The organism is Serratia sp. Ag1, assembly GCF_000743355.1.
GTDB lineage: Bacteria > Pseudomonadota > Gammaproteobacteria > Enterobacterales > Enterobacteriaceae > Chania.
Map to the genome: position 1 here is coordinate 1 of NZ_JQEI01000035.1, position 112501 is coordinate 112501.

Genomic DNA, 112501 nt, shown 5'->3' on the forward strand with positions numbered 1-112501 from the left:
GGATCATATCCATATGCTTGTGGAAATCCCGCCCAAAATGAGTGTGTCGGGCTTTATGGGATATCTGAAGGGAAAGAGCAGCCTGATGCTTTATGAGCAGTTTGGCGATTTGAAGTTCAAATACCGTAACAGGGAGTTCTGGTGCCGAGGGTATTACGTTGATACGGTTGGGAAAAATACAGCCAGGATACAAGAATACATAAAGCACCAACTGGAAGAGGATAAAATGGGTGAGCAGTTGTCGATCCCGTATCCTGGCAGCCCGTTTACGGGCCGTAAGTAATCCATAGATGCAAATGTCAGATCGCAATGCGCCTGTTAGGGCGCGGCAGGCAAGAGAGCCTTATAGGCGCATATGAAAAACCTCCGGCTATGCCGGAGGATATTTATTTTCGCGTAAACAAGTCTGGTACCGGGTAGTTGCTGCTGTACCCGGTAATTGAGGGCTCAGGCGTGGGTCGCCGCTTTCATCTTGCGAACAAATTCACCCAGTTTAGCCAGCATTTCTGCCGGTTGTGCCTGGTTTTGCTCAATGATTTTGACGATTGCCGAACCGGATATCGCTCCGGCAGCGCCAGATTGTAGCGCGTCTTGCACCTGCGAGGGTTCGGAAATACCAAAACCCTGCAGCGGTGGTGCCGCGTGATATTCCCGCAATTTGTCCACCAGATGGTGCAACGGCAGTTGTGCGCGGCTTTCCGTGCCAGTGACCCCAGCACGCGACAGCAGATACGTGTAGCCACGGCCATGAGAAGAGATCTCACGCAGCAGGTCGTCGTCGGCATTCGGCGGGCAGATAAAGATCGGTGCGATGCCGTGGCGCGTTGCTGCTGCGCGGAACGGTGCCGATTCTTCAAACGGAACATCGGCGATCAGGACGGAATCTACGCCAACTTCGGCACAGCGCTGATAAAATGCGTCGATACCTTTGTGAAATACCAGGTTGGCATACATCAACAGGCCGATAGGAATCGTAGGGTGTTTCTGGCGGATCGCGCCCAACATCTCGAAACAATGGGTTGGCGTAACTCCAGAGGCGAAAGCGCGCAGGGCAGCCCCCTGGATCGTCGGGCCGTCAGCCAGCGGATCGGAGAACGGAATCCCCAGTTCTAACGCATCGGCACCGTTTTCCACCAGTGTATCGATGATCTGCAGTGACAACGTTGGGTTCGGATCGCCCAGGGTGACAAACGGTACGAACGCACCCTCGCTGTTGCCTTCCAGGCGTTTAAACAGTTGCTGGTAACGTTCCATCAGATTTCTCCCCGAGCTTTCAGAATATCGTGAACGGTGAATATGTCTTTATCACCGCGTCCAGACAGGTTGACCACCAGAATCTGTTCTTTCTCTGGCGTTTCGCGGATCATCTTTAGCGCATGGGCTAAAGCGTGAGAGGATTCCAACGCCGGAATAATACCTTCATGGCGCGATAAGGCTTTGAAGGCTTCCAGTGCTTCATCATCGGTAATTGACACATATTCCGCGCGGCCAATACTGTTCAGATAAGCATGCTGTGGCCCGACGGAAGGGAAGTCCAGCCCGGCAGAAATAGAATAAGACTCCTCGATCTGCCCTTCGGCGGTTTGCATCATTGGCGATTTCATGCCGAAGTAGATGCCGACATGGCCGTGTTTCAGTGGTGCGCCGTGCTGACCGGTTTCGATACCTAAGCCTGCCGGTTCAACGCCGATCAGGCCCACGCTGGCGTCGTCGATAAAGTCGGCAAACATGCCAATGGCGTTGGAGCCACCGCCAATGCAAGCCAGCACCGCATCTGGCAAGCGGCCTTCGCGCTCCAGCATTTGGGCTTTGGTTTCTTCACCGATCATCCGCTGGAATTCACGCACGATAGTGGGGTAAGGATGCGGGCCTGCGGCAGTACCAAGCATGTAGTGGGCTTTTTCGTAAGTGCCAGACCAGTCGCGCAACGCTTCGTTACAGGCATCTTTCAGCGTGGAAGAACCACTGTGTACCGGGATCACCTCAGCCCCCATCAGGCGCATACGGAATACGTTCGGCGACTGGCGCTCAATGTCTTTTGCGCCCATGTAGATACGGCATTTCAGCCCGAGCAGCGCACAGGCCAGCGCTGAAGCTACGCCATGCTGGCCTGCGCCAGTTTCCGCAATAATCTCGGTTTTGCCCATGCGTTTGGCCAGCAGCGCTTGGCCCAGCACCTGGTTGGTTTTGTGTGCACCGCCGTGCAGCAAATCTTCACGCTTCAGATAGAGCTTGGTTTTGGTGCCTGCGGTCAGGTTTCTGCACAGCGTCAGGGCGGTTGGGCGTCCCGCATAGTTTTTCAGCAGATCGATAAATGCGGCCTGAAACTCAGGATCGCGCTGGGCGCTGACAAAGGCCTCTTCAAGTTGTTTCAGGGCCGGCATCAGAATTTGTGGCACATACTGACCACCAAATTCACCGAAGTAGGGGTTAAGTAGCGTCATGATGTTTCCCGTTGTTATCTATTAAATTATGTGCGCGATTAATAAGCGCGCAGAGCCTGGAACACCGCCGCCAAACGCGTGGCATCTTTAATGCCGGGCTGGCTTTCTACACCGGAATTAAAGTCAAGGCCCGCACACCCCAGTTGGGCTGCGGCTGCACAGTTGTCTGCGCTTAACCCACCGGCCAGCATCACATTACTCAAGGTTTCCCCTTGCAGTAACGCCCAGTCGAAACGTACTCCAGTACCACCGGCACCGTTATCCAGCAGATAACGGTCAACATGCAGCAGATCGCGCGCGGGCAGGCGATCTTTCACGCTCAACGCTTTCCATATTTGGCAGGAAGCGGGCAGCTTGGCGCGCAACGCACTGATGTAAGACTGATCTTCTGCCCCATGCAACTGCACAGCATACAGACCAAGGGCTTCGGCAGTGTGTACCAGGGTATCGATCGGTGCGTCGCAGAATACGCCGACGTATTTCAGCGGCGCACTGGCCACCACTTCGCGGCCACGGGCGATGTCGATGCAGCGCGGTGAACGGCCAACGAAGATCAGGCCACCGTAGTTGGCCCCGGCCTGATAGGCAGCAGCGGCATCTTGCGGGCGGGTCAGGCCGCAGACTTTATTGTCACCGAGGATCACCCGGCGCACGGCACTGCGCAGATCGCTTTCCGACATCAGTGCGCTGCCGATCAGGAAACCATTGGCAAAGTGGCTGAGTTCACGGATCTGGCCGTAGTGATTGATCCCGGATTCGCTGATGACCGTAACGCCCTGCGGCACTTGCGGGGCCAAGATGCGGGTGCGATTCAGATCGATAGAGAGATCGCGCAAATCGCGGTTATTGATGCCAATCACTTGGGCGCCAAGTTGCACCGCGCGCTGTAGCTCCTCTTCACTGATCACTTCGGTCAGCACGCCCATATTCAGGCTATGTGCCACGGTAGCTAACTGACGATACTGTTCATCATTTAACACCGATAACATCAACAGGATGGCATCAGCCTGGTAATAGCGCGCCAGATAAATCTGGTACGGATCGATCATAAAGTCTTTGCACAAAACCGGCTGCGTGACGGTTTTGCTCACCAGCGGCAGAAAATCGTAACTGCCCTGGAAGTATTTCTCGTCGGTAAGCACGGAAATCGCCGAGGCGAAATCTTTGTAGACCGAAGCGATTTCCACCGGGTCAAAATTATCGCGAATCAACCCTTTAGAAGGAGAAGCCTTTTTACATTCAAGAATAAATGCCGTCTGGTTTCCCTGCAGAGCCTGGTAAAAACTACGGCTGCTTGGGACAATATCATTCTGAAAACTTGTCAGTGGCTGTTGTTGGCTTCGTGCCGCGACCCATTGCGCTTTATCACGAACAATCCTGTTGAGCACGGTTTCCTGCATTACTTATCCTCTTGCTGCTAAAGCGGTAACGCGGCCATAAGCCTGCCCGCTGCGAATCATGTCCAATGCCTGTTGCGCGTTGTGGCGCAGATCTTCTTGTCCGAATAGCTTTAGCAGCAACGCTACGTTGGCGGCAACCGCTGCAGCGTGAGCTGGCTCACCGTTACCTTGTAACAACCTTGCCAGAATGTCACGGTTTTCTTCCGGTGTGCCCCCCAGCAAAGCATCCAGCGCATAACTTTCCAGGCCAAAGGATTTTGGCGTCAACTGATAGCTTTCGATCTCACCATTATTCAGCTCGGCCACGTGAGTAGTGGTGTGGATGGCGACTTCGTCCATCCCACCGCCATGCACTACCGCTGCGCGCCGATAACCCAGGACGCGCAAGGTTTCGGCAATCGGCAACACCAGTTCTGGGCTGTATACCCCAATCAGTGCCAACGGAGGGCGAGCCGGGTTAATCAGCGGGCCAAGCACGTTAAATACCGTGCGGGTTTTCAACTGCTGGCGCACTGGCATGGCATGGCGAAAACCGGTGTGGTATTGCGGTGCAAACAGGAAGCACACGCCAAGCTCATCTAACGCCCGACGGGATTCTTCGGCTGGCAGATCCAGGCGGATGCCGAATGCTGCCAGCAGATCAGAAGATCCAGAACGGCTGGAAACGCTGCGATTGCCGTGCTTAGCGATTTTGGCACCGCAGGCGGCGGCAACAAAGGCGCTGGCCGTCGAAATATTAATGCTGTTGGTGCCGTCGCCACCGGTACCAACGATGTCTGCAAAATCATAGTCTGGCCGTGGGAACGGCAGTGCATCAGCCAATAACGCTTTGGCCGCCCCTGCGATCTCCTCAGGGCTCTCGCCACGGATCTTCATACTGATCAGGGCTGCAGCCAATTGGCTCGGCTCCAGTTCACCGCGCACAATCGCGCTGAACAGTTGTTGGCTTTCCTGCTGGTCCATCGACTCTGATCGATACAGCTTTTCAAGAATAGGTTGCATGGTCATTTTCTCTCGATTATTTCGCCAGAGCCCAGGTCAGAGTCTGTTCAAGCAGACGTGCGCCATGGGTAGTCAGAATTGATTCAGGGTGGAACTGGAAGCCACAGACGCGATGCCGATCGTGACGAACCGCCATCACCATATCTCCGAAGCGGGCGTTGACCACGAGTTCGGCAGGAGTATTACTGCCGACCAATGAGTGGTAGCGCGCGACCGGCAGCGGATTAGGCATACCGGCAAACATGCCTTGGCCATCGTGAGTAATGGCGGAGGCTTTGCCGTGCAGGATCTCACCGGCTTGGCCAACGTGGCCGCCGTAGGCTTCAACAATCGCCTGATGTCCAAGGCAGATCCCGATAATCGGCATCTGGCCGCGTAACCGTTGCAACAGTTCTGGCATACAGCCAGCGTCTGCTGGGGTGCCGGGGCCGGGGGAGAGCATCAACACCGGTTGTTGCATCTGCTGAAGCCGCTCAATGATGATGTCAGCGGCAATCTGGTTGCGGTAAATCACTACCTGATGGCCACTGGCACGCAGTTGGTCAACCAGGTTGTAGGTAAAGGAATCGATATTATCGAGCAGTAAGATATCGGCCATTAGAACACCTCCTTGGCCTGATGCGCGCTGGCGATAGCACGCAGCACGGCGCGTGCTTTATTACGGGTTTCATCGGCTTCAGCCTGGGGAACGGAGTCCAGTACCACACCGGCACCGGCTTGCACGGTAGCTATACCGTCCTCAACATAGGCCGAGCGGATGACAATACAGGTATCGAGATCGCCGTGAGCGGTGAAATATCCCACTGCACCGCCGTAACTGCCACGGCGCGAACCTTCGGATGCGGCAATCAACTGCATGGCGCGGACTTTCGGTGCGCCGCTCAGGGTGCCCATATTCATGCAGGCCTGATAGGCATGCAGGACATCAAGATCGGCGCGCAGGGTGCCCACCACGCGGGAAACCAGATGCATCACAAACGAATAACGGTCTACTTTGGTTAAATCTGCCACATAGCGGCTGCCAGCTTCACAGATGCGGGCCAGATCGTTGCGCGCCAGATCGACTAGCATCAGGTGTTCAGCCAGCTCTTTATGGTCGGTGCGCATTTCCAGTTCGATACGGCTGTCGAGATCCAGATCCAGAGAGCCGTCAGCGCGGCGGCCACGTGGGCGGGTACCGGCGATTGGGTAAATTTCGATCTGGCGGTTGGTAGCATCGTATTTCAGCGCGCTTTCTGGCGAAGCACCGAACAGGGTGAACTCGTCGTCCTGCATGAAAAACATATAAGGGCTTGGGTTGCTGTCTTTTAGCGTCTGGTAAGCCGCCAACGGGGCTGGGCAAGGCAGTGAGAAGCGGCGTGAAGGCACCACCTGGAAAATTTCGCCATGACGGATGGCCTGCTGCAGTTCGCTGACCACGGCACCGTATTCTTCGTCGCTCTGATTGCAGCTTAATTGCATGTCTTCCAGCTTTTGCTGGGGAATGGCTTGGGGGGCCTGCTGCAATTGCGCCTGAATCTGTTCGAGGCGCTGCTGTAAACGCAGTGCTTCATGGTTGTCGCCAGTGAATACGCTGGCCTGCAAGCGGGCAACGCCGCATTGATGATCGAGAACCAACAGGGTTTCTGCCAGATAGAAGCAGAAATCAGGGCAGCGCTGATCGTGGCGCAACTCCGGTAAATCTTCAAAACCGGCAACCAGATCGTAAGCAAACAGGCCACCGAGCAGCATGGCTTCACGTTCATTGGCTGGAGCGTCGACCAGCGTCAGCAGTGTACGCAATGCGTCGAAAACCGACAGCGAACGCAGGCGTGCATCTTCATCCTGCACGGCGTTGATGGCTGGGAAGGTCAATTCGCGGCTGTTAGGGCGCACCAGAATCTGTACTTCGGCGGGTAGCGCTTGATCCAGCAACGGCAGCAGCGCCGCACCATTAATGGTTAATGCCTGAATAGTCACTTTACGGCCTAGCGCGGTGATGCGCAGGGCGCTGTCGATAACCAGCAGGCTTTTCAGATTTTGTTTGCTGTTGATCTCTGCCGATTCCAGCAACAGGGTAGCCGGACGTGCTCCACACAATTGGTGGAAAATGGCCGTTGGATCGCCCCGATACCCGGCTTGCGCCGTGAGTAGCTTAAGTTGTGGTTTGATGTTCATCATCAATGCTTCCAGTTAAATTTTTTCCGTAAAAAAGCCCGCGTTATCAGCGGGCTTAGGGAGTCTGCAGTGTCGGATGACAGGTATGCGCGATTACTCCGCCCGTGTAAGGGAGGTGCGCCACCAACGAAGAAGAGGAGTTTGCTTAATCATTTTGTGCTCTCTTGATTATCATCCGGCACGGTCATTACCGTGAACTTGTGTACTAGTAAACTAGTTCGGGAGTGTAAAGTCAACCTTTTCCTACACAAGAGCTTAACTTTAGGGGAAAACCACCGGCGGAATAGATTTCCGTCCAAGCCTGCATAACGGTTATGATAGAAAGCCAAGTCATTGCAGGATATTTCTTTTGACAGACAGCAACCCACAGTCTTCCGCCTTTACCTTGTACGATCTCCATAGCCATACCACAGCTTCCGACGGTTATCTGACGCCGACGCAATTGGTACAGCGGGCGGTTGAAATGCGGGTTGGCGTGTTGGCGATTACCGATCATGACACTATAAGCGGTTTAGCAGAGGCCACGGCGGCGATCGCGCAACTGGCATTGCCCCTGCAACTGATCAACGGTGTGGAGATTTCGACCCTGTGGGAAAACCATGAGATTCATATCGTTGGTTTAGGGATGGACATTGCACATCCTGCATTAAGCCAGTTGCTGGCCGAACAGACGCAGCGCCGCAACCTGCGGGCGCAGGAGATCGGTGTGCGGTTGGCCAAAGCACGCATTCCCGATGCTTACAGCGGAGCACAGCAACTGGCGGGGAGCGGAGCGGTTACTCGCGGCCATTTCGCGCGTTATCTGGTGCAAACCGGTGTGGCAGATAATCTGGCACAGGTGTTCAAGAAATACCTGGCTAAAGGGAAAACCGGCTACGTTCCACCACAGTGGTGTACAATAAAACAAGCTATTGATGTGATTCATCAATCCGGCGGGCAAGCCGTGATGGCGCACCCAGGCCGCTATGAGTTGACAGCCAAGTGGCTCAAGCGTTTATTGGCACACTTTGCCGAAAATGGCGGGGATGCTATGGAAGTGGCACAGTGCCAGCAGGCACCGCATGAACGCACGTTGCTGGCTAAGTATGCGCAGGATTACCGACTATTGGCGTCACAGGGTTCTGATTTTCATCAGCCCTGTTCGTGGATTGAATTGGGGCGGAAGCTGTGGCTGCCCGGTGGTGTTGAGCCGGTGTGGCGCGACTGGCCGCCGCAGCCGAAAACAGTGGCCCAATAAGCTTTCGTGTTGCCAGCATGTATCATTTTCAGGAGTAACAGATGAGCCAGTTATTTTATATTCACCCGGATAATCCGCAGCCACGCCTGATTAATCAGGCCGTTGAGGTGCTGCGTAAAGGGGGAGTGATCGTTTATCCAACGGATTCTGGCTACGCGCTGGGTTGCAAGTTGGAGGAAAAGTCAGCAATGGAGCGGATTTGTCGCATCCGTCAGTTGGATGGCAACCATAACTTCACGCTGATGTGCCGCGATCTGTCTGAATTATCAACCTATGCGTATGTGGACAACACGGCGTTTCGGCTGATCAAGAATAACACGCCGGGCAATTACACCTTTATTCTGAAAGCCACTAAAGAAGTGCCGCGCCGCCTGATGAACGACAAGCGCAAAACCATCGGCCTGCGCGTGCCTTCGAATCCAATTGCTTTAGCGTTGCTGGAAGTGCTCAACGAGCCGATGATGTCGACCACGTTAATGCTGCCAGGCAATGATTTTGCTGAATCGGATCCGGAAGAGATTAGCGAGCACTTGGGTAAACAGGTGGATCTGGTGATCCACGGGGGCTTCCTCGGCCAGCAACCGACCACGGTGATCGATCTGACCGAGTCCGCGCCTGAAGTGGTGCGTGAAGGGGCGGGCGATCCTGCTCCCTTTCGATAAACTACCCGACGAAGGCGATTCCAACCCAGGACAAAGCCTGTATAATGGGCGGTTGATTTTAACCAAATGATTACTTTTGTGGCTACGTTCCAGTTTGAGCGGGCCGCAAAATCTCCCCGACGCCTGTGAAGGCGACACTAGAGGTTGCTCAATGAGCGAAAAGTTACAGAAAGTGTTAGCGCGTGCCGGCCATGGTTCGCGTCGTGAAATCGAAACCATGATTGAAGCTGGCCGCGTCAGCGTCGATGGCAAAATTGCCAAGTTGGGCGATCGCGTCGAAGTGAATCCAGCGATGAAAATTCGTATGGACGGTCACGTTGTCTCTATCAAAGAAGCGGAAGAAGCCGTGTGCCGCGTGCTGGCGTATTACAAGCCGGAAGGTGAGCTGTGTACACGCAACGATCCCGAAGGCCGCCCAACGGTGTTCGATCGTTTGCCCAAACTGCGTGGTTCACGCTGGGTGGCGGTAGGGCGTTTGGACGTTAATACCTCTGGCCTGTTGCTGTTCACCACCGACGGTGAATTGGCCAACCGCCTGATGCACCCAAGCCGTGAAGTTGAGCGCGAATATGCGGTACGCGTGTTTGGCCAGATTGATGACGAGAAAATCAAGCAACTGAGCCGTGGCGTACAGTTGGAAGATGGCCCCGCAGCTTTCCGCACGATCAGTTTTCAAGGCGGTGAGGGGATTAACCAATGGTATAACGTCACCCTGACCGAAGGGCGCAACCGTGAGGTTCGTCGCTTGTGGGAAGCGGTTGGCGTTCAGGTTAGCCGCTTGATTCGTGTTCGCTACGGCGATATCGATCTGCCTAAAGGGTTACCGCGTGGTGGCTGGACAGAATTGGATTTAAAAGCGACTAACTACCTGCGTGAACTGGTGGAATTGCAACCAGAAACCGTCAGCAAATTGCCCGTTGAACGGGAACGCCGCCGTGTGAAAGCCAATCAGATCCGCCGCGCAGTGAAACGTCACAGCCAGGTTGCCAGCGGCAATCGCCGTGGTGCGCCCGGTAGCAAACCGGCAAAGCCGGCTAAACGCAGTTAATATCCCCCCGGTAGCCCTGCCCAAACGGTGGCGGGGCTAGCGCATTTTGTTACCAGTCGATTCCTTGCTGCGCTTTAATCCCTGCGTCAAACGCGTGCTTCACTGGGCGCATTTCGGTTACGGTATCCGCCAGCTCCAGCAAATCACGGTGGCACGCCCGCCCGGTGATGATCACGGTCTGATGGGCAGGGCGCTGATGCAGGGCTTCCAGCAGCTCTTCCAACGCCAGATAGCCGTAGCTCACCATATAGGTCAACTCATCCAGTAACACCAGATCCAGATTGCTGTCAGCCAGCATACGTTTGCCATGCTGCCAAACGGCCTGACAGGCGGCGGTATCACTCTCTTTATCTTGAGTTTCCCAGGTAAAACCGGTTGCCATGACCTGGAACTCTACTCCGTGCTGCTGCAACAGGTTTTTTTCACCGTTTGGCCACTGGCCCTTGATGAACTGAATTACGCCCGCTTGCATACCGTGCCCAACGGCACGTGTGACCGTACCGAATGCTGCAGTGGTTTTACCTTTACCATTGCCGGTAAATACCATTAACAATCCGCGTACTTCCTGAGCGGTGGCAATACGTGCATCCACTTGCTCTTTCAAACGTTGTTGACGCTGTTGGTGACGATCTTCAGCCATGTAATGGCGCTCCTTATTCAGCTGCGCCGGGCTTGCGGTTAGGTTGAGCATCGAAACTGATACCGGTTTTACGGCGGCTGTCATCCCCCATCAGATACAGATATAACGGCATGATGTCGGCTGGAGTTTTCAGCTTATTTCTGTCTTCATCGGGAAAGGCAGATGCACGCATTTGTGTGCGAGTTCCACCCGGATTGATGCAGTTTACCCGCAAATTATGCGTTTTATACTCATCGGCCAAGACCTGCATCATGCCTTCGGTTGCGAATTTGGAAACCGCATAAGCTCCCCAGTTGGCACGGCCCATACGCCCCACGCTGGAACTGGTAAAAATCAGCGAACCCGAGCTGGACTTCAGCAACAACGGCAGCAACGCCTGAGTCAGCATAAAGGTGGCATTCACATTGACCTGCATCACCTGGTTCCAGGTCGTCAGTGAAAGCTCTGCCATGGGGCTGAGCTCACCCAGCAACCCGGCATTGTGCAGCAAGCCATCAAGGCGTGGCACTTTGGCGATTAACTCGTTGGTGAGTTGCTGGCATTGCTCGGGGGTGACATGCAATAAATCCAGCGTGATAACGTGGGCCGGTGCGCCGCCGCCAGCGGCAATTTCTTCCTGTACCGCGCGCAGTTTGCTCTCGGTGCGCCCCAGTAATATCAGTTGCGCGCCAAATCGTGCGTAAGTCAATGCCGCTTCGCGACCAATGCCGTCGCCAGCGCCGGTCACCAGGATAATGCGTTGATCAAGCAGATCGTGTTTAGGTTGGTAGTGCACAATAGCTCCTCGCGCAGGGAGTGACGATGGTTTTGAGGGTATATACCCAAAATGGATCGCATTTTCAATCAATAGCCCGCAGAATCGTCAGACCTACAAGGAATTTTCATTTGACCGCGACAACTCGCAATTGGTTAAAATGAGCCGAGTAAAATTAACGAACTGTAACTAAAGGCGGAATCTGTGGAGTTTATATCTATTTATGGCCTTTTTCTGGCCAAAGTTGCCACGGTGGTGATTGCTATTGCTGCACTGGCATTGCTGGCTGTCAGCCTGGGGCAGCGCAAGGGGCAGCAGAAAGGAGAATTGCAGCTTACCGATCTGGGTGAGCAGTATCGCGAAATGCAGCGTGAAATGCGTTTGGCTCGCATGGGGGCTGCAGAGCAGAAGTCATGGAGCAAGCAGTTCAAAAAACAGAACAAAGCCGATGAAAAACTGAAAAAGCACCGTGCCAAGTCGGGTGCGGTGGAAGCCAGCAAGGTTTGCCTGTATGTGCTCGATTTTAAAGGCAGCATGGATGCCCATGAGGTCACCTCACTGCGCGAAGAAATTTCCGCTGTGCTGGCCGTGGCGACGCCTCAGGATGAAGTGCTGCTGCGCCTGGAAAGCCCTGGTGGTGTGGTGCACGGTTATGGTTTGGCCGCCTCGCAGTTGGAGCGTTTCCGCAAAAATGGCATCCGCCTGACGGTAGCGGTAGACAAAGTGGCCGCCAGCGGTGGCTATATGATGGCCTGCGTAGCCGATCGCATTGTGGCGGCTCCGTTTGCCATTATCGGCTCAATCGGCGTGGTGGCTCAAATCCCTAACTTCCATCGCTTGTTACAGAAGAATGAGATCGACGTTGAGCTGCATACCGCAGGGCAATTCAAACGTACATTGACGCTGTTTGGTGAAAATACCGAACAAGGTCGCGAAAAATTCCGTGAAGAACTGAACGAAACGCATGAACTGTTCAAGCAGTTTGTCAGCCAGCAGCGGCCTTCATTGGATATCGACAGCGTGGCGACGGGAGAACACTGGTTTGGTTCACAGGCAAAAGACAAAGGGCTGATTGATGCGGTGGGGACCAGCGACGAGCTGTTGATCGCCGAAATGGAAAATCATGACGTAGTCGGCGTGCGCTTCACTCGCCGTAAACGCCTGCTCGATCGTTTTACCGGCAGTGCGGCAGAAAGTGTTGATCGCTTGCTGCTGCGCTGGTGGCAGCGTGGTGAGAGGCCGTTGCTCTGAGTGTCTATTACGGGGGCTTTGGCCCCCGTTTTTGATGCCTAACTGACCAGATGATATTTCTCGGAAAGTACGTGGGCTAAATGCTTAAACATATTAAATACCGCCGTGGTTTTTGCGGTGGGCAAACCCTCTGCGTCCAAAAAGAATTCCCCACGGAAAACCAGAACGTGACTTTTTTGTTCAACATCGGTGGCAACCATTCCGTCCAGATAATCTTCGTGTTGGCGGATGATGTTATTGGCTTCTGCCAGTAAAGCGTTTCGTTCAATAGGCTGCGTCGTCGCTCGCATTTATTACACTCCAGACAAAAAAATCCTGCGGGTATTGTAACGCCGGTTCGCGTTTAGCCGCAAACCGACTAAGGTTTAATTGCCGTACAGAGGGTTCAGTGGCCGGCTGTGGTTGGCGAAATATCGCTTTCCGTGCTAATTAAGTTGCGTGTCGCTTTTTATCAGGTACAGTGTGGGATTTTGTAGCTGCCTGTGGAAGGTTTTGTTTACACTTTGTGGGGGCCCCGCGCGGCTTTGCTTCTGGGTACAGGCGTAGGCAAACAAGAGCGGCAATTTGCGGTCAAGTTGAGCAATCGGGTAATCATTAGAAAAAACAGGTTGACCTCTCGCCAGAGTACCTCAATATAAAAAGAGATACGAATTGCCGCACTACGGCGAAACAAATGGCTTCTTTTTAGAAGAAATAAAATTAGGTAAAGGTAAATATGGGCAAAGCTCTCGTAATAGTTGAGTCCCCGGCAAAAGCCAAAACTATTAATAAATATTTAGGAAGTGACTACGTGGTGAAGTCCAGCGTCGGTCATATCCGTGATTTACCGACCAGTGGATCAGCCAGCAAAAAGAGCGCTGAATCAACCGAAGACAAAGCCAAAAAGAAAGTTAAGAAAGACGAAAAGACGGCGCTGGTGAATCGTATGGGCGTCGATCCTTACCATGGCTGGAAGGCGCATTACGAAATTTTGCCAGGTAAAGAAAAAGTTGTCGCCGAGTTAAAAGCGTTAGCAGAAAATGCCGACCATATTTACCTCGCAACCGACCTTGACCGCGAAGGGGAAGCCATTGCATGGCACCTGCGGGAAGTGATCGGCGGGGATGAAAAACGCTTTAGCCGTGTGGTGTTTAACGAAATTACCAAAAACGCTATCCAACAGGCGTTCACAGCTCCAGGTGAACTGAATATTGACCGGGTTAACGCACAACAGGCGCGTCGTTTTATGGACCGCGTAGTGGGTTATATGGTCTCGCCGCTGCTGTGGAAAAAAATCGCGCGTGGCCTGTCTGCAGGGCGCGTGCAATCGGTGGCAGTGCGTCTGGTCGTGGAGCGTGAACGCGATATCAAGGCGTTTGTGCCGGAAGAATATTGGGAATTGCATGCCGATCTGCTGGCGAAGAACGATGTTGCGCTGCAGATGGAAGTTACCCATGCCCACGATAAACCGTTCAAACCGGTTAACCGTGAGCAGACCCATGCGGCGCTCAAGCTGCTGGAAAAGGCGCGCTATACGGTTCTGGATCGTGAAGATAAACCGACCAGCAGCAAGCCTGGCGCACCTTTCATCACCTCAACGCTGCAACAGGCTGCCAGTACCCGCCTGAGTTTTGGCGTGAAGAAAACCATGATGATGGCGCAGCGCCTGTATGAAGCGGGTCATATCACCTATATGCGTACTGACTCCACCAACCTGAGCCAAGATGCGCTCAACATGGTGCGTGGGTACATTGGCGACAATTTCGGGGATAAGTACTTACCGAAAGCCGCTAATCAATACAGCAGCAAAGAAAACTCGCAGGAAGCGCACGAAGCGATCCGTCCTTCTGATGTCAACGTGTTAGCTGAACAGCTAAAGGATATGGAAGCAGATGCGCAGAAGCTGTATCAACTGATCTGGCGTCAGTTTGTCGCCTGTCAGATGACGCCTGCGCAATATGACTCCACCACCTTGACCGTGAAAGCCGGTGATTTCCAACTGCGTGCCAAGGGCCGAACGTTGCGTTTCGACGGCTGGACCAAAGTGATGCCTGCGCTGCGTAAAGGCGATGAAGATCGTACCTTGCCGTTTGTTGAAGTCGGCACGGATTTACAATTGCAGAAACTGATCCCAAGCCAGCACTTTACCAAACCGCCTGCGCGTTATAGTGAAGCATCGCTGGTAAAAGAACTGGAAAAGCGTGGCATTGGCCGCCCATCCACTTATGCGTCGATTATCTCGACCATTCAGGATCGTGGTTATGTGCGGGTTGAAAGCCGCCGTTTCTACGCAGAAAAAATGGGGGAGATCGTTACCGATCGCCTGGAAGAGAACTTCCGCGAACTGATGAATTATGATTTCACCGCGCGGATGGAAGATGGTCTGGATCAGGTTGCTACCAATCAGGCAGAGTGGAAAGCGGTGCTTGATGAGTTCTTTGCTGAATTCAGCGAACAACTGGAAACGGCGGAAAAGGATCCGGAAGAGGGCGGCATGCGCCCGAACCAGATGGTGATGACCAGCATTGATTGCCCGACCTGTGCGCGCAAAATGGGGATCCGCACCGCCAGCACCGGCGTTTTCCTCGGTTGTTCAGGCTATGCGCTGACACCGAAGGAGCGCTGTAAAACCACCATCAATCTGGTGCCAGAAACAGAAGTACTGAACATTCTGGAAGGGGATGATGCGGAGACCAACGCCTTGCGTGCTCGCCGCCGCTGCCAGAAATGCGGTACTGCGATGGACAGTTATCTGATTGATAACCAGCGCAAGCTGCACGTCTGTGGTAATAACCCTGCCTGTGACGGTTACGAAATCGAAGAAGGTGAATTCCGCCTGAAAGGCTATGACGGCCCGATTGTGGAATGTGAGAAATGCGGTTCTGAAATGCATCTGAAGATGGGGCGTTTCGGTAAGTACATGGGTTGTACCAACGACACCTGTAAGAATACCCGCAAAATTCTGCGTAACGGTGATGTGGCACCACCAAAAGAAGATCCGGTGCCGTTGCCAGAACTGCCTTGCGAGAAATCAGACGCTTACTTTGTGCTGCGTGATGGTGCTGCGGGCGTGTTCCTGGCGGCCAACACCTTCCCGAAATCGCGCGAAACCCGCGCACCATTGGTAGAGGAACTACAGCGCTTTAAGGAACGTCTACCAGAGAAGCTGCGCTATCTTGCTGAGGCACCGGCCACCGATGCCGAAGGCAACAAAACCATGGTGCGTTTTAGCCGTAAAACCAAGCAGCAATATGTCTCTTCAGAGAAAGACGGTAAAGCCACGGGCTGGTCGGCTTTCTATGTAGATGGCAAATGGGTTGAAGGTAAGAAGTAAACCGCCATTTTAACCAGATGAAAACCAGCCCAATGCGGCTGGTTTTTTTTGTATTCAGAAAACCCCCAGCTAGGCTGGGGGTTCCGTAAAGCTTCCAGCTTTGAGTCGGCTCTTTTAATGGCCAGTAACGCTTGTGGTCAGGTAGCAACAAAGCACCTCTGGAGATAGATAAGCCGCTAATAGTTGATGAGAAAGGCTTAGCGCATACCCGATGAATGAGAGAAGTCCCCACACGTTACTTATTCAGTGTCTTGGGGGGTAAGTACAAAGGAAACTGTCATATGCGCTAAGGAAGATATGTGTATAGAAAGATGTGATGGTAACTACAGTCGCCCTTACATTGATGTAGCCCGTTTACGGGCAGTAAGTAACAGAAGTAATGCAAATGTGAGGTAGTCATGCGCCTGTTAGGGCGCGGCAGGTAAGAGAGCCTTACAGGCGCATATGAAAAACCTCCGGCTATGCCGGAGGATATTTATTGGCTCAAGCGGTGTTGAGCCGATTATTAGCCGCTTTTGTCTATCTTGAAGAACGGCTTCTCATGCGAAATAATCGTTTGCGTACCGTGGTGAGGGGCTACACATGATGCTTCAACATGATATAGTGGTTATATAAAATTATTTCTTATCACTAAAGTTTATTAATAACGGCGGTTTCTACAGCACTTGGACGTGGTCGAAATAACTGTATTTTTGGGTTTGTGACTTTCAGCATATCGGAGCGATACCGAGATACCTGGCTGCGGCAATCCGCAGTGTTTAACCTAGGATGGTATAAGATATGAAATTGCAGCAACTGCGTTACATCGTAGAGGTGGTAAATCATAACCTGAACGTTTCTTCTACGGCAGAAGGCCTTTATACCTCTCAACCGGGTATCAGTAAGCAAGTGAGAATGCTGGAAGACGAACTCGGCATCCAGATTTTTGCCCGCAGTGGAAAACATCTCACGCAGGTGACCCCAGCCGGTCAGGAAATTATTCGTATTGCCCGCGAAGTGCTGTCGAAAGTGGATGCGATCAAAGCCGTGGCTGGCGAACATACCTATCCAGATAAAGGTTCACTTTACGTTGCCACTACGCACACTCAGGCACGTTATGCATTGCCTAATGTGATCAAGGGCTTTATCGATCGTTATCCACGCGTGTCGCTGCATATGCATCAAGGATCGCCAACGCAGATTGCCGAAGCGGTCTCTAAGGGTTCCGCAGATTTTGCCATCGCGACCGAAGCGCTGCATCTGTACGACGATTTAATCATGCTGCCTTGTTACCACTGGAATCGCGCAGTGGTTGTGAAGCCCGATCATCCATTGGCTGGAAAGAGCCACATTACCATTGAAGAGCTCGCGGCTTACCCCATCGTGACCTATACCTTTGGTTTTACGGGCCGTTCGGAGCTGGATACCGCTTTTAACCGTGCTGGGTTGACGCCACGCATTGTGTTTACCGCCACCGATGCCGATGTGATTAAAACTTACGTGCGGTTGGGGTTGGGGGTTGGGGTGATTGCCAGCATGGCGGTCGATCCAGAGCAGGATCCGGATCTGGTTACCGTGAACGCGAGCGATATCTTTACCTACAGCACGACCAAGATCGGTTTCCGCCGAAGTACCTTCCTGCGCAGTTATATGTATGATTTTATTCAGCGTTTTGCACCACACTTGACCCGCGACGTGGTGGATACTGCAGTAGCACTGCGTTCGAATGAAGACATTGAAGCCATGTTCAAAGACATCAAACTGCCAGTGAAGTAACTTCTCCTGCAGGCTGGTATTTTGCTAGCCTGCTTTTCTCCCCGCCATCCTTCCTTCTTATCGACATCGCTGCTTGCCAATCACGCTGTTATGAAAATGTTAAAACCAAGTCTGTGTTATCTTTAAACAGACCTTGGTCATTACCCTGTTTTGACCTAACAAAATGGAGGGAGTTATGACACCTAATCTTCGTGAAACAAGTAGGGATAAGCTGGTCGTGCTGGATAGTGAATATGACTACTACAGCCTACCATTGGCGGCCAGAGCGTTAGGCGATATTGAGCGGTTGCCGAAATCAATGAAGGTGCTGCTGGAAAACCTGTTGCGCCATATAGATGGCGACACGGTGCAGCAGGACGATCTACAGGCGATCGTCACTTGGCTGCAAACCGGCCAGGCCAAGCGTGAAATTGCCTATCGCCCGGCACGGGTCTTGATGCAGGATTTTACCGGCGTTCCGGCAGTGGTGGATTTGGCGGCGATGCGTGAAGCGGTACAACGTCTGGGGGGCAACGTTGCTCAGGTTAATCCGTTATCGCCGGTTGATTTGGTGATTGACCATTCAGTCACCGTCGATGAATTTGGTGCTGACGATGCCTTTGCTGAGAACGTGCGGATCGAAATGGAACGCAACCATGAGCGTTACACGTTCTTGCGTTGGGGGCAGAAAGCGTTCAACCGTTTCCGCGTAGTGCCGCCGGGCACTGGCATTTGCCATCAGGTTAACCTGGAATATCTGGGGCAGACCGTTTGGCATAGCGAAGAGAACGGCAAGCGCGTGGCTTACCCGGATACTCTGGTTGGCACAGACTCTCATACCACCATGATTAATGGTCTGGGTATTCTTGGTTGGGGCGTTGGGGGGATCGAAGCGGAAGCCGCGATGCTAGGCCAACCGGTGTCGATGCTGATCCCAGACGTTGTGGGTTTTAAACTTACCGGCAAACTGAGCGAGGGAATCACCGCCACCGATCTGGTGTTAACCGTGACCCAAATGTTGCGTAAACACGGGGTAGTGGGCAAGTTTGTTGAGTTTTATGGCGATGGGCTGGCTGACTTGCCGCTGGCGGATCGTGCCACTATTGCCAATATGTCACCGGAGTTCGGGGCGACCTGCGGTTTCTTCCCGGTGGATGAGGTTACTCTGGGCTATTTGACGTTAAGTGGCCGCAGCGCCGAGCAGATCGCACTGGTAGAGGCTTATACCAAAGCACAAGGCATGTGGCGTAACCCGGGCGATGAACCCGTTTTCACCAGCACTCTAGCTTTGGATATGTCGACGGTCGAAGCCAGCCTGGCCGGGCCGAAGCGCCCACAGGATCGCGTGCCGTTGCCACGGGTGCCACAAGCGTTCAATGCGGCTACTGAATTGGAGCTAGATGGCCGAAAAGGCCAGCAGCCTGGCGGCCATTCGCATGAACTGCAATCCGGTGCGGTGGTGATTGCAGCGATTACCTCTTGCACCAACACATCTAACCCGAGCGTAATGATGGCCGCTGGCCTGCTGGCGAAAAAAGCGCTGGAGAAAGGGCTGAAAACCAAACCTTGGGTGAAAACCTCTTTGGCCCCTGGTTCCAAGGTGGTTACCGAATATTTCAACAGCGCTAAGCTGACGCCGTATCTGGAGGCATTGGGTTTCAATCTGGTGGGTTATGGCTGTACCACCTGCATTGGCAACTCAGGGCCGTTGCCTGAACCTGTTGAACAGGCCATCAAAGCTGGCGATCTGACCGTGGCGGCTGTGCTGTCTGGCAACCGCAACTTTGAAGGGCGGATCCATCCGTTGGTGAAAACCAACTGGCTGGCCTCGCCACCACTGGTAGTGGCGTATGCACTGGCGGGCAATATGAAGATCGACCTGACCAAAGATCCGCTGGGAGAAGGGCACAACGGTAAGCCGGTTTATCTGAAAGATATCTGGCCGACCAGTCAAGAGATTGCTCTGGCGGTGGAAGAAGTCCGTACCGAGATGTTCCACCAGGAATACAGTGAAGTGTTTAATGGTGATGCAAGCTGGCAGGCGATCCAGGTCACTGGCTCAGCGACCTACCAGTGGCAAGCCGATTCGACTTATATCCGCCATCCGCCATTTTTCAGTACCATGAAAGCCCAGCCAGATCCGGTGCAGGACATTAAGAATGCCCGAATTCTGGCCATCCTCGCCGATTCAGTTACCACCGACCACATCTCGCCTGCGGGTAATATCAAGCCTGATAGCCCGGCAGGGCGTTACCTGAGCGAGCACGGTGTGGCAGTGAGCGACTTCAACTCTTACGGTTCACGCCGGGGCAACCACGAGGTGATGATGCGCGGGACTTTCGCCAATATCCGTATTCGCAACGAAATAGTACCGGGCGTTGAGGGGGGATATACCCGCCATTTTCCGTCTCAAAATCAGATGTCGATCTATGATGCAGCCATGCAGTATCAACAAGATCAGGTGCCTTTGGCGGTGATTGCCGGTCAAGAATACGGTTCAGGTTCCAGCCGCGACTGGGCGGCGAAAGGCCCGCGTTTGTTAGGTGTGCGAGTGGTGATTGCTGAATCTTTCGAACGCATTCACCGTTCTAACCTGATTGGCATGGGCATTCTGCCGCTGGAGTTTCCGCAGGGGATGACGCGTAAAATACTGGGGTTGACGGGAGAAGAACAGATCAGCATCAGTGATTTGCAGGCTTTGAAGCCGGGTCAGACGGTGCCGGTGCGTATCACTTATGCTGATGGCCGACATGAAGTGGTAAATACCCGTTGCCGTATTGATACTGGCAATGAGCTTACCTATTACCAAAACGACGGTATTCTTCATTATATGATCCGCAAAATGCTGTAGAAACCTTGAGGGCACCATTTAGGTGCCCTCAAGGTTTAACCACCGGAGTTATTTATCCAGCAAATGCCCCATTTTGGCAGCCTTAGTGGACATATAGCGTTCATTTTTCGGGTTGCGGCCAACGATCAAAGGCACGCGTTCGGTGATGTTGATGCCCGCTTCCGTCAGGATCGTCACCTTTTTGGGGTTATTGGTGAGCAGACGCACGGCATTCACTCCCAACAGTTTGAACATATCGGCACAGAGGGTGAAATCGCGCTCATCGGCAGCGAAACCGAGCTGGTGATTAGCTTCTACCGTATCAGCCCCTTTATCCTGCAGCGCGTAGGCACGGATCTTATTCAGCAAGCCGATGTTACGGCCTTCCTGGCGATGATAAAGCAGAATGCCACGGCCTTCTTCCGCAATGCGTTCCAGAGCCGCTTCCAGTTGGAAACCGCAGTCACAGCGCAGGCTGAATAGCGCATCGCCGGTTAAACACTCGGAATGAACGCGTGAGAGCACCGGTATTTCGCCGGAAATATCACCAAACACCAACGCCAGATGATCTTGCCCGGTTGCCAGTTCTTCGAATCCCACCATCAGGAAATCTCCCCATGGTGTTGGCAGTTTGGCTTCTGCCACTCGTTTAAGTTGCATGTTACTACTCTCCACTGACTTTGCATCTCCGTTCAGGCGGTGATGTTTTTACTAAAACTTGCATGGCCCTGGTTCGGCTGTAGGGCAATGATATTACCCTCATTCTTGATAAAATGCGTTGCGAATGTGTGTTGGCGCACATTTTGATCGTCCGTGAGGGGAATGATGCTTGCCATGGAGAATGGTGTGTATGCGCAGGGGGATCTCATCTATACCCTTCATACTTCAAGTTGCTTGGGTGTTGGCTGCGTTACTCGGCCCATCCTGGGCCTCGCCCCTTCGGGGCCGCTGCAAGCAGCGTTCAAATCTGCTTGCGCAGATTTGTCACTCACCCCAGTCACTTACTTGAGTAAGCTCCTGGGGCCTCGTTCAGTTGCCGCCTACAAGCAACTCGAATTATTTTGGGTATATATAAGTATAATATATACCTGGCCTGAAAAATCTCATAGAAAAAGCACCCCGAAATAACAAAATCTTCAGGGTGCTTTGATTAAAGTTGTTTAATTCCCTGGCGTTGGTGCTGTATTAAATTAATTCAAGCTACATGTATGTTACATTCATAATTCCGAGGGTGTGCTTATCATTTAACCATTTTATGCCAGACACCTTCCCTGAAGGGAACTTAATGTTCGAGGCAGTAATGGGTGCGGTTGTATTTATTACTTTTCCATCTTTGTAACAACCTATATCAACAACACGTTGCGAGTTATTAATGGTGCAACCACCATCAACAATAGCTCCTCTGAAATTGATTACACCACTTGACGCACTGTTAGCAAGAGGGATGCTAGTGAGTAGAAGAAGGCTGATTGAGGCTGAAATGCAAGCAAACTTGTTAGCGTTCATGGGAAACCTCTATAAGCAAAAGGCACATCCATGTAACAAAAGTTCGGGTACTCATTAATAATTTAGTCGGCCTTTTTTATAATGGCAAGATGGAAATAAAAAAAATTAAAGCAGGTTGGAAATACGATTTTGATTAATATTTTTGCAGTTTTTATGGGGCGCAACAACGAAAAATTTGAAAGCCAGTATCGCGTTGAAGCCAGTGAAAACAGGGTGCCCCCAGGGTTTTCAGGCCTTTGGTGGCTTACGCTTTCTTTTCTGAAGCTTGTTTTGTGATTCGTAGGTGGAATTAGAGTTATTGAATGATGTTAATAGTAGGTTCCAAGCAGGAGAACAGTCACTATAGTGATTATATGGATGCATTAATTATTAAATCTATCGTATGGCTTATATCGTTGCCACGTTTCAAGCTGCATTATATTGGCTATGTTTTTGTATCAATCCAATATAGATCCAGAGCAAAGTGTTTAGAAGGTGAAAGTGATATTTTTCCGTTGGTTAAAATTCAAAGGTAGCGACTTTAGGTTTTTAATTGATTTTTGGTGGTGGCTTTTATTTTGACCAATGTCTATTGGCAACAATATGTTTCCCATTTCGGCTTCTGTTCCTGCTTATTATAAATGGCAAGGCGTTAATACAGTTGGCAATAAATCAATACGGCATTCGTTATCATTTTTTAAGGGCATAAGTTCAGTGCCGGAGTTTTACGCCAAATATTTATTGCGATAGGTTTGCTATCTGTTTAATTTCGTGTGTTTTGTTGGGATTACAAGATTGTTACACTGTTCGTTGTACCCGGATGAGGAGAATCGAATGTTAGCAATAGCAAAACGCACGGCGATTGGAGCAATGGTGCTGGTATTGATGCCGCTGGTGGTTTCGCTGTCTGGTTGGCAATGGCAGCCAGGGGGGAATGATAACCTGTTGAAAGGCTTGTTCTGGGTAACGGAAACGGTCACTGCACCTTGGGGAATTTTCACCAGTCTGATTTTCTCTATCTGGTTCTTGTGGTGCCTGCGCTTTCGTCTAAAACCCGCCATTGGCGTATTTATGCTGTTGTTGGCATCAATTGCGGTTGGGCAAGGGGTAAAATCGGTGATCAAAGATCGGGTGCAAGAGCCCCGACCATTTGTTGTGTGGTTAGAATCAGCTCATCACATCGATGAAAAGTACTTTTACTCACTGAGCAGGAAAGAACGCAGTGCTTTAGTAAAAGAACAGCTACAAGATCAGACACTGGTGCCGAAATGGTTAAGCAAGCACTGGCAGTTTGAAACCGGGTTTGCTTTCCCTTCCGGGCATAGTCTGTTTGCCGCCAGTTGGGCGCTGCTTGGCGTAGGGCTGTTATGGCCACGGCGTCATTATAAAACCATCGTGGTGCTGATGGTATGGGCGACGGGTGTTATGGCAAGCCGCTTGATGTTGGGTATGCATTGGCCACGGGATCTGGCGATGTCGGTCATTATCAGTTGGCTGTTGGTGATCATCGCCTGTTGGTTGGCACAGCGTTGGTTTGGCCCGTTGACGATCCCGCGACAGGAGCAACAAGAGATTGACGATCGTGAACGGCTAAAATAACCCATCAGGTATTTCGGGGGATTTTCTGATTAATCGACATCCCCTCTGTTGCCTGCTTAATCTACCAGCAGATCTATGCTTTTATCCTATTGCAGGGTTTCCCTGCCATGATGGGAAATGCTAACTTAGATGGCAGGGACGCCACTTGGTGGCAGAGACTTTCCATCTTTCAAGTTTCCTTTTGGTACGGCTTGAAATCCATGGAGTAGAGTTCATCCGATTCACTCGGCATTGCGGGAAAGAATGTGAAATATTTACTGATTTTTTTGTTGGTTTTAGTGATATTCGTGATTTCAGTGACGCTTGGCGCGCATAACGATCAGGTTGTCACGTTTAACTATCTGGCTGCTCAAGGCGAATATCGCGTCTCGACGCTACTGGCCACCTTATTCGGCGCGGGTTTTGTGCTCGGTTGGATCATCTGCGGGCTGTTTTATCTGCGCGCGCGCATTTTGCTGGGCCGCGCTGAACGCAAAATCAAAAGGCTGGAATTGCAGCTTGAAACGCCTGCCGAACCGGCGTCTCAGTCTGTTGTCGTCAGCAAGGAATAACCTTTTATGTTAGAGCTGCTGTTTCTGCTGCTGCCTGTAGCTGCCGCTTACGGTTGGTATATGGGGCGTAGAAGTGCTCAGCAGGATAAACAGCAGGATGCTAACCGTCTGTCGCGTGAATACGTGGCCGGGGTTAACTTCCTGCTTTCTAACCAGCAGGATAAAGCGGTTGATCTGTTCCTGGATATGTTGAAGGAAGACAGTAATACCGTCGAAGCCCACCTGACGTTGGGGAATCTGTTCCGTTCGCGTGGTGAAGTCGATCGCGCGATCCGCATCCATCAGGCGCTGATGGAAAGCGCCTCGCTCACCTTTGAACAACGTCTTTTAGCGGTACAACAACTGGGGCGCGATTACATGGCTGCCGGGCTGTATGATCGTGCCGAAGACATGTTCAACCAGTTGATCAACGAAGAAGACTTCCGGGTTTTTGCCCTGCAACAACTGCTGGTGATCCACCAGGCAACCAGTGACTGGCTGAAAGCCATTGAAGTGGCGGAAAAACTGGTCAAGCTGGGTAAAGAAGCCCAGCGTATCGAGATCGCTCATTTCTATTGCGAGCTGGCATTGCAGGCGATGGGCAGTGACGATCTGGATAAAGCGATGGGCCTTTTGAAGCGTGCCGCAGCGGCTGATAAGCAGTGTGCCCGCGTGTCTATCATGGTTGGGCGCATCTTTATGGCGCAAGAGGATTATGCCAAAGCGGTGGAGGTGCTGAAACCTGTACTGGATCAGGACAAAGAGCTGATCAGTGAAGCCCTACCGATGCTGCACGAATGTTACCCGCATTTGCCGCAGCAGCAGAATGACTGGTTCGACTTCCTCAAACGTTGTGTAGAGGAGAACTCTGGAGCGACGGCAGAACTGATGCTGGCCGAAGTGATAGAACAGCAGGAAGGGCGTGACGTGGTTCAGATATATATCAACCGTCAGTTATTGCGCCACCCTACGATGCGTGTTTTTTATCGCTTGATGGATTATCACTTGGCTGATGCAGAAGACGGGCGGGCCAAAGAGAGCCTGTTGCTGCTGCGCGATATGGTGGGGGAGCAGATCCGCACCAAGCCGCGTTACCGCTGCCATAAGTGCGGTTTTACTGCGCACTCAATGTATTGGCACTGTCCTTCCTGTCGTGCCTGGGCCTCAGTAAAACCGATACGCGGGCTGGATGGGCAATAAAAAACGGGACGAATACCTTCGCCCCGTTCTCCATACAATTTAATCACTTCTTCTTGCTGCTTTTCACTCCGCCTTTCAATAGCTGGCGCAATTTCTTCAATTCTTTCTGGCTGAGCGGCTGTTCACTCTCTTCTTCAGTGCCTTGATTGTCAATGTCATCCTGGTGCGGAGCGGCCTGCTTCTTGCTGGGTTTGCTTGGCGGTTGGAAACTGTCTTCCAGCCGTTTACAAACCTCAGCGCTCAGGGAAAGTTCATTTTCCAGGGCGATAGCTTTGATCTTTTCTTTGAGTTCAAGAGGGATCTTTATAGTCAGTGTCGATATCTCGCTCATTTCGCTGCCTTTTATGCGGGAACATTCCTTCAAGCTAAGCCAGAGGCGCAAATGTGTCCAGTCCGTAATGAAAATTTAATGTATTTGTAACACTGAGGAGCTAGCAGGGAAGGATAAAACTGACAGGGCCCGAGAATTCGAGCCCTGTGATGTCATTAAGACTTATTTGTAGATAACTGCGGTGCCGTGCATCAGGTTGTTACCGGTGGTCGCAATGATGCGATAGCTGCTAGCGCCCTGTGCGTCTGCTTCGGCAGCCAGTTTGGTTTCCAGGCTGCTCAGCGTGCTGGCATGGCCTACAGAAATCACCCCGATCTCTGTCAGACGCTGAGATTGTTGCTGATTGACTGGCTCTGCGGCGAATGAGGCGAATGAGGTCAGTGCAATGGCAGCAGAAATTGCAAAATATTTGATGTTATTCATAGGTGGCTCCAGTTTATTTTATTAGACCTGAAAGCGACTTGCTTTCGATGTATTCAATAATAGACCAACCAGCAGGCTTTAAAATCGGATAATGCTGAGCTAGTTAATCAAAATATTTGATTAACTATTTACGCATATTTACGATGCTTTACTTCTTCTGCGCTAAGGCGAGAAGCGCGAATTGACATTACATGACTCGTCTTGGATGAACCTGACTTAGCGCCAGCTATACCCGTCATACTTCAAGTTGCTTGGGTGTTGGCTTCCCTCACTCACCCCAGTCACTTACCTGAGTAAGCTCCTGGGGCTTCCTTCGGTTGCCGCCTACAAGCAACTCGAATTATTTTGGGTATATAAGGGTAAACAACGTTGCGGCTGGGATTTCAAATGTCTGACATGTAGAATGCGGCGGTCAGTTTTGGTCGGTTGATTAATAATTCATGTCCACTTTACAGAAGGTAGAAGAAATGAAGTCTAAGAAAAATACCAATAACAATGACTTAAGATCATCTCCAATTATTGTCGCCTTGGATTATGCCGACAGAAATGCCGCACTGGCGTTTGCCGATCGTATTGATCCACAAGATTGCCGCTTAAAAGTCGGCAAAGAAATGTTCACCCTGTTTGGGCCGGAGATCGTGCGTGATCTGCAGCAACGCGGGTTTGATGTGTTCCTTGATTTGAAATTTCACGACATTCCTAATACTACGGCGCATGCGGTGGCAGCGGCGGCGGAATTGGGGGTGTGGATGGTCAATGTGCATGCCAGCGGCGGGGCGCGCATGATGACGGCAGCCAAAGAGGCACTGTTGCCCTATGGTGCGGATGCGCCACTGCTGATTGCGGTCACCGTACTGACCAGTATGGAAGCGAGCGATCTGCAGGCTATTGGTATTGATATCAGCCCGGCAGAGCAGGCCGAACGCCTGGCACGCCTGACCCGTGACAGTGGTCTGGATGGTGTAGTCTGTTCTGCACAAGAAGCACAACGCCTGAAGGCCGCCTGCGGCAGCCAGTTCCAACTGGTGACGCCAGGTATCCGCCCGGAAGGCAGCGCAGCGGGCGATCAGCGTCGTGTAATGACGCCGCAACAGGCACAGGCCGTAGGGGTAGACTATATGGTTATTGGCCGCCCGATCACCCAATCAGCCGATCCGGCTGCCACACTCCGTGCTATCCGTGCATCACTGGCTTGAGGGAATAAGTATGAATGATGATAACAGCCGCCTGGTGTATTCCACCGACAGCGGACGTATCAAACAGGAAGAAGCCAAACCGCAGCGTGCCAAAGGGGATGGTGTGGTGCGCATTCAGCGCCAGACCAGCGGACGCAAAGGCAAGGGCGTCTGCCTGATTAGCGGGATCGATCTGGACGATGCTGCGCTAGATAAATTGGCCGCCGAGCTTAAAAAGAAATGCGGTTGTGGCGGTGCAGTTAAAGATGGCGTGATTGAGATCCAGGGGGATAAACGCGAGCTGCTTAAACAGCTGCTGGAAGCCAAAGGGATGACGGTGAAACTGGCAGGGGGTTAAGTCGATCACCATGCCGCAGAAGAGCGGCATGGTGAGAGTAGAGGTCTGCTGTCTAGCGTTACTCAGACGAGTAACGGTAACTTATTTGCCAACCTGGCGACCAATCAACCCTCCGACAGCAGCTCCCCCAACTGTCCCTAATGCACTACCATCCGTCAGCACCGCCCCGCCTACCGCGCCGACTCCGGCACCAATCGCCGTATTACGGTCACGCTTAGACATATCCGCGCAGGAACTCAAGGAAATCGCCAGAGTAAAGGCCAGAGCGGCAGTGGCAACACGTTGAGTAATATTCATAGTAACTTCTCCTTGGTATGGGCGCCTCGCGCTACTGGTGTTCCAGCAACTTCAGGGCCGAAGGGATTACGAAAGCACCTTACTGGCGTAACACTCTTCTAGTATAAGCATTAATCACCAAACTGGCTGATTACCTTAATTATGATAATTTTGGGGCAAAAAGTGGCAATGTTTAGATAAAGCCGCATAAATTAATGCAGATAATGGTTTTATTGTCCGTGGGTAGTATAAATATCCTGTTGTAGTGGGGTAGGTAAAGAGTCTTAATTTCTGCGGTGGCACTGGGTAATTATTCTGATTAATCAGCATCGCTTAAAGCATCGCCTGCGCGCCGCACATCCCGGTGTATCCAGCAGAACCCTGCGTGGTTTTCAGCGATTTCTGCCATACCGGCCTTTAGCTTGCCTGCCGACAATAGCCACAGGCCAAGCAACAAGGAAAAACCGATGCTTAACGAACTCAAACAACAGGTGCTGGAAGCCAATCTGGCGCTGCCGCGCCATCATCTGGTGACCTTTACCTGGGGCAACGTCAGTGCGGTAGATCGGCAGCAGGGGCTGATGGTGATCAAGCCCTCTGGGGTTGAATATGCTGTAATGCGCCGTGACGACATGGTGGTGGTGGAGCTGGAAAGCGGCAAAGTGGTGGAAGGCAGTAAAAAACCGTCGTCCGATAGCGATACCCACCGAGCGCTTTATCTGAGCTTTGCCGCAGCGGGTGGGATCGTGCATACCCATTCACGCCATGCCACCATCTGGGCGCAGGCCGGGCTGGATATCCCTGCCTGGGGAACAACGCACGCAGATTACTTTTACGGTGACATTCCCTGCACTCGCCTGATGGATGAGGCAGAAATCCATGGTCGCTATGAGTGGGAAACCGGGCGCGTAATCGTTGAGACTTTCACCGAGCGCGGTTTGGAGGCTGCAGCGATCCCGGCGGTGCTGGTTCACTCGCACGGCCCGTTTGCCTGGGGCCAAGATGCCAGCAGCGCGGTGCATAATGCGGTGGTGCTGGAGGAAATAGCCTATATGGGGATTTTTTCACGCCAGTTGGCACCGGCATTGGCCAGCATGCAGCAGACGCTGCTAGATAAACATTATCTGCGTAAACACGGTAAACATGCCTATTACGGCCAGTAATCTCGGGGCCTGCGGGCCCCGTTTGGCGCGGCTTACTCGTTAACCCGTTCTAACAGAATGTTTTGCTGTTCGAGTAAATACTGATATTCGGGATCCAAACGTGAATCGGTAATCACCCGGCTAATCTGGTGCATCGGGTCCAGCGGGTTAGGCTGGATCTGGCCGAATTTTGACGAATCGGTCAGCACAATATTTTCCACCCCTTTGGCCAATACCGCATTCACCACATCGGCGCGCATCATATCGCGACCGGTAAAGCCGGTTTCGGCGTGGTAACCATCAACCCCGATAAAGGCTTTACTGAAATGCACCTGCTGGATACACATCCGCGTCAGCGGGCCGACCACGGTTTCGCTTTTCTTCTGGTACATTCCACCCAGCACGATCACCTCACAATCGGTCTCTTTGAGCAGATGAGAGATGTAATGGCTGACGGTGATCAGCGTGATGTGTTTGCGCTCGGCCAGATAGCGGGCCAGCAGGGCGTTGGTGCTGCCGCTTTCGATAAAAATGGTGTCGCCATCATTGACCAGCGAAGCGGCGTATTGCGCCAGTTTTTGCTTAAGGGAGAAATTGGACATCATGCGGGCATCAACGTCATCGCTCTCTAACGCCACCGCAGAGCCATGCACGCGCTTCAGATAGCTGCGCTTTTCCAACAGATTGAGATCCTGGCGGATTGTTACCTCAGAAACGCCGGACGCCCGAGCCAGTTCGTTGACGCTGATGCGCCGCCGCTCGTTAACTAACTGCAATATGGTTTGTTGTCTTGAATTCATAGAGACCTGATGGGCGGCTACCGGGTGGCAGCCGCCAATGTTTGCTGTTTAAAGAGTATGTTCTGTGCGTGCGATAATATCATCCTGTGCGTCTGGGGATAATGCGGTAAAGAAAGCAGAATATCCAGCCACCCGTACCACTAAATCACGATATTGGTCAGGATGTTGCTTCGCTGCCAGCAACGTTTCTCTGGAAACAATATTGTACTGCACGTGCCAACCGTGATAGGTCTCGAAGAAGGTGCGCAGCATCAGCATCAGTTTCTCGCGGTCACGCGGGTTTTCCAGCGTGGATGGATTCAGCTTCTGGTTGAGCAGCACACCGCCAAGAATCGAAGCCGTTGGCAGTTTGGACAACGAGTTGAACACCGCTGTCGGCCCCAAATGATCGGTACCGGAGGCCGGGCTGGCTCCTTCCGCCAAAGGTGTCTGGGCCTTGCGCCCATCTGGCGTTGCCATAGTGGCTGCTCCAAACGGCACGTTGGCGGAGATGGAAGAGGTTCCGGCATAGTAGGTGCCGCCAATCGGGCCCCGGCCAAAACGGGTATTATGGTACTGCTTCAGTTCGTCGATGTAGGTCTGGTAAGCACGCACCAGCAACTGGTCAACCTCATCCACGTCGTTACCGTACTTCGGTGCGGCATTAATCAACCGTTGGCGTAACTGTTCACCGTCTAACCCGGCAAAATCGTTGGCCAAGGCTTGTGCCAACTGCTGCTGGCCGATGATCCCTTGCTCAAATATCAGCTTACGCACCGCCGCCAGGCTGTTGCCGAGGTTGGCGATGCCCACCTGCAGGCCGGAAACCCAATCATACTTCGCGCCACCTTGCTTGATGCTCTTACCGCGCTCAATGCAGTCATCCACCAACGCCGAGCAGAGGATATCGTGAGCATTCTCTTCCAGAACGGTATCCACCACGCATTCAATTTCAATCGACTTGCGGGTGTAGTAACGGATTTGCGTATCCCAAGCCCCCAACACCTGCTCAAATTGGCTGAAGTTACCTTGCGAAAGCGCCAACTCCTGCGGCAGGAAGACCTGACCCGAGGTAGCATCACGTCCCTGTTCCAACGCCGCCAGCATTACCCGGGCGAAGTTGATAAAGCTCATGCCGGTGCAACGATAGCCCCATTTGCCACCCACGGCGGTTTCGATACAGCCGATAGCGGCATAATCGTAGGCATCCTGCGGTTCAACCCCCAGTTTGATAAATTCCGGGATCACGATTTCATCGTTGTTGAACGCAGGCATGCCAAAGCCACAGCGGATCACCTGCACGCAGGCATCGAGGAAATCATTGCTGATACCGGCGTGGTAACGCACGCTGAGGTTGGGCTGGGTGGAACGCAGGCGGCCACAGGATTCCAGAATGGTGTAAGACAGCGGGTTAACCGCATCCGCTGGCTGACCGTTCACCAGTTTCTGGCCACCAATGGTCACGTTCTGATACAGCGGGCTACCGGCTGAAGCTTTGGAGTGCGAACCGGAACGGATCTTGTTCACTTCCAACAGCTTGAGCCAGCAACTGTGTAGCATTTCAATGGCTTTTTCGCGTGGTAGGCTTTGTTCCAGTTCGACATCACGGCGATACCATGGGTAGAGGTACTGATCGAGGCGGCCAAAGGAGACCGAGTGGCCGTTGGATTCAATCTGTAACATCAACTGAATGAAGTAGCACAGTTGCAGTGCCTGCCAGAAGGTTTGTGGAGGCTGATGGGCGATCAGTTCGCAGTTAGCGGCCATGGTCAGCAACTCTTCACGGCGCCAGATACGGCTCTCTTCCTTTGCCATCTTACGGGCCAGCAGAGCGAAGCGCAGGATATGCTCGCTCAGCGCAGCCAGCGAGATATCAATGGCTTTCAGAAACTGTTCTTTGTGCAGATCGTCCCAGTCAGTCAACTGCAGGCGGTTACGGCGCTCGGTGACATTGTCACGTAAACCGTCCAAACCTTTCTCTAACAGCAACGGGAAGTTGACCGCTAAATGGGCATCACCGGAGGTCATGTTGCCTTCTGCTTTGATGATCCCGGTCGCCAGCAAGGCTTTCTGTTCATCGGTGAACATACCATAGCAGCGATCCTGCACGGTTTGACCGCGCCACCACGGGCACAGTTGATGCAGAATCGCCTTGTTTTCCTCGCTGACGGAAAAGCCCGCGCCAGGGCGATCGGCTAACTCGTCAATTTCGCTTTCAATCCAACTGACGGTGTATTCCGGAAAGATTGGCGCAGCCCGCAGTTCGCTGGCCTGGTTACCGATAATCAACTCATCGTTTTTGATCCAGATAGTACGGTTTGCCAAATGGTTGGCCAGTGCCAATGCCCGCCGTACCGGCAGTGGTTTGTCCTGATGCTGTTGGTAGGTTTCGGTGTAGTGCTGCGCCCGTTCAGTACAAACCGGGGGTTTAACAATATGGATCAGCGCGTTCTTGTGCGCCTGGGTGCGTTCGGTCAGGGTAATCAGATCCAGCGTGGTCATAATGTTATCCTCGTAAAATGGCGGTCAAACCTTTGGCGCTGGCATAATCTTCGGCGTAAGCCAGCAGTTCAGGATCGTCCAGTGGGGTACGGGAGGCGTGATAGGGCACACCGAGCAGGTGGTATTTGTTGATGCCCAATGTGTGGTACGGCAAAAAATGAATTTCTTTCACGCCGACTTCGTCGGCGGCAAAGTCGGTAATGGCGCGGATTGAGGCACGATCGGCGTTAAATTCAGGGATGAGCGGCACCCGCACGGTGATCGCGGTTCCTGCTGCTGCCAAACGACGGAAATTATCCATCACGCGCTTGGCAGAGCCATCGGTCCATTGCTTAAAGCGTGCTTCGTCAACGTGCTTGAGGTCGGCCAGCATCAGATCCAACCAAGGTAACGAGGGGGCAATATATGACCATGGTGTATGCAGGCAGGACTCCACGGCGGTGTGAATACCGGCTTCACGCCCACGTTTGAGCAGGGCGGCGGCGATCTCTGGTTGCATAAAGGGTTCACCGCCAGAAAGCGTCAGGCCACCGCCAGTGCGCTGATAAAAGGGTTTGTCACGCAGCACTTCGGCCATTACGGCGTCGATGTCGAGCGCACTGCCGCAAACGCTCAGTGCCCCGCTGGGGCAACACCCGTTCAAGGCTGCATAATCCGCCGTAGTGAGCAATGTGCGTTGAATGGTTAACGTCTCTGACGTGCGCGTAATGGCGTGCGGGCACTGTTCGCTGCATAGAGTGCATCCTGCCAGACACAGGCGTTCATCGAACAGTAATTCCTGTTGGCGCGCGCGGCTTTCCGGGTTCTGGCACCAGCGACAGCCGAGGGAACAGCCTTTCAGGAACACCACGCTGCGGATGCCGGGGCCGTCATGTGTAGAATAGCGTTGCAGATTGAAAAGCATGGTTCACCCGTGACGTTTAATTTTCTTATGTAAATTAAATATGTTTCGAATGAAGCTTGTATTGATTTTAATCAAATGGCGGGGGCTTTTTTGCCTTATTATGATGAGAGTTTGAATTTGTTTGTAAAATAATCAGGAGACCGATATGGAACTTTATCTTGATACCGCCGATGTCACTGCGGTGAAGCGTCTGGCGCGTGTGTTGCCGCTGCACGGTGTGACCACCAACCCGAGTATTGTGGCTAAAGAACGTAAACCCATTTGGGAAGTGTTGCCTGCGTTGCGCGATGCGCTTGGCGGTACCGGCAAGCTGTTTGCGCAGGTGATGGCTAACGACGCAGAGCGCATGGTGGCAGAAGCGCTGTTGTTGAATCAGCGGGTGCCGGGGCTGGTCGTGAAGATCCCGGTTACGGCAGAAGGTTTGGCGGCGATCAAAAAGCTGAAGTCGATGTCGATCCCGACTTTAGGCACCGCAGTTTATGGTGCAGGCCAGGGATTGCTGTCGGCGCTGGCGGGGGCGGAATATGTGGCACCCTATGTTAACCGTCTTGATGCCCAGGGCGGCGACGGCGTTGCCATGGTTCATGAGTTGCAGCAGTTGCTCAATCTGCATGCACCTCATGCCAAAGTGCTGGCCGCCAGCTTCAAAACGCCGCGCCAGGCACTGGAATGCCTGCTGGCGGGTTGCCAGTCGATCACTTTACCGGTAGACGTGGCCGAACAGTTTATTGGTACTCCGGCAGTGCAGGCGGCGGTTGAGAAGTTTGAACAGGATTGGCAGGGCGCTTTTGGCACCACATTGTTAGGCTGATTGGATGATGGGCGGCAGGGAGCCGCCCCGGTGGTTATTTTCTGGCGCTTCAGATACGCCCGGTTTCTTCACGCAGAACGATGGCACTTTCGCGCACCGTCGGCGAGTTTGAATTCATCGCACGGCGGATCACAAAGAAAGCGGAAACCAGCATAGTAACCGCAACCAGCATAAAGAAGGCGCACAGGCCTGCGTTAATCTGGTTACTGAATACGATAGTTTCCATGTCTTTCAGCGATTTTGCCGGGGCAATGATGGTGCCTTGCTCAATCCCGGCAGAGAATTTTTTCGCCTGCGCCAGGAAGCCAATGCTGGGTTTTTCGTGGAAAATCTTCTGCCAGCCTGCGGTCATGGAGGTAATGAACAGCCAGGCGGTTGGCACGATAGTGACCCAGGCGTAACGCTGTTTCTTCATTTTGAACAGCACCACGGTGCCGAGGATCAGCGCCATTGAGGCCAACATCTGGTTACCGATACCGAACAGCGGCCACAGGGTGTTGATGCCACCTAAGGGATCCACCACGCCCTGATAGACGAAGAAACCCCAGCCGGACACTGCGACGGTGGTTCCCGCCAGGTTACCGAACCAGGAACGGCTATTGGCCAGGCGTGGAACGGCGATACCCACCAGATCCTGCACCATAAAGCGGCAGGCGCGCGTACCGGCATCAACGGCGGTCAGAATAAACAGCGCTTCAAACAGAATGGCGAAGTGATACCAGAAGGCCATCATGGTGCGGCTGTTGAACACTTCGGTAATGATATGCGCCATCCCAACGGCGAAGGTTGGTGCACCCCCCGCGCGTGACAAGACTGAATTCTCACCCACATCTTTGGCGATTTGCGTCAACATTTCTGGCGTTACCATAAAGCCCCAGCCGTTGATCACCTGTGAGGCATTTTCCACCGTGGTGCCGATCAGCGCCGCCGGGGAGTTCATGGCAAAGTAAACGCCAGGGTCGATCACCGAGGCACAAATCAGCGCCATGATGGCAACGAAAGATTCCATCAGCATCGCGCCATAACCGATAAAGCGGATATGGCTTTCGCGCTCCACCAGTTTTGGCGTGGTGCCGCTGGAAACCAGAGCGTGGAAACCGGAAATGGCCCCGCAGGCAATGGTGATAAACAGGAATGGGAACAGCGAGCCAGCAAAGACCGGGCCGCTGCCGTCGATAAAGCGCGAAACCGCTGGCATTTTCATTTCCGGCATGGCGAACACAATGCCCACGGCCAGCCCGACGATCACGCCAATTTTCAGGAAAGTAGACAGATAATCACGCGGTGCCAGCAGTAACCACACCGGCAGTACCGAAGCGATAAAGCCATAAATCACCAGCACCCAGGTCAGGGTGGTGCCATGTAGGGTAAAGAACGGCCCCCAGTAGGGATGCTGCGCCACATTACCGCCGTAAATAATTGCCGCCATCATCAGGACAAAACCGAACAGCGAGACTTCGGCAATTTTACCCGGGCGAATAAAGCGCATGTAAACGCCCATAAACAGCGCGATAGGGATGGTAGCAGCGATGGTGAACAGGCCCCACGGGCTGTCTGCCAGCGCTTTCACTACCACCAGAGCCAGCGCAGACAGGATAATGATCATGACCCCTAGCGCACCGAGCATGGTGACCACGCCGGCAAAAGCCCCCAGTTCCTGCTTGGCCATTTCACCGAGGGATCGCCCATCGCGGCGGGTAGAGATAAACAGGATCAGGAAGTCTTGTACCGCACCGGCCATCATCACGCCGACCAGGATCCAGATAGTGCCTGGCAGGAACCCCATCTGCGCGGCCAGAATCGGCCCCACCAGCGGGCCAGCACCGGCAATGGCGGCAAAGTGGTGGCCGAACAGCACCCACTTGTTGGTGGGAACATAGTCCAACCCATCGTTATGGCGTTCCGCCGGGGTCAAGCGGCGGTCGTCCAGTTCAAACACGTTTTTGGCAATAAACAGGCTGTAGAAGCGATAAGCAATGCTGTAGCAGGCCACGGCGGCGACCACCAGCCAGACAGCGTTGACGGGCTCCCCACGGCTGAGTGCCAGCATGGCGAAAGCGAAGGCACCGAGTAATGCCACCGCAAGCCAGATAATGCCGGACTTGACGTTTTTCATGTTCCACAACTCCTTGTTGTGCAAAGGTAGATAAAAGTAACGTTTCATCAGTAAAAGTGAGTCGCAGGTTAAAATAGGGGTTTTGGACATGAAGAAAAGCCGGTGAGATGAAAAATGTGAACTCAGCGGGGGTTTAGCTGCAAACATGGGGGAAGAAGGTCAGGCGGGGAGTAAAAAGGGCGATATTGGGGTATCGCCCTGAGGGTTATGGGGGCGGTCAGGCGACCGGTTTTGCAATTACGCTGCGGGTTTCCATGCGTACTTCAGCAATGTTGACCTGCAGGGTATCGCCTTGGCGATAAACCATTTCACCTTTGACCTGCACCATGCCGGTTTCCTGGCTGCACACCAGTTCATCGCGCACTGCGTGAATGAACGGAGCCGGGATAAAGGCCACTGCGCCGTTTTCCTGCAGGCGTACGCGCAGGCCACCGCGCGTGACGTCGATGATCTCTGCCGTGAAGCGTTCATCGGTGCCCGCTTTGTCTTTCAGGAAGCCCGCATACAGCCAGTCGCTGACATCGCGCTCGGCCATGCGGTTCAGGCGGCGGCGCTCAGCCAGTTGCACTGTCACGTCATCCAGTGGTTTGGTGGTGGCTTGTTGGCTGATAATCGCTTTCAACAGGCGGTGGTTAACCATGTCACCATACTTACGGATTGGCGATGTCCAGGTGGCGTAAGCTTCCAGCCCCAGCCCAAAGTGCGGGCCAGGCGCAGTGCTGATTTCTGCAAAGGTCTGGAAGCGACGAATGCGGCTGTCGAGGAACTGAGTCGGCTGTGCATCGAGGTGGCGGCGCAGTTCGCAGAATCCATCCAGCGTCAGCAGTTTTTCCGCTTCGGCTGCAATTTCGTTGCTCTGCAATACGTTGACCGCCTGCTCAACCAGCGCCGGATCGAAACCGGTATGTACGTTGTAAATGCCAAAACCCAGGCGATCGCGCAATACAATGGCGGCACAAACGTTGGCGGCAATCATGCACTCTTCAACGATACGGTTGGCGGTGCGGCGCTGTTCGGTGATGATGTTCAGCACTTCGCCTTTTTCACCGAGCACAAAGCGATAATCCGGGCGATCTTTAAACACCAGCGCATGCTGATGCCGCCAGGCGTTGCGGTTATCACACACTTGTTTGAGCAGAGTGATCTGCTGCGCGATGGCTTCGCTTGGCGGTTGCCAACCGGCAACGCCGTCCAGCCAGTCAGAGACTTCGTCATAAACCAGCTTGGCTTTGGATTCGATCTCGGCGGCGAAGAAGTGGATATCATTGCTCAAAGTGCCGTCTGCGGCGACTGTCACACGGCAAGCCAACACCGGGCGGCGCTCATTGGGGCGCAGCGAACACAGGTTGTCGGACAGATCGCGCGGCAACATCGGAATATTGAAGCCTGGCAGGTAATTGGTGAATGCACGTTGGCGGGCGATATCATCCAGGTTGCTGCCTTGCTCGACGTAAGCGGTAGGATCGGCAATCGCGATGGTCAATTGTAATGTGCCGTCGCCGTTATCCTGCACGTACAGCGCGTCATCCATATCTTCGGTGCTGGCGCTGTCGATGGTCACGAAGTTCAGCTCAGTCAGATCTTCACGCGGTATGGCGGAATCAAGTTCGCCAATGGCTGCCACTTCAGGGGCTTCTTTTTCCAGATTATGGCGTGCCAGCGTGACCCACCAAGGAGCGAAATGATCTCCAGCATCGGTAATGAACTGAGTCAGATCGGCGTAAAAACCGCGATCGCCCTTGAGTGGGTGGCGACGCATTTCGGCTACTGCCCAATCACCGGCCTGGAAGTCACGAGTCACTTCACGTACTGGACGGCACTGAATGGCGTCTTTCAGCAATGGATGGTCGGGTACGATGGACAGGCGATCATCCTTCTTCTGTACCCGGCCAACAAAGCGCGACAGGAACGGTTCAACCAGAGTTTCCGGCTCAGCGATTTCGCGATCTTTTTCGGTATGCAGGGTGGCGACGATACGATCACCATGCATGACTTTTTTCATGTACGGCGGCGGAATAAAGTAGCTTTTCTGACCGTCGACCTCTAAAAAGCCGAAACCTTTCTCAGTCCCTTTTACTACGCCTTCAACACGCGGGGTTTGAGAGTGAAGTTGCTGTTTAAGCTGCGCCAGCAGCGGGTTATCTTGAAACATATCGTCCAGTAAATGGGTTGTGAGTGGCAAGATTTGCGGCAGACAGTTTTACGCGAATCACCTGCTGTGGGCAAGCTTAACGTCACGATTTCACTGCGTTGATAAGCGATTGCTGGCCCGAACGCCCGAGAACAAGTGATTGGCAAACCATGGTTATTTTAACCATGGTTTCAGACTGCTGATAAAGCCGGTTATTAGGGGGAGCGTGCCGAAGGGGTCGTAACGGCGTAAGCCGTCGGAGCGCCCCTCGGTGCGCTAGACCCGGGTATCTCGGATTAAAAGCCACTTTGTCATCAACCTCAAACCATGGTTTGCGCTCAGCATCAGGCAATGCGTGATGCGGGGGTGGCAGCACAGCGGCGGATCGTCACCGGGATGGATTTCGAGGTCGGTGTCCCTGTACCATCACCGAAACTGTCCAGTGGCACTAATGGATTGGTTTCAGGATAGTACGCCGCCAGATTGCCCCGTGGGATAGCGTAACTGACCAGCTTGAAGCCGCTGACTTTGCGCACCACGCCGTCATGCCACAGGGTTTCTATTTCTACGGATTCACCGTCCTGTAGACCGAGTTCTGCCAAGTCTTGCGGATGGATAAACAACACTTCCCGCTGACCATAAATGCCGCGATAGCGGTCATCCAATCCATAGATGGTGGTGTTGTACTGATCGTGTGAACGCAGAGTCTGTAAGGTGAAAGGGGCTTTCTCGTCGAACAGGGCCTCTGGCAACGCTGCGGCGCTAAATTGCGCCTTGCCGCTTGGCGTAGCAAAACGCAATTCTGCGGCGGCATTGCCCAGATAAAACCCTCCGGGCTGTTCGCAGCGCTGGTTGAAATGCTCAAAGCCGGGAAGGGTGGCCTGAATATGGTCACGGATGCGCGCATAATCATCCGCCAGCGCCAGCCAGTCGAGCTTTTCGCTACCCAGTACCGCATTGGCAATACCACAGACAATGGCGGTTTCCGAACGCTGATGTTCGGACAACGGCTTACCGATACCTTCCGAAGCATGAACCATGCTGAACGAGTCTTCTACCGTGATGAACTGCGGCCCGCTGGCCTGCAAGTCCAGTTCGGTGCGCCCTAACGTGGGCAGGATCAGCGCATCTTTCCCGGTGATCAGATGGCTACGGTTCAGTTTGGTGCTGATATGCACCGTCAGCTCGCAGTTGCGCAGAGCCTGGGCGGTGCGCTCGGTATCCGGTGCCGCCGCAGCCAGGTTGCCGCCGAGGGCCAACAGGACTTTAACCTCGCCCCGCAGCATGGCCTCTATCGCCTCTACGGTGTTATGGCCTGCTTCGCGGCGTGGGGTGAAACCGAAATGCTTTTCCAGGCTATCGAGCAATGCTTGCGGCGCTTTTTCATCAATCCCCATGGTGCGATTGCCTTGCACATTACTGTGGCCGCGCACTGGGCATAATCCGGCTCCCGGTTTGCCCAACTGGCCGAACAGCAGTTGCAGATTGGTTATTTCACGCACCGTTGCCACCGAATGTTTATGCTGGGTGATCCCCATCGCCCAGGTACAAATCACGCGTTTGGCGCCTTGATAGATTGCTGCTGCTTGGCGCAGTTGGTTTTCACTCAGGCCGGACTGCCCGGTAATTTTTTGCCACGTTGTGGCGTCCACCTGCGCCAAATACTCCTCAGCGCCGATGCAATGCTGTTCAAGAAACGCCTGATCGAACAGCCCGGCTTTACCCTCAGCCAGCCGCTGGCGATGTGTCTCCAGCAGTGCTTTCACCATGCCGCGCACTGCCGCCAGATCGCCGCCGAGGTTGGGCTGAAAATAGGCGGAACTGATCGGGGAAGAGGTTGGCGTCAGCATCTGCAAAGGGCTCTGCGGATCGGCAAAGCGCTCTAGCCCACGTTCACGCAGCGTATTAAAACTGACGATGCGTGCGCCACGGTTGGCGGCCTGTTTCAGGCTGTGCAACATACGCGGGTGGTTGGTGCCCGGATTCTGACCAAAGACAAAAATGGCATCGGCCCGTTCAAAATCCCTCATACGGATAGTGCCTTTACCGACGCCAATGCTTTGTTTCAGCCCGACACCGCTGGCTTCGTGACACATGTTCGAGCAGTCAGGAAAGTTGCTGGTACCCAGCATGCGGCCAAACAGTTGATACAGGTAAGACGCCTCGTTACTGGCTCGCCCTGAGGTATACAGTTCGATCTGGTTAGGATTATCCATTTGCTGGATGTGTTGCGCAATCAAAGCAAAAGCTGCTGACCAACTGATAGGTTGATAGCGGTCACTGGCGGCGTTGTAGCGCATCGGGTGCGTGAGACGCCCCTGATACTCAAGGAAATAGTCGCTTTGCTGCCGCAGTTTGCTAACGCTGTGAGCAGCGAAAAAGGCCGGTTCAACTGCGTTGCGGGTGGCTTCCCAACTGACGGCTTTGGCTCCATTCTCACAGAAGCTGAACGTGCTGTGGTTGTCATCGCCCCAGGCGCAACCGGGGCAGTCGAATCCTCGGGCTTTGTTGACGCGCAGTAGGTTGCGCAGGTTTTTCAGCGGCTGTTTGCTGTCGAACACATAGCGGGTGGTGGCTTCCAACGAGCCCCAGCCACCCGCCGCGCCGCGATAAGGCTTGATTGACGGTTTGAACTTCATGATTTTCTTCGCAGGTGAATAATTGTTATTAAAAAGTAAGCACCTTTTTAAGTACTTTGAGTGTTTATGTCACAAGCTTAGGTGGGAGTGCGTGCAGAGTCTATAGCCGTCATACGACAAAAAACAATGATGATATTATTCAGGGCCGAAAATGTTCAGCCCGATGGTGTTGAATTGTGCCAGCGTTATTTCAGTTCAAGTTCGTTCATGGCGGCGATGCTGAAACCGCCGTCAACGTGAACGATCTCGCCAGAAATCCCTGCCGCCAGATTGGAGCACAGGAAAGCGGCAGTATTACCCACGTCTTCGGTGGTGACGGTGCGGCGAATTGGCGTCACCGCTTCACAATGGGCCAACATCTTGCGGAAATCCTTGATGCCAGAAGCCGCCAGGGTGCGGATCGGCCCGGCGGAAATACCGTTAACGCGCACGCCTTCGGGCCCCATGGCGTTAGCCATATAACGCACGTTGGCTTCCAATGAGGCTTTTGCCAGGCCCATGACGTTATAGTTGGGAATTGCGCGCTCAGCCCCGAGATAAGACAGCGTCAGCAAGGCCGAATCGGCGTTGAGCATGCTGCGGCAAGCCTTCGCCATCGCGACAAAGCTGTAGGAACTGATATCGTGAGCAATGGCAAAACCTTCGCGTGTTACGGCGTTGACATAGTCGCCATCCAGTTGATCCGCTGGGGCGTAACCGATCGAGTGAACGAAGCCATCAAAGGTTGGCCAGCGTTGCCCTAATTGAGCGAACATGGCGCTGATGCTGGCATCCTGTGCCACATCGCATTCCAGAACCAGATCGGATCCCAAAACCGCCGCAAATTCTGCTACGCGCGGTTGCAGTTTTTCATTCTGGTAGGTGAAAGCCAGTTCGGCCCCTTCACGATGCATCGCCTGCTCAATACCAAAAGCGATGGAGAATTTGCTGGCAACGCCGGTGATCAGAATACGTTTGCCGGTTAAAAAGCCCATATGCCGTTGTCCTTATGTTTTGCTCGAAGTTAGAACCTGCCGCCGTCACGCCGCCAGGCATCGGCAGTCAGTGCTTCACCAAAATGGCTGGCGATCAGGCGTTTGGTGAGCTCGTGCTGCGGAGCCGCCAGCACTTCTGCCGTATTACCGCGTTCAACGATCTCACCTTCATGCATCACCATCACCTGATCGCTGATATGCTTCATCATGCCAAGATGTTGGGTGACATAAACATATGATATGCCATGTGTTTCTTGCAGTTCCAACATCAGGTTAATGATTTGTGAACGCATCGACATATCCAGTGAGGCCAGCGCTTCGTCGGCGATAATCACCTTGGGCTGCAGGATTAACGCACGAGCCAAGGCGATACGCTGCTTCTGCCCAGAAGCGAGCATGTGCGGATAATAATACGCGTGATCCGGCAGCATCCCCACCTGGCGCAGAGTCTGGTTGATACGCACTTCGCGATCTGCGGCCTCCAGATCGGTATTCAGCCTCAACGGAGCATCAAGCAACTGGCCGATACGCTGGCGTGGGTTAAGTGAGGTGCTGGGGTCTTGAAAGATCATGCGAATACGCTGGCTCCGGTAGCGATAATCGCCAAACTCCAGCCGATGGTCGTCAATCAGTAGATCGCCGGAAGAGGGCTCGATCATGCCAGAGAGCATTTTCGCCAACGTTGACTTGCCGGAGCCATTTTCGCCAAGTACCGCTAGCGTCTGGCGTTCGCGCAGGGTGAAACTGACCGATTTCACCGCTTCCACATTCTGGCGGCGGAACAGCCCGGTGCGATAGCGATAAGTTTTGCTCAGGTTGCGCACTTCCAACAGCGTTTCCATGTTATTGCTCCTCCATGTTCAGCGGGAAGTGACAGGCAAACAGGCGATTCTTTACCGCGCGCAGGCGCGGGGTTTCGATGCATTGTTTCTGGGCATAAGGGCAGCGCGGCCCCAAGCGGCAGCCGATCGGCAGGTGTTCCAGCGATGGGATCGCACCAGGTAACGTATTCAGGCGGCTTTTATGCGGCAACGAGCGGCCAAAGTCCGGCATGGAGCGGATCAGCGCCTGCGTATAAGGGTGATGAGGAGCAACCAGCAGTTCTTCGCGCTGGGCGCTTTCCACCGTTTGCCCACAGTACAGCACGTTTATCCGGTCGGCCCATTTGCTCATCATCTGCAGATCGTGGCTGATCAGTAAGATCGTGGTGCTGTTGTTCTGGTTAAGGCGCGCCAGCAGGCGGAAAATCTGCGCCTGAGTGGTGGGTTCCATGGCGTTGGTGGGTTCATCGGCGATCAGTAAACGCGGCTGGTTAGCCAGCGCAATGGCGATCATCACTTTCTGGCATTCCCCCTCGGTCAATTCATAGGGGAAGCTGCGCATGATGTCTTTGTGATCTTTGATGCCCACGCGGTGCAACAGTTCGATGGCACGGCGTTTACGCCAGTGGAATCTTTGCCACCAGCGGCCTTTGTAGGTCCAGCCGGGGATGGCCTGCATGAGTTGGCGGCCAATGCTTTCGGAAGGATCCAGACAGGATTGTGGTTCCTGAAAGATCATCGAAACGTTGTGGCCCACCAGTTTGCGCCGTTCGCGCGGCGTTAGCTGCAGCAGGTCAATATCATCGAAGCGGAAGCGATCGGCGGTGACGCGCCAGTTATCTTTAGTGACGCCACAAATGGCTTTGGCGATCAGGCTTTTACCTGAACCGGATTCCCCCACTAAGCCACGCACTTCGCCTTCGGTCAGCGTCAGGCTGACGCGATCGACGGCCTTGATAGGCCCTTCAGGGGTGATAAATTCAATCGTCAGATTGCGGATATCGAGTAACGGCATTATTCCACTCCCGCATTGATCGCGCGGCGCACGCCATCGCCCAACAGGTTAACCAACAGTACGCTGAAAAAGAGCGCCCCACCGGGCAGCATGACCGCCCATGGGGCGACATACATCAGTTCCAGTGAGTCACCGAGCATGGCTCCCCACTCCGGGGAAGGCAACTGAGCCCCCAGATCGAGGAACCCCAGTGCGGCGATATCGAGAATGGCCATCGACAACGCACGGGTGAACTCGGTAACCAGCACCGCCGCAATGTTCGGCATCACCGCATACCACAAGATCTGCAGCGTCGAGGCTCCGTCTAAACGCGCTGCGACCACGTACTCCTTTTCCAGTTCGTCATGCACCGCGCTGTAGATGGTTCGTACCATGCGTGGCAACAGTGCCAACCACACTGCCAGCATGGCATGCTGCAAGCTTGGCCCGAGGAAGGCCACGACGATGATCGCCAACAGCAGCGAAGGAATAGACAATAGAGTATCGAGCACATGGTTAAACGTTGCCGAAATCAGGCCACGGGTCACCCCGGCAAAAACGCCAAGGATCACGCCAAAGAAAGCGGCAGCAACCGTCACCATCAAGGCTGAACCAAAGGTCGCGGAGGTGCCGGTTAACAGACGGCTCAGAAGATCGCGGCCCAGATCGTCGGTGCCAAGAAAGAACGACACATTGCCATAGCGTGACCAGGACGGTGGTAACAGTTGATAACCGAGGAACTGCTGGTCCAAGGCATAAGGTGCCAGCAGGCTGCCAAAAATAGAAAGCAGCAGTAGGGCAACGGTACCGTAGAAGCCAATCATGGCCAGCGTATCACTGTAAAAAATCCGCCAGGTGTACAGCAGCGGGCTTGGCATTTTCTTTTCGCCATACACGTTATCGAAGGGCATACCATTCCTTATGCTTTAACGGGTTGGTGGCTGCACCCAGAAGATCGGCCAATACGTTAATGGTTATCACCAGTGAACCGATCACCATGACACCGGCAGAGATCGCCGCATAATCCTGCTGGCGAATCGCGTTGATCAACCAGCGCCCGAGCCCTGGCCAACTGAACACCACTTCGGTGATCATCGCCAGCGTCAGCATGGTAGAGAACTGCAACCCGAGTTTCGGGATAATCGGCGGTAGCGCGTTATGCAGCACATGGCGGCGGATAATGGTAAAGCGCGAAAGGCCACGGGTGGCTGCCGCTTTGATGTAGTTCTGTTCAAGTACGTCGTCAGTGTTAATTCGCATCAGGCGGATCACTTCGGTGATCGGTGCTATCGCTACGACAACAATCGGCAGCACCATATGGCGCAGCGCACTGGTAATCATCTCGGTGCGATAGGGCGAGTCGGAAAGCCAGGCGTCGATCAGCGCCAGGCCGGTGATCGGTTTGACCTGATACAGCAAATCGAAACGGCCCGATACTGGCAGCCAGCCGAGGTGCAACGAGAAATATTCCATCAGCAGCAGGGCCAGCCAGAATACCGGCATGGAAAAGCCCAGCAGAGCAAAGGTACTGATGGCGGTGTCCTGCCATTTGTTGCGCATCACTCCGGCGATGATCCCCAGCGGGATGCCGATGCACATTGCCAGTATGAATGCCAGCACGCACAGTTCCATGGTGGCCGGGAACACTTCGCGCAGTTGCTCGCTGATCGCCTGACCATTAATGCTGGAAACGCCAAAATCCCCTTGCAGCAGGCTAACGAAATAGAACCGATAGGCATCCAGCAAAGCCGCACCGTAAAGCGGCGCACGCGGGGTGAAATAGCTTAGGCTGAAGCTGACCAGCGTCAGAAAGAACAGCGTAATCAGCAGCAGCAGAATGCGGCGTAAGGTAAAGATAATCACTTTTTCACTTCCTCCGCCGGTTCGCGGTACACCCCGGCAAACGACGCGTTGCCAAACGGGCTCAGCACCAGGCCTTTAATGTCATAGCGATAGGCTTGCAGGCGCAGGGAAGAGGCCAATGGCAGCACTGGCAACTGTTGGGCAAGAATCTTCTGTGCCTGCTGGTATTTCTCGATACGTTGCGCCAACTGTTGTGATAACAAGGCATCCTGCAGCACTTCATCAAAACCGGGATCGCACCAGTGAGCATAGTTGGTTTGTGAACGGATCGCGGCACAGCTCAACAGTGGGCGGAAGAAACTGTCCGGGTCGTTACTGTCGGTGGCCCAACCGCTGAGAGTGAGATCGTGGTTCATCTCCATCAGCCTGGCTTCCTGAAAACGGCCCTCCACCGGCACGATAGTCACGTTAATACCAATCTGGGCTAAATCTGCCTGGATCAGTTCGGCGGTTTTCAATGGGCTCGGGTTATAGGATTGCGACGCGGTAGGCACCCACAGTTTCAGATCCAGCGGGCCAACCCCAGCCTCACGCAGGATTTCTCGGGCCTTGGCTGGGTCGTATTCCGTGACGTGCGCCTCATTGTCGTATGCCCAAGAGGCGCGCGGTAACAGCGATGCGGCGGTTTCTGCCGTGCCGTAATAGATCGATTGCATCAGGCGCTGATTGTTAATCGCCAACGAAATGGCCTGGCGCACTTTCAGATTATCCAGCGGCGGTTTGCGGGTGTTGAAGGCCAGATAAGCGATATTCATACCGGGGCGCAGCGTGAGGCGCAGGCGGGGATCGTCGCGCAGGATAGAAAGCTGGCTGGCGGCTGGGTATGCCAAGACATCACATTCACCGGTCAGCAGCTTGGACAGCCTGCCGGTGCCCCCGGCACCCAGATCGATCACCACCTGCGGCATCCGTGGTTTGCCTTTCCAGTAAACGTCATTGCGCGCCAGCCGAATGTATTGCCCGGAGCGGTATTCATTCAGCATGAATGGGCCAGTGCCTACCGGTTCACGATCAATCAGCTCTTGTGTCCCCGCTTGTGTCAGATTGGCGGCATATTCTGCCGACAAGATGGGGGCGTAATGGGTTGCCAGGTGCCACAGGAAGGAGGCATCCGGGGCTTGCAGGCGGATCTCGACGGTATAGTCATCAATTTTTTTCACACGCTGTACGGAATCGGCAAACTGCAAACTGTCAAAGTACGGATATTCACCGCCGTTCACCGAATGGTATGGATGCTTATGATTGAATACCCGTTCAAAACTGAACACCACATCATCAGCATTCATTTTGCGCGTGGGCTGGAACCAGGCGGTGGTCTGGAAAGGTACGTCCCGGCGTAAATGGAAACGATAGGTGGCACCGTTTTCCAGCACTTCCCAACTTTGCGCCAGTTGCGGAATCAGCCGGTAGGTATAAGGGTCAACATCCAGCAGACGATCGTACAGTTGTGCCGCCAGTGTGTCGACCGTCAGGCCGCTGCTGGCCATCTGAGGGTTGAAGGTATTCAGGATGCCACTGACGCAGTAAACAAAACCGCTCTGGCGGATATCCGCTGGCGAAGGTGTGACATCGGTGGCTGGCGGGGCTGAGGCAAGCACTGAGGTTGCCAGACCGCTCAGCGACAGTATCCAAAGGGGTAAACCACGCATAGACGCTTCATGAGTTAATAAGCAATAGCGTTAGTGTATCGCACTCTGGCAATCTGCCCAATTCCTTGCGTAAAACGGCTGAATTTTCTGCTGGTTGGTGGAACTTCCGGCAATCGTCTGGCGATAAAATCACAAAACCGGCAAAAATAGCAGGTTGCTCCTCTCGCACTGGCAGGTTTTGAGCCTGCCAGTGTCAGTGACCTTGACGAAATCAGGGCAGATCGCTGTCGAGCCTGCCGGAACCAGATTGACTGGTCACAATATTTTTCACCTCATTGACACTATTTACATGCAACCGCAGGGTTGGCACCCAGCCTACGTTGTTGGTCAACCGATCTGCTGCGGAGACGGAAGCATTATAAACCGCCAACAGATCGACCGGGCTACCGTTAACCCAATTGTCTTCGGTGAAGATGTGCTGACCCGCGTAGCGCTTGATCACCTTGCTTGGGGCGATACCGCTGGCCTGTTCGATCACGTTCTTTTCTGCATAAATTGCGGATTCAAAGCCGACTCCCCACAGGCTGGTAAAGTCTGCTGCTGCCAGGATCTGGCTAAAGTTGTTGTAAACGTCGACCTGACCAAAACGCACGCGTGGTGCCCGCTGGCCTGGGTTGATCCAGTGGTTATGGTGCATGGTGACCTTAAGCTTATCGCGATCCACCAGGCGTGAATCTGAAGAGCCAATCAGGTTAACTTTGTCGTGATCGTCAAAGATATTGAAAGATGCGGTGACGTAGTTGCTGCTGTGGGTGACATCCAGTAAGCCGTCATGCACCTGGAAGGTACGCCCATAGACTTTCGGCAGCGTCTGGCGTGGATGATCGCCGTCATCCAGCGTGACGTGATCAACCCAGGCATGTTCTACCGTCATCAGCGAAATGTTGTCATACAGGCTGTTCCAGTTGCCCGCGCTGCCGTCGGTAGGATCCCACTCAGGGAAGCAATCATAGGCATCAGAAATCTGTATGTTACGGATAATCACGTTACTGACTTCTTTCACCAACAGGTGAGCCCCGGTGATATGGGCATTTTTCCCCACGCCGATCAGCGTGACGTTGGAACCGAAACGCTGTTGTATCTGCTTGGTTTGCAACTTGGTTGCGGCAACGCGCGCTTCCTCTAATGGCCCCTCTGGGGTGACCATGCCCCAAGCTCCTGCGGGATCAAAATGCTCGATGAAATCTTCCATGCTGAACGTTTGTGCAGTCCCGGGTACTTGTACCTGTTCAGCAATGTCGTCGCAGGTCAGCAGGCCGCCGCCTTCTGTTTTTTCCATCGCGTTAATCTTGCCTTTGACATAGATAATGCGCGGTGTGGTCTGGTTTTGTGCACTAGTACCGCCGAGTGCAGCACGCAACTCCTGCCAGGTACTGACTTCGTAGATATGGCTGCTGTCAGCCGCACTACCGCCAGTGACGCCGGGGCCATACGATCCCCAACCGTCTCCGGTTGCCAATACCTCGCGCCCCAGATCGGCTGCGGTGGCCAGCGTCGAGCAGGCCAAACTGCTGGCAAGCACCAGTTTTAGCGCGGTGGAAAGGGTTGCTCGTTGCAATAAAACGGATTGATGCATAGTGACTCCTGCCATAATAAATTTGCATGAATAATCAACACACTGCATGCCCGAACTCTGCGAAAAATGCTCACGACCTCTTTTCAGGTTGGCGAGTGTTGTTAGGGCGCACAGCCTGATGTTGCTGTGCATCACTCCTAAACTAGGGTTTCTATCTCACCGCTGGAGTAGTTTTAACGGTGACCAATAAAATGTAGAACATCATTTTATTAATTTAGAAATTAAGTTCTATTTATTAGCAGAGATCATGTTTTGACCACTTATTGGCGGTAGGGATGAGAGCAGCGATCGTTGTTGATCGCCGCTTTCAGTAAGGGGCTATTTCAGATGGGCGGCAAAACCATAAATATCCGGGGTGATATCGGCTCGCAGAGTGAGCTGCGGAATATCGTAATCCCCAGCGTTTTGTTGGCGAAATGCGATTGGCGTTGTGTGTGCCAGATTGTCAAGCCGTTGACCTAACTCTGTACACAGGTTCGAGAATCGGGTTTCATCCATGCGGTCAGTGCGATACATGACAAACGGTGGTAACACGTCAAAACCGGGGTAATAGAGAATGCCGTGATGGATTGGGAACAGAATATCGTTTATCGGGCCACTGATCCCTCGTGGGCTATAATGAGATTCCCATCCTCCGGTGGTCACCATCAGCATGGCGCGTTTCCCTGCCATTGAACCTTCACCGTAGCGATCGCCCCAGTGCGTATCAGAGTGCTCACCCACGCCATAGGCAAAACCATAGGCATACACACGTTCAACCCAACCTTTGAGGATGGCGGGCATCGAAAACCACCACAATGGGAACTGTAAAATGACGGTATCCGCCCAACGCAGTTTTTCCTGCTCGCGGGCAATATCTTCGCTCTGTGTCCCATTTTCAAAGGCCAAACGGGAGTCATGCGTGGGATAAAACCGGGCATCGGCCTGCCGATCTGTGCGGTCATCGCCATCCAGTGAGGCTTTCCATTTCATGGCATACAGGTCTGAGACCTGCACTTGGTGTCCTGCCTCCTGCAAATGGTTGACGGTAAAGTTTTTAAGCGAACCATTGAGTGATTTGGCTTCTGGATGGGCATAGACAAGAAGAATATTCATGATTGAGTTCCGTTGCTGAAAAGAGAGGAACAGAGTAGTTTGTTGCCAGGTATAGTTAAAATTGATTTCTATAATTACAGGTATTGTTATGAGTAATTTCGGCAAGCTGGATCTTAATCTGCTGGTAACGCTCGATGTCTTGCTGGCGGAACATAATGTGACTCGTGCTGCCGAGCGCCTCTCTTTATCCCAACCTTCAGTCAGTATTCATCTGGCGAAATTGCGCGAGTTTTTTGCCGATCCGCTGTTATTACCGGGGCCGAGGGGAATGCGGCCAACGGCCAGGGCCGAAGGACTACGCGAGCCTTTACGGCAGGCACTGGACGTGCTTGAACAGGCTGTTTCACCTGCCAGCCCGTTTGATCCCGCAACCGCCAATGTCATTTGGCGTGTGGCGGCTGCCGATTACGCTGAATCAACCATATTGCTGCCAGCATTAGCTGAATTACGCCGTTTAGCGCCGGGGAGCAGGTTGGCCGTATTTGAGCTGGCTCCGACACGTATTGCCAAGCAGGCGGAACAGGGGGAGATCGATCTGGTGTTTCACACCCGTGATTGTTCACCACCCGGCATGCGTCAGCGGATCCTGTTCAAGGAGCGCTATGTTTTGGTTGGCCGCAAGGGACATCCACAGTTAAACCGCCCGCTAACGCTAGCGCAATTCAGCCAACTGGAACATGTCGTGGTTTCGCCGAATGGCGGGGGATTTAGCGGCATCACCGATCAGGCACTTGAACAGGTGGGGCTTTCACGCCGGGTCGTGCTTTCTGTTCCACACTTCCTGTTTGTGATGTCAGCGTTGGTGACAACGGATCTGGTCGCCATGCTGCCTGAACGACTGGTGCGCGATAGCACGGTGTTACAGATCGTCGAAACCCCTGTAGCCGTGCCGGGTTATGAGATGGCAATGCTGTGGGACGAACGTTCCCAGCGTGACCCCGCACACCAGTGGTTGCGGGAGCACATTGTTCAATCACTGTGAAACTTATTCGTCTTCTGGTTCACCATTTTGCAGCAGGGCATGTTTTTTCAGCATCCCACGCAACTGATGGTAGGTGAGCCCTAGCAGTTCCGCCGCTTTGCGCTGGTTGAAACGGCCCTGTTGCAAGGCCATTTCCAGCAGATCTTTTTCCTGTTGATGCTGCCAGGCTTTCAGATCCAGCGGCAGTGCGGGCAGGTTGCCAGCCTGTGGTGGCACCAGGGCAACCGGCGCTGAACGTTGGGCAAACGGGTTAATAATGATCTCGTCTAATTCGCTGTTGCTTGAACCGTGGCGATACACCGAACGTTCCACCACATTTTTCAGTTCACGCACGTTACCCGGCCAGTTGTAACTGAGCAGTGTGGCCTGTGCATGTTGGCTGAAACCGGGGAACAGCGGCAAGGAAAGCTCGCGGCACATCTGAATGGCGAAATGTTCCGCCAGTAACATGATGTCCTGCTGGCGTTGGCGCAGCGGGGGTAACTGCACCACATCAAAAGCCAGGCGATCCAGCAGATCGGCGCGGAATTTACCGGCGGCGGCAAGTGCAGGCAGATCGTCATTGGTGGCGCACACCAGCCGGACATCCACCCGCAGCGGTTGGCTGCCACCAACGCGCTCCAGGTGGCCGTATTCAATCACCCGTAGCAGCTTTTCCTGCACCAGCATCGGGGCGGTAGCCAGCTCATCCAAAAACAGGGTGCCGCCATCAGCTCGTTCAAAGCGGCCAAGATGGCGCTTTTGTGCCCCGGTAAACGCGCCCGCTTCGTGGCCGAACAGTTCTGAATCCAACAGGTTTTCGTTCAGTGCCGCGCAGTTAAGTGAAATAAACGGCCCCTGCCAACGGTTGGAAAGATAGTGTAAACGATGGGCGATCAGTTCTTTACCGGTGCCACGTTCGCCAATCACCAGCACTGGCTTATTCAGTTTCGCCAGTTGCGAGACTTGCTCCAGCACTTCAACAAAGGCGTTTGCTTCGCCCAGCAGGTTTTCTAACGCTTCGCTCATGATGAAATTCGCCAATGTTTGGTGAAAATACTCACTTTACAGTAAGCAGCAAGCGTGTCAAAAATAAATATCTTTTAATTTTCAATTAAATAAAAGTTGGCATGGGTTTTGATAAGGTATTGCTACGAACAGTATGATTCAACGCGGCGTCTCAAGCGCCGACCTATAACCAAGAGGAAGTGAATTATGGGTATTTTTTCTCGCTTTGCCGACATCGTGAATGCCAACATCAACACTCTGCTGGACAAAGCAGAAGATCCGCAAAAACTGGTGCGCTTGATGATCCAGGAAATGGAAGACACCCTGGTCGAAGTACGCTCGACCTCGGCGCGGGCGTTGGCGGAAAAGAAACAGTTACTGCGCCGCATCGAGCAGGGTGAAAACCAGCTCAACGATTGGCAGGAGAAAGCCGAACTGGCTTTGCGCAAAGATAAAGAAGACTTGGCGCGTGCTGCGCTGATTGAAAAGCAGAAAGTGGCTGACCTGATCGCTACGCTGCGCCATGAAGCCACAACGGTAGAAGAAACGCTGGCCCGCATGAAAAGCGAAATCGGCGAGTTGGAAAACAAACTGAGCGAAACGCGGGCACGCCAGCAGGCGTTAACCCTGCGCCATCAGGCGGCGGCTTCTTCACGTGATGTGCGCCGCCAGTTAGATAGCGGTAAACTGGATGAAGCGATGGCGCGTTTTGAGCAGTTCGAGCGCCGGATCGACCATATGGAAGCCGAAGCGGAAAGCATTGGCTTAGGTAAAAAGAAAAGCCTGGAGCAGGAATTTGCCGAACTGAAAGCCGATGATGCCATCAGTGAGCAATTGGCTGCCCTGAAGGCCAAAATGAATCGCTCAGAGTAATGTTTCAGCGGCCACCGTTGCGTGGGTGGCCGCTCACCAAAACTAATAACGAATAAGAAGGAATTGAAATGAGTGCTCTATTACTTGCCATCCCGTTGACAATTTTTGTGTTGTTTGTCGCACCGATTTGGCTTTGGCTGCATTACAGCAACCGGCAACAGAGCGGCGTTCAACTGAGCCATCAGGAGATGCAACGGCTGGCCCAACTGGCGGAGGATGCCAAGCGTATGCGCGATCGCATTCAGGCGCTGGAAGAGATCCTTGATGCAGAACACCCGAATTGGAGACAGTCCTAATGGCGAACACTCTGGGCAGTAAAAAGCTTTATCGCGTACCTGAAGAGGGTATGCTGAAGGGCGTTTGTGCCGGTCTGGCGCACTATTTTGACGTGCCGGTGCGGTTAATCCGGGTGATGGTGGTGTTATCGATGTTTTTCGGGCTGTTTTTCTTCACTATCGTGGCCTACATCGCACTGACCTTCATGTTGGACGAAGCGCCTGCCAGCCGCTACCACAATGAGCATCCGCAAACCCCGCGCCAGCTGCTTGATCAACTGGAGTATGAACTGGTCAGCGGCGAGCAGCAGTTACGCCGGGTTGAGCGTTATGTTACCTCTGACACCTTTGGGGTGCAGAGCCGCTTTCGCCAATTGTAACCGGCAAAGCCAGGGCATTGGCCAAGGAGAACAATGAAACGACTACAAAATGAATTAACTTCACTGGTCAACCGTGGCATGGATCGCCATTTGCGGTTGGCCGTCACTGGCCTGAGCCGCAGTGGCAAGACGGCATTTATTACCGCTTTCGTTAATCAGTTGCTTCATGTTCACAGCGGTGCTCGCATGCCGCTGTTTTCAGCCGTGCGGGAAGAGCGCTTGCTGGGCGTGAAACGCGTCCCACAGCGCGATCTTGGCATCCCGCGTTTTACCTATGATGAAGGGTTGGCGCAGCTTTATGGCACTCCGCCCTGTTGGCCGACGCCGACGCGCGGCGTCAGCGAGATCTGTCTGGCGCTGCGTTATCGCTCCAACGACTCGTTGCTGCGTCATTTCAAAGAAACCTCCACGCTGTACCTGGAAATTGTCGATTACCCCGGCGAATGGCTGCTCGACTTGCCGATGTTGGAACAGGATTATCTGACTTGGTCGCGCCAGATGGGCGGGTTACTGCAGGGGCAGCGTGCCGAGTGGGCCAAGCCTTGGCTGGCGCTGTGTAAAGATCTCGATCCGTTGGCTGTCGCCGATGAAAACAAGTTGGCGGCCATTGCGCAGGCTTATACGGACTATCTGCTGCGTTGCAAGGCCGAAGGGTTGCACTTTATCCAGCCGGGCCGCTTTGTGTTGCCGGGCGACATGGCCGGTGCGCCTGCGCTGCAGTTTTTCCCGTGGCCGAACGTTGATGCGGCGAGTGAGTCACGGCTGGCGCAGGCGGACAAACACAGCAGCTTTGGTATGTTGCGTGCGCGCTTTAACTATTATTGCCAATCGATCGTCAAAAACTTTTATAAAGAGCACTTTGTCCGCTTTGATCGCCAGATTGTGCTGGTGGATTGCTTACAGCCGCTTAACAGTGGGCCACAGGCGTTCAACGACATGCGGCTGGCGCTGACCCAACTGATGCAGAGTTTCCATTACGGCAAACGCACGCTGTTCCGCCGTTTGTTCTCGCCAACCATCGACAAGCTGATGTTTGCCGCCACCAAAGCGGACCATATCACCGCCGATCAGCATGCCAATCTGGTTTCGCTGTTGCAGCAATTGGTGCAAGAAGCGTGGCAGAACGCCGCTTTTGAAGGGATCAGCATGGACTGCGTCGGGCTGGCGTCGGTGCAGGCCACCGAAAGCGGTATTGTAGATCACCACGGGCAGCAGATCCCGGCGTTGAAGGGCCATCGCCTGAATGACGATACGCCGCTGACCGTTTTCCCTGGTGAAGTCCCCGCCCGTTTGCCTGGCCCGGCATTCTGGCAGCAACAAGGGTTCCATTTTGACGAGTTTCGCCCACGGGCGATGAGCGTCGATAGCCCGTTACCGCACATTCGCCTGGACGCGGTAATGGAGTTTTTATTGGGAGATAAATTGCGATGAGCGAGCCGTTAAAACCGCGTATCGATTTTGCCGAGCCGTTGCAACCGCAGCAGGAGCCTATCTTGCGCGCCGGAGTGGCATTTGACGGAGCGCAGGCAGAGAAATTTTATCCTGCCGCCCCCGAGTGGGAGCAGCAGGAAGAGGAAGAAGGGCGTGCCGAAGGGATTATTAATGCAGCGTTGAAACCCAAACGTAGCCTGTGGCGCAAAATGGTCAATGCTGGGTTAACGCTGTTTGGTGTCAGCGTCGTAGCACAAGGTATTCAGTGGCTGCATACCTCTTGGGTACAACAGGATTGGATCGCCCTCGGCGGCGGCGTGGCGGGTGGGTTAATTGTGTGTGCGGGTATTGGCTCGGTGGTGGGCGAGTGGCGGCGGCTGTATCGCCTGCGGCAACGTGCGGAAGAGCGCGACGAAGCGCGTGAGCTGCTGCACAGCCATGGTTTGGGGCAAGGGCGCAAATTCTGCGAAAAGCTGGCGCAGCAGGCCGGTTTGGATCAAGGCCACCCTGCGCTGCAACGCTGGCAGGCTTCGCTGCATGAAACCCAAAACGATCGGGAAGTGGTGGCGTTGTATGCCAAGCTGGTGCAACCGGTGCTGGATAACCAGGCGCGGCGGGAGATCAGCCGTTCGGCGGCGGAATCGGCGCTGATGATCGCCGTCAGCCCGTTGGCTTTAGTGGACATGGCGTTTATCGCCTGGCGCAATATCCGCTTGATTAACCGCATTGCGGCGTTGTATGGCATTGAACTGGGCTATTTCAGCCGCATTCGCCTGTTCCGTTTGGTGTTGCTGAATATTGCTTTCGCAGGGGCTTCGGAACTGGTGCGAGAAGTGGGAATGGACTGGATGTCGCAGGACATTGCAGCGCGGCTTTCAGCCCGTGCCGCGCAGGGGATCGGTGCTGGTTTGCTGACCGCACGCTTGGGTATTAAAGCAATGGAACTGTGCCGCCCATTACCTTGGCTAGAAGACGACAAACCGAAGTTGGGTGATTTTCGCGGCCAACTGATCGCCCAGTTGAAAGACACCATGAAGAAGAGCGAAAACAAAGCGAAGTAACCCCACAGGCTGCGTCAGGTGGCGCAGCCTGTGAGTGGGTTTGTAATTCTGGCTTGACGAAAGATGATCCTCCTGTACCTGCATGATATTTCCCTGAAAAACCCTGTCCAATGGTAATAACTCTCTGACAATAAGCTAAAATTACGCTAAAGGTGTTATTCGGTTGCGCTTAACATCCGCCGTAGTCGCGATAAATCAGAGTTCTGTCAACTTTTACTGACAGAGCACTTCTTCCGTTCGGGGGGAGAAGGTATCATCATCGCCAGACATCCCCGCAGTTGCAGAGATAAGGCCAATACTGATGCGTTTGGAAGTATTTTGCGAAGACCGTCTCGGTCTCACTCGAGAGTTACTCGATCTCCTGGTGTTGCGCAGCATCGATTTGCGCGGCATTGAAATTGATCCTATAGGCCGTATTTACCTGAATTTTTCCCAGTTGGATTTTGATACGTTTCGCGCCTTAATGGCCGAGATCCGCCGTATTCACGGGGTTACTGACGTGCGTACCGTCAGCTTTATGCCTTCGGAACGTGAGCACCGCGCATTGCGTGCGCTGCTGGCGTCGATGCCTGAACCGGTGTTCTCGATTGATATGAAAGGCAAAGTGGAACTGGCCAACCCGGCAGCGCAGGCGCTGTTCAACTTCAGCGAAGACAAAATCCGTAACCAATCGGTGGTGCAGTTAATCGGGGGCTACAACTTTGGCCGCTGGCTGGAAAGCGAGAACACCGAGCCGCACGCCGAGCGGGTGGTGATCCGCAGCCAGGATTTCCTGATGGATATCACACCGATCTATCTCGAGGATGAGAATCAGCAACATTCTACGGTGGGTGCTGTGGTGATGCTCAAATCCACCGCGCGTATGGGCCGCCAACTGCAAGATCTGTCGGTGAACGATGATACCGAATTCGACCATATCGTGGCCGTCAGCCCGAAAATGCGTCATGTACTGGAACAGGCGCGCAAACTGGCGATGCTGGATGCGCCGTTACTGATTGTTGGTGATACCGGCACCGGTAAAGATATTCTGGCGCGCGCCTGCCACCTGCGCAGCCCGCGTGGCAAACAGCCGTTCCTGGCACTTAACTGTGCTGCCTTGCCGGATGACGTGGTGGAAAGTGAACTGTTCGGCCATGCGCCGGGCGCTTACCCGAATGCGCTCGAGGGTAAAAAAGGTTTCTTCGAACAGGCTAACGGCGGGTCGGTATTGCTGGACGAAATTGGTGAGATGTCGCCACGTATGCAAACCAAGCTGCTGCGTTTCCTTAACGACGGCACTTTCCGCCGCGTGGGTGAAGAGCACGAGGTGCATGTGGATGTTCGGGTGATTTGCGCCACGCAGAAAAACCTGACCGAACTGGTGCAGCGCGGTGAGTTCCGCGAAGATCTCTATTATCGCCTGAACGTGCTGACGATCACCATTCCCCCCTTGCGGGAACGCACGCAGGATATCATACCGTTGACCGAACTGTTTGTGGCGCGCTTTGCTGACGAACAGGGGGTTGCACGGCCAAAATTGGCCAGCGATCTCAACAGTTTCCTCAGCAAATACGGCTGGCCGGGCAACGTACGCCAACTGAAAAATGCCATCTACCGTGCGTTAACGCAGACCGATGGTTACGAGTTACGCCCACAGGACATCATCCTGCCGGAGTTTGAGGTGGAAATATCGCTGGGTGATGAAGTGCTGGACGGCTCGCTGGACGATATCAGCAAGCGTTTTGAACGTTCGGTGCTGACTCGCCTTTACCGTACTTACCCCAGTACGCGTAAGCTGGCCAAGCGGTTAGGGGTTTCTCATACCGCGATCGCCAATAAATTGCGCGAGTATGGCCTTAGCAGCCGTAAGGCGGTGGATGAGGGTGACGAGTAGTTTTTATCATAAAAAAAGCCCGGTCACCGGGCTTTTCACATCAGCAGACTGATTACAGCACAGCCAGTGCGGCATCGTAGTCAGGTTCGGTGGTGATCTCATTCACCAGTTCGCTGTACAACACCTTGTCTTGACCATCCAGCACCACTACGGCACGGGCAGTCAGGCCAGCCAGTGGGCCTGCGGCGATTTCTACGCCATAAGCGGATTTGAATTCGCCACCACGCAGCGTTGATAGCGTGACTACGTTATTCAAGCCTTCGGCACCACAGAAGCGTGACTGGGCAAACGGCAGATCAGCAGAAATGCACAGCACTACGGTATTATCCATATTGCTGGCCAGTTGGTTGAATTTGCGTACTGAAGCGGCACAGACGCCAGTATCAATACTTGGGAAAATGTTCAGGACTTTGCGTTTACCCGCAAAGCTGCTCAGCGTGACGTCTGACAGGTCTTTGGCAACCAGTGTAAAACCTTTGGCTTGTTCGCCCTGTTGAGGCAATTTGCCTGCCACAGTGACAGGATTACCTTGAAAATGTACGGTCTGAGTCATTGGTTTGTTCCTTTCAACGAAGTTTATACAAAGATTTAAATCTAATTAACATTAGATTGCTGACAAAGTCAGATATTAGGGAGAGCGTGCCGAAGGGGTCGTAGCGGCGTGAGCCGCCGGAGCGCCCCTCGGTGCGCTAGGCCCGGGTATCTCGGGCTAAAAGACCACTTTATCATCAAGCTCAAATCTAATTAACATTAGATTCACACCCTTCAGGCAGTTTAAGTCAAGGGAGGCGACTTGGATATATAAAGTTTGCTAAATAGTTGTATATATTAGAATACCCCTGCAGAGTGGGCTGACTTTATGCGCTTTTATGTTCAGGAGCTGTGATGAGAAACATGCGTTTTTACCCGGAAGCCTGGCCGTTACATACGGCGTTTGTGATTGCCCGTGGCAGCCGGACAGAAGCCAAGGTTGTGGTGGTCGCAATTGAACAGCAAGGCGTGCGCGGTGTTGGGGAATGTACACCTTATCCGCGTTATGGCGAGAGCGAAGCCTCGGTTATGGAGCAGTTAGCCAACGTCATGGCGGCGGTGGAGCAAGGAGCTAAGAGGGAAGAGTTGCAAAGGCTGATGCCTGCTGGCGCGGCGCGTAATGCGGTTGATTCAGCACTTTGGGACTTGGAGTGCCAAATGAGTGGCCAGGATCTGTGGCAACGCAGCGGTATTGCAGCACCGTCGCGCATTACGATGGCCCAAACGGTCAGTATCGGCTCACCAGAAGCGATGGCGTTTGCAGCCAAAGAGTTGGAACAACAAGGGGCGACGCTGCTAAAAATCAAGCTCGACGATCGCTTGATCAGCGAAAGGCTGGTAGCGATCCGTGCTGCCGTGCCTGAATTAACGCTGATCGTCGATGCTAACGAATCATGGCAGGCGGAAGGGCTGGCGGCACGTTGTCAGCTACTGGCCGACTTACGGGTGGCCATGCTGGAGCAACCGCTACCGGCTGCCAACGATAGCGCGCTGGCAAACTTCATTCACCCGTTGCCAATCTGTGCCGATGAAAGTTGCCATACCAGTACCGATCTGGCGCAGTTGGCTGGGCGCTATCAAATGGTCAATATCAAGCTGGATAAGACCGGTGGCCTGACCGAAGGGCTAAGATTGGCGGCGCAGGCGCGTGCGCAAGGTTTCGACATTATGCTTGGCTGCATGCTGTGCACTTCAAGGGCGATCGCTGCTGCGCTGCCATTGGCTCCTGGGGCGCGTTTTGTCGATCTCGATGGCCCCACCTGGCTGGCACAGGATGTGGAGCCGGGTTTGGCTTTTGAATGCGGCGCAATCGATCTTTAACTGCGCCGCCGTTCGGGGCTGGCTATTTCTGATAAGTCAGCAATTCCACCATCGCTTCCAGATAGGCCTCGCTGGCCGCGTCCGCAGAAATCGCTGGGAGTTCGGCGGTGATGCAAGGCAAGGAGAGATCGGCACACCAACTGCCGAATGAGCCGGGCGTTTCATAGCCCACGCTGGTCACCAACGGCAGAATAAATTTGTGTGCCAGCCAAACCCCCAGTTTGGTGCTCTCTGGATCTTCGATGCAGGCCAATGGCTCGTGAAATGACACCACCCAACGTGGTTTCAGGCTGTGAATCAGGCGACACAGAGCCTGGGTTTCTGGCTCTGAACCCGGCCTGCCGCCGGTAGAAAGGCGCACATCCCGTGCCTGAGCGGCGCTGTTCCAACGGTAAACCGTGTCACCAGATCGCCAGTTGGCGGCTGGGAAATTGCGATTAAGGTCAACACCGTTGGCGTTGGAACGTAATCCGAGTTGGCAGCCATCTGGATTCACCGACAAGATCACATGATGGCGGAGCTGCGAAGGGGCGATGCTGCGTAGCGCACATGACAGTGTCACCACCGCTGCGGTTTCATCACCGTGGGTGCCTGCAATCACTAAGCCAGTCTCTGGGCCAGCATGCGCTGCCGGGAAGTAGAGTAATGGCGCGCCGAGCAATGACTTACCGTAACTTTCACCCGCAATTGCCAGTTGGCCACGCTCACTGCGCGGTTTGTGTTGGATCATGGTGTAGTCCCTTCATGCCAAGTTGAGTCTTGCCACTACAGAGGATGAATTTCAATAGCGCCAAGCAAGACGTGATTGTTAATTTATTCAGTGTATTACGTTTTAAGTTATCTTTCCCTAGCTATGCGAATAAAACCACGGCTGTTGTTATACTATCGGCAGAAGTTAACAAAAAGGGGATCTAACATGCCAGTTGCCAGAATAGTTGCTAGCTATAGCGAAAACGCAAAGGACACTATCACGCTGTTGTGCGGCGTGGATGCAGAAAACCAGATCCGCCAGGGGGAATGGTTTGGCGTAGTGAAAAACGATGATGGGCGTGGGGATGAATCCAACTATCCGTTTACTTTGCACGTCGATCATCAGAAAGGCGAGTTCTTCCTCGACTATGGTTATGACGATGTCGATTCACGCCAGTTGCAAAAAACGGATATTCAGCTTAAGCCACTGGTAGAAAAGGGCTACTTCACCATTTTTGATGAGGAAGAGGGGGAGGAGTTCAGCTATCAGATCGTCAGTATTCATCTTTACGATTAACCCTTATGAATAAAAAACGCCCGTATCGCATCTGCCGCAATACGGGCGTTTTTATTAGGGGGTGAAGTGCATCCTGTGCTATATGATAAATAATTCAGATGGTTAACTGAGGTAGATCACGATGGCGATAAGCAGAATTCAGCAGAGTTTCCGGTTGGCGCTTTGCGCTGCAGCAATCGGCGCAGGTTGCGGTAGTGCAATGGCGGCTCAGGTTCCGGCAGGTAGCGTGTTGGCGGAAAAGCAGGAAATTGTGCGCCATATCAAAGATGAACCGGCCTCTCTGGATCCGATTAAAGCGGTCGGGCTACCAGAAGCGCAGGTTGCACGCGATCTGTTCGAAGGCTTGGTGAACCAAGGGGCCAATGGCAAACCGATCCCGGGTGTCGCCAGCCGTTGGCAGACCAGCGATAACCAAATCTACCTTTTTACGTTGCGTAAAGATGCGCGCTGGTCCAATGGTGACCCTGTCACGGCTAAAGACTTTGTTTATAGCTGGCAGCGTTTGGTTGATCCGAAAAACCAGTCGCCATTTGCCTGGTTTGCCCAGTTAGCCGGGATCCAGCATGCGGATGAAATCATCGCAGGTAAATTGCCTGTTGATAAGTTGGGCGTGACGGCGGTGGATGACCATACGCTGAAAGTGCAGTTGAATAAGCCTGTACCCTATTTTGTCAGCTTGACCGCGAACTTCAGTCTGTTCCCGGTGCCGCGTGCCACCGTTGAGAAGTACGGCAACGACTGGACTAAAGTCGGCAATCTGGTCGGTAATGGCGCATTCAAACTGCAGGATCGGGTAGTGAATGAAAAATTGGTATTGGTGCCGAATGAGCGTTATTGGGATCATGCTCATACTGTGCTGACCAAAGTCACCTTTGTACCGATTAATCAGGAATCTAACGCCACCAAACGTTATCTGGCGGGGGATATTGATATCACAGAATCTTTCCCGAAAAACATGTACCAGAAGTTGCTGAAGGATATTCCGGGCCAAGTGTATACCCCAGATCAACTTGGGACTTATTATTATGCTTTCAATACCCAACGTGCGCCAACCAATGACGTGCGCGTGCGCAAGGCACTGTCTTATGCTATCGATCGCAAGATTATTGCTGAGAAAGTGTTGGGTACCGGCGAAAAACCGGCTTATCACTTCACGCCTGATGTCACTGCTGGCTTCAAACCGGAAACCAGTCTGTTACAACAGCAGCCTCAGGAAGAGTTGGACGCGCAGGCCAAGGCGCTGATGCAGTCGGCAGGTTATGGCCCGAACCGGCCACTGACCTTGACCTTATTGTATAACAGCTCGGAGAACCATCAGAAAATTGCCATCGCCGTGGCATCGATGTGGAAGAAAAAGTTGGGCGTGGATGTCAAACTGCAGAATCAGGAATGGAAAACCTATATTGACAGCCGTAATACCGGGAATTTTGACGTGGTGCGAGCTTCCTGGGTTGGGGATTACAACGAAGCTTCAACCTTCCTTTCGTTGTTGACGTCTGCTCACAGCGGCAACATCGCTAAATTTAAAAGCCCGGAATACGATAACCTGTTGCTGGAGGCCAGCCGCGAAACCAATCCTGCTGCGTTGACCGAGGATTATAATAAGGCTGAGCAGATCATTGCCGCGCAGGCACCGATTGCTCCCATTTACCAATACACGAATGGACGCCTGATCAAACCTTGGGTAAAAGGTTATCCGATCACCAATCCAGAAGACGTGGCGTATAGCCAGGAAATGTATATTCTGCAGCACTGATGATAAAGAGGGTATGGAATGGATGTCATTGAGGGGCGCGATCTGCAGGGATCTGACGCGGTATACGCTTACCAACTTGACGGCAAAGGCGGAACGACGCCGATTAACGATGAAAGTAAAATCACCCGTGATGAACCTTGCTGGCTGCATCTCGACTATGCCCATGCGGCAAGTTCCGCATGGCTGACAACCACGCCGCTGCTGCCGAATGCGGTGAGGGAAGCACTCTCTGGCGAAAGTACGCGCCCGCGCGTCAGTCGCTTGGGGGATGGCACCATGATCACGCTGCGCGGTATCAATTTTAATGCTAATTCCAGGCCCGATCAGTTGGTCACGTTCCGCGTCTATATGACGGATAAACTGATAATTTCAACCCGGCACCGCAAAGTGTATTCGATTGATGCCGTGGTCAATGAATTGCAAAATGGGTCTGGGCCGACCAACTGCGGGGATTGGTTGGTGGATATCGCTGATTCCCTGACCGATCACACCAGTGAGTTTATTGAGGATTTGCACGACAAAATTATCGATCTGGAAGATGCGTTGCTCGAACAGCAGATCCCGGAACGTGGTGAGTTGGCATTAATCCGTAAACAGCTCATTGTGCTGCGCCGCTACATGGCACCACAGCGAGATGTGTTTTCACGTTTGGCCAGCGAACGCCTGCCGTGGATGAGTGACGACGATCGCCGCCGCATGCAAGATATCGCCGATCGTTTAGGGCGTGGGTTGGACGATCTGGATGGCAGCATTGCCCGTACGGCGATAATGTCTGACGAGATTACCACCGTGATGGCTGATGCGATGAACCGCCGTACTTACACCATGTCTATGATGGCGATGCTGTTTCTGCCAACCACCTTCCTGACGGGGTTATTTGGTGTCAACCTGGGAGGGATCCCCGGTAGTGGCAGCCCGCTGGCATTTGTCTCTTTCTGTTTTATGCTGATAGCGCTGATTGTCAGTGTCGCCTGGTGGCTGAAGCGCAGCCGGTGGCTATGAGGGGCGATGCAACCGCAAATGGGTTGCTTTTTGGTAATTTGGAAACAAGCGGTACAAAAACGCAGTTAAAGTTGAGCAACATCAATATTCACCTGCGCAAAGTACGGCATGATTCTTTCCGCAGGTGAATGCAACGTCAAGCGATGGGCGTTGCGCTCCATAATTGTCTTACTTTCTTATTTTAGAATTACTGCATAGCACATTTGATTCATACGATGCCGGTTTAATCACCGGCATTTTTTTGCCTATTCCCTTTCTGAATCACTGCACCTCTCATATACATCAGTCCTGGCAAAGAGAAGAATAGTTAACGTTCTCATTTCGTGTGTACTCACCAATATTAATAACGCTTACATTTGTATTTCTTATACATCGGGTCTATGTTGATTAGGCAGTTTGTCTATTCAATGAAATAAAGGGATTATTATGATTAAGAAAGCGTTAGTCTTGTCCGTATTTGCTCTGGGTATGACCTCTTTTGCTGGTATTGCAGCAGATGCGACTACCATGCATAAAGAAGCTGCTGAACAACATGAAGCTGTTGCCAAGCATCATAAAAAGGCGATGAAGCATCACAAAGAAGGCAAGCACGAAGAAGCGAAGAAAGAGTCGGCGATGGCCACAGAGAAATCTAAGGCCGCAGATGCAAAAACTGCTGTAGCTGGCGAAGAAAGTGCCAAGAAGTAATGCGTAACGAAGGCGACATCTGTCGCCTTTCTGAATGCTGATCGCTGTAACAACCCTCCGAGTTTCTCGAAGCCGCGCAAAAGTATTGTTTTGCTAAGCTGCGCTTTCATCCCAGAAACTGGCTTCAATCTTGTGCCCATCCAGATCGCGCACAAAACAGCCGTAGTAGGCCGCACCATAATGTGGACGTGAACCAGGCGCACCATCTTCCTGGGCACCTGCTGCTACAGCCTGCTGATAGAACTCATCGACCTGTTTCTTACTGGTGGCAAAAAATCCTACATGCACACCGTTGGCGGTTCCGGCTGGCTTGCCATCGATTGGCGTTTGCAGCCAGAACTCGGGGTAGTCACGGCCATAGCCGATGGCACCGGGGTGTTCCATCACTCGTCGGCAACCTAAGGCAGCAAGGACACGATCGTAAAATTGTGCTGCAGCATCAAAATTGTTAGTGCCCAACGAAACGTGGGACAGGCAGGGGGTAATGTTCATTGGTAATCTCCACTTATTTAACTGTATAAATAAACAGTAATAAATAAAGTGACCGCTGTCAGGTGCTTTATGCGTGAATTGTGAGCAGGATCGAAAAGCATGAGGGACAAATGTCCGCCTGCGCTGGCAGGCGGAAGGGGGAATTATTTAATTACCAGCACATTCAGGCGCTCAAGCGCAGATACGCTTGGTTCATCTGCCTCTTCAGGCTGCCAACCAACGGGTTGCAGCGGAATATCTTCGCGATCAAACGCCAGATCGCCGCCGTCTACCACTTCACTGCCGTGCTGAATACCTTTGAAGTCAAATAAATTGGTATCACACAGATGAGAAGGCACCACGTTTTGCATCGCACTGAACATGGTTTCAATCCGCCCTGGATAGCGTTTATCCCAGTCACGCAGCATGTCGCCAATCACCTGACGCTGCAGGTTCGGCTGTGAACCACACAGGTTGCACGGGATGATTGGGAATTCTTTAGCGACAGCAAAACGCTCAATATCTTTTTCACGGCAATAGGCGAGCGGGCGGATCACCACGTGTTTGCCATCGTCACTCATCAGCTTGGGCGGCATCCCTTTCAGCTTGCCGCCGTAGAACATATTGAGGAACAGCGTTTGCAGGATGTCATCGCGGTGGTGGCCCAGGGCAATCTTGGTGGCACCCAGTTCGGTGGCGGTGCGGTAGAGAATGCCACGGCGCAGGCGTGAACACAGGGAACAGGTGGTTTTACCTTCAGGGATCTTCTCTTTGACGATACCGTAAGTGTTCTCTTCGACGATCTTGTACTCTACGCCCAGATTTGCCAGATATTCAGGCAAAATATGTTCCGGGAAGCCAGGCTGCTTCTGATCGAGGTTCACGGCAACCAAAGAGAAGCTTATCGGGGCGCTTTGTTGCAGGTTACGCAGGATTTCGAGCATGGTGTAACTGTCTTTACCGCCAGACAGGCACACCATAATGCGATCGCCTTCCTCGATCATATTGAAGTCTGCGATTGCTTCACCCACGTTGCGGCGCAGGCGCTTTTGCAATTTGTTTAAATTGTACTGCTCTTTAGGTTTAATTGACTGATTTTCTTGCATTTTATTTTCCGTAGAACATCAAAAGGGGCAAAATTGAGGCAAAGTACATTAAATAGCCAGCCTATCATTTAGCATGTTCACCTGCTCCCCATTCATCTCTTCGATCCACTTTCCGTATATCTCGTAGACCATTTGCGCGTTCTCATGCCCCATCTGATCGGCAATGAAAGATGGGTTAGCACCGGCCGTTAATAACCAGCACGCGAAAGTATGCCGCGTATGGTACGGATTACGCCGCCGAATGCCAGCGAGTTTTACAGCGGCATTCCAACGGGCACCGATCGACGATAGCGAATAGTAGGCTTTTTGCTGGCCTTTGGCTGGGCGCGGCACAAAAACGAAATGTAGTCGCTGCTTCTCAGTTTTACCGTATTCGCGGTGATGAAAAGTGATTTCCGTTTTGGGGTGCAACGCCGTTAACACTCGTTGAGCACGTAATGCCTCCAGTGCAGGCGCTAGCAGGGAGATAGAACGGTTCCCGGCCCGCGTCTTCGGCGGCCCGAACATACCCAACGTGTTGAGACTGCGACTCACTTTGACGGTCCCCGCATCTAAATCCACATCCTCCCAGGCTAATGCAGCTAATTCCCCATGGCGCATACCGGAGAAAATCGCATACTGCCAAAGATTTTTAGGCTGACCAGATAGCGCTTGCATCAGCTGATCGAATTCAGCCCGCAGCAGGGGATCCGGCTTAGCCTTACTTTTCTGCAGTTTTTTCAATCCCTCAAACGGTTTATCGGTGATGAACCCAGAGTGATAGGCAAAACGGAGGACAGTGCAAAGCAGTGATATATAGTTATCAACCGTGCGTACCGTTCGCCCGTCTTTGTTGCTCCTGCTCGTCGTGGCGTAGAACGTGGTGCCATGCAGCAGCGTAGTACGACATTGCAGTATATCGTTATGATTGAACTTGGTTATTTCAGTATCCGGACCAATGATGAATTTTAGCGTTTTCATCTGTGACCGGGTTTTCCGCATTGTGTTTTTTGTCAGCTCCACTTCCCGGTTCTCTAGCCAAATATCAGCAAGCTGGCCGAACGTCTCTATTTTACTGCGAGGGGTGGTTTTTTCTGCTCGCTTTGATGCTGGAAACCGAACCGCATAGTCAAATTCACCGATGTGAATTTCACTCAGAATCAGCGACCTGAAATTAGCAGCCTTTTTGATATTGGCTGGGGTAATTTCCCAGCCTTTTAATGACTCCCGGCAACGCTGACCGCGATACATGAACCAGATAGTAAGCCGTTTCCCTCTGATTTCCACCCCGGTTGGTAGTGCTGCCATCATGCATCCTGTATGAACTTATTTATTCGCGGGTAGTTGTACCAGGTGATCCCACGAAGGGTGCGCCCGCCACTCGGTGATACACGTTTAAAATGCACCCCCTCAACCCAGCAGCCTTGACGAAATTTTTCGATTTGTCGATCGCTTAGCCCCGTCTTTGCTTTAAGCCCATCTTCAACAATCCACTCTTCATTAAAGACAACTTGCGGCATACTTCACCTCGAGATCGGCCACGATCTTACGCGTGGCCGGTATTGTGTTTTGATGTTTAAAAATCAATTCTCAGAACGGTGAACTTCACCACACAACAGCACAGCCTCAGGGCGGCGCAGATGGATGGCTTTCAGGACCTGCTCGCACTCCCCCTTAGTCGCATATATGCGTTCTGATACTGGCAGCGCATCGCAGTAGTCATGACCGCATGCGCTGACCAGCAGAACGAAACCGATTAACGCATTCATGGTTGGTACTCTGGGCGCAGGTCATCCAGCGCTACCGTGAATCGCTCATAGTCTGCTGGCGGTAATATGCCTTTGCGATTGGCAATCAACGTCTCCAACTGCTGAAATGCCTGAATGTCATCGTCACCCAGTGCACTGAATGCTGCGTCAATTTCAGCCACTGCCTTGAAGCCGCCGCGTTTTTTCTGCGCCTTGCCACGCAGGCTAAACAGCAGTGAACTCCCCAGAGCGTCTTTATGTTTTGCGATCCGTCGCTCAATGAGCGTGGCTTCTTCCAGAGTGCTTGCTTCATCTAGTGCCGTGCTGAGGGCGTCACCTAAATCAGCGGCCTTTGTTGCGTCTGGCTCCTCTATCGTTGGAGTATTTGCTAGTTCCGCCACGGTTGTAGCCACAGGGGTGATATCCCTCTCGCTGCGTGGTTGTGGCTCCTCTAGTTCATCTGCAGAATAAACACCAAGGATCACATCAGGGCAGTACAATCGCGCCCAGCGCTTAACGGCCAAATACGCTAGCTGTTGACGAGGGTCGCTAGCCCACAGAGTTGAGTTACGGACCTGAGCCTGAGAGAGGTACAACACAAGTTCCCGTGGTTTATCTTCGCCTTTCAGGGTTGCCCATGCCCGAACACCGACGCCTTTTTCGTCAGACAGTGCCCACCCTGGGGCAATGTAATCATTTCCGCTTTTGCTGGTTTTTGTGACAAATTTTCCAATGATATTTTCCCACTCACCGAACCATTCAAAGTGAATGCGATCCTTGGTGGGTGCCATGCTGTTGATAATGGCGTTTACTAGTTGTGCCTCATAACCCAGAGTGCCGTTAACCAGGTGGGTCTTTTGGGCAACAACGAATGGATCCATTCCCCAGCGTGCGGCCTGCATCGTAACAGCCATGCAAGCATCAGGCTGACCGCGAAAATGTTGGGGAACCATTGCGCCACTATTCGCCATCACTTCAGATATCTTCATTAGGCGATTAAATAGGTCGCCATTGGTCAGAATGGAAACGTTGTCAATAACGCTGTTTTTTTGCTGCTCAATAATTTCCCTGCTCATAATGTCGCTCCGCTCAACTCTTTCAGTTGGGATAATTCGTATTCAGTCAGTGTGTCGGTGAAAACCTCGGTAATCGGCTCAGGCCAAATACCGGTATCCATAGCGTTGCGTATTGCACGCAATTGGCGCTTGTAGATGGCGCGACCCAAATCCAGTTCATCAGTAGAGGCTTCGACGACGGCGACCCAGTGATAACCCGGTTCTTTGTTAACGAAGATCCAGAAGAACTGATCGAACATCCCAACATCGCAATACATACCAGCGCTCATGTGGTAATCGCGCTCGATAATTTCGCGGTGTAGGCGGTAGCGGAGGTTATCCTGCTTGACGTACGGCATGCTGACAGTTTTCAGGTCGATGGCAATCCGTCTTGTACCAGTGTCAATTTCGAGATCAGGACGAATTCGAACCTCAAGGCCAGTTTCTTCATCCACACCGAAATAACTTACTTCCGTTGCGCGTTGCGGGTTCAGTAGCATCGGGCCAGCCAGTGAGTGATTGAACAGTGCACGCTGAATCTCCTTCGCAAGTAGCATTTGTTGCTGGGTAATTTTCTGCCGTTGATCGCTGGAGCTTCTCCATATGTTGAAGAGTTCATCAGCAAAAACAGCATTTGGCAGAACTGATTTAATACGTGCAGCCATATCTTCCTTGCTGCCACTGACAGCCAGCGGAGCCGGAATGGCCAGTTCAAGTTTTACGAACTCAGGATCGATGATTGCCAGTTGCTCGAGTAATGCTTCGCGACTACCGCTTGTTTTCAGCGGTGTCGGCAGTGTCGCGTTATATTCCTTGATGCAGGCTTTCATCGCTGTTGCCGTTGGCTTTTGATCTTCGCCAATGCGCTGAAACCCCACTGGCAGCAACGTATAAAACTGCCCGATTTCTTCAGCATTCCCACCCAGGGCGTGAGGTGTCGGCAGCGTGGCGTTATACTCTTCGATCACGGCGCGCAACGTGTCTGAATCCGTCATTTTTGGCAGTGATGCGTTATGTTTGTCGATAAACGTTCGCATTGAGGCTGTGTCAGTGAAAGCGCCTTCAGGAATGAGAGGTTCAATACTAAATTCTGACTCCAGCTTCTCAGGCTCAAGCACGAGCAAATGTAACAGCGACCCAAAAATAAATGCTTCAGTTTGCTGACGGGCAATGCTGCCTTCAACGTGACGAGCGAAGTAATACAGCAGACTAACCAGCGAATCTTTCAGCATGGTGCTGCTGATGCCGTTCGCAGCGTGGTATGCGTCGTTTCGAATGTCTGTATAACGGCCCGGTTCGAAATGGAGCTGTTCGTCCGTGACTTCCGGCTCCTCTGGCTGCGTGTCTGCCAGCGTTGGTGTGTCATTCTGTGCGGGTTCCTCTTTCGGGGTGTCGAGGAATTCACGAACATCGTTAGCTGCAGCGCTGCCATCAACGACCACGCCAGCAAGCGGAGATTCAGCGAAAAGCGTGGATACGTCATAGAGGCCTTTGCCGACTTTCTTGAGGCTGCCACTTTCGGTATCGGAAACGCCGTTTCCCTTTGATTTTTCACTCAGGTAATACTCAACGCGCTCATTGATAAACTGGCAGCTTTCTTCTTTGCTGTTAGTCCAGCTTTCCAACACATCGCAAGTAAGGTGATGAACCTCATCGGCGGCCAACTGCTTGAAGGGATCACAGGGCTCGATCTCTTTTGCTAACAAGCGGGCAAGGTAGGCGTGATTAAGATCGCCGGTCTTTGCGACAAGCTCTTTCACATCATCCACGCCCATTACTGACGTTTTACCTTCTAGGGCAGCCAAGATTTCACGTCGCAGCCACGCGTAGCGCGTTGTTGGCTCAAGATCCTCAATGGCGTCCACTTCTTCTTTTTCGCCCTCAAATGAGGGGAGGTGATTGGTCAGCTCGCCCGCCAGCGCCGCATCGCCAGCACTTGCTGTTGCGCCTGCCAGCGTTTCATTCGAATGTTGTTCATCAGCCAATGAGCATGTCTCGCTCTGCGGCAACGGTTGGGTTTGAGCATGGGTTTCCGCCTTTGCCGTTTTTTCGTCGATTTCAATCAGGTTAGCGTTGATGTAGGAGCGCAGTGCGCCGGGCGTCATGTGGATGTTTTCCGGTGCATTGCGGATCAACAAGCCAATAGCTTCGCGGGAAAAATCCAGAATGCCAGGGGTTTCACGCAACATCCCGAACCAGGTAACAGGGGATTTGTCTTTGCGTTTCTTAGCCTCACCAACTGCGTTGATAATTGACCCTGGGGGATTACCGATATTGAAATCAGACGGGAAATGCGCAAGATAAACAACGGTCTCTAATTCGGCGAATGATGCCGTTGGCGTACCGTACGCTGGTTTTTCCCCAGTGCCGGCCAGTGCGCCGGTCGACGTGCGCGGTAATTCTGGTTTTGGCGCTGGTGCAGCAGTGGGCGCTGTCTGCCACTTGGAAATAATGGACTGGCGATCCTCTACTCGCGCACTCAGGTATTCGGTTGCGAACTGGCTGAGTTTGCCCAACTCCGGCGCTTTATCGAATGGCGGCCAAATGGTTTTCATGGCAGCAATGACGGCAACGGCTGCTTCATGAAAGGTGCAGCCGGCGATCCTAATGTTCGATAGAGCCATGATGACGTTTTGTGGATAGCGCTGTGCATCATCCATCAGGAGTGCCGTGGCTGCTTGTAACTGCTCCTTTGTCATCTGGTGACTATCGCGACCAAGCAGCCACACTGCAGCACTGATGGTGTGTCTGTCGAAGTCTTTTGCGAAATACATGGCCTCGTCTTTTGCGGGCGATTTTGTGGTTTTCTGCGACAGTTGTTGTCCGGCTTCGGTAGCGATTTGCTCCCAAGTTTGCCCGTTCTCACCTAAGCAATAACGATCACACCATTTTTCACAGAACTCACCCTCTGTGGGCAGGTCATCAAAAACCGGGAAATCGGTGCGGACCGGCTTGAAGTATTCTTTCGGATCCAGCTCGGCATCTTCAATTTTGTTTTCCAGATCGCGCAGCGCCCGGGCGTCGTTCTTCGCTTCAAAATAAATAAAAAGGGAAGGTTTGCCGGATTTCTGTTTTGCCTTGAGATAATAGGCATACACGTTTTGCATTGTGCAATTCTCCTGAATTTAGGTAGAATGCCAACCGATCAGTGATCTGCTTCGGCTGGTCATTGGTTATGCTCCGGTTATTGGGGGTGGTTCCCCGGTAACCCGTCGCCGGGACGTTAAACCGGTAGATTGGCCCGCCTTGTGCGGGCCTTTTTACTTTCAATCGTCGTAACTACGGTTGCAGTGAGGGCAGAAACAAATAACCTTTCTTCCGGCCTCTTCAACAGATATGCCAGTGCTACGTTCGGGCGATCCGTGTTTCTCGTAGATATTTCTCTTACAGCGCCAGCACACCCCACTCAACGGGGCGAAGTGTGGTGCATTTATTTTTTTGCAATATTCAGCCTGCGCTTTCTGTGCGGCAGCGGGCGAAAATACTTTTTCCAGCATGGGTGGCCTCCATTAATTCAATAACGCCCATTACGCCGGACCAGCGGGGTAATGGGCGGTGCAGATTAGTGAAGGGACGACACGCTGATGCTCAACCCACAAATATCTTTTTTTGTGAGCGGGGTGATTTCTTCATCGGGAGGAATGCGCTCAAAACGGCGAATCACGCGTTCAATCGCGCATACGGCGCAATCTTGATAGCCAATATCTTTGCCGTTGTGAGTGATAGCAAAATACTGCTGATTCTGATGTTCGTTTTCTGGAGTGGTGATATAACCAGCCGTTTCGCCATTGCTAATAACGCGTGCAATATTGCCGTTTAATTTCTTCAGGCTGAAAATAATATTCTTGGTCATGGTAATGCTCCGTTATTTGGGTAAAGGGATCCTGCGGCTAAAATAATTAGCCGTTGGGAAGTTTTTATTAAGATGCTGCATTGTGGTGGCCGGTGCTGATATCCCGGCTTGTTGTCACTTAGGCGCTTTGCCTGCGCATTCACCACAACGGAAAGAGCATTAATCGGTTCAGGGAGGTCTTCTTGAGTTTCCTTCGCCACAGAAAAATGCTCTTACCTGTTGTGTGCTGGTCTTTCCCAGCGGTCAGTCGGTTACGTTTCCGGCGTCGCATTACCCGCTTCTGCGAGTGGGTGTTAGCGACCGTTCCCTGGTGCTGCATTTTCAGTGGGTGCCAGCCGGTTCAAACTCTGGCGGTATACCTGGTGCTTCGAATGGCTTTCTGATTGCCCGAAGGTTGCCTATGGGTTCGAACCGGTAGACGCTGCGCACGTAATCGAACAATGCAACCCATGGTGCGCCAGTGCGCTTATTGCGTAACGCTATTGCTTTGCTACTAAATGGGACGATGTTTGTCATAGGGCTTCCTCTCAGACAATCCCTTCGATTGGTAATTGGTTATGCTCGCCGCTTTACACCCGGCCGGTGGAACGTTTACACCTGCTGCTGATTTCACTTCCACAGTCGCCGTCATGTTCTTACGCCTCGGGCTGGCTACTTGGCTTTGGCAAAACACGAAGTAACTCGGGGTATTGCTTCGTGGGGTTTCTGCCTTAGCGGCTGCTTGATGGATTAAGTAAACAATATCTTTACCATTTGATCAAGTGAATTTTATTTAATTTTGAGAGGGCACAAAAAAACCGCCTCAGGAGGGCGGTTTGATTGGGGTTGGTTGCTTGGGAGAGTGGTTGGCACAAAAAACCGGCGCGGGGCCGGGATGATGTAGAGTTTATTGCGTAAAAGCTTTAATTATTGCTGGTATTGCGGGTATCAGTTGTGCAAACACAACGGCGCCAACGACCCAAAGAATTATACTGGTTTTAGCATCGCTGACGTCAGATTTCGTTGCATAGTTAGACCTAATGACGGCAACGTCAGTTTTCATGCTTTGCACGTCATCTTCAAGTTTTTTGATTCTGCTGAGCATGTCATCACCCCCACCGTTACCATCGCCATATGAAGGAGTATGGCTGTTTCCAGTCGTTGTTGCAATGCTGTCACTGGAGGAAGGAACGCTATACAAATGCCTATTAGCATTACTCATTATTGCTGCGCCTCCGTGTGAGAGACGTAGAAATAACACTCACCCATGGTGACTGGCTCCCCAACCTTAACGCCATGTTCACTCTTAAATATTCGAATGATCACGCGATAAACCCCTTCTTTGTCAAGATTTACCGAGCTGGCAAGCATGGAGTAAATGCTAAGCTGCTGATCGTCGCCAACCTTTTCACCATATAGATATTCAGCCCGTCCATCTGTTATTTCATCAGGATTAGCGAGATCATCAGTGTGATTGATGTCGACCTCAGTGAAGTAGCTTTCGGTACTACTGAACATTATGCCAACAGTGATGGCCATAAGGTGTTTTTCACCTTTACGGTTTAAATGCATAGAGATTTCAGGTCGGTAAATGCCATTCGTAGCCATTCCAGGGCGCATAAGTGTTGGGAAAACGAAAGCTATTTTTTCAACTGCCATATTATATCCTTCCCCAAATTAGCCTCATTCACTACCTTTCGCCCTTCTGCGAACGTATCTCTCCACGAACTCATCCAGCTCTTTCAGCCGAGCGCCAAAGACGGCGAGCATGTTTCTTTGCTCGGGTTCTGGGAGCTGGCGATAGAGCTTGAGCAGTTCCATTTCATCAGCGCTAAGGCCGGTCTCCTCGACACTTTCACCGTATAGCCATGCAACGGAAACCCCCGCAGCTTCTGCTATGGCAAGTGCTGATTTTTTGCTAATTGTCCCTGTTCTAAACCAGCCGCTTACCGCTTGCTTACTAACCCCTGCGATGCGGGCCATATCAGTTTTGGATATACCTTTCTGGTTTATTTCAGTGAGCCTGCTAACCAGGTCAGGGCGTTCGGTTTTAGTCGTCATAGGCTTTATTGTAAATCATTGCTTTACATCCGCAATGACTTGATTGCTTGATCATTTGGTAAATAAATGCTTTACTTTCGCCGTAACCCATACGGAGGTCGTAATGACTGGTATCAACAACGCAATCCGCAAACACGGAAATGCAAATACGCTAGGCAAGGCATTAGGCGTAAGCCGAATGGCTGTTTGCCTGTGGAAAAAAAACGGCGTCCCCCCTGATAGGGTGCTCTCCATTTTCCAAGTAACGGGCGTCACTCCCCACGAGTTGCGCCCCGATCTTTACCCAAACCCAACAGACGGCCTACCACCAGGCCAGCAAGATAGCACTGGTAGCGCCTAAGGACTGATATATGGAAATCAAACACGAACACCTCCGCGATGCGCTGCGCGGTTGGGCCACGGAGTTAACCCAGCGTACTGTAACGGCGGAGATCACCCGCGCCTATTTTGCTCTGGACCTGAACCGGCCACATCTGGAGCGGATAGAACAGGCCGACGGCACAGTGGATTTCGATGCTTGGCGCAACAACAAACAGCGAATTTTCCGCTGGCTCGACAGTGACACCGAACGCGCCCGGCAAAAAATCAGGCTGCTGCAACCGGCAATTCTGGCAGCTCTGCCAGCGGAATTGCGCGCCCGCCTGGTTGCCGGAACGAGCATCAGTTATCTCGCAATTCGCGCACTGAAAGAGCATCAGGATGTTGTCGCTGCAGCGTTGCTCAATGCATCACGTGTGGATTTTGAAAGAGAGTGCGATGAGGCGGAACGCAGCTTGCGTGAGCTACGGCAAGCCTATTCGGCACTGCATTAACCGGAGCATAAACCAATGGCTAGATTTTCCAGAGAACAGATTGAAGCGCAAATCCGCGACCAGCTGGTGCGAGATGGATTTTCCGCTGACGTGGCGCGTTCTGCCGCAATGCGCGGTGCTGAGCACTACACATCGCGCCCAAACGCGTCGATCGCCAGCAGCTTGGCGATAGCAAAAACATACGCCAAGCCCTTAAAGCGCGTCCGCGACAAGCCCGACCGCCCGCACGTTCCAGGGCGGCGTAAGGGGGCGTACCGATGAGGCTGAGAAAATTAACCCTCGGGGCATGGCTGTTTGTCGGTGCCAATTTTTTGGCGCTAGTGATGAGTGTCTGGGCGCTCGTCATGGTGATTTATGGCCTTTGAAAATCTCTTTCGCTGTTATGTCGGTGACTGCGTCGAGCTTATGCGTTCTATGCCTGAAAAAGCATTCCACACCTGCATAACCAGCCCGCCGTATTTCGGGCTGCGTGATTACGGCGTGGATGGGCAAATCGGTTTGGAGCCGACGCCAGAAGAATTCATCGAGATGTTGGTCGGCGTATTTCGCGAGGTTCGCCGCGTGCTGCGCGATGACGGCACGCTGTGGGTCAACATTGGTGATTCATACGCGACCGGTGGCCGGGGTGGTGGTGGCTCTTTCATGGATGCTCGGCGCGATGGTGCTTGGAAGGGGGAAAGTGCCGTTACTGGTTGGCGTTCGGCGCCATCAGGGATGAAGCATAAAGACCTCATAGGTATACCGTGGATGCTGGCTTTTGCATTGCGTGCTGACGGTTGGTATCTGCGCCAGGACATCATCTGGCACAAACCAAACCCGATGCCGGAAAGCGTGCGTGATCGTTGCACAAAGGCGCATGAGTACGTTTTTTTATTCAGCAAATCGCCGCGTTATTACTTCGATCATGATGCTTTCAAGGAGCCTGTGCAGTCCAACAAAGGGAATGCGAACAGCTTTCGCGGTGGGGCATACGTCAACGGTTCGACATTTAAAAATGCCCAGGGTGGTCACAGGACGGTGACTGGCAACACAAGGTCAAGGCGAGATTCTTTCAAGCGCAGTGATAGTAAACGCGGGCAAGCAATACCGGGTCAGGCGTACGGCACACACAGGGCCGAACGTGAAGAATCAACGTGGGATACGAACATGCGCAATCGCCGAAGCGTTTGGACGATCGCAACGCGACCGTTCAGAGGTGCGCACTTCGCGACTTTTCCGCCTGCATTGGTTGAACCGTGCATTCTAGCTGGTAGCCCGCCAGGTGGTGCCGTTTTGGATCCGTTCGGCGGCAGCGGCACATCTGCCGGAGTTGCGGTTGCGCACGGTAGAAAAGCTGTGCTGTGTGAGCTTAACCCGGATTATGCGGCGATGGTGCCGGGCAGGGTTAGCAGCATAGCAACCTCAATCAACAAAACGCGAATTACCAGGAACAGATAATGGCGGTACTCCCGTACATGCAGTTTTATGTTGCCGATTACCTGGCAGACACCATGCACCTCTCAACAGAGGAACACGGTGCGTACTTGCTGCTGATATTCAATTACTGGCAGACAGGTAAACCATTGCCAAAAAATAGACTTGCGGGAATAGCTCGTTTGTCCAACGACCGTTGGACGGATGTTGAACGGTCGTTGAACGAGTTTTTTATTGATGATGGAAATACGTGGACTCACCAGCGAATTGAGCGCGATTTACTCTCTGTAAAAGGGGCTCAATCGCAAAGAAGTGAGGCCGGGAAAAAATCAGCACAAAAGCGAGCGGAGAAAAAAACCAAGGAAAATCAACCCAAATCCAACGACCGTTCAACGACCGATGAACGAAATAGCAACGACCGTTCAACGAATAAAGATCCAGATAAAGATCTAAATACAGATCTAAAAGATCAAACCCCACATATCGCGGGCGCGTGCGAAAACGGGCCATCACCAGATGAGTCACCACCTCAAGAACTCGATGACGTTTTCTGGACGGATGACCCCACCGTTAAATTCCCGATGGCCACCACCTGGCAGCCATCACCGGATTTCAAGCGACGCGCTGCCGTATGGGGAAATATTCTTGATGGCCCAGACCCTGGGTATTCCCCTCAGGAACTGGCGAGCTTCACGACGTACTGGAAAGCGGAGGGTAAGGCGTTTCACCACGTTCAGTGGGAGCAAAAATTTTCACGACATCTGGCAAGCCAGCGTGGCGGATCCCCACCGGGAGCCAAGCCTAAACGCCAACGTCAGGGGGCTTTTGAACCTTCAGGCAACTACGGCGAAAAACCGCCGGAATTTAACTAACCATGAGGTGAACCATGAAAACACCAGAGACGCTACTCAGTAGGCTGCAACGGCTTATGCCACCAGGCATTGAGCCAAGATTTCGGACAGCAGAAGAGTTACTTGCGTGGAACCGTTCGGAAGGGGAAAAACGAAGCGCCGAGTTGGAAAAAGAGAATCAACGCACTCGCGCTGAGCGGATTTTGGGGCGTTCAGGGATTTGTGATCTGCATCGTAACTGCACGTTTGCAAATTACCAGGTATCCAACGACGGGCAGCGGCACGCCTTGAGCAAGGCCAAAAGCTACGCCCAGAATTTTGGCATGGGTTTTGGCTGTTTCGTGTTCAGTGGTGGTTGTGGAACGGGCAAAAACCACTTGGCGGCAGCTATCGGTAACCACTTGCTGGCACGCAGTCACACGGTGTTAGTGGTCACGATCCCCGACTTGATGTTGCGCGTGCGGCGCTGTTATGACGGCGGAGAGTCGGAGGCTACCTTGCTTGACGACTTGTGCAAAGTAGACCTACTCGTCCTTGACGAAGTGGGTGTGCAGCGTGAAACGCGTGGTGAATGGGTCATTTTGAACCAGATTATCGATCGCAGGCTTTCGTCACTAAAGCCGGTTGGGATTTTAACCAACCTGAATGCCAAGGAATTAACCGATGTAGTCGGTACAAGAGTTATGGACAGATTATCGATGGATGGTGGGATCTGGGTAGATTTCACCTGGGGTAGTTATCGAAAAAATGTAAGCCACTTGCGGCTGATTAAGTAACCGGAGCATAAACCAATGAGTAGCAAAAACAGAATCACCAGCCAGCAGTTTGTCGATCTCATCATCGGCAAAGAATTATCGACATCTGAAATCATGGCCTTGCTGCGTGAAACCTACCCCAATCACACAATGAGCCGGACAGTGGTTTCTGAACGGCTTCAGTCGATGCTCAGATCTCCATTTGTTGAGATTGAGCAGAGCGGTCGGAAAAATTTAACCAAGTGGCACCTGAAAAAAGTGTCAGAACGCTATCTCAATCAGAGCGAAAAAAACCTCCGCTCTCACGCCAACGATCAAGCCGTGTCTGATAAGTCCTTGTGGTATTTCAAACCGGAAGAGCTACGCGCTTGCCGCTTGCACAAGATGTTTGACCAGGCACTGGCCAGTGTACGGGGAGCATCGGTATGAGCGAATTGGTTTTAGATAATGAATTTTTTGCTCCAGCATCAACCGATCTTATCGACAGCTTGATTGGCCAGTACAAACAATTACGTTCTGATGTGGAAATGATGGCTGGGCTAATCAATACACATCAGGCATCGGTATATCACTTTCTGGAAGGCAACCAAAGGCAGGATCGTCACGTCCGCAGTGTGAGCGAACTTTTCAAGCTGGAGGGTGCTATCGCCAGCTTGAATGCAACATTCTGGCAAAAAGCACTGAATATGACGGATGTCTACGAGTATATGCCAAACAACCGCCGAGAAGAATGGAACGAACAGATCCGTAATCCTCAGGGGGTTAAGGCTAAACGTACTGGCCAGTTTGATCCAGAGAGCAGCGCTCAACGGAAGGAATGGTCTGTAGAGCCACTTCCCGATTTTGAGGAAGAAGCTGTGCGACCAACGATAATGGCACTGCTTAACGCTCGCCGACAGTTCTTCTCTGAGCGCGTAGATGGGATTTTTAGAGCGTTGTCTGGCGAGCATGTGACGAACCGCCCAGAGGGTTTCGGCAAACGAATGATTTTGGCTCGCGTTTACAATGAGTGGGGGAGCACGGAATACCGTACTGCAGGCTACATACAGGATTTACGCATTGTCATCGCAAAATTCATGGGCCGTGATGAACCACGTTGGAATGCAACAGATAGCGCTTTACTTGCTGCTCGCCGCCGCCCTGGTGAGTGGCTAACGTTAGACGGTGGTGCTTTGCGTGTTCGCGGTTACTTGAAAGGTACCGCGCATTTGGAGGTGCACCCAGAAATGGCGTGGCGCCTGAATTGTATTTTGGCGCAACTCTATCCGATGGCCATCCCGCCGCAATTCAGGCAGAAGCCGAAGCGCAAGCTCAAAGACTTCGTGATGATGGGTAAACCTTTGCCATTTGCGGTACTTGGTGAACTGGCGAAGATGAAGGTAGAACGCCACACCCCATGGCAACGAGAGCGTTGGGAAGAGGTTCAACAACCGTTGACTACCAACCCGCTAAACCGCTCATTTGGCTATGGAGACTACGATAAAACGGTCCGAGAGCAGGCTGAGAAGGTACTTGAATCCATTGGTGGCGTGAAAGTCATGGCCGGACCTCTCAAGAATATTGCGATTTGGGAGTTCGATTATGAACCGGCCAGCGCATTGGACGAGATCATAGCCTCCGGGTGTATCCCGGATCAAAAATCTCACCAATTTTACCCTACGCCTCCGCCTTTGGCAGAGCTCTGTATCCAACTTGCCAATATTGGCCCACATGATAATTGTCTAGAGCCGAGTGCAGGGACGGGCGGTATTGCTGATTACTTGCCAGGGGATCGGACAACTTGCATCGAAATATCATCCCTGCACTGCAAGATCCTCGAAGCTAAAGGCTTAGCGGTGATCCAAGCCGATTTCATCAAATGGGCAGAAAGTAGCGCCCAGGCGTTTGATTGCATCGTGATGAATCCCCCTTTCTCCGAGGGCCGAGCAGTGGCACATGTACAAGCTGCTGCAGGTTGCCTAAAGCCAGGCGGTCGGCTGGTGGCGATCATGCCTGCCGGTAGCAAGGGTAAGGACATTTTGCCTGGATGGAATGTGGACTGGTCGGAAATTTTTAGTAATGAGTTTGCCGGTACCAGCATATCAGTCGTGATTTTGACTGCTGAGAGGGCCAATCATGGTTAATGAGTTTTTCAATTGGCTAAGCATGGCCGGTAACGCCGTTATTGCGATCCCCGTAATCATAGCTATCTGGGGTATTTGCATCATTTTTGACTGTTTTGACGATGACGACGATAACCCCACCGGAGGTGCTGGGCTATGACTGATTTAAAAAAACTTATAGCCCAGGCACAGGGCAAATCTGCGAATGAATTTTGGCTGGCAACCGGGCGGCGGCCGACAGATGTGATCGTTGAGTTGGCCCAGCGCCTGGAAAAACTGGCGGCGGAAAACGCCGAACTGAAGACCACCATCGAATCGATAATCGATCTGGATAATCAGCCGTGGTATGACACAGAAGCCATGGGGTGCGGACTTGAAGACCGGGGAATCACCGATCTGTACGATGCTATGCGGCATGGGTGGGATGAGGCGTTTGAGCGTATCTATTCCGAAGTTATTCCCGAGGTAATGCCGGAAACTACCGCTACTGATGCAGCACTGGCAGAAGTGGAAGCGCGGGGAGTGGAGCGATTCGCAAAAGAGTATCTGAGAGAAACAGCCAAAGAACATAGCGCCGATGGAAATGAGCGTATGGCTCTGAGGTTCATTACTTTCGCAAATATGGCCGAAGGGTTTGCAGCGCATCTCAGAAATCCACCATATCGTGCCAAAGAGCTGCGGGAGGGGCGGGTATGAGCGAACTCAACTATGACCCATCCGATCCCGACAAAATGAAGCTTCCTGCGGGTAAAACGTGCGGAGACTGCGGGCATATACGCCGCTGTAAGGCTATTTTCTGCCACGTCGAAACGGACACGCATTGCGACTGGTCACCGTCACGCGCGGTATTCGTGGATAAAAAGGAGTCCGGTGATGGCAACTAATAGCGAACTGAAGCCGTGCCCGTTTTGCGGCGATACCGATGTTCAACCTCAAGCCTGCGGCATGAATGGTGTTCAGGTTTATAGCGTGCGGTGTCTTTCTTGTGGCGCACGTGGCCCAGCAGAGTATCACGATGAATGCATTGAAGCTTGGAACCGCCGCACAAGTGACAGCGAGGCTCATCATGAAGAGTAACGGCGAAGTAATGCTCAAGAACGCCATCAGCCGGATCGTTGAGATGGAAACCATGCTGTTGATCCCGGTTAAGGCTTGATTCTATGAAATCCGGGCGTTATAGTCCCTGTGCAGCGGCAAAATCCGCTGCCGGGCGTGGAAACCCGGATTTCATAAGAGCGCACAACCGCGCTAAAGCGGTTTTTTATGCGTTACGCACGGCCACACCCAGTCAATGGTGGGGCGTGCAGGGCAGCTTTCGGGCTGGCCGGGTTTGCCTCTTGTGACCGGTATTTCCACCCCTGTACGTCTCACCACCAGTAAGCGTGGAAACTTCGGTGGTGAGTTAACCAAACTCTCACAAGAGGCTGCCACAATGGCTACTATCCCCGCCCTTGCTCAACCTGAAATCACCATCGTTGACGGTCACGCCGTTACCACGTCGATCGCTCTTGCTGAATACTTCCACAAACTCCACAAAGACGTTTTGCGCAAAATCGAATGCTTGGAATGTTCACCTGAGTTCACTGGGCGTAATTTTACGCTCAGTGACTACATCGATCCCACCGGCCGCAAACTTCCCTGTTACCAAATCACCCGCGACGGTTTCGCGTTTCTTGCGATGGGCTTCACCGGCAAGAAAGCGGCCATTTTCAAAGAAAACTACATCAGCGCATTCAACGTCATGGAAGCGCAGCTGCGTGATAGCACCAGTAACTCAATTGCCGCCATGCACAGCAGTACCTATCGAATTCAGCAAACCTTCACCACAGATGGCGTGCTGGTCTGTTCCCGTCGCATGGGGGAGGGAGAGTTGTGCGCTGATTTTGAGACGTTTATAGAACTGGCAAGGCGTGGCGGTTATCTGGTTATCCGTGAGGATGATCTTTTAACGCAATTAAGGGGCGGCGCGAAAGGCATCACTAAAAAGTAAAGGCAAAAAGGGGATGGCTCCCCTTTTTTTATTACTCATATTCATCAATTTCAGCGCGAAGTTTTTCCAATAGTGGGCTTATCAGTGCCCTGCGCAGGTCACTCCCGAGCGCAGTGAGCATTAAATCAGCATCAGCTACAGATAACCTCTGATTGCTCCGGTCGTTGAGTAACCTCTTTACACGTTCATAATCTATACCTGTGGAATCGGCTAACCATTTTCTGCTATGGTTTTGTTTTATAAGTAATTTCCTGATGGTGTTCTTAAGTTCCAGCTCAATTTCGTGCATGATATAACCATTATTTTTCAATGGCTTGTATTATCCATGCTATTTGCGGTTACTTGCCCGCAGGGTCACTCAATGACCCACCGCTTGTAGTAGTATTGATAATATTAGTTGGCTGGGGCAAATTGATTTAAAACCGCAACATATCCACACAAATTAAAGCGGTTAAGGTTAATTTTTATTCACTAGGGATTTTAATGTATTGCTGATGCATGGGAGTGCATAGGCAATATTCCATTAATAATTTCTGGGTGATTTGCATGTTAAAAATATTGGAAATTGCATTTTTTCTAACCTCCCATGATCTAGGGAGGCTTGGTTCATGAGTGGTAGTTTTTTATATGAATTTCCTGTTGAGTTACCATTCTTAGGGCGATCAATTATTTACATGGAAGAGGGGAGGGTAAAAGCAGTAATGCCGCTGAAGTCTGAGCAAATGGTTGTCGACATGGACATGATGGTCATAATACTGCAGATGGCCGGTTACACCGTCAATCGGAAGTGATGTATAATACTCAAATCAGCCTGAACAACTGATCACCTGCTGCGCTACTGGAGAGAAGCCAATGGCGCAGTTATTGCAGTTAGTAAAATCCGCACCCACCATCCTGACCCCGGCAACGACCGAGGCCAGCGATTTTTTGCAGCGTGTGAAACTCGGCGAGTGGATACAGGCCGAATTCAGGCGTGTTCGCAATTACCAGTTTCACAAACGCTTTTTCAAACTCCTTCAATTTGGCTTCGATTACTGGACACCAACCGGCGGCACGCTGACGCTGCCAGAACGGCAGCTTATTGACGGCTTTGTCGATTACCTCATTGAGATGTCCGGCCAGCATGGCGAAATCATTAGCACGGTTGCTGATGACTACCTGTTCAATGTGGGCAGGTTGCGCGCCAAAGAAATCGCCGTGCTCAAATCTTTTGAGCCATACCGGGCTTGGGCTACTGTTGAGGCTGGTTATTTCGACGAAGTAATTCTCCCCAACGGACTGCGCCAGCGGGTTCCCAAATCCATATCGTTTTCCAGAATGGACGAAGACACATTCCAGGGGCTTTATAAGTCCGTGTTCAACGTCCTATGGAATTTCATCCTCTCCCGTAGCTTCCGTACCCGACAGGAAGCCGAAAATGTGGCTCTGCAACTTCTGGAGTACGCATGATGGCAAACCTACGCAAAGAGGCCAAAGGCCGGGACTGCCAGATCCGTTTGCCTGGTGTGTGTAATTTCAACCCGCTGACTACTGTTTTGGCGCATTACCGCCTAGCCGGAACATGTGGCACCGGGATCAAACCCGATGATGCGCAGGGCGCATGGGCCTGTAGCAGCTGCCACGATGCTATCGATGGCCGGATTAAAACCGAATATGACCGTGAAACCCTGCGTCTTTACCACGCCGAGGGCGTATTTCGCACGCAAGCAATTCTGAGAAAGGAAGGAAAACTATGATTTACCCTGATTACAAAGGCCGTGGCGACGGTAAAGAATTGCAGTTGCGGGCGCTGGAGCGCGTGTTTATCCAAGGTAAGCTGAAAATGTGGGGCCGGTGGTCGGGCATGGCCAGGTTCGGCAGCGCCGGGAACATGTTCAACATGCTGTTGGCCAGCAATGCGGTGACCAAAACCGCAATAGCCAAGGCGCTGCGGGAGCTCAAACTGGCCGGGATGGAAGAAGGGGAGATGCACGCGTATCTTCTTGACCTCCTGGAGGGGAAGCAGAAAAGCAGCCTGGCATTCTGCACCGACCAGGAGGCGGCCACGATAGACGGGGTAATCGGCAAGACGCTATTGGCGCACCCAGGGCTGATGCACGTCATCCACGAACGCTATACCGGCAAAGGGAAAAGCAAGAAGGCCATGGCCGCCGACCTGCACGATATAAGGCCTTACTGGTGCGTGCGGACTTGCGAAACGCGGATCGACGTATGGCTGAAAACGGCAGAGTTCATGATGTACCTGCCGATGAGCGATGCATTTAATTTCGATGCTGATCGATATAAGCGTTGACTTTGCGCGAAAATCCTATAAATTCGTATAAGCTTCGCGAAGTTGTATCCGCAGCGACAAATCTAAAAGAAACCCGCCTCCGTGCGGGTTTTTGCGTTTCTGGAGGGTTGGATCATGTGACCGTAAAACAGAATTGCCCACAAAAATAATGGCTGCGCTAACGCGTGGCCTTTTTTTATTCCTACCACCCGATGATCGGGCGATGCCCCGACAGGGGGAGGTCATGAAAATGCCAGACAAGGATCCTGGATGGCTCGCTGCCGTTGCAGCCTTCTATTACAACTACGCGACGCCGATTAATGGTTTTCTCGTTGCTTTTATAGTGGCATTCCGGCGCGTTGTATGGGGCGGCGGAAAAATCCGGGCCGGGATCGGCGAAGCCCTTGTGTGCGGCATCGTAGGGGTATCAATCAGCCCGGCTATTGCCCCCGTCATTATTTTCTTGGTTCATTCAATTCCTTGGCTGAGTGGCTCAATGGCCACTATTGCTGCTGGGAAAGTAGAAATCGCCGTTAGCTGCATGATTGGCATGTTCGGCCTGTCAGCCATCAAAGAATTCGTATTGCGTGTGGCGAATACAAAGCTGGGACCGGCGAGTGAAAAGAAAGACCAGAACAACCCCACCCAGGAATAAGACCATGACAAACTTTAAATTTTCGCAACGCAGCGAAAGCAGTCTCGTTGGCGTAAATCCCGCCCTGGTTAAAGTGGTGCGCCGGGCGCTGGAGCTCTCGACCGTCGATTTTTCAGTGATCGAAGGTAAGCGCACGGTGGAACGGCAAAAACAGTTGGTAGCCGCTGGCGCAAGCAAGACGATGGACAGCCGCCACCTTACTGGTCACGCGGTGGATCTGTTCCCCGTTGGTGGTGACTGGAATAATTACAAGTGCTGGCTGCCGGTGCTCGATGCCATGCACCAAGCGGGCAAAGAACTGGGCGTTCCGCTGCGATTCGGTGTGACGTGGACAGATAGCCCACACGATAAACCGGCCCGCTTCCTGGATGCGCCGCATGTGGAGATCCCAGTATGATCGATTTAGATGATGCCTTGGATTTTGACCTGTTCCAAGGGGATTTCGGAGAGCCTGGCGATAGTGAATTATCAAACTCTATCGTGAAGGGGCGCAAAGAGCATTCCTGCTTTATTTGCTCTGGGGGAATACTCAAGGGTGAAAACCATCGCCGTGCGGTTTGGAAATTTAGCGGTGAACTGCATACATACCGCTGCTGTAACGCCTGCTGCGTGGCAATGATTGCGAGCATCAATTGTGATTATGACGATGATGATCCTATTGATGCGCGGTATGCAATTGGTGATCAGCATTGAAAAGATGCGAGGTCATCATGACTCAATTCACACGCTACAGCCTGATCGGTGTGCTGCTGGTAGCTATCTGTCTTGGCTGGTATGCGTCTTCGCTGTCAGATGATTTGGATGATGCTCAGAAGGAAAACAAATCGCTGGTGGATGCAGTGAAAGACCGTGACGGCACCATTACAGCGCTGAAAGATGCCGCCAGTGCTGACCGCCGCGCCACCGAGGAACAGTTGAAGATTGAACAGCAGAAGAGGGCAAAGGCCGATGCTGAAAACAAAAAGCTACGCAAGGCGTTAGAGAAGGACAGCTGCAGTAATCAGCGGTTGCCTGATGATGTTCGCCGTATCCTGCGCAGAGAAACCGAAGCCGTCGCCAGCCCCGCAGCTCATTTACGTGTACCCGCCAGCGGTTCTGCTCCAGCAGTGTGAGCAAACGCCATTTACTGGCGAAACGTTCGGTGATGCCGTGATGGCGTTGCAGGTGGTGCAGAGTGAGCTTGATATATGCGCCTCAAGAATTGAGGCGCTGATTAAGTGGCAGCGGGATAACTCGGGAAACAACCAATAGCCTCGGTATAGTCCGGGGCTTTTTTATGACCAGAAGAAGGAAAAGAAGCATGTTTACAGTAAAAACCATCATTGATGGTGTGACGCATATTTGCCAGCAACCATCTGTATCAATCGCTCGGCGCGGTTCGGAAACATTCGAAGAAACGCTAAGGCTCACTAACAATCACTCAAACCCTGACTTTGCATTTTGGCTGCCTGCAATTTTTGAAGATGCCGAAATGACAAAGCCAATTCAAGAAGAGGAGTTGATCATTAGTGAGCGGCTTAATGTGCTTGATACTGACGCAATAGCAATTCTGATTGAAGAATATGCTAGCAAGTCGGTACCTGGTGCCGGTGATGGTTGTCGTTATCAGTACATATACCCAGGAGATCAGGTGTATGTGATGAACTCCCATGGCTCAACAATCGAGGTAGTCAAGTAGCATTACAGGAGCCATTCACTGAGTGGCTTCGATAATGCTGTATAATCCTCTCAACAGGAGGATCTATGACTCAGTCGTACAATCTCGGCAATTTGCCAAAAGAAGAAATGGACAAAGTAAACGTCGATCTGGCGGCGTCCGGCGTTGCTTACAAAGAGCGGCTTAATTTGCCGGTAATCCCTGCGCAGGTAGAGGCTGAACAGCCGAAGCATTTGCAAGAGTATTTTCGTGAACGGTTGGTGCACTACCGGAAGGTTGGTGAAAGCCTACCGCGCGGTACCGATCCGGTGTATCAGCAGATGGCTGAGCAGAACGGCAAGAAGTAAGTTGCTGGTTGTTTTTATTTTACTCTGATAATTGCGCTATTTATGACAAGAATCAGAATAAACCCTCTGTTTTAGATAGCGTTGGTCTTTTGGTTTCTCGGGATTATATTTCCATTTGTAGTGAATAATTCTAAATCAATAGCCTCGGCATAGTCCGGGGCTTTTATCTGAGGTGAGCATGCAGGGACTAAAAGAGTTATCAGCTCAACTTCAGAAAATAAAGAAACAGGTGCCATTCGCAACAGCTCGGGCACTAACCAGTGTTGCTAGAAAGATAGCAGACGCGCAGAAGACAGCATTTCAGCGCCACCTTGATAATCCCACACCGTTTACTGTCAACTCCGTTAAGTCTGTGGGAGCGCGTAAGAGCAACCTGGTTGCCAAGGTGTTTGTAATGGATAAGGCAGCAAGTTATCTCGAACCGTTTGAATTCGGTGGTCAACATAAGCTGAATAGTCAAGCGCTTCTTAACCCAAAGAATATCAAGCTGAACAAGTACGGTAACCTTACGCGCAGCAAGATGGCACAACTCAAGGCAAAGCCCGATGTGTTCATTGGTAAGGTTGGCGACTCTAACGGTGTATGGCAGCGTGTAAAAGCCAAGAAGGGTAAAAAGGGTAAAAAACGGCGTAAACGTTCTGCAAACGGTACACGCCAAGAGCGGATTAAAGCGCCAGCTCCAAAGTTGCTAATTCAATTCGGTGATGCGTTACCAGTTACTCCAACTCTGGGGTATATGCAACGTGCGCAAACAATGGCAACAGCTTTAATGCAGACGGAGCTAAGTAAGGCGATGCGTGAAGCATTACGAACAGCAAAATAGCAAAGAGGTAGATATGGGAAGAAAGGCACCTACTCCATGCCCTTACTCTTATGAGGACATGATAAGACAAAGACCTGCACCACCACCGATGCCTCCAAGGGTTCATCAGCTCATCGTCAAAGTTATCCCATGGCCTGGAAAAAAAATGGGTCCTTCCTGACACTTTTTTAATGCACGGGCATTGCGCGCCGCGTTCTTCGTCTAGCTATAAAATTTTGAAATTTGGGTAACAGGTAACAACAGAGGTAACACATGAACCAGTCTGATTTTGCCAAACTTCACAGCGTCAGCCGCAAGACGGTTACAACTTGGAAGGCCCGTGGCTGGCTGGTTCTGGACGGTGATGACATCGACGTTGAAGCCTCAAACGCTAACCTCAAACGTTACCGTAAAACTGTTACCCAGCCCGCTAAAAAATCTGCCAGTAATGCGCAAGGTAACAAACGTGGTAACAGATCGGCAGGTAACAAGCCGGGTAACAAAAAAGATAAAGATTCTGCAGAACCAGCAACAAAAGTTATTGAGCGCATGATCGCCGAGAACGGTGTAACGATGACGCGCGATCAGGCGCTGACAATGAAAGAAAACTTTCTTGCACTCCTCACAAAACTGGAACATGACATTAAATCTGGTCAGGTGCTCCCTTACAAAGACATGATTGAGGCTGTTGGCAAAGAGTATTCCCGCATGCGCACCCGCTTGATTGCGATTGCTCCTGAACACGGCCCCCGGCTGCGGGTGCTGGCGTCAACCACAAACGATGCCGAGTTTGTACAGGCACTGCAAGAGGTGGTTTACGAGGCGATGGAGGAATTAAGCCTTGATGCAGATAACAACCGAGGAGAGAACTAACGCAGCCTGGCAGAATTTCACGCAGGAGCTGCGCCAGCGCCGCTCCGATATCCGCCCCCCTGAGCCGCTTTCACTGAGCGAATGGGCCAATAAATACGCAGTTCTATCAAAAGAAACCAGCGCCCAGACCGGCCGATTCCGGTCATTTGCCTACCAGGACGGCATTATGGACGCCATTACCGATCCCTCTGTTACTCAGGTCTCGGTGATGAAGTCTGCCCGTGTTGGATATACCAAAATTCTCGATCATGTTGTGGGCTATTACCTATCTCATGATCCGTCGCCAATCCTGATTGTTCAGCCTCGCGTAGAAGATGCCGAGGATTACAGTAAAACAGAAATAGCACCAATGCTGCGCGATACCCCGGTATTAGCTGATATTTGTGGTGCGCCAAAAGCGAAAGACAGTAATCAGACCATCCTCAAAAAAACGTTTGTGAATGGAGCCAACTTAACGCTGGTGGGTGCTAATAGCCCTGGTGGTTTCCGCCGTATTACCTGCCGCGTAATCCTTTTCGATGAGGTAGATGGTTATCCATCTGGTGGTGCCGGTGTTGAGGGGGATCAGATTGCACTAGGTATTAAGCGCTCGGAAACATTCTGGAATCGCAAGATTGCGCTGGGTTCAACTCCAACAGTGAAGGGAACCAGCAGGATAGAGAAGGCGTATGAGGAAAGTGATCAGCGTCGTTATTACGTTCCATGCCCGCACTGTGGTGAATACCAGGTCTTGGAGTGGGGAGGGCCAGATACCCCCTATGGCATAAAATGGGACAAAGATGAGCATGGGGAAGGAATTCCTGACTCTGCCTATTACGTTTGTCGCCACAATGGTTGCGTTATTCACCATAACGAAAAAGCGTCAATGGTTAAGCTTGGAGAATGGCGAGCAACCAAACCTTTTAAGGGGCATGCGGGTTTTCATATTTGGGCCGGTTACAGTCTCTTTCCCAACGCAGCATGGAAATACCTCGTTGCCGAGTGGTTGAGGGTAAAAAATGATCCACTGATGCGCCAGACATTTATCAACCTGGTGTTGGGTGAACCCTATGAGGATCGCGGCGAAAAGGCACTAAGTGAACGGAAATTACTGGAACGCTGTGAGGTTTACGCCGCTGAAGTTCCCGATGGTGTTGCTGTGCTAACGGCGGGTATCGATACCCAGGATGGTCGCTTTGAGATTGAGGTGACCGGATGGGGGCGCAATGAGGAAAGTTGGTCTATTGCATATGACGTTATTGAGGGTGATCTGGAAACAGATGAACCTTGGCGGCGTCTTGATGCTTACCTGAAGCAAGTCTGGCGGCGCAGTGATGGGCGTGGTTTTACCATCATGGCGGCATGCATGGATTCCGGTGGCCATCATACCCAGAAAGTTTATGAGTTTGCTAAAGAGCGTCTTGGTCGTCGTATTTGGGCCATCAAGGGGGAATCAGCGAGAGGCGGTAAACGCTCCCCGGTATGGCCGACAAAAAAACCAACCTCCCGCTCAAAATCCAGTTTCAAGCCAATCATTATTGGGGTCAATGCCGCGAAGGATACTATTCGTGGGCGGCTCCACATTGAACCGCCTGAACCTGGTGATCCATCTGCCAGTTATATGCATTTTCCAGCAGATCGTGATCTGAACTATTTCAGCCAGCTTTTGGCTGAGCGTTCAGTATTGAAAGTTTCAGGCGGTCAACGTTATCGCGTATGGGAGCAGCTTCCTGGCAGGGCAAACGAAGCTCTGGATTGTCGCGTGTATAGCTATGCTGCGTTGTGTGGATTGTTCTATTTAGGGCTGAAGCTAAACACTCTGGTAGATAATATTGCGATTAATCCAAATCGTTTATTGCCTGCACCAGAAAAACCAGAAGAGAAAGTTAACTACCAACTTCCGGGCGTCATTATTGCCGAGGCAGAAAAGCCCGCACGCCAACGTATCTCTCAATTATTACCGTGAGGACTTATGTCTACATTAACCGGGATACCGGCTGATCGGCTTCGCGCCATGCTTGAGGAGGCCCAACAGGCAAAATTCGACATCATGATGGGCAAGCGAGGTATTTCATACTCATATACGCAGGGGGATGGGACTCGCTCTGTAACGTACCAACAGGCCAACATAGACCAGCTCAATGAGTTGATTGCAGAAATTCAAACCGCGCTAGGTATTGGTCGCCGCCGCGCAGTGAGATTCAGGTGGTAGGTATGGGTGAAGTCAGAATTTTAGGATTAGATGGACAACCGCTAGCTCCGTCCCGGCCAAAAATATCAGCACTCAATAGTTCCAGTGGCATTCCCTATGATGCCGCCGATGTTAATGGCGATCATATGGCTAACTGGCAACCTGGCCTGTGGTCCACTGACAATGAGATCAACATCTATCGTGACCGTATTGTTTCCCGCATCCGGGATATGGTTCGCAATGACGGATGGGTTAGCGGTAGCGTTACGCGCATACTCGACAATGCAATGGGGGCCAATTTTCGGCCAATCATCAAACCAGACTACCGGGCATTAGCATTGATGACCGGCAACAATGCGTTTGATGCGACATGGGCCGATGAGTATGGCCGTGTTGTTGAGGCTCATTGGCGAACCTGGTCGGGGGATGCAGGGCGCTATTGTGACGTTGAGCGCAAACAAACGGTGTCTCAGATATTGCGGTTAGGTTTCCGTCACAAGCTGGTTGACGGTGATTCATTACTGGTCATGCAGTATCGCCCCGACCGGCTTGGTAATGGTCGAGCAAGGTATGCAACCACGGTTCAGGTGATTGACCCCGATCGCTTGAGTAACCCCAACGGGGTTTTTGACATGCCAAACATCCGAGGCGGTGTAGAGATTGATGCAGACGGAGCCCCGATCGCCTACCACATCCGGGAAGCTCATATGGGGGACTGGTGGAGTGGTGCAAAAACAATGACGTGGCAGCGTGTAATGCGCGAAACGGAGTGGGGGCGTCCGATAGTCATTCATGATTTCGATCATGAGCGCGGCTCTCAGCATCGTGGTACAGGGATTTTAACTCCTGTTGTCCAGCGTATGAAAATGCTGATCAAGTACGATCAGACAGAGCTGGAAGCCGCAATAATCAATGCGATTTTTGGTGCATTTATTGTGTCACCTTATGATCGCGACATGGTTGAAGAGGCTTTTGACACCGATCATACCGAACTTGGTGAATACCAAGCGGGTCGAGTTGAGTTTCATAATGATCGTCGCCTATCACTACAAAATGGCGCTCGATTACCCATTCTTTATCCTGGGGAGACAGTCAACACGGTCACTGCTGAACGGCCAAACAGTAATTTCAAAGAGTTTGAATCCGCTGTATTACGCAACTTTGCCGCCGCTACAGGGCTATCAACGCAACAGGTAACTCAGGACTGGAGTGATGTGAACTACAGTTCTGCACGATCAGCATTACTCGAAGCATGGAAAACACTCACACGTCGCCGCACTGACTATGCGAACGGCACCGCTCAGCCTTTACTCTCAGCATTCATCGAAGAACTGCATGATACGCAAGACTTACCGCTACCTTTCGGCGCTCCTGATTTTTTGGAGGCTAAAACCGCCTATTGTCGTGCGCAGTGGATGGGGCCGGGGCGTGGATGGGTTGATCCTGTTGCAGAGAAGAAGGGGGCAATTCTGGGTATGGAGGCCGGGTTATCCACGCTGGAAATCGAAGCTGCTGAAAACGTTGGTGAGGATTGGGAAGAGTTGCTCGATCAGCGTCAGCGTGAGATTGCAGCATATAAAGAGCGTGGATTACCGCTCCCAAGTTGGGCGCAGGCAGACGACTTTGCTCCTGAGCCGAAAAAACCGGAGGTACAGTGAAGGGTATAAACCTGCCACACCTGGCACAGAGAATGTTCAACACGCCACTGGTACTTCACCCGCGTAAAGCCGAGGTGGTGATGGCGGCGATGGCTGAGCGTTTTGGTATTACCAGAATTAAATCCAGCATGGAATGGGAGGATGATGACGACGACTTTAGTTCTGAAGCTGAAAATAAAGGTTATGAAATTGTAGGAGGAGTGGCTGTTGTCCCGATTCAAGGAACCCTGGTTCAGAAGTTGGGAACGTTGCGCCCCTATAGCGGCATGACGGGGTATGACGGAATTAGGCAATCATTCCTGACAGCGCTTTATGATCCCGAAGTATCTGCTATTTGCCTTGATATTGACTCACCTGGTGGAGAGGTTGCCGGGTGTTTTGACTTGGTAGATGAAATTTACGGTTCTCGGGGGCAAAAGCCTATCCATGCCATTCTGAGCGAAAGTGCCTATTCAGCCGCCTATGCTCTCGCCAGTGCAGCAGACCGGATCACCGTACCGCGTACCGGTGGCGTGGGTTCCATTGGTGTAATCGTTATGCACGTTGACTGGTCACAGCGTATTAAGGCCGATGGTTTTCAGGTCACCATAATTACTTACGGTGATAGGAAAGCGGAAACTAACCCTTACGCGCCGCTATCAGAGGTAGCCGCTAAAGCTATTCAGGATGAAGTGAATTCTGTTGGTCAGCTTTTTGTCAGCACTGTTGCTCGAAACAGAGGGATAGCTGAGAAGGTTATACGCGATACACAAGCCGCGTGCTTTATGGCTGCGGATGGCGTCGCTCTGGGGCTGGCAGATGAAATAATCACCCCTGATAGGGCATTTTTAAATTTGTTAAATAAAACAGGTAATTGATATGGCTAAGCAGAAATTATTAAGTTTTGCTCACTTGATCGGGCGTGGTGCCTCTGCGTCAGAAGAGGATGAAGACAAAAAAGCCAAGGCAAAAAAAGCTGAGGATGATCAGAAGAAAGATGATCCTGATGCCGAGGATGACAATGGTAACGACGATGATAAGGATAAGGACTCTAAGGCAAAAGGTTCTGACGATAATCCCGATGACCCAGACGCTGACGATGATCCAGATGCTGAAGAGGGGGATGACGACGGCGAAAATGATGATGACAACAAGGATGTTAAAAAGGGGCGGAGAGCTGAACGCCAGCGCTGTGCTGCTATTTTTGGTAGCAAGCACGCAGCCAAGAATCAGGCGCTGGCCGCATCACTGGCATTTAACACCAGCATGAGTTCCAAGGACGCTATTAACGTTATGGCTACCTCTGGTGGCGTAAATGTTGCAACGCCTCCGCGCCGTCAATCGCTTGATGAGCGCATGCGTGGAAACAGCCCGCACATTGGGCCTGATGCCACGAATGCCGAGAAAGGCACCCCCCAGGCGCTGGCCGGAAGCATGACCAGTCTTTACAACAAAATGAAAGGTAAAAAATAATGGCCGGACAAAATCCTTTTGCACCAGGCATGACCAGCGATGTTTTCATTCCCGATCAGTTAGTCAGCGGACCGTTACAGGTAGTGACTGAAAACGGCACTATCGCTCAGGCCGGTTTGTTAAAGCGCGGTACAATCCTTGGGAAAATTACCGCATCAAAAGCCTATGTGAAGTGTGTCAAAACAGCGAGTGACGGTAGTCAGGTGCCTGTTGCAATCCTGGTTGATGATATTGATACAACTGCCGGTGCCAAAAACGGCGGCGTATATCTCATGGGTGAATTTAATGCTGCGCGGATTATTTATGATCCGAGTTGGGCGTCTGTTGATGATTTGCGTGTTGCTATGCGCCCACTGGCTATCTTCCTGCGTACCGCTACACCTGCCGCGTAATCCCTGGCAATCCCTCTAGAAATCATTTTCGCCCACTCTCCGGGTAGGGCTGCACTCGTCTAAATTCGAGGATATTCATGGATATTTACAGCACCAATGTGTTGGTTCAGGTCGTGCCTAATTTGCTGACATCGCAAAACTGGCTACTGGATCGCTTTTTCCCAAACGTTGTGGAGTATACAACCGAGGAGGTCAGCATTGACGTTGATGTTGGTCGCCGTCGTATGGCCCCATTCGTTTCCCCTCTGGTTCAGGGCAAGCTGGTAGAAAGTCGCCGCTTCCAAACCAACACCTTTAAGCCCGCATATATTAAAGATAAGCGTGCACCTGACCTGCGTAAGCCTATCCGCCGCCAGATTGGTGAGCGCATTGGTGGTGAACTGACACCGGCAGAGCGCGAACAGTTAAACCTCATGTTTGAAATGACCGATCAGATCGACATGATAAACCGCCGTCTTGAATGGATGGCTGCAAATGCCCTGGTAACAGGGAAAATTACCGTTGTCGGTGATGGTTTCCCAACCACTGTCATTGACTTTGGGCGCTCCAGTAGTCTGACTATTACGTTGAGCGGTGCTGATAAGTGGCCGCTGACCGTAGCCCCCAATACAACCAACAACGTACCATCGCAGTCTATTGAGAAATGGCAAACTCAGGTGCTAAAGGAATCGGGTTCTGTCGTAACCGATTTGGTGTTCACTAACAGCTCATGGACCGCATTCCGGCTGGATACCACGATCAAAGACAACGCGATCACGTTTCCTGCATTGAGCCCGTTCGGCAATCAGGTCGACGCTGGGCCACGTATTGAGAAAGGGGCGGTTTATAAAGGCCGTTGGGGACAGTTTGATTTGTGGCTGTACAACGACTGGTATATTGACCCACTCGACGAAATTGAAAAGCCAATGATCCCTGACGGTGCCGTTATTATGTCTGGTGCTGATCTGATGGGTACGCGAGCATTTGGGGCGATTCTGGATCCGAAGTTTGATTACGGGCCAATGGCTTATGCGCCAAAATCCTGGCTTATTGACGACCCCGCTCAGCGCTTTTTAATGATGCAGTCTGCACCGTTGGTTATTCCAAGCCGTGTAAACGCCGCATTGTGCGCGATGGTGGTGTGATATGGCACCAAAAACCGTTAAGAATACGCAAACACTGGTTCTATCTGAAAATGACTTGGGAGGCTTGCCACCTGAGTTAATGGTTGAAGGTCAGGTAGTTGGCAATTCAACAGATAACGCTTTGCCTCTAGGCCCGGTGATTGATAATTCTACCGACACCGACACCGACACCGACACCGACACCGACACCGAAGAGGAAGAGGAAGAGGAAGAGGAAGAGGAAGAGGAAGAGGAAGAGGAAGAGGGTATGGTATCTGTCGTTGTCCTGAAGGGTAATCTTATCCGTCATGATGGGGTGGACTATGCAGAGAACGCCAGTTTTTCACTGGATGCCAGCGATGCTGAACGTCTCATTTCTTTGGGTGTGGTCGCTGATGTAGCCAAGCTACGAAAGCAGGCGATCGCCAGTGATGGCCCTACAATCACCGTAGCCGATGGTGTCCAGGTTAACCGGGGGCCGTGATGGGTATCAATTGGGATCAACACCTACAGGAACCTTTGCAGAAGGTTTTCGGTGACTCAGTGGAATATCGCCCTTCAGGCGGTATTCCATACCCTATCAGCGGTATCTTCGATCGCGCTTACACGCAGGATGTTGAACCGCTGGATGATGGCAGCACAATCAATACCACTTCCCCCGTGCTTGGTGTCCGTGATGCAGAGATGAAGGCAAAACCAGTGCAAGGGGATCGTGTATTCATCGGTGTTGTTGGTGGGGTGGCCGTTAACACGCTTTTTGCGGTGGCCGATGTGCAACCTGATAGCCACGGCGGCACGAAGCTGATCCTCAACAGGGTGAAATCATGAATGCCGAAGCTCTTCGGGAACTGGTTGTTTTTGCGCTGACTGATAAGACTGATGCAGAGGGGCGAGTTTACTCACCGCGAACCTGGTCAACCACGGAAAGCATGTATCCCGTTATCCTTGTGCAAACCCCAATCGACGTTAAAAACTCGCTGGGGCGCAACGTCCCTCAATTTACCACTGTAACGACCGTTCGTATCACTGGCCGCTTGCAAGAGCTTGATGATGAAACCGAGGATAACGGCGCTCTCAAGGCCGAAATCGCTTTGGAGAGGTTACGCAAGCAAATAGAGCGGGCCGTCATTAACAGTTATGAGTTAACCCGGCAGATTCAGCAATATTTGCAGGTACGCTCAACCATTGATGTTGACGCCAGCGGCGAAGGGCATACCGCTCAATTGTTGATGGAGTTAGATATTGAGTATTACCAGGGTCCAGAAGAGTTTTACGAGATAGATAGCGAACCTCTTGAGGGTGTAGACGTCACGATAGCAATGCCGGATGGCACCCCTGAACCCCATCTGAAAATCAATCTGGAGCAATAACCATGTTTGTAAAGCCTAAGCTGGGGCGCGCGGTGCGCGACCCGGTCAGAGGCACCTTTTTGCCCGAATTTGGCGCAGAGGTGCCTAATGATATTTTTTGGAATCGCCGCCTACAGGATGGTGATGTCGAAAAATCGGCCCCTGAAGAAGCTGCGCCAGTAAAGGCGGTGAAAGGGAAAAATAGCCTGGAGAGTGAGTAATGATCCCATTTAACCGCCTACCTCCGAATCAGCGTGCCCCGTTCTTCTATGCCGAGTTTGATAACTCAATGGCGAACCGGGCAACTGCAATTCAGCGTACTTTGCTGATCGGGCAACTGCTGACTTCTGCAACGCCGCCATTTTCGCCTGGTATTCCTCAGCGCGTGTCGTCTGACTCCGCCGTCGCGGGCATGTGCGGCAGTGGTTCAATGTTGCATAACATGATGACTGCGTACCTCGCTAACGACACAGCAGCAGAAATTTGGATTCTGCCCCTGGCAGATGCCGCAACAGGTATGACAGCGGCGAAAGGCGGGATTCAAATCACATCAGGGGCAAGCGCTACCGGCGTGCTGTCGTTGTACATCGCGGGGATGCGCGTTCAGTTGACTGTTGTTGCGTCAGATGCGCCTGGCGCTGTTGCTGCTGCAATCGTTACTGCGGTGAATGCGCAGAGCCAGTTACCTGTTACTGCTGCTGTAAAAGCCACTGACTCCGTGGAGTTCACCGCAAAAAACAAAGGGGCGCATGGCAACATGATCGACATCCGCCTCAATTACCAAGGTACGGCGGGCGGCGAGGAGACTCCAGCAGGATTAGGCGTGGTGATCACTCCAATGGCTGGCGGTGCCGGTGCGCCTGAATTAGTCGGGGCTTTGGGTAACTTGCAGGATCGGGAGTTCGATTTCATTGTAAACCCGTACACCGATACCACATCGCTAGACGCGTTGAAAACGTTTCTATCCGATACCGTTGGCCGCTGGTCGTACAATCAGCAGATTTACGGCCACTCATTCAGTGCTATTTCTGGCACCTATGGGACGCTGGCGGCAGCGGGTGAGTTACGCAATAACCAGCATGAAACCCTGCTTGGTATAACTGATTCACCAACCCCGGCCTACCTGTGGGCAGCAGCACACACCGGAGCGATTGCACCAAGCCTGCGCAGTGACCCAGGGCGACCAACGCAAACTCTGACGATCAGCGGCGTACTGGCTCCGCCTCTTGAAAGTCGGCTGATGCTTACCGAGCGTAACAACCTACTATTCAGCGGTATTTCCACGTTCAACGTGGCCGATGATGGCTCTGTACAGGTTGAAAAAACCATTTCAACTTATCAGAAAAACAAGTTCGGTGATCCTGATGACAGCTATCTGAACATCGAGACGTTATTCACGCTGATGTTTGTCACTCGATTCCTGCGTACGCAAATCACGTCAAAGTTTGGCCGCATGAAACTGGCAAACGATGGCACTCGATTTGCACCAGGCTCCGCTATTGTCACGCCTAACGTCATCCGCGCAGAGCTTATCGCGCAATATCGCACGCTGGAGTGGAACGGTTACGTGCAGGATTCTGCTGCATTTGCCAAGACGTTGTTGGTAGAGCGCAACAGCAGCAACACCAAGCGCATTGATGTGTTGTGGACGGGTACGCTTATCGACCAGTTGGAAATTTTCGCATTGCTCAATCAATGGCGTCGGGCAGAAACCGCAGCCTAAGGGGGATTCATGGGAGACACAAGCAATCGCCTGGCCGGTACTGCTTACGTAACAGTTGACGGCGTTACTGTAATGGTTGCAGGCCAGTTTAAGTACAGCGTTTCAAAAGTGGAACGCACCACGCTAACCGGTATGGATTGGGTGCATGGCTATAAAGAGAAGCCCCGAGCGCCGTTTATTGCCTACCAGGCGCGTGACAGCGGCGGAACCTCTCTTGAGGGGTTGAACGACGCCACAAACGTTACGATCGTCGTTGAGTTGGCAAACGGTAAAACGATTATTGGCGAAAACATGTGGTCTGTTAACACGCAAGACGTTGACAGTGAAGAAGCAACTTTCGATATGCGCTGGGAAGGCGGATCGGTCAAGGAGTATTAATGATGTTGGAGAAAACCAAAATTATCACCCTTCAGACGCCACTGGAATCCGCAGGCGGCAAGCTGGTCTACACGGAACTGGAACTTAAAGAGCCGGTGCTTGTTCAGGCTGAACAGTTTTACGAGCGCAGAGAGCAAAAGGGCGCACTCAACGCCATGCGCCTGCTAATCAGCTTGGTTTCCGGCGTACCAGAAACCCCATTAGCCAACATGCAGTTTACTGACTACAAACGTTGTGAGGCGTACATGTTGGGTTTTTTGGGGTTCGATCCCTCAACGGATGGCAACAACTAGCCGCTGAGGTAACCAAGTATTACGGATGGGGCCCGCATGATGCGTGGTCCCTAACCCGTACCAAGTTAGATTTTTGGGCCGAACAGGCGCATAGGATGAACAAGGTGAAGGCGGGCAAGAATGGCTAACGCATTTGATTTTGAGCTTAAAGCTGATGAACAGGTATCAGCGGCGATACAGCGTATTGAAGATGCGGTTAAAACCCTTGATCCGTTGCTTGAAAAGGCAACTGACAACCTGAAACTTGGTGGTCAAGATTCGCTTGATGGGTTGGAATCATTGAGCGATCGCCTGGCTAAAATGTCCACCTTTGCGCGTGATAACGTCCAATTTATCGGTGATATGGTTCCCCCGCTTAAAATGGTTGGAGAACTTGGCGGCAAGCTCGGTGGCGCTTTGAAGTTTGGTGCTGCTGGTGTGGCTGCTTATGGGCTTGGAAAGGGCGTAGCTTATATGGCTGGCAAGCTTCAAGATGCTAGCCATAGCGCTTATGAGTTAGATGTAGCCTCTAAAAATGCTGGGATGCGCGCCGATGACTTTTCTCGCCTGTCCGGTGCAATGCAGATATTAGGAATCAGTGCTGAATCCGCTAACCAGTCAACCGAGGGGTTATTCTATACATTTAACGATGCATTGCAGGGCAGGAACAATGGCACTCTTGCTGCATTGCAGCAAATTGGTGTCCAGATCGTACAAAATAAAAATGGAACTGCCGATGTATTGGCAACAATGCAACGCTTGGCACACGTTTTACCTACTCTTACCTCAGAAAAGCAAAAAACCGTCACAGACGCTATTGGTCTTGATGCCAACGGCTTAGCTTTGCTGCGTGAGGGCATGAGGTTGAAGGAATTACTCGCTAAGTCTGATAAATTCGGTTTGACCGTAGACCCAAAACTAAATGGTCAGTTGACTGAGATAAATGGAACTATCAATGAATTGAGTGCGTCTTATGAAGGATTTAAAAATCGTGTTCAAAATAAGATGCTTGGTTGGTTATTATCGGATGGTTCAGTTAAAGACAGCCTTGAGGGAGTAACAGACGTTTTTTCTAATGGGCTCGATAGCATATCACTATCTCATGTTGTTGGTTTCAATAGAGGCAAAGAAGCAGATCAACTACGCTGGGGTTATAATAATTCTGAATTTTACGACACATTAAGTGCCGGTGATAAAATTGGCCTTGATTTTGGTTATATGACTGATGGTTACCGTGAGAAATATAACGCATGGCAGAAACCTATTGATGCTGTAAATCAACTAGAGCGTGATTTGACGCTTGCAACAGCACCAAGTTCAGCCCATATGATCAATTCACCAGATCAAGTTATGGGTAATACGCAAGAACAACAGCGATTATCTCAATTAGAAAAACAGTATAATCTTCCGCCCAATTTGCTTGATAAAGTTTGGAGTACTGAATCAGCTAGAGGGAAAAATATGCTGTCTTCTGCTGGAGCTGAAGGGCATTTTCAGTTTATGCCACCAACAGGTAGAGCTTATGGTTTGAAAACCAGAGAAGACCGTATGGATTTTACCAAATCAAGTGAAGCTGCTGCTCGCTATCTTTCTGATTTACTGAAAATGTTTGATGGAGATGTGAGAAAGGCCGTTGCGGCATATAACTGGGGGCCAGAGCGAGTAAAAAATCTTGGCCTTGGTTACGCACCTGCTGAAACGCGGAACTACCTGCAACAAATTATGCCAGGGCTACCCCTCTTTCAGCCGCAAAATGGGGTTTATGGGGATGGTAATTCAACGGTATCAAGCAGGGAGCAAGACACCGATAGACCCTCAATACTAGCCCCCGCCAGCATTCAGCAAGAGGATATAAGCAGGGTATCAGAAGCAATGTCCAAGGCCATCAGTGAGAATAAATTTCAACTTGAGGTTACGCTGGTAAACAGCCAAACAGGTGAACGCCACAAGGTGCAGGCTGATGGAGGTGGGCGTGTATCACTCTCCATGCAATCTTTAAGTTGAATATTTAGGCGGTGGTAAATATGCTGCAATAGGTTAACTGATCACTCACTGGAGGTTGCTTTGAAGAACATATTATTATTAATTATTTTCATATCGTTACCATCTTTATCGGCACCTATTGATGTAGTCGCGGCCAAAAGTGCAGCCAGCGTTTGGGGGCTGGGTTGTGGATATGGGAATGTTTACTTGAAAAGATTATTTGATGGAGAAGACAAAAATGAAGCTATGGCCTCAGAACTTCATAAACTAGATGAGAAAATAAAAAGCACAATAAATCTTTACGAGAGCGGTAATGCTATTGGAAAAGATGAAAAAAAATTTATTTCTGGTTTGTATGGTAAGTATTCTATAGATGGTTTTAAATCTAAAGTTCATGATAATTCAATTAATTGTGACTTCTCATCAAAAGTGGTGGAAATAAAAATACTTAGGTCAATATTGGGTGATGTTGAAGCTAAAAGTGAACTTGCTGATTGGAATTATTACGATTATCAATAAAATGGTTTTTTTAAAGCCCATCTGATGTGGGCTTTATACTATAAATTATCTCAGTTTGAGTAGAGAATTGGCTTGGTAGGTTCTTCCGACGCGCAGCACGGTATCCATCAAATCCCCGACTTCACGCGCTGCCACGGGGTCGATAATCAGCAGGTCTTTATGTATCTGGCCCCATGCTGTTTCGATAGCGGCAAAACAGCCGATAAAACGCTTGGTGTCGATCGCTGGTTTTCTTGGTTGGCGTAAACGTTTAACCTCTGGCTTTACAAAGTAGTGATCTTCCAACTTTTCGAAAACCTCCCAAGCCTGATCGGTTTCAAGCATTTTGGCATGGCGTGCTGCGCCGCGTTCTGTCCAGAGAATGAGTTTGCGAACGTTGGGGGCGATTGGGTGAAAACCTCTTAAAGAGTTTTTCAAATTTTCGAGAGACTCACCTTTTGTTAGGAAGTAATGCTTTCCTTCAATGAAGCGATCTTTGTTACGATTAAAATTGTTGGTTACGCGCTGACGTTCCGTGCCGTAGAGTTGTGCCAGTAGTTCGGTAGTGATTACGGGAATGCTGTTGTGGGTTACAACCGACAGACTTTCTACTGATGTGTGATTAGTCATGATGGCCTCGTTTATTTTTTTCGATGTACCACTATCGGAGTGGTGCCGGGAGGTTCGAAACGGCTAAACGAGACCGTGGACTTATTCCCCTTTCGGGTGTTGTATTAGTCGCCCTCCCGACTCTGATCGGGGTGTGCTCGCGCGATGCGTTCACTAAATGACAGGCATAAAAAATCCAACACTGACGGGGTTGGTTCTGACCGCGTTTAAGAGGTTTCGACACCTCATTTACGAAAAGATAACGGATAGTAATAGCGTAGTCAATTACCAAGCCTGCCATTGCGCGGGCTTTTTTATGGGGGTGCAATGGCACTAATCACAGATGCGCTGTCCTCTCTGCTGGGCGGCGGGCAGAAATGGGACTGGCAGGCACATATTCACCCCGCCTCATTTCGCGGCGTGCCGTTTGCGATCGTCAGCGGTGAGGGGGTTTTTGGCCGTCGCCAAGCTGTGCATGAGTACCCTTACCGCAACACGGTATGGGTGGAGGATTTAGGGCGCGGAACTCGCAAGATAACGCTGCGTGGTTTTATCGTCCAAGATAGCCTGGTGTATGACGCACCGGACGTTATCACCCAACGTGATTCGCTGGTGGCCGCATGTGAAATGGAAGGGGCTGGGATACTGGTTCATCCAACGCTTGGCGAGTTAACCGTGAGCGTTCCAGATGGTGGCTTGCGGGTGCAAGACAGCATGGAAACTGGCCGGGCATTCGAGTTTACGCTCACTGTTATTGAATCTGGCTTAAAAGTGTTCTCTGTTACCGGCAGCGCTGCCGCCAGTTCAACGGTTAATGCCAATTGGCTGCTCACTGCTGCTAAGTCGGGAGTTAAATTCATTGCGATGGTTCGTCGTGAGCTTAGAACCGTTACGCAGGCCATTAAAACACTGAAGAACACCGCTAATTTTTGGGGCAATTTTGTTCGCGGCACAGCGAATGAAGTAACCAACCTTGGCAACGTGCTGAAATCGACGTTCGGCAGTGCCCGTTACGGGCGATTTAGCAAAGGCACTGTAGGCGGTAGCGTATCCGGTCTAACCGGTATTGTGACCAGAACAGAGGACACAAACGATTATTCCGGGCTGGTACAGCAGAAAATGGCGGAAGCAGTTACAGGGCGAGCAAAGCTGCTGGCTGAAGTCGATTCATTGGAGAATATCAGCTCGATTGAAGCGTTCTCCAAAGGAGTGAGGGAGATTATTGATCAGATAATTTTCCTGAGCGGCAGCATTGAAGAAAAAATCCGCATGCTAGAAACCCTGGCTGCATATCGAAGCAATACATTTTATGCGACAGAAAGTGACGCAGCTATTTCAAACAGTGCCACCATTTTGATCTGCACTCTCTCCGCTGGCGCAATGGCTGTAGTTGCGGCTGATTACGAGCCAGACAGTTACGACGATGCGATCGCAATGCTGAACCGCGTATGTGACACGCTGGACACTATTTTGCTGATGATCGCCGATTCTGGAAATGATGATAGCTATCTCGGCCTGTTATTAACACGTAACGCGCTGGTAGATGCATACACCATTAAAGGCGCACAGCTCAGTACCTTGGCACAGGTAACTATGCCTGCTTCATTACCCGCGCTTACCTTGGCAAACAGGCTCTATCAAGACGGTGCCCGCGCCGATGAACTGATCCAGACTGTTCAGCCTCGCCACCCTGCATTCATGCCATTAACGTTTAAGGCGCTGAGAAAATGACTGATGAACTGACCTTAAAAGTCGGCAATCGGCTTATTCAGGGGTGGGATTCGATCAGGGTAACGCGTGGTATCGAGCGATTACCCTCTGATTTTGACTTATCCCTTATGGATTACTATCCCGGCTCTAATGACGAACAGCTTGTTAAGAAGGGGGAGCCTTGTGAAGTGAGGTTGGGTAATGATTTGGTAATGACGGGCTATATCGATCGCTGGAACCCGTCAATCTCCAAAAACCGGCATGAAATAAGAGCCACAGGGCGCAGCAAATGTCAGGACCTTGTTGATTGCTCTGCTGAGTGGCCGAACAACGTGATAAGCCAAGCCAATGCGCTGCAAATTGCCCAGCGCCTGGCAGCGCCTTACGGTATCAGCGTTTCTTCAGATGTCACTGATATGGCTACCGTACCGCAATTTACGTTGAATTGGGGGGAATCGTCACAAGAGGTCATCGATAGGATAAGCCGTTGGGCTGCACTGCTCTATTTTGATACCCCTGACGGTAATTTACTGCTTACCCGTGTTGGAACGCGCAAAGCGGCCAGCGGTGTGGAGTTAGGGAAAAATATCGAATATGCGTCGTTTACTGATGCGATGGACGAACGTTTTTCCGATTACGTGGGTGTGTCAATGTCCATGACCCCGGTAAGAGAGATGAATTTGAGTAGTGGTTATGATCCCGTGACCCTAGCACGCGCCCGTGATCCTGAAGCGGCAAAAATGCGTTATCGCAATCGCATAATCATTGTTGAAAGCACCATGATAGCTAATCAACAGGCACAGAACTGCATTGATTGGGAGATGAATCGGCGTTTTGGCCGCTCAAAACAACTACAGGTAACGGTTGATAGCTGGCGGGATAGTGCCGGGCGGTTATGGGAACCTAATACCCTCATCCCGATCAGCATTCCTAAATTTGGCCTGCGTGATGAATTATGGCTCCTATCTGAAGTGACATTTCTTCGTGATGGTAACTCAGGCACTACAGCAAGAATGGTATTGATGCCACCTGCCGCGTTTAGTGTTCAACCGTATCAGTTTTACAACCAGATGATGGAGCTAAACCGATGAACGACATAATCAGGCAGCTCGGGCGGCGCGTATCAATGATGTTGGGTATTGGCCGTATCACTGCGCACAATGATTCTGGTGTTGTTCAAGAGGTTCAGTATCAAACATCGCTAGAGGTTCGCGATAACACCCCGCGCATGGCCGAGTTCGGCTTCTCTTCCGGGCTACCCGTTGGCACTGATGTTGTATTGGCCTTTTTGGGCGGAGATCGCTCCAGTGCCGTGATAGTTGCCAGCAATAATGCTTCATTTCGCCATACCGGCCTGAGTGCGGGGGAAACGGTTATTTATAACCAGTGGGGAATGTACGTGAAGCTGACTGAAGAGGGGATCGTAATAGAGGCCCAGGGTAAACCGGTCGATGTTAATAACGCGTCAATAGTCACGGTAAAAGCCACGGAATCTGTGCGCCTGGAAACTCCCTCTGTCTTTGCAACCGGAGATATCACCGATCACTGTGATGAAAATACGGTCACGCTAAAGCAGTTGCGTGACGCATATAACCGCCATGACCACGACGTTAAAAACGTTCAGGGCGGGAACGAGACAAGAACCAGCGAGAAGCCGGGGGAAACAGTTGAATGAGTGATATCAGTTCGTTTTGGGACGTTGAGCAACTCAGGGCTGACTGGCGAGAAGGGGCGGGTGATCTGCTCTCCGGTAATGATCTACAAACAGCCATTATCATCAGTTTATTTACCGATCTCCCATCCCGTCCTGATGATGATATTGACGGTAATGATCGTCGTGGGTGGTGGGGCAACGCTGGGGAGGAAAGGGCTGTCGGATCGTTACTTTGGCTGTTGCGCCGTAGCAAGCTTACTCCCGCAATAGCGCTCAAAGCGGAAGGGTATTGCAGCGATGCATTATCCTGGCTGGTTTCTGATGGTGTTGTTGCATCTATTGATGTCGCCACTCAAATTATATTCCCCCGCCGCTTAAATATTTTCCTCCGTTATCAGCAACCAGGTACCACTGACAATACGGACCTGCGTTTTTTTTGGGTATGGGAGCAATAATAAATGCCATTCAAACGGCCCACATTAACCGAACTACGTGAGCAGAACCGCACGCAACTTCAGGCTGAGTTGAGAAAAACCGGCTCCCTGCTGCGATTTTCAAACATGAAAATCTTAGCCGATGTTGATGCCGGGATGTCTCACCTGCATTACGGCTATCTTGATTACATTGCACTCCAGGCAACACCCTACACGGCAACTGATGAATGGTTATCTGGTTGGGCGGCTATGAAGTCGGTCTACCAGAACGCCGCTACAGCGGCCCAAACGGTCAACTATCAATTTACCGGCACTGCTGGGGCCAGTATTGGCACTGGAGCCATCCTAAATCGCGGCGATGGTTATCAGTACCGTCTTGATGCCGGTGTAACGATTGGTTCTGACCGCACCGCGACAGGTTCGTTGACTGCAATCTTGCCTGATATCGTCAACGACCCAACAGGTGGCGGCTACGCGGGTAATGCGCCTGCTGGAACAATCTTGACTCTCGACACTGCCAGCCCTGGCATAGACTCAACAGGGCGCATGATAGAACCCGCAGTGGGTGGGGCAGATATCGAGGGGCAAGACAGTTTCCGATCACGCATGTTATTGGCCTATCAAAATCCGCCACAGGGGGGCAGCGATACCGATTACAAACAATGGGCTCGAGCAGTGCCCGGTGTAACGCGTTGCTGGGTAAAACGCCGCTTGATGGGTGCAGGAACCGTTGGTGTTTACATCATGTGTGATGGAAATGATGAAACAAACCACGGCTTCCCGGTTGGCACCGATGGTATATCCCAACTTGAGGATTGGGGAGCGCAGAAAGCGACAGGAGATCAGGGACGGGTTGCAGATTATATTTATCCCCGTCAGCCGGTAACCGCACTTGTCTTTGTTTGTTCACCCGTCGCTAAGGTTATCGATTTTGAGATCAGTGGTATCAGTTCTGTCGGCACTGATGTTTCCCAGGCAATAGCCGCAGCGATTGATAACGTTTTTTTTGAAGAGGGCAACCCTGACGGGACGGGGAAAATTTACATATCTGACCTGAACCGAGCGATCGGGGATGTAGCGGGAACGGCGGGCTTTATTTTGGCTTCACCTGCCGCAAACATTATTTTGGGTGTCGGTGATCTCCCCATTCGCGGTGAGGTGAACTATACATGAGCCAGTACACCGTAGAGGCGTATGACCAAGCCCTACACGCATTGATGCCTGTAGGGTTAGCGTGGCCGCGAGAGCCTAAAGCCGTGCAATCTGCCGTCCTTCGAGCGCTCGCGAACAGTTACCAGCGTAGCGACAGCGAAGCCATGTCTTTGTTGCGTGGTGGCTTTCCTGCGTCTGCAACGATTTTATTAACTGAGTGGGAAAAATCGCTGGGTTTGCCTGATGACTGTTCGATCGGTGAGGTTGATACGATTGGCAAGCGCCAGGCTGCTGTAGTGTCGAAGCTCATCAGTACGGGAGGCCAATCCAAGTCGTATTTTATCGGTATTGCAAGAACACTCGGTTTCAACATAGAGATTGAAGAGTTCCGCCAGGCTAGGGCTGGGTTATCCGTTTGCGGCGATGGCTTAAATGGTGAGGATTGGCCCTTTGTCTGGATGGTCGTTGCTGACTCAACAAACGTTACATTTGCCCGCGCAGGCATGAGTTATTGCGGTGACCCTCTCAGGTCATGGGGAAATAAGCAGTTAGAATGTACGCTGAATAAACTCGCACCATCCCACACCATTGTTAAGTTTGGATATATCCACTTTGGATTTAACGATGATGGTGTATATAACGTAACGCCAGAGTTTGCCGGTCTTTTTGATACCGCATCAGGTTTTATTTAAAAGTAACTTTTAATTTAACATCGTTCTTTGAGCGAGGATTTGTCATGCAAAGAATTGGAAATGTAACTGAAACAGCAGATTTGAACGGTGAATTTACTGATGGTCGAGTAGCGCAAGGTGTGCCGCCAACTATTTTGCCTGCTGCAATATTTAATACGTGGCAGAGAGAGCTTGTAAATATTGTTGAAGGGGCGGGAATGGTTTTAGACCCTCAGAATGATGGGCAGGTATTAGAGGCAATAAATAAGCATGTCAGTAGCGGAAGACTTTTAAATATTCAAAGATTCCTAATCAGCGGAACATATACACCCACTCCCGGCACCAAAAGAGTGCTTATAAAAGCATGGGGTGGAGGTGGGGCTGGTGGCGGGACTCCGTCAGTTACTACTACACAATCAGCTGTTGCTGGCGGTGGCGCTGCTGGCGCATATGTAGAGTCCTTAATTGATGCCCCCATGTCACCCCTACCAGTTGTAGTAGGGGCTGGTGGTATTGCTGCTATTGGTGCTGATGGTCAGTCTGGTAGTCCTACGACTGTAGGAAACATTGTTGCACCAGGTGGCCCTGGTGGCGCTGTTGGTGTTGCTAGTGCTGCATTCCCTTTCGGAGCTGCGCCAAAAAACCCAACAATAGGGACGGGTGGAAATATTATCAACGCACCCGGCAATACCGCATCAATGGGCTTCACTTGGTCGAATGGCGGTGCGATCCGCTCGATGGGCGGTCAGAGTGACGTCGGAAGCAGCCAATATGCAGCTAATGCGATAGGAAACTGTGCGGGCGGTTCAGGGGCTGTATCCGCCGGTTCAATAGGCGCTCAGGCAGCACTAGCGGGTTATAACGGCGCACCTGGATTAATCATCATCGAAGAATATGCATAATAAAAACCGGTGGTTGATTAATGAAAATTTAACTCCTAATTTTTATTGGAAATAATCATGACAAAAAGATTTAACACCGGAAATCCTCGTTCATCAAACGACATGAGGGATTTAAATGATAATGCTATCGCCTACGACGATTTTTTAAATAGCGAAGATAAATTTACTATAAATAGGCTTGGTGAAGAAATTCCTACAATTCAGGGAGTGCTTAGCACTATTGATGAAGCGACAACTCAGGCGCTGGAGCAAACACAGCAGGCGCTTGATGATGCTATACGTAATGTTGGTTATGCTCCTGTATCTTCATTTGAGAAGGGATTTACATTAACAAGTGTCGGCCAGGCATTATTACTTGAAGCTACGGGAGTGTTTTACTCATGGCGCGGCCAATATGAAAAAGTAGTCCCACCAGGATCTACGCCTGAATCTACGGGGGGCATCAGTCAAACTGCGTGGGTTGATGTCAATGATTTGACGTTACGCAGTGATTTATCCAGGCCGACAGGCGCTAGCATAGTAAAAATGAGCGGCGGGGTATCAGTACAAGATTGGATGCACAACGATTTTGTGGCTAGATTCGGCGGTGTGTCTGATTATACCGGGATTCCGTTGTATGATGGCAATGACAGCAGCAGAATTTCGGCGACAGATAACGCGCCAATGATCATAAATGCACTAACTAAAGGCATTGTACGGAATAATACATTATTTATTTTTTTTCCAGCAGGGCATTACGGATTCAAAAAAAACAACATTTTAATTGACGGGGCATTGCTGCCTTACAAAAATCTCGTCATCGCAGGTGAGGGGGCTGATGTTACAGTTTTAGATTATATCATGGAAGATTTTGAGAATGTGGGCAATAATGAAAATACAGGCGCAAAAGAGTTATTGACAATAAAAAATTTCGATGCCGTTTATTTTTATAACATCACAGCAAAATGTACAACAAAGGCAGGGTATGTCAATCATATCGCCCCTGGTACGGGGGAAGACCCAATTTATAACGGGACAATATGGTTTGCACATATCACAGCAACAAAAACAGTTGTTTGCAGAGATGTTATTAGCGAACGAGGAAACTATAGAGGAATCAGTATAAATGGACGCGATCTTCCGTTAGGTCAGAGAACAAACGTCTACCTCTATAACTGTGCTGGTCGCTATACTACAGGATCAGGGTTTTGGCTAAGAATGTGTAACTTACTCTTTGTTGATGGTGGTAACTTTTACCGAAATGGGAACCTTGGTATTACTGCCACGGGGTACGGTATAACGTGTTCTCAGTATGTTGATAATATATTTGTTAGTAAGGCTGCTTTTTACGAGAATTACAGGAAAGGTTTTGATAAACACAGCGGTCTCGGAAGTTTCATTCTTAAAGACTGTACTTTTATTGATAATGTTCTGTGGGACGTATCATCCGATCATCAGTACGTTGCTCAGTATAACCCTGACATTACAGATGATGCGGTACTTGATAACTGCTTGTTCGTAATGAATCAGAATGTTAAGTTTCTAACAGAAGCTTATGCTGCGATTCCAGCCGGAAAAAATAAAATTAGCGTTATGCTGCAAGACAATTTGATCGATGGCACACCAGCTAATAGACAAAAATCAGCATTGCTAAACAAATGTACATTCAAAGTATTGCGGCCAATGTCCGAGCGGCTTTCATCTTATACACCCATTGTATCTAAAGCCGAGGAAACAAATATCTCTAATTCATTAATAGATTTGACACAGTTGCAATTCACTACTGATGCAGATAAAACGGTATACAGTCATACTGTTGTTAATTTTAGTAGGGATAACTCGGGGTTGGTTCTGTCGAATGTCACAATCAAACTTGGGTCTGGTAATCTGTCCAGTTCAGCCACAGAAAATAATAACAGCCTGATGTTTTCCGCCCCCTCTGTTGGTGGTTATTTGATCATGGATAAAAATAACATCGACATGAATAATTATCTGCTCGTAGGTACAACATCATCAGGCCGACTTGTACCCTGGAATGGTCGCAAAAAGATCAATGGCAACACGATTAAAATTAGGAATCTACAACATGCATGCTTTGGCCAAGAGCGTAGCAATGCTATTTATTGGCTGTCATCACAGTTTATGTTTTCTGGTGGCTCTGATGTAGCCTACGGTAGTCGCAACTTGCTGGGGCTGGGTGACTGTACCTATATGCAGGATTTTTCGTTCGGACATGGAATGAGTACTCCGATTCAATTTGTTCTACCTATAACTAACCTAGATGGTTCAGTTAAAGGTGTTGGTTCAATATCAAAGATATTGACCGGCCAGGTTGATGGGAATATACATCTCGCTCTTAAAGGCAAAGTAGGGCTTTATACAGATAAATACGAAGCATTCTGGGATACTGCGGCGAACGTCCAGCACGTTCTTACCGGTAGTTATTTTATAATAACAGCCGCAACACTTGAAGACGAAGTTGTTAAATATAAGGGGGAGCTTACAAATTTTACGCTAAAGGCAATATCAGTTATCTGGACATCGCCCCCGCCGGTAACGGGGTATTATGTCGGTGAAATATCATGTGCAAATCAGACTGCATTGCCATTCGTGGGGGCTGAATGACATTTTACTGCTGGCCGGGAGCAATCCCGGCTATCATCGTTGCGGCTAACTGTCCCGACATTCATCACCATGCTACTCTGAGTGAAAAATAACCGGAGGTATCTATGGACCTGGACGAAGAAAGATGTGGGCTTATCGCATCAGAGATCGGGGTTGTGGTTGTTGAACTGATCGGGCGCGGTCAGCTCGTTGATCGCATGGCTATCGTAAATGCTCTGGAGTCGAAGCGTAAGTCTGTGGGAAATACCCTTCACAAAGGTGTACTGCGGGATGCTGCGGCGCTGGTTAGAGGTAGCGATGACCGGTCATCTAAATATCGAATTTCATGATTAGATCTTTAGGCTGGCAATGCCATAAAAGAGGGGCAAGAAAGGGGCAAAACTCTCAGGATGGGCAAGAAAAGGGCAAGAAAAATGTACTTCCGGGTAGCTTGGTGTATATCAGAATAAATCATAACTCAATGATAAGTAGATAAATTATTTACTATCAGTACCTTGGGGAAATTATTGTTTTACATTTAAATTGTACTGCTCTTTAGGTTTAATTGACTGATTTTCTTGCATTTTGTTTTCCGTAGAACATCGAAAGAGGCAAGGTGAATTAAAGAGCCAGCCTGATATCTGGCCTATTCACCTGCTCCCCGGTCATCTCTTTGAGCCGTTTTTTGTATGTTTCGTAGATTATTGCTGTGTTGTTCTGGCCGCATCTGAACGGTCAGGACCAGCACGAAAGTATG

Annotated in this window: 121 protein-coding genes, 2 pseudogenes and 1 other annotated feature; of the genes and pseudogenes, 78 read left to right on the top strand and 45 right to left on the bottom strand. The window is 51.7% G+C overall.

The window, feature by feature from the left end:
- Window positions 1-283, top strand: a pseudogene (tnpA, locus tag IV04_RS19520) (IS200/IS605-like element IS1541A family transposase); the annotation flags it as partial.
- A 164-nt stretch (window positions 284-447) separates the two neighbouring features.
- Here tnpA and trpA read toward each other — a convergent pair.
- From trpA to IV04_RS19550, 6 genes are read right to left on the bottom strand one after another with little or no spacing between them, the layout of a single operon-like run.
- Complete coding sequence (gene trpA / locus IV04_RS19525) at window positions 448-1254, bottom strand: tryptophan synthase subunit alpha (RefSeq protein WP_037399107.1); 807 nt, start codon at window positions 1252-1254, stop codon at window positions 448-450.
- Complete coding sequence (gene trpB / locus IV04_RS19530) at window positions 1254-2447, bottom strand: tryptophan synthase subunit beta (RefSeq protein WP_197062174.1); 1194 nt, start codon at window positions 2445-2447, stop codon at window positions 1254-1256. The genes trpA and trpB overlap by 1 nt, the downstream gene beginning before the upstream one ends.
- Before the next feature lie 35 nt (window positions 2448-2482).
- Entirely contained in the window at window positions 2483-3844 is a 1362-nt protein-coding gene (gene trpCF, locus IV04_RS19535; RefSeq protein WP_037399113.1) for a bifunctional indole-3-glycerol-phosphate synthase TrpC/phosphoribosylanthranilate isomerase TrpF, read from the bottom strand.
- A gap of 3 nt (window positions 3845-3847) precedes the next feature.
- Entirely contained in the window at window positions 3848-4846 is a 999-nt protein-coding gene (gene trpD, locus IV04_RS19540) for an anthranilate phosphoribosyltransferase (protein WP_037400005.1), read from the bottom strand.
- A gap of 16 nt (window positions 4847-4862) precedes the next feature.
- On the bottom strand, window positions 4863-5444 hold the full coding sequence (locus IV04_RS19545; RefSeq protein ID WP_037399117.1) for a gamma-glutamyl-gamma-aminobutyrate hydrolase family protein: 582 nt from the start codon (window positions 5442-5444) through the stop codon (window positions 4863-4865).
- Window positions 5444-7006 carry an anthranilate synthase component 1 gene (locus tag IV04_RS19550; RefSeq protein ID WP_037399118.1) on the bottom strand — a complete coding sequence of 521 codons (1563 nt, stop codon included), beginning with the start codon at window positions 7004-7006 and terminating at the stop codon, window positions 5444-5446. Before IV04_RS19550 ends, IV04_RS19545 begins: the two co-directional genes overlap by 1 nt.
- A gap of 25 nt (window positions 7007-7031) precedes the next feature.
- Window positions 7032-7135, bottom strand: a sequence feature (Trp leader region).
- 217 nt (window positions 7136-7352) lie between these two features.
- Between IV04_RS19550 and IV04_RS19555 the strand changes: the two genes are divergently transcribed.
- From IV04_RS19555 to rluB, 3 genes are all read left to right on the top strand, one after another.
- Window positions 7353-8240, top strand: coding sequence for a PHP domain-containing protein (locus tag IV04_RS19555; protein WP_037399120.1), 888 nt, complete (start codon window positions 7353-7355; stop codon window positions 8238-8240).
- A 41-nt stretch (window positions 8241-8281) separates the two neighbouring features.
- The gene (locus IV04_RS19560; RefSeq protein WP_037399123.1) at window positions 8282-8902 is read left to right on the top strand and encodes an L-threonylcarbamoyladenylate synthase; all 621 of its coding nucleotides are present in this window, start codon (window positions 8282-8284) and stop codon (window positions 8900-8902) included.
- A gap of 151 nt (window positions 8903-9053) precedes the next feature.
- The gene (rluB, locus tag IV04_RS19565; protein WP_037399126.1) at window positions 9054-9950 is read left to right on the top strand and encodes a 23S rRNA pseudouridine(2605) synthase RluB; all 897 of its coding nucleotides are present in this window, start codon (window positions 9054-9056) and stop codon (window positions 9948-9950) included.
- Between the two features lie 49 nt (window positions 9951-9999).
- Here the strand turns inward: rluB and cobO are convergent, their stop codons facing one another.
- Together cobO and IV04_RS19575 are read right to left on the bottom strand one after the other, a co-directional pair.
- The gene (gene cobO, locus IV04_RS19570; RefSeq protein ID WP_037399128.1) at window positions 10000-10590 is read right to left on the bottom strand and encodes a cob(I)yrinic acid a,c-diamide adenosyltransferase; all 591 of its coding nucleotides are present in this window, start codon (window positions 10588-10590) and stop codon (window positions 10000-10002) included.
- A 13-nt stretch (window positions 10591-10603) separates the two neighbouring features.
- The gene (locus tag IV04_RS19575; protein ID WP_037399130.1) at window positions 10604-11365 is read right to left on the bottom strand and encodes a YciK family oxidoreductase; all 762 of its coding nucleotides are present in this window, start codon (window positions 11363-11365) and stop codon (window positions 10604-10606) included.
- A gap of 183 nt (window positions 11366-11548) precedes the next feature.
- Between IV04_RS19575 and sohB the strand changes: the two genes are divergently transcribed.
- On the top strand, window positions 11549-12595 hold the full coding sequence (sohB, locus tag IV04_RS19580) for a protease SohB (protein WP_037399133.1): 1047 nt from the start codon (window positions 11549-11551) through the stop codon (window positions 12593-12595).
- Window positions 12596-12633: 38 nt separating this feature from the next.
- Here sohB and IV04_RS19585 read toward each other — a convergent pair whose 3' ends face one another.
- Window positions 12634-12885 (bottom strand): YciN family protein, encoded by a 252-nt coding sequence (locus IV04_RS19585; protein WP_037399134.1) that lies wholly within the window; start codon window positions 12883-12885, stop codon window positions 12634-12636.
- Window positions 12886-13310: 425 nt separating this feature from the next.
- Here IV04_RS19585 and topA point away from each other — a divergent pair, with 425 nt between their 5' ends.
- From topA to acnA, 3 genes are all read left to right on the top strand, one after another.
- Window positions 13311-15908 (top strand): type I DNA topoisomerase, encoded by a 2598-nt coding sequence (gene topA / locus IV04_RS19590; protein ID WP_037399137.1) that lies wholly within the window; start codon window positions 13311-13313, stop codon window positions 15906-15908.
- 780 nt (window positions 15909-16688) lie between these two features.
- Window positions 16689-17663 carry an HTH-type transcriptional regulator CysB gene (gene cysB / locus IV04_RS19595; RefSeq protein WP_037399140.1) on the top strand — a complete coding sequence of 325 codons (975 nt, stop codon included), beginning with the start codon at window positions 16689-16691 and terminating at the stop codon, window positions 17661-17663.
- A 175-nt stretch (window positions 17664-17838) separates the two neighbouring features.
- Window positions 17839-20493 (top strand): aconitate hydratase AcnA, encoded by a 2655-nt coding sequence (gene acnA / locus IV04_RS19600; protein ID WP_037399142.1) that lies wholly within the window; start codon window positions 17839-17841, stop codon window positions 20491-20493.
- A 48-nt stretch (window positions 20494-20541) separates the two neighbouring features.
- On the opposite strand, the gene ribA is transcribed toward acnA, so the two are convergent.
- Complete coding sequence (ribA, locus tag IV04_RS19605) at window positions 20542-21132, bottom strand: GTP cyclohydrolase II (protein WP_037399145.1); 591 nt, start codon at window positions 21130-21132, stop codon at window positions 20542-20544.
- Between the two features lie 1659 nt (window positions 21133-22791).
- Between ribA and pgpB the strand changes: the two genes are divergently transcribed.
- The 3 genes from pgpB to lapB all read left to right on the top strand — a co-directional run bounded on the left by pgpB (window position 22792) and on the right by lapB (window position 25286).
- On the top strand, window positions 22792-23556 hold the full coding sequence (gene pgpB, locus IV04_RS19615) for a phosphatidylglycerophosphatase B (protein WP_037399148.1): 765 nt from the start codon (window positions 22792-22794) through the stop codon (window positions 23554-23556).
- A 245-nt stretch (window positions 23557-23801) separates the two neighbouring features.
- On the top strand, window positions 23802-24107 hold the full coding sequence (locus IV04_RS19620) for a LapA family protein (protein ID WP_037399149.1): 306 nt from the start codon (window positions 23802-23804) through the stop codon (window positions 24105-24107).
- A gap of 6 nt (window positions 24108-24113) precedes the next feature.
- Window positions 24114-25286 (top strand): lipopolysaccharide assembly protein LapB, encoded by a 1173-nt coding sequence (lapB, locus tag IV04_RS19625; protein ID WP_037399152.1) that lies wholly within the window; start codon window positions 24114-24116, stop codon window positions 25284-25286.
- A gap of 43 nt (window positions 25287-25329) precedes the next feature.
- On the opposite strand, the gene IV04_RS19630 is transcribed toward lapB, so the two are convergent.
- Window positions 25330-25617, bottom strand: coding sequence for an Arc family DNA-binding protein (locus IV04_RS19630; RefSeq protein ID WP_037399155.1), 288 nt, complete (start codon window positions 25615-25617; stop codon window positions 25330-25332).
- Between the two features lie 162 nt (window positions 25618-25779).
- Window positions 25780-26040: a YdgH/BhsA/McbA-like domain containing protein gene (locus IV04_RS19635; protein ID WP_037399159.1), complete on the bottom strand. Its 261-nt coding sequence runs from the start codon at window positions 26038-26040 to the stop codon at window positions 25780-25782.
- A 467-nt stretch (window positions 26041-26507) separates the two neighbouring features.
- Here IV04_RS19635 and pyrF point away from each other — a divergent pair, with 467 nt between their 5' ends.
- Together pyrF and yciH are read left to right on the top strand one after the other, a co-directional pair.
- Window positions 26508-27236 carry an orotidine-5'-phosphate decarboxylase gene (pyrF, locus tag IV04_RS19640; protein WP_197062172.1) on the top strand — a complete coding sequence of 243 codons (729 nt, stop codon included), beginning with the start codon at window positions 26508-26510 and terminating at the stop codon, window positions 27234-27236.
- 10 nt (window positions 27237-27246) lie between these two features.
- Window positions 27247-27573 carry a stress response translation initiation inhibitor YciH gene (gene yciH / locus IV04_RS19645; RefSeq protein ID WP_037399163.1) on the top strand — a complete coding sequence of 109 codons (327 nt, stop codon included), beginning with the start codon at window positions 27247-27249 and terminating at the stop codon, window positions 27571-27573.
- A gap of 81 nt (window positions 27574-27654) precedes the next feature.
- On the opposite strand, the gene osmB is transcribed toward yciH, so the two are convergent.
- Entirely contained in the window at window positions 27655-27870 is a 216-nt protein-coding gene (osmB, locus tag IV04_RS19650) for an osmotically-inducible lipoprotein OsmB (protein ID WP_037399170.1), read from the bottom strand.
- Window positions 27871-28316: 446 nt separating this feature from the next.
- Between osmB and araD the strand changes: the two genes are divergently transcribed.
- Complete coding sequence (gene araD / locus IV04_RS19655; RefSeq protein ID WP_037399172.1) at window positions 28317-29012, top strand: L-ribulose-5-phosphate 4-epimerase; 696 nt, start codon at window positions 28317-28319, stop codon at window positions 29010-29012.
- Between the two features lie 32 nt (window positions 29013-29044).
- Here araD and IV04_RS19660 read toward each other — a convergent pair whose 3' ends face one another.
- Genes IV04_RS19660 through IV04_RS19670 form a run of 3 tightly spaced genes read right to left on the bottom strand, consistent with a single transcriptional unit; the run spans window position 29045 to window position 33176 of the window.
- Complete coding sequence (locus tag IV04_RS19660) at window positions 29045-29791, bottom strand: DNA-binding transcriptional regulator YciT (protein ID WP_037399173.1); 747 nt, start codon at window positions 29789-29791, stop codon at window positions 29045-29047.
- 48 nt (window positions 29792-29839) lie between these two features.
- Window positions 29840-32272, bottom strand: a complete 2433-nt coding sequence (locus IV04_RS19665) for a formate C-acetyltransferase/glycerol dehydratase family glycyl radical enzyme (protein WP_037399179.1) — start codon at window positions 32270-32272, stop codon at window positions 29840-29842.
- 4 nt (window positions 32273-32276) lie between these two features.
- Complete coding sequence (locus tag IV04_RS19670) at window positions 32277-33176, bottom strand: glycyl-radical enzyme activating protein (protein WP_037399182.1); 900 nt, start codon at window positions 33174-33176, stop codon at window positions 32277-32279.
- A 145-nt stretch (window positions 33177-33321) separates the two neighbouring features.
- Here IV04_RS19670 and fsa point away from each other — a divergent pair, with 145 nt between their 5' ends.
- Window positions 33322-33987, top strand: coding sequence for a fructose-6-phosphate aldolase (gene fsa, locus IV04_RS19675; RefSeq protein WP_037399184.1), 666 nt, complete (start codon window positions 33322-33324; stop codon window positions 33985-33987).
- Between the two features lie 49 nt (window positions 33988-34036).
- Here the strand turns inward: fsa and IV04_RS19680 are convergent, their stop codons facing one another.
- From IV04_RS19680 to IV04_RS19730, 11 genes are all read right to left on the bottom strand, one after another.
- Window positions 34037-36103, bottom strand: a complete 2067-nt coding sequence (locus IV04_RS19680; protein WP_037399186.1) for a carbon starvation CstA family protein — start codon at window positions 36101-36103, stop codon at window positions 34037-34039.
- Between the two features lie 217 nt (window positions 36104-36320).
- A complete protein-coding gene (locus IV04_RS19685; RefSeq protein ID WP_037399189.1) occupies window positions 36321-38255 on the bottom strand; it encodes an exoribonuclease II in 1935 nt (644 codons plus the stop codon).
- A gap of 323 nt (window positions 38256-38578) precedes the next feature.
- Entirely contained in the window at window positions 38579-40873 is a 2295-nt protein-coding gene (locus IV04_RS19690; protein ID WP_037399194.1) for an FdhF/YdeP family oxidoreductase, read from the bottom strand.
- 185 nt (window positions 40874-41058) lie between these two features.
- Window positions 41059-41847 (bottom strand): enoyl-ACP reductase FabI, encoded by a 789-nt coding sequence (fabI, locus tag IV04_RS19695; protein ID WP_037399196.1) that lies wholly within the window; start codon window positions 41845-41847, stop codon window positions 41059-41061.
- Window positions 41848-41876: 29 nt separating this feature from the next.
- A complete protein-coding gene (gene sapF / locus IV04_RS19700; protein ID WP_037399199.1) occupies window positions 41877-42689 on the bottom strand; it encodes a putrescine export ABC transporter ATP-binding protein SapF in 813 nt (270 codons plus the stop codon).
- A gap of 1 nt (window position 42690) precedes the next feature.
- Entirely contained in the window at window positions 42691-43683 is a 993-nt protein-coding gene (gene sapD / locus IV04_RS19705) for a putrescine export ABC transporter ATP-binding protein SapD (protein ID WP_037399201.1), read from the bottom strand.
- Window positions 43683-44573, bottom strand: a complete 891-nt coding sequence (gene sapC / locus IV04_RS19710) for a putrescine export ABC transporter permease SapC (protein WP_037399203.1) — start codon at window positions 44571-44573, stop codon at window positions 43683-43685. The genes sapD and sapC overlap by 1 nt, the downstream gene beginning before the upstream one ends.
- A complete protein-coding gene (gene sapB, locus IV04_RS19715; protein WP_037399205.1) occupies window positions 44560-45525 on the bottom strand; it encodes a putrescine export ABC transporter permease SapB in 966 nt (321 codons plus the stop codon). The genes sapC and sapB overlap by 14 nt, the downstream gene beginning before the upstream one ends.
- Window positions 45522-47174: an ABC transporter substrate-binding protein SapA gene (gene sapA, locus IV04_RS19720; RefSeq protein ID WP_037399207.1), complete on the bottom strand. Its 1653-nt coding sequence runs from the start codon at window positions 47172-47174 to the stop codon at window positions 45522-45524. Before sapA ends, sapB begins: the two co-directional genes overlap by 4 nt.
- A gap of 211 nt (window positions 47175-47385) precedes the next feature.
- Window positions 47386-48750 (bottom strand): polysaccharide lyase family 1 protein, encoded by a 1365-nt coding sequence (locus tag IV04_RS19725; protein WP_051916873.1) that lies wholly within the window; start codon window positions 48748-48750, stop codon window positions 47386-47388.
- A 318-nt stretch (window positions 48751-49068) separates the two neighbouring features.
- A complete protein-coding gene (locus IV04_RS19730; protein WP_037399210.1) occupies window positions 49069-49845 on the bottom strand; it encodes an NAD(P)H-dependent oxidoreductase in 777 nt (258 codons plus the stop codon).
- Window positions 49846-49933: 88 nt separating this feature from the next.
- On the opposite strand from IV04_RS19730, the gene IV04_RS19735 reads away from it, so the two are divergent.
- On the top strand, window positions 49934-50827 hold the full coding sequence (locus IV04_RS19735) for a LysR family transcriptional regulator (protein ID WP_037399213.1): 894 nt from the start codon (window positions 49934-49936) through the stop codon (window positions 50825-50827).
- Window positions 50828-50830: 3 nt separating this feature from the next.
- Here the strand turns inward: IV04_RS19735 and pspF are convergent, their stop codons facing one another.
- Window positions 50831-51835 carry a phage shock protein operon transcriptional activator gene (gene pspF / locus IV04_RS19740; protein WP_037399215.1) on the bottom strand — a complete coding sequence of 335 codons (1005 nt, stop codon included), beginning with the start codon at window positions 51833-51835 and terminating at the stop codon, window positions 50831-50833.
- Between the two features lie 186 nt (window positions 51836-52021).
- Between pspF and pspA the strand changes: the two genes are divergently transcribed.
- From pspA to tyrR, 6 genes are all read left to right on the top strand, one after another.
- Complete coding sequence (pspA, locus tag IV04_RS19745; protein WP_037399218.1) at window positions 52022-52687, top strand: phage shock protein PspA; 666 nt, start codon at window positions 52022-52024, stop codon at window positions 52685-52687.
- Window positions 52688-52755: 68 nt separating this feature from the next.
- Window positions 52756-52983: an envelope stress response membrane protein PspB gene (pspB, locus tag IV04_RS19750; RefSeq protein ID WP_037399221.1), complete on the top strand. Its 228-nt coding sequence runs from the start codon at window positions 52756-52758 to the stop codon at window positions 52981-52983.
- The gene (gene pspC / locus IV04_RS19755) at window positions 52983-53342 is read left to right on the top strand and encodes an envelope stress response membrane protein PspC (protein WP_037399224.1); all 360 of its coding nucleotides are present in this window, start codon (window positions 52983-52985) and stop codon (window positions 53340-53342) included. The genes pspB and pspC overlap by 1 nt, the downstream gene beginning before the upstream one ends.
- Window positions 53343-53375: 33 nt before the next feature.
- The gene (locus tag IV04_RS19760; RefSeq protein WP_037399227.1) at window positions 53376-54773 is read left to right on the top strand and encodes a YcjX family protein; all 1398 of its coding nucleotides are present in this window, start codon (window positions 53376-53378) and stop codon (window positions 54771-54773) included.
- Window positions 54770-55834, top strand: a complete 1065-nt coding sequence (locus tag IV04_RS19765; RefSeq protein ID WP_037399229.1) for a YcjF family protein — start codon at window positions 54770-54772, stop codon at window positions 55832-55834. The genes IV04_RS19760 and IV04_RS19765 overlap by 4 nt, the downstream gene beginning before the upstream one ends.
- Before the next feature lie 301 nt (window positions 55835-56135).
- Window positions 56136-57707 carry a transcriptional regulator TyrR gene (tyrR, locus tag IV04_RS19770; RefSeq protein WP_037399231.1) on the top strand — a complete coding sequence of 524 codons (1572 nt, stop codon included), beginning with the start codon at window positions 56136-56138 and terminating at the stop codon, window positions 57705-57707.
- A 52-nt stretch (window positions 57708-57759) separates the two neighbouring features.
- Here tyrR and tpx read toward each other — a convergent pair whose 3' ends face one another.
- Window positions 57760-58260 carry a thiol peroxidase gene (gene tpx, locus IV04_RS19775; RefSeq protein ID WP_037399233.1) on the bottom strand — a complete coding sequence of 167 codons (501 nt, stop codon included), beginning with the start codon at window positions 58258-58260 and terminating at the stop codon, window positions 57760-57762.
- A gap of 332 nt (window positions 58261-58592) precedes the next feature.
- On the opposite strand from tpx, the gene ycjG reads away from it, so the two are divergent.
- On the top strand, window positions 58593-59558 hold the full coding sequence (gene ycjG, locus IV04_RS19780) for an L-Ala-D/L-Glu epimerase (protein WP_037399234.1): 966 nt from the start codon (window positions 58593-58595) through the stop codon (window positions 59556-59558).
- Window positions 59559-59580: 22 nt separating this feature from the next.
- Here ycjG and mpaA read toward each other — a convergent pair whose 3' ends face one another.
- The gene (gene mpaA, locus IV04_RS19785; protein WP_037399241.1) at window positions 59581-60288 is read right to left on the bottom strand and encodes a murein tripeptide amidase MpaA; all 708 of its coding nucleotides are present in this window, start codon (window positions 60286-60288) and stop codon (window positions 59581-59583) included.
- A gap of 186 nt (window positions 60289-60474) precedes the next feature.
- Between mpaA and IV04_RS19790 the strand changes: the two genes are divergently transcribed.
- From IV04_RS19790 to IV04_RS19805, 4 genes are all read left to right on the top strand, one after another.
- The gene (locus IV04_RS19790; RefSeq protein WP_037399243.1) at window positions 60475-60825 is read left to right on the top strand and encodes a hypothetical protein; all 351 of its coding nucleotides are present in this window, start codon (window positions 60475-60477) and stop codon (window positions 60823-60825) included.
- 121 nt (window positions 60826-60946) lie between these two features.
- The gene (locus IV04_RS19795) at window positions 60947-62581 is read left to right on the top strand and encodes an ABC transporter substrate-binding protein (protein WP_037399244.1); all 1635 of its coding nucleotides are present in this window, start codon (window positions 60947-60949) and stop codon (window positions 62579-62581) included.
- Between the two features lie 18 nt (window positions 62582-62599).
- Window positions 62600-63583 (top strand): zinc transporter ZntB, encoded by a 984-nt coding sequence (gene zntB, locus IV04_RS19800; protein ID WP_037399247.1) that lies wholly within the window; start codon window positions 62600-62602, stop codon window positions 63581-63583.
- 426 nt (window positions 63584-64009) lie between these two features.
- A complete protein-coding gene (locus IV04_RS19805; protein ID WP_037399249.1) occupies window positions 64010-64270 on the top strand; it encodes a hypothetical protein in 261 nt (86 codons plus the stop codon).
- 93 nt (window positions 64271-64363) lie between these two features.
- Here the strand turns inward: IV04_RS19805 and IV04_RS19810 are convergent, their stop codons facing one another.
- The 13 genes from IV04_RS19810 to IV04_RS19860 form a co-directional block, all read right to left on the bottom strand.
- On the bottom strand, window positions 64364-64762 hold the full coding sequence (locus IV04_RS19810; protein ID WP_037399251.1) for a VOC family protein: 399 nt from the start codon (window positions 64760-64762) through the stop codon (window positions 64364-64366).
- A gap of 143 nt (window positions 64763-64905) precedes the next feature.
- Complete coding sequence (gene ttcA, locus IV04_RS19815; RefSeq protein ID WP_037399253.1) at window positions 64906-65847, bottom strand: tRNA 2-thiocytidine(32) synthetase TtcA; 942 nt, start codon at window positions 65845-65847, stop codon at window positions 64906-64908.
- A gap of 48 nt (window positions 65848-65895) precedes the next feature.
- Window positions 65896-67134 carry a site-specific integrase gene (locus IV04_RS19820; protein WP_081893255.1) on the bottom strand — a complete coding sequence of 413 codons (1239 nt, stop codon included), beginning with the start codon at window positions 67132-67134 and terminating at the stop codon, window positions 65896-65898.
- Complete coding sequence (gene xisR / locus IV04_RS19825; protein WP_037399257.1) at window positions 67134-67346, bottom strand: excisionase family protein; 213 nt, start codon at window positions 67344-67346, stop codon at window positions 67134-67136. Before xisR ends, IV04_RS19820 begins: the two co-directional genes overlap by 1 nt.
- Window positions 67347-67409: 63 nt before the next feature.
- The gene (locus IV04_RS26865) at window positions 67410-67595 is read right to left on the bottom strand and encodes a hypothetical protein (protein ID WP_037399259.1); all 186 of its coding nucleotides are present in this window, start codon (window positions 67593-67595) and stop codon (window positions 67410-67412) included.
- Window positions 67592-68650: a RecT family recombinase gene (locus IV04_RS19835; protein ID WP_037399261.1), complete on the bottom strand. Its 1059-nt coding sequence runs from the start codon at window positions 68648-68650 to the stop codon at window positions 67592-67594. Before IV04_RS19835 ends, IV04_RS26865 begins: the two co-directional genes overlap by 4 nt.
- Window positions 68647-71736, bottom strand: a complete 3090-nt coding sequence (locus tag IV04_RS24770; RefSeq protein WP_051916874.1) for a RecE family exodeoxyribonuclease — start codon at window positions 71734-71736, stop codon at window positions 68647-68649. Before IV04_RS24770 ends, IV04_RS19835 begins: the two co-directional genes overlap by 4 nt.
- Window positions 71737-71895: 159 nt before the next feature.
- Window positions 71896-72126, bottom strand: a complete 231-nt coding sequence (locus IV04_RS26210; RefSeq protein WP_152562917.1) for a hypothetical protein — start codon at window positions 72124-72126, stop codon at window positions 71896-71898.
- Window positions 72127-72191: 65 nt separating this feature from the next.
- On the bottom strand, window positions 72192-72482 hold the full coding sequence (locus tag IV04_RS19845) for a hypothetical protein (protein ID WP_037399264.1): 291 nt from the start codon (window positions 72480-72482) through the stop codon (window positions 72192-72194).
- A gap of 321 nt (window positions 72483-72803) precedes the next feature.
- Window positions 72804-72998 (bottom strand): hypothetical protein, encoded by a 195-nt coding sequence (locus IV04_RS25430; protein ID WP_072010928.1) that lies wholly within the window; start codon window positions 72996-72998, stop codon window positions 72804-72806.
- A 370-nt stretch (window positions 72999-73368) separates the two neighbouring features.
- A complete protein-coding gene (locus IV04_RS19850) occupies window positions 73369-73683 on the bottom strand; it encodes a hypothetical protein (protein ID WP_037399266.1) in 315 nt (104 codons plus the stop codon).
- Complete coding sequence (locus IV04_RS19855; protein WP_037399269.1) at window positions 73683-74120, bottom strand: hypothetical protein; 438 nt, start codon at window positions 74118-74120, stop codon at window positions 73683-73685. Before IV04_RS19855 ends, IV04_RS19850 begins: the two co-directional genes overlap by 1 nt.
- Window positions 74121-74144: 24 nt before the next feature.
- Window positions 74145-74522, bottom strand: coding sequence for a helix-turn-helix domain-containing protein (locus tag IV04_RS19860; protein WP_037399272.1), 378 nt, complete (start codon window positions 74520-74522; stop codon window positions 74145-74147).
- 103 nt (window positions 74523-74625) lie between these two features.
- Here IV04_RS19860 and IV04_RS19865 point away from each other — a divergent pair, with 103 nt between their 5' ends.
- From IV04_RS19865 to IV04_RS24780, 13 genes and pseudogenes are all read left to right on the top strand, one after another.
- The gene (locus tag IV04_RS19865) at window positions 74626-74862 is read left to right on the top strand and encodes a YdaS family helix-turn-helix protein (RefSeq protein WP_037399275.1); all 237 of its coding nucleotides are present in this window, start codon (window positions 74626-74628) and stop codon (window positions 74860-74862) included.
- Window positions 74863-74872: 10 nt separating this feature from the next.
- Complete coding sequence (locus tag IV04_RS19870) at window positions 74873-75334, top strand: toxin YdaT family protein (protein ID WP_037399277.1); 462 nt, start codon at window positions 74873-74875, stop codon at window positions 75332-75334.
- Window positions 75335-75349: 15 nt separating this feature from the next.
- Window positions 75350-75595, top strand: coding sequence for a hypothetical protein (locus IV04_RS19875; RefSeq protein ID WP_037399280.1), 246 nt, complete (start codon window positions 75350-75352; stop codon window positions 75593-75595).
- A 93-nt stretch (window positions 75596-75688) separates the two neighbouring features.
- Complete coding sequence (locus IV04_RS19880) at window positions 75689-76771, top strand: site-specific DNA-methyltransferase (RefSeq protein WP_037399282.1); 1083 nt, start codon at window positions 75689-75691, stop codon at window positions 76769-76771.
- Entirely contained in the window at window positions 76771-77619 is an 849-nt protein-coding gene (locus IV04_RS19885; RefSeq protein WP_051916875.1) for a DUF1376 domain-containing protein, read from the top strand. The genes IV04_RS19880 and IV04_RS19885 overlap by 1 nt, the downstream gene beginning before the upstream one ends.
- A gap of 14 nt (window positions 77620-77633) precedes the next feature.
- Window positions 77634-78374 (top strand): ATP-binding protein, encoded by a 741-nt coding sequence (locus IV04_RS19890; protein ID WP_037399284.1) that lies wholly within the window; start codon window positions 77634-77636, stop codon window positions 78372-78374.
- Between the two features lie 15 nt (window positions 78375-78389).
- Window positions 78390-78782 carry a hypothetical protein gene (locus IV04_RS19895; protein ID WP_037399286.1) on the top strand — a complete coding sequence of 131 codons (393 nt, stop codon included), beginning with the start codon at window positions 78390-78392 and terminating at the stop codon, window positions 78780-78782.
- A complete protein-coding gene (locus IV04_RS19900) occupies window positions 78779-80476 on the top strand; it encodes a class I SAM-dependent methyltransferase (RefSeq protein ID WP_037399290.1) in 1698 nt (565 codons plus the stop codon). Before IV04_RS19895 ends, IV04_RS19900 begins: the two co-directional genes overlap by 4 nt.
- 135 nt (window positions 80477-80611) lie before the next feature.
- Window positions 80612-81151, top strand: a complete 540-nt coding sequence (locus IV04_RS19905; protein WP_051916876.1) for a hypothetical protein — start codon at window positions 80612-80614, stop codon at window positions 81149-81151.
- A complete protein-coding gene (locus tag IV04_RS25435; protein WP_072010929.1) occupies window positions 81148-81339 on the top strand; it encodes a hypothetical protein in 192 nt (63 codons plus the stop codon). Before IV04_RS19905 ends, IV04_RS25435 begins: the two co-directional genes overlap by 4 nt.
- Entirely contained in the window at window positions 81329-81532 is a 204-nt protein-coding gene (locus IV04_RS25440; RefSeq protein WP_037399293.1) for a Lar family restriction alleviation protein, read from the top strand. Before IV04_RS25435 ends, IV04_RS25440 begins: the two co-directional genes overlap by 11 nt.
- 214 nt (window positions 81533-81746) lie before the next feature.
- A pseudogene (locus IV04_RS27135) lies at window positions 81747-81860 on the top strand (transcriptional regulator); the annotation flags it as partial.
- A 27-nt stretch (window positions 81861-81887) separates the two neighbouring features.
- The gene (locus IV04_RS24780) at window positions 81888-82445 is read left to right on the top strand and encodes a Rha family transcriptional regulator (RefSeq protein ID WP_369794952.1); all 558 of its coding nucleotides are present in this window, start codon (window positions 81888-81890) and stop codon (window positions 82443-82445) included.
- Between the two features lie 31 nt (window positions 82446-82476).
- On the opposite strand, the gene IV04_RS19920 is transcribed toward IV04_RS24780, so the two are convergent.
- On the bottom strand, window positions 82477-82734 hold the full coding sequence (locus IV04_RS19920; RefSeq protein ID WP_037399296.1) for a hypothetical protein: 258 nt from the start codon (window positions 82732-82734) through the stop codon (window positions 82477-82479).
- A gap of 319 nt (window positions 82735-83053) precedes the next feature.
- Here IV04_RS19920 and IV04_RS19925 point away from each other — a divergent pair, with 319 nt between their 5' ends.
- The 29 genes from IV04_RS19925 (at window position 83054) to IV04_RS20060 (ending at window position 102050) form a co-directional block, all read left to right on the top strand.
- A complete protein-coding gene (locus tag IV04_RS19925; protein ID WP_037399299.1) occupies window positions 83054-83236 on the top strand; it encodes a hypothetical protein in 183 nt (60 codons plus the stop codon).
- A gap of 61 nt (window positions 83237-83297) precedes the next feature.
- The gene (locus IV04_RS19930; protein ID WP_037399303.1) at window positions 83298-83894 is read left to right on the top strand and encodes a DUF1367 family protein; all 597 of its coding nucleotides are present in this window, start codon (window positions 83298-83300) and stop codon (window positions 83892-83894) included.
- The gene (locus tag IV04_RS19935) at window positions 83894-84181 is read left to right on the top strand and encodes a DUF1364 domain-containing protein (protein WP_037400020.1); all 288 of its coding nucleotides are present in this window, start codon (window positions 83894-83896) and stop codon (window positions 84179-84181) included. The genes IV04_RS19930 and IV04_RS19935 overlap by 1 nt, the downstream gene beginning before the upstream one ends.
- Complete coding sequence (locus IV04_RS19940) at window positions 84178-84738, top strand: DUF1133 family protein (protein WP_037399306.1); 561 nt, start codon at window positions 84178-84180, stop codon at window positions 84736-84738. The genes IV04_RS19935 and IV04_RS19940 overlap by 4 nt, the downstream gene beginning before the upstream one ends.
- 223 nt (window positions 84739-84961) lie before the next feature.
- Window positions 84962-85372, top strand: coding sequence for a phage holin family protein (locus IV04_RS24785; protein ID WP_051916878.1), 411 nt, complete (start codon window positions 84962-84964; stop codon window positions 85370-85372).
- Between the two features lie 4 nt (window positions 85373-85376).
- Window positions 85377-85769, top strand: a complete 393-nt coding sequence (locus IV04_RS19950) for a M15 family metallopeptidase (RefSeq protein WP_037399308.1) — start codon at window positions 85377-85379, stop codon at window positions 85767-85769.
- Window positions 85766-86065, top strand: coding sequence for a hypothetical protein (locus IV04_RS19955; RefSeq protein WP_037399311.1), 300 nt, complete (start codon window positions 85766-85768; stop codon window positions 86063-86065). The genes IV04_RS19950 and IV04_RS19955 overlap by 4 nt, the downstream gene beginning before the upstream one ends.
- A 17-nt stretch (window positions 86066-86082) precedes the next feature.
- On the top strand, window positions 86083-86484 hold the full coding sequence (locus IV04_RS19960; protein ID WP_037399312.1) for a DUF2570 family protein: 402 nt from the start codon (window positions 86083-86085) through the stop codon (window positions 86482-86484).
- A complete protein-coding gene (locus tag IV04_RS27140; protein WP_072010930.1) occupies window positions 86390-86623 on the top strand; it encodes a hypothetical protein in 234 nt (77 codons plus the stop codon). Before IV04_RS19960 ends, IV04_RS27140 begins: the two co-directional genes overlap by 95 nt.
- 49 nt (window positions 86624-86672) lie before the next feature.
- A complete protein-coding gene (locus IV04_RS19965; protein WP_037399315.1) occupies window positions 86673-87050 on the top strand; it encodes a hypothetical protein in 378 nt (125 codons plus the stop codon).
- 65 nt (window positions 87051-87115) lie between these two features.
- Window positions 87116-87376, top strand: a complete 261-nt coding sequence (locus IV04_RS19970) for a DNA polymerase III subunit theta (protein WP_037399318.1) — start codon at window positions 87116-87118, stop codon at window positions 87374-87376.
- A gap of 178 nt (window positions 87377-87554) precedes the next feature.
- Window positions 87555-88199, top strand: a complete 645-nt coding sequence (locus IV04_RS19975) for a hypothetical protein (protein ID WP_037399321.1) — start codon at window positions 87555-87557, stop codon at window positions 88197-88199.
- A gap of 252 nt (window positions 88200-88451) precedes the next feature.
- A complete protein-coding gene (locus tag IV04_RS19980; RefSeq protein ID WP_037399324.1) occupies window positions 88452-89051 on the top strand; it encodes a hypothetical protein in 600 nt (199 codons plus the stop codon).
- Entirely contained in the window at window positions 89023-90996 is a 1974-nt protein-coding gene (locus IV04_RS19985; protein ID WP_037399326.1) for a phage terminase large subunit family protein, read from the top strand. The genes IV04_RS19980 and IV04_RS19985 overlap by 29 nt, the downstream gene beginning before the upstream one ends.
- A gap of 48 nt (window positions 90997-91044) precedes the next feature.
- Window positions 91045-91242 carry a gpW family head-tail joining protein gene (gpW, locus tag IV04_RS19990; protein WP_369794953.1) on the top strand — a complete coding sequence of 66 codons (198 nt, stop codon included), beginning with the start codon at window positions 91045-91047 and terminating at the stop codon, window positions 91240-91242.
- Window positions 91243-91244: 2 nt separating this feature from the next.
- Window positions 91245-92879 (top strand): phage portal protein, encoded by a 1635-nt coding sequence (locus tag IV04_RS19995; protein WP_037399332.1) that lies wholly within the window; start codon window positions 91245-91247, stop codon window positions 92877-92879.
- A 5-nt stretch (window positions 92880-92884) separates the two neighbouring features.
- Window positions 92885-93736 (top strand): S49 family peptidase, encoded by an 852-nt coding sequence (locus tag IV04_RS20000; RefSeq protein WP_037400026.1) that lies wholly within the window; start codon window positions 92885-92887, stop codon window positions 93734-93736.
- 1 nt (window position 93737) lies between these two features.
- Window positions 93738-94331: a hypothetical protein gene (locus IV04_RS20005; RefSeq protein WP_037399335.1), complete on the top strand. Its 594-nt coding sequence runs from the start codon at window positions 93738-93740 to the stop codon at window positions 94329-94331.
- A complete protein-coding gene (locus tag IV04_RS20010; protein WP_037399338.1) occupies window positions 94331-94723 on the top strand; it encodes a head decoration protein in 393 nt (130 codons plus the stop codon). Before IV04_RS20005 ends, IV04_RS20010 begins: the two co-directional genes overlap by 1 nt.
- A 77-nt stretch (window positions 94724-94800) precedes the next feature.
- The gene (locus IV04_RS20015) at window positions 94801-95847 is read left to right on the top strand and encodes a major capsid protein (RefSeq protein ID WP_037399340.1); all 1047 of its coding nucleotides are present in this window, start codon (window positions 94801-94803) and stop codon (window positions 95845-95847) included.
- Between the two features lies 1 nt (window position 95848).
- Window positions 95849-96310, top strand: coding sequence for a hypothetical protein (locus tag IV04_RS20020; RefSeq protein WP_051916879.1), 462 nt, complete (start codon window positions 95849-95851; stop codon window positions 96308-96310).
- A complete protein-coding gene (locus tag IV04_RS20025; RefSeq protein ID WP_037399342.1) occupies window positions 96310-96654 on the top strand; it encodes a hypothetical protein in 345 nt (114 codons plus the stop codon). Before IV04_RS20020 ends, IV04_RS20025 begins: the two co-directional genes overlap by 1 nt.
- Complete coding sequence (locus IV04_RS20030) at window positions 96651-97196, top strand: hypothetical protein (protein ID WP_037399344.1); 546 nt, start codon at window positions 96651-96653, stop codon at window positions 97194-97196. Before IV04_RS20025 ends, IV04_RS20030 begins: the two co-directional genes overlap by 4 nt.
- 2 nt (window positions 97197-97198) lie before the next feature.
- Entirely contained in the window at window positions 97199-97396 is a 198-nt protein-coding gene (locus IV04_RS20035) for a DUF2635 domain-containing protein (protein WP_037399346.1), read from the top strand.
- Window positions 97396-98898, top strand: a complete 1503-nt coding sequence (locus IV04_RS20040) for a phage tail sheath subtilisin-like domain-containing protein (protein WP_037399348.1) — start codon at window positions 97396-97398, stop codon at window positions 98896-98898. The genes IV04_RS20035 and IV04_RS20040 overlap by 1 nt, the downstream gene beginning before the upstream one ends.
- Window positions 98899-98907: 9 nt before the next feature.
- Window positions 98908-99276, top strand: coding sequence for a phage tail tube protein (locus tag IV04_RS20045; RefSeq protein ID WP_037399349.1), 369 nt, complete (start codon window positions 98908-98910; stop codon window positions 99274-99276).
- Complete coding sequence (locus IV04_RS20050; RefSeq protein ID WP_231566272.1) at window positions 99276-99569, top strand: phage tail assembly protein; 294 nt, start codon at window positions 99276-99278, stop codon at window positions 99567-99569. Before IV04_RS20045 ends, IV04_RS20050 begins: the two co-directional genes overlap by 1 nt.
- A gap of 120 nt (window positions 99570-99689) precedes the next feature.
- Window positions 99690-101552 carry a transglycosylase SLT domain-containing protein gene (locus IV04_RS20055; protein WP_037399350.1) on the top strand — a complete coding sequence of 621 codons (1863 nt, stop codon included), beginning with the start codon at window positions 99690-99692 and terminating at the stop codon, window positions 101550-101552.
- 60 nt (window positions 101553-101612) lie between these two features.
- Window positions 101613-102050, top strand: coding sequence for a hypothetical protein (locus tag IV04_RS20060; RefSeq protein WP_037399351.1), 438 nt, complete (start codon window positions 101613-101615; stop codon window positions 102048-102050).
- Between the two features lie 45 nt (window positions 102051-102095).
- On the opposite strand, the gene IV04_RS26870 is transcribed toward IV04_RS20060, so the two are convergent.
- Window positions 102096-102659 carry an ORF6N domain-containing protein gene (locus tag IV04_RS26870; RefSeq protein WP_081893256.1) on the bottom strand — a complete coding sequence of 188 codons (564 nt, stop codon included), beginning with the start codon at window positions 102657-102659 and terminating at the stop codon, window positions 102096-102098.
- A gap of 306 nt (window positions 102660-102965) precedes the next feature.
- On the opposite strand from IV04_RS26870, the gene IV04_RS20070 reads away from it, so the two are divergent.
- The 9 genes from IV04_RS20070 (at window position 102966) to IV04_RS20110 (ending at window position 112094) form a co-directional block, all read left to right on the top strand.
- Entirely contained in the window at window positions 102966-104369 is a 1404-nt protein-coding gene (locus IV04_RS20070) for a DNA circularization protein (RefSeq protein WP_037399352.1), read from the top strand.
- Window positions 104366-105439 carry a phage baseplate assembly protein gene (locus IV04_RS20075; protein WP_037399355.1) on the top strand — a complete coding sequence of 358 codons (1074 nt, stop codon included), beginning with the start codon at window positions 104366-104368 and terminating at the stop codon, window positions 105437-105439. The genes IV04_RS20070 and IV04_RS20075 overlap by 4 nt, the downstream gene beginning before the upstream one ends.
- Window positions 105436-106023 (top strand): phage baseplate assembly protein V, encoded by a 588-nt coding sequence (locus IV04_RS20080; protein WP_037399357.1) that lies wholly within the window; start codon window positions 105436-105438, stop codon window positions 106021-106023. The genes IV04_RS20075 and IV04_RS20080 overlap by 4 nt, the downstream gene beginning before the upstream one ends.
- Window positions 106020-106457 (top strand): phage GP46 family protein, encoded by a 438-nt coding sequence (locus tag IV04_RS20085; protein ID WP_037399359.1) that lies wholly within the window; start codon window positions 106020-106022, stop codon window positions 106455-106457. Before IV04_RS20080 ends, IV04_RS20085 begins: the two co-directional genes overlap by 4 nt.
- Before the next feature lie 3 nt (window positions 106458-106460).
- On the top strand, window positions 106461-107609 hold the full coding sequence (locus IV04_RS20090; RefSeq protein WP_037399361.1) for a baseplate J/gp47 family protein: 1149 nt from the start codon (window positions 106461-106463) through the stop codon (window positions 107607-107609).
- Window positions 107606-108280, top strand: coding sequence for a YmfQ family protein (locus tag IV04_RS20095; protein ID WP_037399364.1), 675 nt, complete (start codon window positions 107606-107608; stop codon window positions 108278-108280). The genes IV04_RS20090 and IV04_RS20095 overlap by 4 nt, the downstream gene beginning before the upstream one ends.
- Before the next feature lie 44 nt (window positions 108281-108324).
- The gene (locus IV04_RS20100; RefSeq protein ID WP_051916880.1) at window positions 108325-109161 is read left to right on the top strand and encodes a hypothetical protein; all 837 of its coding nucleotides are present in this window, start codon (window positions 108325-108327) and stop codon (window positions 109159-109161) included.
- A 57-nt stretch (window positions 109162-109218) separates the two neighbouring features.
- Window positions 109219-111765, top strand: coding sequence for a hypothetical protein (locus IV04_RS20105; protein ID WP_152562918.1), 2547 nt, complete (start codon window positions 109219-109221; stop codon window positions 111763-111765).
- 104 nt (window positions 111766-111869) lie between these two features.
- Window positions 111870-112094: a hypothetical protein gene (locus IV04_RS20110; RefSeq protein ID WP_051916881.1), complete on the top strand. Its 225-nt coding sequence runs from the start codon at window positions 111870-111872 to the stop codon at window positions 112092-112094.
- Window positions 112095-112501 lie beyond the last annotated feature (407 nt).

Bases quoted from the DNA above. Each gene is read 5' to 3' on its own strand.
- IV04_RS19905 (WP_051916876.1), top strand. From the start codon at position 80,612: ATGACTGATTTAAAAAAACTTATAGCCCAGGCACAGGGCAAATCTGCG.
- IV04_RS20105 (WP_152562918.1), top strand. From the start codon at position 109,219: ATGACAAAAAGATTTAACACCGGAAATCCTCGTTCATCAAACGACATG.
- IV04_RS26865 (WP_037399259.1), bottom strand. From the start codon at position 67,595: ATGAATGCGTTAATCGGTTTCGTTCTGCTGGTCAGCGCATGCGGTCAT.
- IV04_RS19585 (WP_037399134.1), bottom strand. From the start codon at position 12,885: ATGCGAGCGACGACGCAGCCTATTGAACGAAACGCTTTACTGGCAGAA.
- trpA (WP_037399107.1), bottom strand. From the start codon at position 1,254: ATGGAACGTTACCAGCAACTGTTTAAACGCCTGGAAGGCAACAGCGAG.
- IV04_RS20050 (WP_231566272.1), top strand. From the start codon at position 99,276: ATGATGTTGGAGAAAACCAAAATTATCACCCTTCAGACGCCACTGGAA.
- osmB (WP_037399170.1), bottom strand. From the start codon at position 27,870: ATGAATATTACTCAACGTGTTGCCACTGCCGCTCTGGCCTTTACTCTG.
- IV04_RS20055 (WP_037399350.1), top strand. From the start codon at position 99,690: ATGGCTAACGCATTTGATTTTGAGCTTAAAGCTGATGAACAGGTATCA.
- cobO (WP_037399128.1), bottom strand. From the start codon at position 10,590: ATGGCTGAAGATCGTCACCAACAGCGTCAACAACGTTTGAAAGAGCAA.
- IV04_RS25440 (WP_037399293.1), top strand. From the start codon at position 81,329: ATGGCAACTAATAGCGAACTGAAGCCGTGCCCGTTTTGCGGCGATACC.
- IV04_RS20025 (WP_037399342.1), top strand. From the start codon at position 96,310: ATGGGTATCAATTGGGATCAACACCTACAGGAACCTTTGCAGAAGGTT.
- IV04_RS19970 (WP_037399318.1), top strand. From the start codon at position 87,116: ATGACTCAGTCGTACAATCTCGGCAATTTGCCAAAAGAAGAAATGGAC.
- IV04_RS19725 (WP_051916873.1), bottom strand. From the start codon at position 48,750: ATGCATCAATCCGTTTTATTGCAACGAGCAACCCTTTCCACCGCGCTA.
- lapB (WP_037399152.1), top strand. From the start codon at position 24,114: ATGTTAGAGCTGCTGTTTCTGCTGCTGCCTGTAGCTGCCGCTTACGGT.
- IV04_RS19850 (WP_037399266.1), bottom strand. From the start codon at position 73,683: ATGAGTAATGCTAATAGGCATTTGTATAGCGTTCCTTCCTCCAGTGAC.
- IV04_RS25430 (WP_072010928.1), bottom strand. From the start codon at position 72,998: ATGACAAACATCGTCCCATTTAGTAGCAAAGCAATAGCGTTACGCAAT.
- IV04_RS19630 (WP_037399155.1), bottom strand. From the start codon at position 25,617: ATGAGCGAGATATCGACACTGACTATAAAGATCCCTCTTGAACTCAAA.
- IV04_RS19925 (WP_037399299.1), top strand. From the start codon at position 83,054: ATGAGTGGTAGTTTTTTATATGAATTTCCTGTTGAGTTACCATTCTTA.
- IV04_RS19940 (WP_037399306.1), top strand. From the start codon at position 84,178: ATGATTTACCCTGATTACAAAGGCCGTGGCGACGGTAAAGAATTGCAG.
- IV04_RS19995 (WP_037399332.1), top strand. From the start codon at position 91,245: ATGGGTGAAGTCAGAATTTTAGGATTAGATGGACAACCGCTAGCTCCG.
- zntB (WP_037399247.1), top strand. From the start codon at position 62,600: ATGGATGTCATTGAGGGGCGCGATCTGCAGGGATCTGACGCGGTATAC.
- trpCF (WP_037399113.1), bottom strand. From the start codon at position 3,844: ATGCAGGAAACCGTGCTCAACAGGATTGTTCGTGATAAAGCGCAATGG.
- IV04_RS19665 (WP_037399179.1), bottom strand. From the start codon at position 32,272: ATGACCACGCTGGATCTGATTACCCTGACCGAACGCACCCAGGCGCAC.
- IV04_RS19950 (WP_037399308.1), top strand. From the start codon at position 85,377: ATGACAAACTTTAAATTTTCGCAACGCAGCGAAAGCAGTCTCGTTGGC.
- IV04_RS24780 (WP_369794952.1), top strand. From the start codon at position 81,888: ATGGCTACTATCCCCGCCCTTGCTCAACCTGAAATCACCATCGTTGAC.
- IV04_RS19690 (WP_037399194.1), bottom strand. From the start codon at position 40,873: ATGAAGTTCAAACCGTCAATCAAGCCTTATCGCGGCGCGGCGGGTGGC.
- pspC (WP_037399224.1), top strand. From the start codon at position 52,983: ATGGCGAACACTCTGGGCAGTAAAAAGCTTTATCGCGTACCTGAAGAG.
- acnA (WP_037399142.1), top strand. From the start codon at position 17,839: ATGACACCTAATCTTCGTGAAACAAGTAGGGATAAGCTGGTCGTGCTG.
- IV04_RS20100 (WP_051916880.1), top strand. From the start codon at position 108,325: ATGCAAAGAATTGGAAATGTAACTGAAACAGCAGATTTGAACGGTGAA.
- IV04_RS19855 (WP_037399269.1), bottom strand. From the start codon at position 74,120: ATGGCAGTTGAAAAAATAGCTTTCGTTTTCCCAACACTTATGCGCCCT.
- IV04_RS19900 (WP_037399290.1), top strand. From the start codon at position 78,779: ATGAGCGAATTGGTTTTAGATAATGAATTTTTTGCTCCAGCATCAACC.
- IV04_RS19845 (WP_037399264.1), bottom strand. From the start codon at position 72,482: ATGACCAAGAATATTATTTTCAGCCTGAAGAAATTAAACGGCAATATT.
- IV04_RS20095 (WP_037399364.1), top strand. From the start codon at position 107,606: ATGAGCCAGTACACCGTAGAGGCGTATGACCAAGCCCTACACGCATTG.
- IV04_RS19765 (WP_037399229.1), top strand. From the start codon at position 54,770: ATGAGCGAGCCGTTAAAACCGCGTATCGATTTTGCCGAGCCGTTGCAA.
- IV04_RS19890 (WP_037399284.1), top strand. From the start codon at position 77,634: ATGAAAACACCAGAGACGCTACTCAGTAGGCTGCAACGGCTTATGCCA.
- IV04_RS19730 (WP_037399210.1), bottom strand. From the start codon at position 49,845: ATGAATATTCTTCTTGTCTATGCCCATCCAGAAGCCAAATCACTCAAT.
- IV04_RS19870 (WP_037399277.1), top strand. From the start codon at position 74,873: ATGGAAATCAAACACGAACACCTCCGCGATGCGCTGCGCGGTTGGGCC.
- IV04_RS20070 (WP_037399352.1), top strand. From the start codon at position 102,966: ATGGCACTAATCACAGATGCGCTGTCCTCTCTGCTGGGCGGCGGGCAG.
- ycjG (WP_037399234.1), top strand. From the start codon at position 58,593: ATGAGAAACATGCGTTTTTACCCGGAAGCCTGGCCGTTACATACGGCG.
- topA (WP_037399137.1), top strand. From the start codon at position 13,311: ATGGGCAAAGCTCTCGTAATAGTTGAGTCCCCGGCAAAAGCCAAAACT.
- IV04_RS20030 (WP_037399344.1), top strand. From the start codon at position 96,651: ATGAATGCCGAAGCTCTTCGGGAACTGGTTGTTTTTGCGCTGACTGAT.
- IV04_RS19875 (WP_037399280.1), top strand. From the start codon at position 75,350: ATGGCTAGATTTTCCAGAGAACAGATTGAAGCGCAAATCCGCGACCAG.
- pspA (WP_037399218.1), top strand. From the start codon at position 52,022: ATGGGTATTTTTTCTCGCTTTGCCGACATCGTGAATGCCAACATCAAC.
- cysB (WP_037399140.1), top strand. From the start codon at position 16,689: ATGAAATTGCAGCAACTGCGTTACATCGTAGAGGTGGTAAATCATAAC.
- sapA (WP_037399207.1), bottom strand. From the start codon at position 47,174: ATGCGTGGTTTACCCCTTTGGATACTGTCGCTGAGCGGTCTGGCAACC.
- IV04_RS19885 (WP_051916875.1), top strand. From the start codon at position 76,771: ATGGCGGTACTCCCGTACATGCAGTTTTATGTTGCCGATTACCTGGCA.
- IV04_RS20040 (WP_037399348.1), top strand. From the start codon at position 97,396: ATGATCCCATTTAACCGCCTACCTCCGAATCAGCGTGCCCCGTTCTTC.
- pyrF (WP_197062172.1), top strand. From the start codon at position 26,508: ATGAAGTCTAAGAAAAATACCAATAACAATGACTTAAGATCATCTCCA.
- IV04_RS19960 (WP_037399312.1), top strand. From the start codon at position 86,083: ATGACTCAATTCACACGCTACAGCCTGATCGGTGTGCTGCTGGTAGCT.
- IV04_RS19670 (WP_037399182.1), bottom strand. From the start codon at position 33,176: ATGCTTTTCAATCTGCAACGCTATTCTACACATGACGGCCCCGGCATC.
- IV04_RS19810 (WP_037399251.1), bottom strand. From the start codon at position 64,762: ATGAACATTACCCCCTGCCTGTCCCACGTTTCGTTGGGCACTAACAAT.
- fsa (WP_037399184.1), top strand. From the start codon at position 33,322: ATGGAACTTTATCTTGATACCGCCGATGTCACTGCGGTGAAGCGTCTG.
- trpD (WP_037400005.1), bottom strand. From the start codon at position 4,846: ATGCAACCTATTCTTGAAAAGCTGTATCGATCAGAGTCGATGGACCAG.
- IV04_RS19635 (WP_037399159.1), bottom strand. From the start codon at position 26,040: ATGAATAACATCAAATATTTTGCAATTTCTGCTGCCATTGCACTGACC.
- IV04_RS20020 (WP_051916879.1), top strand. From the start codon at position 95,849: ATGGCACCAAAAACCGTTAAGAATACGCAAACACTGGTTCTATCTGAA.
- IV04_RS20090 (WP_037399361.1), top strand. From the start codon at position 106,461: ATGCCATTCAAACGGCCCACATTAACCGAACTACGTGAGCAGAACCGC.
- IV04_RS20005 (WP_037399335.1), top strand. From the start codon at position 93,738: ATGGCTAAGCAGAAATTATTAAGTTTTGCTCACTTGATCGGGCGTGGT.
- IV04_RS19685 (WP_037399189.1), bottom strand. From the start codon at position 38,255: ATGTTTCAAGATAACCCGCTGCTGGCGCAGCTTAAACAGCAACTTCAC.
- tyrR (WP_037399231.1), top strand. From the start codon at position 56,136: ATGCGTTTGGAAGTATTTTGCGAAGACCGTCTCGGTCTCACTCGAGAG.
- IV04_RS19975 (WP_037399321.1), top strand. From the start codon at position 87,555: ATGCAGGGACTAAAAGAGTTATCAGCTCAACTTCAGAAAATAAAGAAA.
- xisR (WP_037399257.1), bottom strand. From the start codon at position 67,346: ATGCCGCAAGTTGTCTTTAATGAAGAGTGGATTGTTGAAGATGGGCTT.
- IV04_RS19805 (WP_037399249.1), top strand. From the start codon at position 64,010: ATGATTAAGAAAGCGTTAGTCTTGTCCGTATTTGCTCTGGGTATGACC.
- sapC (WP_037399203.1), bottom strand. From the start codon at position 44,573: ATGCCCTTCGATAACGTGTATGGCGAAAAGAAAATGCCAAGCCCGCTG.
- IV04_RS19955 (WP_037399311.1), top strand. From the start codon at position 85,766: ATGATCGATTTAGATGATGCCTTGGATTTTGACCTGTTCCAAGGGGAT.
- IV04_RS19920 (WP_037399296.1), bottom strand. From the start codon at position 82,734: ATGCACGAAATTGAGCTGGAACTTAAGAACACCATCAGGAAATTACTT.
- IV04_RS20035 (WP_037399346.1), top strand. From the start codon at position 97,199: ATGTTTGTAAAGCCTAAGCTGGGGCGCGCGGTGCGCGACCCGGTCAGA.
- IV04_RS19985 (WP_037399326.1), top strand. From the start codon at position 89,023: ATGCAGATAACAACCGAGGAGAGAACTAACGCAGCCTGGCAGAATTTC.
- ribA (WP_037399145.1), bottom strand. From the start codon at position 21,132: ATGCAACTTAAACGAGTGGCAGAAGCCAAACTGCCAACACCATGGGGA.
- IV04_RS19880 (WP_037399282.1), top strand. From the start codon at position 75,689: ATGGCCTTTGAAAATCTCTTTCGCTGTTATGTCGGTGACTGCGTCGAG.
- gpW (WP_369794953.1), top strand. From the start codon at position 91,045: ATGCTTGAGGAGGCCCAACAGGCAAAATTCGACATCATGATGGGCAAG.
- IV04_RS27140 (WP_072010930.1), top strand. From the start codon at position 86,390: ATGTTCGCCGTATCCTGCGCAGAGAAACCGAAGCCGTCGCCAGCCCCG.
- sapD (WP_037399201.1), bottom strand. From the start codon at position 43,683: ATGCCGTTACTCGATATCCGCAATCTGACGATTGAATTTATCACCCCT.
- IV04_RS26870 (WP_081893256.1), bottom strand. From the start codon at position 102,659: ATGACTAATCACACATCAGTAGAAAGTCTGTCGGTTGTAACCCACAAC.
- IV04_RS19550 (WP_037399118.1), bottom strand. From the start codon at position 7,006: ATGATGAACATCAAACCACAACTTAAGCTACTCACGGCGCAAGCCGGG.
- IV04_RS20015 (WP_037399340.1), top strand. From the start codon at position 94,801: ATGGATATTTACAGCACCAATGTGTTGGTTCAGGTCGTGCCTAATTTG.
- IV04_RS19965 (WP_037399315.1), top strand. From the start codon at position 86,673: ATGTTTACAGTAAAAACCATCATTGATGGTGTGACGCATATTTGCCAG.
- IV04_RS26210 (WP_152562917.1), bottom strand. From the start codon at position 72,126: ATGCTGGAAAAAGTATTTTCGCCCGCTGCCGCACAGAAAGCGCAGGCT.
- IV04_RS19895 (WP_037399286.1), top strand. From the start codon at position 78,390: ATGAGTAGCAAAAACAGAATCACCAGCCAGCAGTTTGTCGATCTCATC.
- IV04_RS20085 (WP_037399359.1), top strand. From the start codon at position 106,020: ATGAGTGATATCAGTTCGTTTTGGGACGTTGAGCAACTCAGGGCTGAC.
- IV04_RS19660 (WP_037399173.1), bottom strand. From the start codon at position 29,791: ATGAATTCAAGACAACAAACCATATTGCAGTTAGTTAACGAGCGGCGG.
- fabI (WP_037399196.1), bottom strand. From the start codon at position 41,847: ATGGGCTTTTTAACCGGCAAACGTATTCTGATCACCGGCGTTGCCAGC.
- IV04_RS19795 (WP_037399244.1), top strand. From the start codon at position 60,947: ATGGCGATAAGCAGAATTCAGCAGAGTTTCCGGTTGGCGCTTTGCGCT.
- IV04_RS19735 (WP_037399213.1), top strand. From the start codon at position 49,934: ATGAGTAATTTCGGCAAGCTGGATCTTAATCTGCTGGTAACGCTCGAT.
- mpaA (WP_037399241.1), bottom strand. From the start codon at position 60,288: ATGATCCAACACAAACCGCGCAGTGAGCGTGGCCAACTGGCAATTGCG.
- IV04_RS20080 (WP_037399357.1), top strand. From the start codon at position 105,436: ATGAACGACATAATCAGGCAGCTCGGGCGGCGCGTATCAATGATGTTG.
- IV04_RS19935 (WP_037400020.1), top strand. From the start codon at position 83,894: ATGGCAAACCTACGCAAAGAGGCCAAAGGCCGGGACTGCCAGATCCGT.
- pspB (WP_037399221.1), top strand. From the start codon at position 52,756: ATGAGTGCTCTATTACTTGCCATCCCGTTGACAATTTTTGTGTTGTTT.
- ttcA (WP_037399253.1), bottom strand. From the start codon at position 65,847: ATGCAAGAAAATCAGTCAATTAAACCTAAAGAGCAGTACAATTTAAAC.
- IV04_RS20010 (WP_037399338.1), top strand. From the start codon at position 94,331: ATGGCCGGACAAAATCCTTTTGCACCAGGCATGACCAGCGATGTTTTC.
- araD (WP_037399172.1), top strand. From the start codon at position 28,317: ATGCTTAACGAACTCAAACAACAGGTGCTGGAAGCCAATCTGGCGCTG.
- tpx (WP_037399233.1), bottom strand. From the start codon at position 58,260: ATGACTCAGACCGTACATTTTCAAGGTAATCCTGTCACTGTGGCAGGC.
- IV04_RS19980 (WP_037399324.1), top strand. From the start codon at position 88,452: ATGAACCAGTCTGATTTTGCCAAACTTCACAGCGTCAGCCGCAAGACG.
- yciH (WP_037399163.1), top strand. From the start codon at position 27,247: ATGAATGATGATAACAGCCGCCTGGTGTATTCCACCGACAGCGGACGT.
- IV04_RS19560 (WP_037399123.1), top strand. From the start codon at position 8,282: ATGAGCCAGTTATTTTATATTCACCCGGATAATCCGCAGCCACGCCTG.
- sapF (WP_037399199.1), bottom strand. From the start codon at position 42,689: ATGGAAACGCTGTTGGAAGTGCGCAACCTGAGCAAAACTTATCGCTAT.
- IV04_RS19760 (WP_037399227.1), top strand. From the start codon at position 53,376: ATGAAACGACTACAAAATGAATTAACTTCACTGGTCAACCGTGGCATG.
- IV04_RS19820 (WP_081893255.1), bottom strand. From the start codon at position 67,134: ATGGCAGCACTACCAACCGGGGTGGAAATCAGAGGGAAACGGCTTACT.
- IV04_RS24770 (WP_051916874.1), bottom strand. From the start codon at position 71,736: ATGCAAAACGTGTATGCCTATTATCTCAAGGCAAAACAGAAATCCGGC.
- IV04_RS19680 (WP_037399186.1), bottom strand. From the start codon at position 36,103: ATGAAAAACGTCAAGTCCGGCATTATCTGGCTTGCGGTGGCATTACTC.
- IV04_RS19835 (WP_037399261.1), bottom strand. From the start codon at position 68,650: ATGAGCAGGGAAATTATTGAGCAGCAAAAAAACAGCGTTATTGACAAC.
- pspF (WP_037399215.1), bottom strand. From the start codon at position 51,835: ATGAGCGAAGCGTTAGAAAACCTGCTGGGCGAAGCAAACGCCTTTGTT.
- IV04_RS24785 (WP_051916878.1), top strand. From the start codon at position 84,962: ATGAAAATGCCAGACAAGGATCCTGGATGGCTCGCTGCCGTTGCAGCC.
- IV04_RS20045 (WP_037399349.1), top strand. From the start codon at position 98,908: ATGGGAGACACAAGCAATCGCCTGGCCGGTACTGCTTACGTAACAGTT.
- rluB (WP_037399126.1), top strand. From the start codon at position 9,054: ATGAGCGAAAAGTTACAGAAAGTGTTAGCGCGTGCCGGCCATGGTTCG.
- pgpB (WP_037399148.1), top strand. From the start codon at position 22,792: ATGTTAGCAATAGCAAAACGCACGGCGATTGGAGCAATGGTGCTGGTA.
- IV04_RS25435 (WP_072010929.1), top strand. From the start codon at position 81,148: ATGAGCGAACTCAACTATGACCCATCCGATCCCGACAAAATGAAGCTT.
- IV04_RS19930 (WP_037399303.1), top strand. From the start codon at position 83,298: ATGGCGCAGTTATTGCAGTTAGTAAAATCCGCACCCACCATCCTGACC.
- IV04_RS19545 (WP_037399117.1), bottom strand. From the start codon at position 5,444: ATGGCCGATATCTTACTGCTCGATAATATCGATTCCTTTACCTACAAC.
- IV04_RS19860 (WP_037399272.1), bottom strand. From the start codon at position 74,522: ATGACGACTAAAACCGAACGCCCTGACCTGGTTAGCAGGCTCACTGAA.
- IV04_RS19790 (WP_037399243.1), top strand. From the start codon at position 60,475: ATGCCAGTTGCCAGAATAGTTGCTAGCTATAGCGAAAACGCAAAGGAC.
- IV04_RS20110 (WP_051916881.1), top strand. From the start codon at position 111,870: ATGGACCTGGACGAAGAAAGATGTGGGCTTATCGCATCAGAGATCGGG.
- IV04_RS19865 (WP_037399275.1), top strand. From the start codon at position 74,626: ATGACTGGTATCAACAACGCAATCCGCAAACACGGAAATGCAAATACG.
- IV04_RS20075 (WP_037399355.1), top strand. From the start codon at position 104,366: ATGACTGATGAACTGACCTTAAAAGTCGGCAATCGGCTTATTCAGGGG.